The organism is Burkholderia sp. Ac-20365, assembly GCF_017104715.1.
Taxonomy (GTDB): Bacteria; Pseudomonadota; Gammaproteobacteria; order Burkholderiales; family Burkholderiaceae; genus Paraburkholderia.
This window is the reverse complement of sequence record NZ_JAAGPI010000001.1, coordinates 575736-689448: the sequence shown is the minus strand read 5'-3', so window position 1 is coordinate 689448 and position 113713 is coordinate 575736. Positions and strand designations below refer to the sequence as shown.

The window sequence follows — 113713 nt, the reverse complement described above, 5'->3', positions numbered from 1 at the left end:
CAGACGCAACGCGGCACGACCGAACCGGCACATCAACAGACGCGCGCGCGCTTCGCGGCATCGTTGCGCAACAACGTCCGCTTCGCGCATGCGCATCACGCGCATCTGCAGGGGCAGGCTCGCTCGGCCAACGCGCGGCGTCTTGCGAAGGCGCTGGCGAAAAAGCGTCAGGGCAAAGCGGCTACGACGCGTTTCGCGGCAACAAGGCGCCCGACTACGACACGTTCGGGCGCTGGCGCCCGAGCTTCACAAAATACCCGCGGCACCGACCGGCAACGCAATACGCCACTGCGCGTGACGCGCGACGGCGGTAACGGCGGCTCGCGCGGCGGCGGCCAGCAGCAGGACGAACAGCAGCAACGACAGCAGCAGCGCAAAGACAGCGCCCGCGAAGACGAACTGATGCTCGATGGTGTGGACGGCGGACATCGCGCCACGGCTGTCGCGCCAGAATTCGCGGCGCATGCGCTCACGTTGACGGGCGCGCCTCGTCGCGAAGCGCTGGCCAATGCCTGGTGCGATGCCTTGCTCAAAAACGGCCGACCTCTGCACGATGCGCTCGCCCAACTGCGTGCATTGCGGCAACGCGAAGGCGCATTGCCGCTCGCATCGCTGGCTCAGGTTCGTCAGTCGCTGATGGACGCGACCGCGCGAGCTGCGGCCGGGCGTCAGCAGACCGGCGATGCAACGCTCAAGCCCGCGGCGGCGGCGGCACTGCTGAGCACATCGAATGCAACGCGCAACGTCCTTGCGCCATTGCTCGCGCTCGTCGCGGGCAGCCCGATGCTCGCACGCCGCGAAGCACGCGCTGCGTGCGCCAACGCAGTACTCGACGGCACCGCCCGCGCGCGCAGCACACGTGCGATTGAGGCAGCGGACCAGCCGCACTCCGCTGCGCCCGCTCGCTAAAGTCGCTTCGCGTTCGCACGTTTGCCTTCGCAAACGTTGCGTGTCGCGGTCCATGCGTCCATTAATCTGCGACTCATCGAAGGAAACGTGACAGCCTGGCGGTTGCACCCGCTTCCAAGCCTGACCGACCGAACTCATGAAACAACTGCGCATCCTGACGGGTATTCATGCTGGCGCGACCGCCCCGCTCGGTCACGGTTCCCACCGGATCGACGCGGACGACGACGCCGACATTCGCATCACCGACTGGACGGGACCGTCCGCGATCGTCGAAGTCGGCGACAGCGATGTCGTGACCGTGCGGCGTCTCGCGGCGCAAGAACCCGGCACCGCAGCAAGCGACGAAGCCACGCCCGATGAAACGCAAGAAGCATCGGATGAAGGCGTCGAAGACACTGCGCCTGTTTTCATGCTCGACTTCCTGCCGATGCAGTTCGATCAGAGCGTGATCTGCATCGGTCCGGACGATGTGGAATGGCCCAGCGACCTCGCGCTGCTGTCCACGCTGCTCAAGCCCGGCCAGCCCGACGACACCGCGCGCAATCAGCAGCGTTCGCGCCGCCGCACGTTTGTCGCGCTTGGCGCGGCCTGTGTCGCGCTGGTTGTGATCGCCTGCGTCAGCGCGCTGTCGATGACGACGCGCGCCAAGGCATCGATGCTGCCCAACGACGTCGCCGCGATGGAAAACGTCAACCGCGAGTTCGCGGCGGCGCATCTGAACGAGTTGCGCGCGTCGCTCGATGGACATGGCGGTGTGCTGGTGCGCGGCCTCGTCGCCAACGAATCGGAGAATCTCGCCGCGCGGCGCCTCCTTGCCGCGATCACCGCGCCGCGCGTGCAGGCGCAGTACGGCATCGCGGAAGTCATCCGGCGCAGTATCGGCGAGAGCCTGCCTGTCGCCGGAATCAGCGTGCGTTACGACGGCGGTGGCGTGTTTGCGATTGCGGGCAAGGATGTCGACATGGACGCGTTACAGCAAGGCGTGAAGCGTATCCGCCCCGATCTGCCCGCGAACGTGAAGGACATCCGCATCGATGCGACGGGCGCCGAACAGGCCGATGCGCCAGCGGGCGCGAGCTACATCGCGATCGTGTCGTCGGATACCGTGCGCTATGCGCAAACGCCCGATGGCGTGAAGCACATCTTCATTCTCGACAACGAGACGAATGCGAGCATGCCCGCAGCGGCCAGCGACGCAGCCGCCTCATCGCAACCCGCAAGCGATGCGGCCACACCCGCGTCGAGCGCCAGTCAGTTCACCGGGCCGGCCGCCGCACGGCATGTGCTCGACCCACCCCAGACGTCCGTCGTGCAGACGGCCGACACGTTACGGAGATGACCATGTACGAAGCCATTGAACGCCACGCGCAGCACTTCATGGAGTTGCAGAACGTCGTGACAGCCGCCGACGCCGATACACGCGTCGCCGGGTTGCGCAAGGCACTCGAAGAAAGCGCCGAGCAGCTGAACCACGCCGCCGACGGCACCGCCGCCGACCGCGACGCACGCGCCCGCATCTATCGCGGGCTCATCGCCGCGAGCCGCATCGTCGGGCAATTGCGTGAGGACGCGTTGCGCGGCTGAAGCGCGCATCGCATCGCATCGAAGTTTTTCAACCACCGGTTGGACATGCCGTCCGCCGGAATCTTCCAGGAGAGCAACATGCCCGGTATCGCAACAGCAGCAACCTCCGCGTTGAGCGGCATCACGAACGGCGTCAACTCGAGCAGCGCAACGCAAAGCGCAGAGGCGACGATCAACAACAACGCGCAGCAGCAGCTCGAAATCGCGCAGGCGCAATCGAATGCGAGCCTGCTGCAGGCACTCGGCGAAGCGATGAAGTCGGGTGCGTCGAGCATCCAGAAGGCCGCGCAGGCATCGTAATGCGCGTGGGCTGGCCGTCCGCGCGGCGGCCAGCTTATCTGTCTCAAGCAATTCTTCCCTGTATGAACATGTATTCGCACCGTGAGTGAAGACCGTTACACAGACCTCGTCACATCGCTGTGCGAAGCCGTCGGCTTGCCCGACGTCGAGCACGTGCTGCAGACGCATTCAATCGAAGTGGGCGGCCTCGATGTGCGGCTCGACTGCTTCGAGGAAGATCCGGACGCGCTTTATCTGAGCTTTGATTTCGGCGCGGTGACAGCGGGACGCATTACGACCGTCTACCGGTTGATGCTCGAAGCGAACCTGCTCGTGTATGCGCAGGACCAGGCGCAACTCGGGCTCGACGCCGACTACGGCAACGTCGTGTTGCTCGTGCGCGTGCCGTTCAACGATGCGCCTTCGGGCGAAACGCTCGCCGACCTGCTCGCCCATTATTCGGAACACGGCACGTACTGGAAACAGAGCATTCTCGAAGCAAGCGACGAGCGTTTCGAAGCTGTGATGTCGGGCAACTTTTCGTGGATCCGGGCGTGACATGTTCACGAAAATCGACGTCACGCTAGAATATCCGTCGACTCTGCATGGACGATTTCAACCGATGGATCTGCGAACCGACCTGAATTATTTCAACCTGCTCACGGGCAGTTATGCGCGTCTGCTGGGCACGGAACTCGTGCCGAATCACGAGCGCGCCGAAGATGCCGCTGCGTGGCTCTATCACGACGCGCCGTTCGGGCTGCTCGCGCACAATACCGCGCAAGACCCGGTGTTCGTCTACGGCAACTGCCGCGCGCAAACGCTGTTCGGCTACGACTGGGACGAACTGACTGCGCTCCCGTCGCGTCTTTCCGCCGAAGCGCCCGAGCGCAGCGAGCGTCAGGCCTTTCTCGAACAGGTGACGCGCGATGGCTTCGTCAGCGGCTATCGCGGCGTGCGTATCGCAAAGACGGGCCGCCGTTTCTGGATTGAACGCGCGACCGTGTGGCAGCTTTTCGATGAGAACGGCAAGCTGCATGGCCAGGCCGCGATGATTCCGCACACCACTGCGCTGTCCGAATAAGCGTTCAGTCGCCGCCCCACCTCTCCCTCTTCTCTTCGACCGGGCACCGCGCTTGATGCGCGCTGCCCGGTTTTCTCATCTGCTGCGGTCGTTTTCGCGTCATCTGCGTCTTGTCGGCCGATGCGCGCGCCAGTAGATTCGACCGACATGTCCCCGCCGGAACGATTCGCCGCTCGAATCGGCCGTCGTTACGCGTCTCAAGGCGAACGTCCCACATCATGCGTTCGCCGCCCTTCAGGTTAGCCATGTATCAGTACAACGAGTTTGACAAAGCTTTTCTGCTCAATCGCGCCGCGCAGTTCCGCGACCAGATTGAACGATGGCAGGACGGCAGATTGAGCGAGGATGCCTTTCGTCCTTTGCGGTTGCAGAACGGCTGGTACGTGCAGCGGCATGCGCCGATGCTGCGCGTGGCCGTGCCTTATGGTGAATTGTCGAGCGCGCAGCTTCGCGTGCTTGGGCGCGTGGCGCGCGAATACGACGCGCCCGAAGCCGACGTGTATCGCCGTGCGCTCGACGCGCAGCGCAAGCTCGGCACCGTTCGTCTGCCGACTCATCACGCACACTTCACGACGCGCACCAACGTGCAGTTCAACTGGATTCCGCTGTCGAAAGCCGCCGACGTGATGGACCTGCTCGCGACCGTCAACATGCACGGCATCCAGACGAGCGGTAACTGCATCCGCAATATTTCCTGCGATGAGCGCGCGGGCGTTGCACCCGACGAGATCGCCGACCCGCGGCCCTTCGCGGAAATCATGCGGCAGTGGACTACGCTGCATCCTGAGTTCGCGTTTTTGCCCCGTAAGTTCAAGATCGCGATCACAGGTGCGACCGATGACCGCGCCGCGACCGACTGGCACGATGTCGGCTTGCGGCTGCGCTACGGCGATAACGGCGAACTCGGTTTTCGCGTGACCGTGGGCGGCGGCATGGGACGCACGCCGGTGATCGGCACCGTGCTGCGCGAGTTTTTGCCATGGCAGCACATCATGAATTACATCGAAGCCGTGGTGCGCGTGTACAACCAGTACGGGCGGCGTGACAACAAGTACAAGGCGCGCATCAAGATACTCGTGAAGGCGGAAGGCCAGAAGTACATCGACGAGGTCGAAGAAGAGTTTCGCCAGATCGTCGAGCATGACGGCGGGCCGCATACGATTCCGCGCGCTGAACTCGAACGCGTGAATGCGTATTTCGTGCAGCCTTCTGTTGACAAGACTTCGGACACGAACGCACGCAAGGCGATTGACGACGCATCCGCGCAGCATCCGCAATTCGCACGCTGGCTGGAACGCAATGTCGCGCAACACCGGAACCCGTCGCTGCGCGTGGTCACGCTGTCGTTCAAGCGCTTGCTGCAGGCGCCCGGCGATGCATCGGCCGATCAGCTCGATCGTGTCGCCGATCTCGTCGATCGATTTTCAGCAGGCGAAGCACGCGTCACGCACACGCAGAACATCGTGTTGCCCTGGGTGCATGAAGACGATCTGCTCGCACTGTGGGAAGCGGCGCGCAGCGTCGGACTCGCGAGCGCAAATGTGCATCTGCTGACGGACATGATCGCCTGCCCCGGCGGCGACTTCTGCGCGCTGGCGAATGCGCGGTCATTGCCGGTTGCAGAAGCGATTACCGAGCGTTATCAGGACATGGACGAACTTGAAGACATCGGCGAAGTCGATCTGCACATCAGCGGCTGCATCAATTCGTGCGGACATCACCATAGCGGGCATATCGGCATTCTCGGCGTCGACAAGGATGGCGCCGAGTGGTATCAGGTGACACTCGGCGGATCGGATGGCTCGCACGCGAGCGGCGCCGCGCAGCCCGGCAAGGTGATCGGGCCATCGTTTTCCGCGCATGAAGTGCCCGATGTGATCGATGCCGTATTGCGCACGTATGTCGAGCATCGGAAGCCATCGGGATCGCGCCGTGAGAGCTTCATCGAAACGGTCCGGCGTATCGGGCTCGATCCGTTCAAGACAGCGGCCAACGCGGCACGCACGCCGCTGGAGGTGTCGGCATGAACGGTCAATCGCGTATCCGTATTCTCGCTTTGAACGAACACGCCGCCGATGCCGTCGAGCACGTCGTCACGCTCGATAACGACGCCGATCCGTTCGCGCATAGCGATTCGATCGCTCACGCGGATCGCGTCGAACTGAACTTTCCGAACTTCACCGATGGCCGCGCGTTCAGCCAGGCGTATCTGATCCGTCGACGGCTTGGCTTCAAAGGCGATCTGCGCGCGACAGGCGACGTGCTCGCGGATCAGCTGATCCAGATGGAACGCACGGGATTTTCCAGCGCCGTACTGAGCGAAGGCGTCGATCCCGCCGATGCGCACCGCCAACTGGAACGCTTTGCGGCCTTCTATCAGGGCGATGTGGTACGTGATGCGCCGTTCAGGACCGGCCAGGAATCTCTGGCGGAATGAGCGGAGCGAGTCCTTGCGGGGTTCGACACACTACCCCGCAGGCATGCTCTCCAGCGCGCGTGCCGCCGCCAGCACACCACCCAGTATCCTGTCCGCCACCTGCCCGGAGAACCCTGCGGGCAGGTCCGCGCGCACTTTCTCCACGACCTCTGGCGTGCGGCCGATGATCTCCTGCATCAACGGCTCGGCATTGTCACCATAGCCGACCTTCCTGGCTGTGCTGTTGAAGTGGCGGCGCTCGATCGTATGCATCTGATAGTGCTTGCTCTTCCCGAGCAGAGCCATCGCGAGCTTGATTTCCCGGTCTGCCCACTGACTCGGCCCGTCACCGATCACCGGATAGGCCGACATCACGTCATACATCGGCGTCAGTTTGAAGCGTCCCGCGCCGCCGCCAAGCAGCTGGATGCTGAAGTTCTTGGCGTGACCGTCCGGCGCCCGCATCAGCCAGAAAAGAATCTGCGCGGCCATCAGCGTGCGCATGTCCTCTGCCGCCTGCTGCGACTGCTGCAATAGCGTGAACATCTTCTGGAGGCCAGGGCCGCCCTCGTTCTCGTATTTGATCAGCGGCGATGTGCCCGTTGCCTGGCAGAAATCCTCCTGCACGAGCCGGAACAACTGCTTTCCACTGCGCGAGAGCACCCGGTCGAACCGTTCGACCACAAGCACCCGCTGCGAGCCAAACGTCTCGATGCGCGCCTCTGCCGTGGGCAGTCCGTACTCCTTGAACAACCGCAGGCAGAGCCACTCGTTGTCGACCGACGTGCTGAAATCGGCCTTGCGCCCGCCCACCATGCCGATAGGCAGCTTGAAGATGTGCGAGGTCGGCGTCGTGCCGCGCGGCTTCATCCATTGGCCGTCCCACCACAGGAAAGCGTCTTTCTCCTGCGCGCCGGCCAGCGAGATGCGGAAGTCGTCGTCGGGATCCCTCGCTGCGGCGAAACGGTCCGGACTGACGACTTCGAGCAGGTGCCGCTCGATCGCCTCTTCATCGACGACGATACCCTCGACCTTGTCGATCCCTTCTGGCTTTGCTTCGTCCGGCAGAAGCTGCAAGGCGCCTACGCAGTCGCGGCCAATCGCGGCCAGCAGGTCGAATGCATCGATGGAGCCCGTCTTGAAGCGCGCCGCCACGCGCCGTCGGATCGTCTCGCTATCCGGCAGCAGGCCATCGAAGTAATGGGCGACATGGTCGCCCTTCAGCGGCTCGTTGTGGAGGTTGAATGGCAGCGACAGGGATATCGGCCGCCCACGCGCGGACTCGCGCCAGGCGGTGTCGTACTGAAGCTCCGAGTCCCCATTCGCATTGATGGTCCAACGGCCGACGAAATCGCCGTTGGCCCACAGGGAAAGCGTCTGGCTGTGCGAACGGCGGCCCACGCTCACCACTCCGGAGCGTCGTTCAGTTCGGTCACGCTCCGCTCGCCGAGGCTCAACTCGAGTCCGACGGCCGAGCACCAGCTGAGCAACTGCTTGAAGCTCAGCTCACCCGGGTTCTTTTCCAGGTACGATATGCGGTTCTGACTCAAGCCGACGCGCTGCGCGACCTCCGCCTGCGTGAGCTTGCGCCGCTTGCGCGATGCGACGAGCAACTGACCGAGCTGGGGCGCGGTCACGAGTGGCTGGGAGGAAGGAGCGGCAGACATAGCAATTATCCGGTATTCGGCTAACTGCATATTAGCCGATATACGGATAAAGTCAATTTAGCCGGAATACGGATATTTTAGATTTATCCGCTATCCGGCTATTCATGCGGAAGCGTCCCATACCAAGGGACGCGACCTGCCCGTCAATCGCGTGCCAATGCGCGTTCGACGGAAATCTGCGTCGGCATCATGTTGATGTTCGCGTTGTGGATCACCCACAGCGAACCCGCCACGATGATCGCGATCAGCAGCGCCGTGCACACGAAAATCCCTGTGTTCGAGCGCTGATCCGCCGATGAACCCAGGTGCAGGAAGTACCGCAACTGCACGACGAGCTGCACGACGCACAGCACGACCACGGCGGCGAGACCCATCGAGCGCGGCACGACATGCGTCATCACCACGCCAAACGATGCGAATGTCAGCACCAGCGACAGCAGCATCCCGACCACATAGCTCTTCACGCTGCCATGCGACGCATCATGATCGTGCGCATGCGCGAGATTCGATTCCGATGTTTTGCTCATAGAAATTCACGCAGATAGACAAGACTGAACACGCAGATCCACACGAGATCGAGGAAGTGCCAGAAGAGGCTCAGGCACGCGATGCGCCGCCGCGTCACCGGCGTCAGACCGAAGCGGCTGACCTGATGCATCATCACGACGATCCACAGCAGACCCGTGGTCACGTGCAGACCGTGCGTGCCGACGAGCGTGAAATAGCTCGACAGGAACGCACTCGTCGACGGCCCGGCGCCATCGCTGATCAGATGGGCGAACTCATACACTTCCATGCCGATAAACGCGGCGCCCAGCACGAAGGTCGCGGCCAGCCAGCCGACTACCTTGCCGCGCCGGTTCGCATGCATGCTCAGCACGCCCATGCCGAACGTGAAGCTGCTGGCGAGCAGCAGCAACGTTTCGCCCAGCACATACGGCAGTTCGAACAGCTGCTTGCCCGTCGGCCCGCCCGCCGTTGCGTTGGCGAGTACGCCGAACGTCGCGAACAGCGTCGCGAAGATCAGGCAGTCGCTCATCAGGTAAATCCAGAACCCGAGCGTGGTGCGTGTGCCGCTGTCGTGCTCGTGGTCGTGGCCGTGCGCGTCGTGATGATCGTGCGCGGCAGAAGTCGATATGCTGCTCATGGTCAGGCCATCTCCGCCAGTTCTTCGTCACGCTCGTTGCCGAGCTTCGCGTAACGTTCGTTCTCGATGCGTGCGACTTCCGCCGCCGGCACGTAGTAATCGACGTCCTGATCGTAGGAGCGCGCGATGAACGTCGCGACCATGCCGATCAGCCCGACCACCGCAAACACCCACATGTGCCAGACCATCGCAAAGCCGAACAGCAGACTGAACGCGGCGATGATGAAGCCCGAACCCGTATTGCGTGGCATATGAATGTCTTCGTATGCCTTCGTGGGCCTCACGTAAGCGCGCCCTGCCGCCTTGTCATCCCAATGCTGTTCGAGTGACGTGATAACGGGAACGTGCGCGAAGTTGTAGAACGGCGCAGGCGAAGCCGTCGACCATTCCAGGCTGCGTGCATCCCACGGGTCGCCCGTCACGTCGCGATACGCGTCGCGCTTGCGGATGCTGACTGCGAACTGGATCAGGATCGCAAGAATGCCCATGCCGACGATCACCGCGCCAACCAGCGCAACGATCAGCCATACATGCCACTCAGGCACCGAGTAATGATTCATGCGGCGCGTCATGCCCTCGAAGCCGAGGATATAGAGCGGCGTGAACGCGAGCCAGTAACCCACCAGCCAGCACCAGAACGCGACCTTGCCCCAGAACTCGTCGAGTGTGAAGCCGAAAACTTTCGGGAACCAGTAGCTGATGCCTGCGAGACAGCCGAACACCACGCCGCCGATGATCACGTTGTGAAAGTGCGCAACGAGGAACAGGCTGTTATGCAGCACGAAGTCTGCGCCCGGCACGGCGAGCAGCACGCCCGTCATGCCGCCCACCGCGAACGTCACCATGAAGCCGATGGTCCACAGCGTCGACGAATGGAAACGGATGCGGCCGCGATACATCGTGAACAGCCAGTTGAACAGCTTTACGCCCGTCGGGATCGAAATGATCGACGTCATGATCCCGAAGAACGCGTTCACGTTCGCACCCGAGCCCATCGTGAAGAAGTGATGCAGCCACACGAAGAACGACAGAATGCCGATCGAAGCCGTTGCATACACCATCGACTTGTAGCCGAACAGCGGCTTGCCCGAGAACGTGGCGATGATCTCCGAGAACGCACCGAACGCGGGCAGGATCAGGATGTACACCTCGGGGTGACCCCAGACCCAGATCAGGTTGATGTACATCATCGCGTTGCCGCCAAGCTCGTTCGTGAAGAAGTGCATGTCGAGATAGCGGTCCATCGTCAGCAGCGCGAGCGTGCCCGTCAGTACCGGAAACACGGCGACGATCAGGATGTTCGTGATCAGCGCGGTCCAGCAGAACACGGGCATCTTCATCAGATTCAGACCAGGCGCACGCATGCGCAGGATCGTCACGATGAAGTTGATGCCGCTCAGCGTCGTGCCCAAACCCGATACCTGCAACGACCATATGTAGTAGTCGACGCCTGTGGTTGGACTGTAGCCAAGCTCGGAGAGCGGCGGATACGCAACCCAGCCCGTCGCCGCGAAATCGCCGACGAACATCGAGATCATCACGAGCACCGCGCCGACCGCCGACAGCCAGAAACCCAGCGAGTTGACGAACGGATACGCGACGTCACGCGCGCCAAGCTGCAGCGGCACGACGACATTCATCAGGCCGAGAATCAGCGGCGTCGCCACGAAGAAGATCATGATCACGCCGTGCGCGGTGAAGATCTGATCGTAGTGATGCGGCGGCAGGTAGCCCGCCGATTCGCCGAACGCGATGGCCTGCTGCGCGCGCATCATGACCGCGTCGGCGAAACCGCGCAGCAGCATGATGAGCGCGAGAATGATGTACATCACACCGATCCGCTTGTGATCGACGGATGTGATCCACTCTTTCCACAGGTACGTCCACTTGCCGACGTAGGTAATGGCGCCAAGCAACGCCAGACCGCCCAGAATCACGACACCGAGCGTGCCCATGATGATGGGCTCGTGATACGGAATCGCATCGAGCGTAAGTTTTCCAAACATATCCACTACTCCGATACCAAAGCTGCGTGTGAAGGCAGGCGAGCGGGCTTGACGTACATGTCGGCGTTGGCCGTCGTGCAGATCGGTTTGCCGCTCGCATCACGCATGTACTGATAGACGACGCCGTCGAACAGTCCCGGCGCGACGTTGCTGTACAGCGTGACGGGGTTCTTCTTGCTCGGTTGCTGCAACTGGTCGTAGGCAGCGACGTCGAGTGCCTGCTGCGACGCCTTCGCGTGCGCGACCCATGCATCGAATTCGCCGCGGCTCGTGACGACCGTGTTGAAGTCCATGTCCGAGAAACCCGGTCCGCTGAACGCCGACGAACGGCCCGCATACGTGCCAACGCTGTTCGCGATCAGATGCAGTTGCGTCTGCATGCCCGACATCGCGTAGACCTGGCTGCCCAGTTGCGGAATGAAGAACGAGTTCATCAGCGATTCCGCCGTCAGCCTGAAATCGACGGGTGTATCGACAGGCAGCGCAAGCTGGTTGACGGAAGCCACGCCGTAATCCGGATAGATGAAGAGCCACTTCCAGTTCAGCGCGACCACTTCGACACGCACCGGCTTCACATCGGACTCGAGCGGCTTGTATGGATCGAGACTATGCGTTGTCTTCCATATCAGCACCGCAAGTGTGGCGACGATGATGCAGGGAATGGTCCATACGACGACTTCGATCGCGGTCGAATGCGCCCACGTCGGCGCGTACTTCGCCTTCGTGTTCGATTCCCGGTAGCGCCACGCGAAATACAGCGTGAGCGCGATCACCGGAATCACGACCAGCAGCATCAGGCCAAGCGCGATCAGGATCAGATTCTTTTCCTGCTCGCCAATCGAGCCTTTCGGATTGAACAGCACCATGCTGCAACCGCCTAGCAGGCTGAGCGCGCCGGTTACAGCGACGCGGCCTGCGCGGGCGAGTTGACTTCGAATGGGATGGGAGCGGGGCCATCGTCCCGCGGATTGGGGGGAACCCCCGTGTGTAGGTGGGTTGCGCATGCTTTGAGGTTGGTTGCCGGGTTACATAGCCCCATGCATCTATCCCCCAACGTGGTACACGCGCGAGTTTTCCGCCATGCAACGGTTTTCGGCGGATACATACATAGGCTATGGCGGCGCATGCTAGAGTAAGACATAAGCCATACATGCGCGACAAGTTGCCACACATGCCCTCTTCCTCAGTAACTGCAAGAAAACGCGGCGCGCGGCGGCCGGACTGGATCACGGATTTCGCCGACAACGGCAAGGCGCGCTATCTGCAGATCGTCGATCTGATCGAGCGCGCCGTTGCGGACGGCAAGCTCAATCCGGGCGACCGGTTGCCGCCGCAACGCAAGCTCGCGGAGATGATCGGCGTCGATCTGACAACCGTCACGCGTGGTTTCGCCGAGGCGCACCGGCGCAACCTGATCGAATCGCGCGGGCCGCTCGGCACGTTCATCGCGCCGCCCAAGGCGACGTTCATGCAGCAGGTCGATCTGAGCATGAACATTCCCCCGCCGCCCGCCGACATCGATCTTGCAGTGTTGCTGCGGCGCGGGCTTTCACAGGTGCTGGTGCGCAGCGATATCGATCTGCTGATGACATACCAGTTAGGGGGTGGCAGCGACACCGACCGCCAGGCTGGTGCGGCGTGGCTCAAGCCCGTATTGGGGCACGTGGACCCGTCGCGCGTCATCGTCACGCCCGGCGCGCATTCGGCGCTTGCGGCGCTGATTCTGGCGCTCACGCAGCCAGGTGCGCCCATCTTCACCGAACAGCTGATCTATCCGGGTTTGCCGCTGATTGCCCAGCAACTCGGCCGCACACTCGACACGATCGCATCCGACGAGCACGGCATGCGCCCCGATGCGCTCGACGCAGCCTGTGCACGCACGGCCGGCGGGTTGATCTATCTGAATCCGACCATCCGCAATCCCACTGCGCAGACCATGCCTGAGCGCCGTCGCAAGGAGATTCTGGCGGTTGCCGCGCGTCGCAATGTGCGCATCGTCGAAGACGATCCCTATTGGCTATTCGCCGACGACCCGCCACCGACGCTCGCGAGTCTCGCGCCGCAGCAGGTCTATTACCTGTCCACGCTGTCCAAATGCATTTCGCCGGGCTTGCGCGCGGCGTTTCTCGTGTTGCCGGCTGCTGCGGAGCAAGAGGCCTTTCTGAAGGCGCTGCGCTCGCTTTCGCTGATGTCGCCGCCGCTTACCACGTCGCTTGTTACGCAGTGGATACTCGACGGCACCGCGTCGGACGTGCTCGCGGGCATCCTGAAGGAATCGGGCGAGCGCCTGCTCGCCGCGAACCAGATCCTTTCGACAGTGAGCATGCAGGCGTCCAGCGGCGCGATCCATGTGTGGCAGCCGCTGCCCGCGCACTGGGCTGCGCAGAGCCTCGCGGCAGCGGCGCGCACCGAAGGTCTCGTCGTCGCGCCGTCTTCCGCGTTCTGCCAGAGCGGCGATGTGCCGAATGCGATCCGTATTTCGCTTGGCGGCTGTACGCGGCGCACGGAATTGACATCGGCGTTGCGCAAGCTCGCGGCGCTGGTCGAACGCAAGCCGTCGGCGGATGACCGTTTGCTGATATAGCGCATCTGCTGCGCTGAAATCTCCGTCAACTGCTGCTGTACGAAAGACGGCCGGACACGAATAATACGTCCAACGCTGCTTCGAGCATTTCCACCTCCTTTTACGGAGCGGCGTCGGGAACGCTGCGAAAGCGCCCGCGGCCTTCGGCCTCCAAATCGCAGAGCTTGCAGCGCCGTTGTCTTGCGCGTGGCAGGCACTAAACCTCGGCGCCCACCGGCGTCGAGGTTTTTTCATTGCAGCATGAAGCCGCGAGCGTTGCCAGTTGCGTAACGATCGACTGGATGCTTGCGCCCGTCGGAAAGCAACCGGCAACGCCCAGCGCTTTCAACGTATGCTGGCTCGCGCTGTCGATGTTTCCGCCGATCACAACGGGAATGCGAACCTGCCGCTCACGCAGTGCATCGAGCAGACCCGATACCAGTTCGACATGCGCGCCCGCCAGCGACGAAACGCCGATCACATCGACTTCATGTAGCGACGCCAGTTCGCACGCCTCTTTCGCCGATGCGAACATTGCGCTGGTCTTCACGTCGAAGCCTGCATCTTTCAACGCGGAGGCGACAACACGCGCGCCCCGGTCGTGTCCATCCTGCCCGAGCTTGGTCAACAGAATGCGTGGCGCACGCTCAAGCTGCGCGGTCGCGCGTACCACGGCGTCGCGGGCTGCGATCCATTCGGCGTCTGACGACAGCATCTCGCCATATGTCTGCGCCGCCACCCGAAAATCGACCGATTGCCGCGGCCACACAGCTTCCAGTGCCTGTGTGCATTCGCCAACCGTCGCGCGAGCCCGCATGCATTCGATGGTCAGTTCCAGCAGATTGCCTTTAGCTTCGCGTGCTGCCAGTTGCAATGCCGCGAGCGTATCGCGCACACGCGTCGCATCGCGCGAACGCCTGACTTGCGCGATGCGACGCGACTGCATCGTGCGAATCTGCGCTGCATCGAGCGCGTGCGGAACCTGCTCCGTTTCATCGTCATCGGCTTTAAAGCGATTGACGCCTACCACCACGCGCTGCCCGCTTTCGATTTCCGCCTGTACCCGCAGCGCCGATTGATGAATACGCTCGCGTATCCAGCCCGAGCGTATCGCGTCGATCACGCCGCCATGCGCATCGATTTCATCGAGCACTTTGCGCGCGCGGAGCGCGATGTCAGCGGTCAGCGATTCCATCATGTACGAACCCGCCCACGGATCGACCACATCGCACACGCCCGTTTCGTGCTGGAGGATTAGCTGGGTATCGCGTGCGAGCCGTGCCGATTCCGCTGAAGGCAACGTCAATGCCTCGTCGTATGCATTGGTATGCAGCGATTGCGTGCCGCCAAATACCGCAGCCAGCGCTTCGACGGTGGTGCGAACGACATTGTTCATCGGCTTCTGCGCCGTCAACGACCAGCCCGAGGTCTGGCAATGCATGCGCAACGCCCGGGCCTTGTCCGTGCTCGCGCCGCTTTGCTTCGCGAGTTCTGCCCACATCAAACGCGCCGCGCGTAGCTTCGCCACCTCGACATAGAAATCCGTGCCGACGCCGAAGAAGAAGCTCATGCGCTCGCATGCATCATCCGCGCTCATGCCGCGCGCGACGAGCGTGTCGACATAGGCACGCGCATTGGCCATCGTCAGAGCAAGTTCGAGTACGGCGTCCGCGCCCGCTTCCTGAAAGTGATAACCCGATACGGACAGCGCGTTGAAGCGCGGCACGTTTGAAGCAAGATACGCGGCCACATCGGCAGCGATGCGCAGCGAAGGTTCGGGCGCGAAAATGCCCGTATTGCGCACCATGAATTCTTTGAGTATGTCGTTCTGGATCGTGCCTCTTAGCTGCGACGCGTGCACGCCGCTTTCCTGCGCGGCGACGATGAACGCGCCGAGCACAGGCAAGACGGCTGCGTTCATCGTCATCGACACCGACACCTGGTCGAGCGCAATGCCTTCGAACAGGCGCTCCATGTCTTCGACGGTATCGATCGCCACGCCCGTCATGCCGACATCGGCACTTACATCAGGATCGTCGGAATCGTAGCCGCGTTGGGTCGGCAGATCGAATGCGATCGACAAACCTTGCACGCCTTCGACCAATGCCGTGCGAAACGCGAGGTTCGAGTCTGCGGCTTGCGCGTAGCCTGCGTACTGACGGATCGTCCACGGTTTGTTCGTGTACATCGACGCGAACGGTCCGCGCACGAATGGCGCCTCGCCCGGCATGCTGTCCAGATGTTCGAGGCTATCCAGATCCGCGCGCGTGTAGACAGGCTTGAGCGGCACGGCGTGATGCTTGCTCATCGGCGCCTCCAGCGTTTTTCTGTGGTCACGTCGGCGATTTTCATGCCGTCGCTCTTGCGGCGCACTTCTGTCCAGTGGCGGATGCCCTGTTCGTCTTCTGCATGACCGATGGCGTTCACGATCAATGCGTCGCCCACGTCGACATTGCCGTAGTAGAACAATGATCGGCTCGCGACGACGGGCGGCTCGTCGAAGCGCCGCCACTGCCATTCCGCGCGATCGACAAACGCCTGAAAGCTCGCGAAGTACAGAAAGTCGGCGCCATTGAAATCGCTATTGGGGCAAGGCAAAAACTCGATTGGCTCGCTCGTCGCGGGCGTGAGGTCCGGAATGGCGGTGTTGTCCGCGGCCCTCAGGCGTTTGCTCATCTGCATCATTTGTGCTGCGCGCTCGGGCATCGGTTCGACTTCGCCGCGCAGAGCCGCAAGCGCCGCAAGCGCCGCACGCGCAACAGAACGGTTGCTGCACGCTTCACCACGCGTGACGAACGCTGACGACATCGATAGCTCCGCAATCTCCTCAGAACCACGCACAATCCGATGCGTACTGAAATGGCGCACGGGCCCTGTTCTGCACAGCGAGCTGTGAATATCGAACGCATCGTCCTCGCGTATCGCGTCGAGCCCCTGTGTTTGCAGGCGGATCGCCGTGAACGCCGCATACGAGCGGCCGCCGTTGTCGTCGTGAAAGTCCGTCTGTTCGCGGCCCGAATGCGCGGCAAGCGCTTCCCAATGGCGATGCCCGCATTCCTTGAGCAACCAGTTCTCTGACAACCCGGTGTAGTTCAGATGCGGCATGCCCGCGCGATAGCGTTGAATCATGCTCACGCCGCAAGACTCGTGGACGTTGCATCGAGCGACGAGCGGATCGTACCGACCACATGCTCGGCGTCGCGCGCGACACCCGAGAAGCGGCCCGATCCCCACGTATACAGCCACGGCAGTCCAATAAAATAGAGCCCATCTTGCGGCGTGATGCCGCGAACGTGCGCCGGATAGCCGCGCCCATTGAACACGGGCGCATCGATCCAGCTGAAATCCGGCCTGAAGCCGATGCACCAGATAATCGAAGTGATGCCGCTGTCCGCAAGATCGAGCGCAGTACGCTCGCCTTCCGGATGCCACACGGGTTCATATGGCACGCCGGCGGGCGCATCAATGCCATGCTTGTCGATGAATCCGTCGATGCTTGCGTTGATGCGGTTATACGTATCGTCCGCGCTGTGGAGATTGCCGATCAGATTCGGCGCGAACTGCAGGTGCCCGTCACGCAAGTCGTCGAGTCGACCATACAGTTCCATGCCTTCCAGCGCGAAACGCCGCAAGTCAATATCGCGTCCGCCGTCACGGCCCGTCACGTAGTGATTCGTGTTGTCACGCACGCCTTCGCGCAGCGGATGCTGGTCGACGGGCATGTCGTAGTAGCGCATGTCGGCGAGCCAGTCGACCACATCGCGGCCACGATAGAAACGCGCACAACGCGGCGCTTCGCCAACCGCCAGATACACCTTGCGGCCCGCCAGGTGCAAGTCTTCCGCGATCTGCGCGCCCGATTGCCCCGAACCGACCACGAGCACGGCGCCGTCGGGCAATGCCTGCGGATTGCGGTAATGCGACGACTGCATCTGCACGATCTCCGCAGGCAAACGCTCGGCCATGCGCGGCACGATGGGCGTGTGGTAGCCGCCCGATGCGACCACGACGTGATCGGCGGTAAAGTCCCCGTTCGACGTCGACACGAAATATCCGCCTGCGGGCGTACGCTTGATCTTGCGCACTTCCGTATGTTCGAGCACGGGCGCATCGACCATTGCGATGAAGCCGTCCAGATACGCGATGATCTCGTCCTTCTTCATGAAGCCGTGCGGATCGTCGCCGCGATACGGGTAGCCCGGCAACGCACATTGCCAGTTCGGCGTGACGAGACAGAATGCGTCCCAGCGTTGCGATCGCCATGTGTGCGTGACCGTGTGCTTTTCGATCACGAGATGATCGATGCCTGCCTCTTTCAGGTAGTAGCTGATCGACAGTCCCGCCTGTCCGCCGCCTGCGACGATGACCGTGTGATGCGGGACGGTGTTGACTGCATCGGGTGCCGTGGTGTTTGCGTTCGACATGATTCTTTCCTGCGTTCGGTTCACAAAAGTTCGACGACCTGGACTTCCGCTTTCGGGTCGGTGGCAAAGCGCTGCGCCTGGGCTTCGATCTGCGCGAGCTGATCCATCGCCGCCGAGCACGCGAAGCCGTACTTCTCGCGCACACGTTCGGAGCCGATATGCAGCGCCTCGCGCGCCCGTTCGACAAAATCGCCCAGCGCATAGCGTTGACCCGCGACGAAGAACTCACCGACCACCGTCGAAGGCGAATAGCAGTTGGCCTCGCTGCCGTCCGGCCACTGGACCTTGAAGTGCATGACTGGCATCACATTTCCTTTGAGTGAGAGATTCACGCACCGAGCGGCTGCATGATGCGCTGCACGTGATTTGCGTACAGCGCGATATGACGACGCGCGCTTTCGCGCCAGCTAAACCGCGCGAGAAGTTCGGGCACCGCGTGTTCGAAATCGATGCCGCCGCGTTCGTGCAACGCGCGGCGCAGCGCGCCGGCGATACTTGCTGGGTCATCGGGTTGCGCCCAGCAGCAGACGCGTTCGTCGAGATAGCCGGTGAACGGCTCGATCTGCGAGACGACGACGGGCGTGCCCGCGGCCAGCGCTTCGAGCACAACCAGCCCGAAGCCTTCGCGCAAAGACATCATCGATACGGCATCCGCGCGTTGCAGCAGCGCGGGAATCGCTGCGTCGTCGAGCGGGCCTGTGACTACGATTGGCTCATGTTTGCCGATACGAAGACCTAACTCCGCTGCACGCTTGATAAAGCCCTGCGTGTAAGTATCGTGATCGAGCAGGCTTGCGCCGCCGGCGATTACGAGTTGTGCTTCGGCATGCGTTTGCCGGAGCAACGCGAACGCTTCCAGCAGTTGCAATGTGTTCTTTCTTTCTTCGATGCCGCCTACCGCTAGCACCATCGGTTTGCCGCTGAGGCCGAACTCGCTGCAAACGTCCATGCTGCCGACGTCACGAAAACGCGCTACGTCCACACCGTTATTGACCGTCGATGCCGTCACGCCAAACTCGTCGCGCATCTTGCGCGTCCATGTGTCGCTGACGCACAGGACCGTTTCGGCATCCACATACGCGCGTCGTTGCCACGCACTCAGACGCGGATTGTCGAATGCATCGAGATGATGAACCGTACGCACGAAGCCGCGAATCGCGCCCGCTTCGCGCAAGTCCGCGAGCGCATTGCCGCCGATACCATCCTGTGTATGCAGTACGTCAAAGCCCGATTCGCCCTCTTCGAGCAACGCCGCTTTCAACGCGTCGATCCGCGTCTGTACCATCATCACCGTATCGTTGCCGTGCGCAGCGGCTGGTGCGAGTACCACACGGCAAGGCGATGCGCGGAACATCGGCGCCCCGCCCACGGATGGCGCAAAGATCGTGACATCCTGGCCGGCTTCATGCAGCGCGCGCCCGAGTTCGAGCGTATGGACCACGCCGCCGCGGGGATTCACGGAATGCGTGAACAGCGCAATGCGCATCGGCGTGCTGTTCATTTCCGCTCTCCCACGGGCGCGCCGATGAATGCGCTGTCCCTGAAGCTCCACAGCAACGCTGAATCACCTTGCTGCGTCAGCACCACTTCACGCGACGCATCCACGCTGCCGATCGTCGCGCACGCAAGGCCGCGTTGCGCAAAGCGTGCGCGTACCTCATCCACATGGTCATCGCGCACGGAGAGCAAAAAACCGTAGCTCGGAAACGCGCTCAGCCAGCGCTCGAAATCCACGCCTTCAGGACGCGGAATCGCATCGAGATCGATACGCGCGCCAACGCCCGAGCATTCGAGCAGCATCAGCGACGTGCCGAGCACACCCGCCATGCTGATGTCTTTCGCCGTATCGCACAGACCGCTTTCCGCAAGCTGCGGCAGCAGTTCGAGATCGTCGCGCAGACGCTCAGCCGGTGCGCCCACCGAAGCATTCCAGAACGGATAAGGATCTTCGAAACGGCCGCGCAGATCGACGGCCATCACGAGGCTGTCGCCGGGCCGCGCATTGAAGCTCGACAGCAACGCGCGCGCACGGCCGAGTATCGACACTGCGAGCTGCGGCTCCGCACTACGCGTATTGCTATGCCCGCCGACGACAGGCACACCATACGCGCTCGATGCCGCCGCCATGCCCGCCAGAATCTGTTCCGCGGATTCGAGCCCGTCGCTCCACAGCGCATCGACGACGGCAAGCGGACGGCCACCCATCGCATACACGTCGCTGATATTGACCATCACGCTGCTGTAGCCCGCAAACCACGGCATCGTCTCGACGAAATCGTTGACGAGGCCTTCGATCGCGAACAGCAGATAGCCGTCGCCATCGGCAATGGCCGCGCAATCGTCGCCGACTGCAACGGCTTGCGCGAGATCACGTGTGCCGTTCGGCAAACGCGACGCCAGCGACGCCACCACGCCTGCGATATCCGTCTTGTGGCGAAAGCCGCGGCTTTCGCGCAGACGTTCAACCAGCGCGCGCAAACTCATGAGCGGCCTCGCGATGACGTGACGAAGCCACTTTCCGGCGTAAAACACGGCGGATAATGCGCAAGGTCCGCTTCCATCAGATGATGCGACCGGCCAAACAGCGTTTCTTCCGCGACCGTCTGCCAATGCAGCCGCCTGAACAACGGCACATTCTGGCTCTGCACGTGCGCAAGAAACGTATCGCACCCCAGTGCGTGTGCGCTGCTCACAGCGAGACGGATCAACGTCGAGCCGAGCTTGCCATGCGAACGAAACGCTGCATGCACCGCGAGACGCGAACCAAGCCACGTGCGCGGCTGCGTTTCGTGAATCCGCACGGTGCCGACCACCTGTTCCGGCACGCCCGCAATGCAGCTCAGCGCAACCAGCAGCTTCGCGTCACGGTCGATTTCGTCGCGATCATCGCCGACGAAAATGCCTTGCTCGACGCAGAACACCGCGCGCCGCAACGCGTACGCTTCCTTGCTCTCCCACGGCAGCGTCGCCCATTTCACGCGGTATTCGGCGGGCGTGAAGGCGAGCGGCAGTGCATCCAGTTCGTCGAATGTCTCGCAGAACATGATCAGTCCTCGTACGATGCCAGCGACGAGCACGCGCCGCATTTACCGCAACCAGCCTTGATATCGGCGGAACGCATCTGCGCGTCGCGCAGCATTGCGCCCAACGGCGACAGGATCGACTTCATGAATTCAGGCGAAGGCGCGGGATGATCTTCGAGCGGCGTGCCGCTGATCGGCACGAACGGCACGACGAACGGATACACGCCGATATCGATCAGCTCGCGCGAGATCGACAGAATCGCTTCGGGTGTATCGCCGAGACCCGCGAGAATGTACGTGCTGACCTGCCCCTTGCCGAACACGGCAACGGCTGCCTTGAACGCTTCCATATAGCGCGAGATCGGCACACTTGCTTTGCCCGGCATTACGCGCGCGCGTACCTCTGGCGTCACCACTTCGAGATGCATGCCGAGCGTGTCGATACCGCTCGCCTTCATGCGCTCGAACCACGCGTCATCGTCGGGCGGTTCGCATTGCGCCTGGATCGGCAGATCGACGGCCGCCTTGATTGCGAACGCACTTTCGCACAGGATCTGCGCGCCGCGATCGGACGTGGGTGGCGTGCCGGTAGTGAGCACCATATGCTTGACGCCGTCGAGCAGTACAGCCGCGCGCGCCACTTCCGCAAGCTGCTCCGGCGTCTTGCGCGCAATCGTGCGACCTGCTGCGAGCGACTGGCCGATCGCGCAGAACTTGCAGGTCTTCTTGCGGCTCTCGTAACGGATGCAGGTTTGCAGCACGGTGGTTGCGAGCACATCGGTGCCGTGCAGCGTCGCGATGTGCGAGTACGGCACGCCGTCGAGCGTTTGCAACTGCGTGAAGCGCGGCGCTTTCGGAAAGCTGATGTTGGCAATCGGAATCGTGCCGCGCATCAACGCGCTCGCGCCCGCTTCATCCGGCGCGCCCGCGACGAACGGCGAATTCCACGCGGAACTGGTGTGCACGGGCACCATGATCGTCACGCCGTCCACCGTCACGGCCTTGTGATCCGACGGACCTGCGCCACCACGACGGCTCGCCGCGCCCGCATTCGGATCGACGAGGCGCAGCCCCGCCGATTGCAACTCCGTGCGCAGCTCCATCATCTGGCGCTGCGTACGCGGCTCAGCCGGCGACAGGTTCATGCTGGCATTCATCCTGACCTCCACTCGTGATTTCAGGCGCGGTGTCCCCGCGTTCGAACGACGACGCCATCGGCGCGACAGGCATCGCGGGGCGATCGTTGATGGCAAGACTCAGCAGCTCGGGCCGCGCATAGTGGCCCACGGAATCCATCATGCGTTTGCGCTTCGTGATCAGCGACATGTCGAGATCCGCGACGACCATGCCCTCGCCTTCGCGCAGCGGCTCGGCAAGATGCTGGCCTTCGGGCGACACGATGGCCGTCATGCAGCCGCCGCGCAGCGCCTTTTGCAGCTTCGGGTCCGTGGTGACGGATTCGATCTGCGCTTCGCTCAGCCAGCCCGTCGAATTGACGACGAAGCAGCCCGATTCGAGCGCGTGATGACGGATCGTGACCTCGATCTGCTCGGCGAAAATCGGACCGACCAGCGAGCCCGGAAACTGGCTGCAATGAATTTCTTCGTGTTGCGTCATCAGCGCATAGCGCGCGAGCGGGTTGTAATGCTCCCAGCACGCAAGCGCGCCGACTCGCGCAATGCCCGTATGCGCGACTTTCAGCCCCGCTGCATCGCCTTGTCCCCAGATCATCCGTTCATGAAACGTCGGCGTGATCTTGCGGCGCTTCAGCACGAGCCTTCCGTCGACATCGAACACGAGCTGCGTGTTGTAGAGACTGCCGTGATCGCGTTCATTCACGCCGAGCACGACCACCATCGAATGACGGCGCGCGCGCTCGCTCACGGCTTGCGTGACGGGACCAGGCACGAGGACAGCCTGCTCGTAGAGCCGCATGTGATCGGCGCCCGACGCGACAGGCGGACGCACGAACGAGAAGTACGGGTAGTACGGCACGAAAGTCTCGGGAAAGACGATCAGTTGCACGCCTTTCGCCGCGGCTTCGTCGATGGCGGCACAAACCCGCTCGAGCGTGCCGCCGGGACGCTCGAAGTCGGGCGCAATCTGCACCGCCGCTGCACGGATGATTCGCTGCTCGGACATGATCGGCACCCGGCTCGCTCAGACAGTCCACGTATGGATGATCAGCGCGTTCTCCTTGCGATGGAGAAGCTGCAGGTCCAGCACGTCGAGCGGGTTGATCGGGCGGATGCCTTCGATCAGCGAAGCCTCGCCGTGACCGTACAGCGCCTGCAAGGCGAAGCGGCATGCGTACACCTTGCCGCCTTCTTCCATGAACTTGACGAGCTGCTTGTTGAAGTTCAGATGGCCGGGGAACGCTTCGTCGCCGAGCGTCGGGAAACCACGTTGCAGACCGAGCGTGACACCGGGACCGTACAGCAGCACGGACGTGTCGAAGCCCTTGCGTTGCAGACGCGTTGCCTGCAGCAGATTCACGAAGCCGATCGAGCCTTCGAATGCGACGGTATGAAAGGTGACGAGCGCTTTCTCGCCGGGTTCGGCCTTGACGTCAGGAAAGACTTTTTCTTCGTAGTCAACCAGGTAGTCGCCTTTCTGATGCAGAGGTTTGTTGACGGCAGGCATATCGCTCTCCAATAAGTCGCGTAATTGATCGGATTGCTCAACCGGAAATATCCCGATTGGCGAATCACTTAACGCAACGGATATGCCAATTTCCGGCCCGGTTCATGCAATCAACTTCCAATCAATCAAACCGCGATTGTTCGAGCGACCCGAAAAAATCTTTGCGAGCTTTGTGCGGCGTGGGTTTTGGGGCATCGGCGACAGATGCGCACGCACCGGTTTCGCACAACGACACAGCGCCTTTTGCGTGCGGATGGTGCGCGATACCCCGCAAGCGTGCATTCATCCAATCAATGCGATCAAGTTTCTGATTGATTGAAAACCGATTTATTTTTCGCGCGATTCGCGTGGTACTTTGAATAAGCCATTCACGCTCACGCATACGCTTTCGCATCGGGAATACAGCATGGACAGTCTCACGCATCACTGGCTCAAGCGGCTGACTGAAAGCCGCAAACCGGCGTATCTCGTGATACCGGATCTGATCGAAGAAGATCTGGCGAGCGGCCGTTTGCGTCCACGTGACCGCCTGCCCGGGCTGCGTGATCTGGCGGGTGCATTGCAGTTGAATTACACGACCGTCGCGCGCGCCTATGCGGAAGCACGCAAGCGCGGCCTGCTCGATGCACGCGCGGGCAGCGGCACGTTCGTGCGCGGACGCACGCAGACCTTGCCGCTAGCGGGCGGCAGCAGCGTCGAGATGTCGATGAACATGCCGCCCGAGCCCCCCGAGCTTGCGGCACGGCTGCGTGAATCGTCAGCGCATTTGCTGGCGCACACCGATCCTTACCGGCTGCTGCGCTACCAGGATTTCGGCGGCACGCCCGATGATCGCGCGGCAGGACGCGCGTGGTTGAAGGAACGTCTGCCCGAATGCGAAGACGATACGGTGCTGGTGTGTCCCGGCATCCATAGCGCACTCGTGGCGCTGGTATCGCAACTCGCGCGGCCTGGCGAAACGATATGTCTCGACACGCTTGCGTACCCCGGCATCAAGGCGATCGCATCGCAACTCGGCGTGCGTTTGCAACCGCTGCCGCGCGACGAGGAAGGACCGTTGCCGCATGCTTTCGAAGCGCTGTGCAAGACAGAAAAGCCCGGCGCGTTCTATTGCAACCCGACGCTGCAGAATCCCAGTACGTTGACGCTTTCATTGCAGCGGCGCGAAGCGCTCGCCGACGTCGCGTTACGCTACAGCGTGCCCATCATCGAAGACGATGCGTACGGCTGGCTTCCCGCGAGCAAACCCGTTGCGCTTGCTTCTCTCGCGCCGGAACTGACGTGGTATGTGACGGGATTTTCGAAGACGTTCGGCGCGGGACTGCGCGTTGCTTATCTGCGTGCACCGAGCGCGCGGCAGACGCAGCGCGTCGCAGGCGCGCTACGTGCGACGACGGTGATGCCGAGCCCATTCACGGTGATGCTTGCGACGCAATGGGTCAACGACGGCACCGCACACGAAATGCTCGACGCGATCCGCAAGGAAGCGACTGCGCGCCAGGTGATTGCATCACAGGAACTGGCCGACTGGAAATACGACGCGCAGCCAGACGGCTTTCACCTGTGGCTGCCAATTCCACCGCAATGCGACTGGAGCGCTCCGGAACTCGCACTGCAATTGCGCAATCAGGGTGTGGGCGCTGTTGCGGGTGCAGCCTTTTCAACGGATGGCAATCCGCCGAACACGATCCGTGTGTGCCTTGGCGGACCGCAGGACAAAGACGATTGCCGCGACGCGTTGCAGCGCGTCGCGGAGACCTTGAGCGACCCGCATCATCTGCACATGCCGATGATGTGATCGCGCCTCACAGACGAGGCAGTTGAATCAGCGCAGCCCGCCGCTTGCAACGACGTGTTCACCCGTCAGCCAGCCGGAATCGTCGGAAGCCAGGAACACGGCGATCGCCGCGATATCGTGCGGTTGACCTGCGCGTCCGAGCGGCGTCTGGGCGACGGCACTAGTTTCGAAGTCGGAGCCGGCAATGCCCGCTTCGTGCGTGCCTTCCGTGAGGACGAAACCCGGATTGATCGCATTCACACGAATCTTCTTCGGACCCAGTTCGCGCGACAGCACGCCGGTGATTGCATCGACGGCGCCCTTCGTGCCGCTGTAGATCGCGCTGGTCGGCGGCGTGATGGTGGTCACGACGGAGCTGATATTGATGATGCTTGCGCCTTCGCCCAGATGCTTGACGGCGGCTTGCGTGGTCAGCAGCAGGCCGAGCACATTGATATTGAACTGCTTGTGGAACTGGTCTTCGGTGAATTCTTCGATCGGCGCGAACTCATAGACGCCCGAATTGTTCACGAGGATGTCGAGACGGCCATAAGTTTCGACGGCGGCATTGATGATGCCTTGCGCGTCGGCTGCTTTCGACACGTCGCCGCCCACTGCGATGGCCTTGCCGCTTGCTGCTGTGATGTCGGCTACGACTGCGTCAGCAGCGGCTTTGCTGCTGGAGTAGTTGACGACCACCGATGCGCCTTCCGCTGCGAGCGCCTTGGCGATGGCTGCGCCGATGCCCTTCGATGCGCCCGTGACGACTGCTACCTTGCCTGCAAGCTTGCTCATAATCTGTTTCCTCAATCGATTCGATACCGTTTGACGGGACCGTTGGCGTTCAGCGCCAGCCGGCCGGCGATGGAGAGAATGTAGACAGACGACTCGCCGCGATAAAGCGGTTCAGGGCGAATTGACTTGAAGGATCTGGCGAACAATCAATGGAGTCTGCGAGCCGCCCGAGGTGGATTCTAGCGTCCAGAAAGAAAATCGCGCGACGAAGGTTCCCAAAGGTATCTTCGCCGCGCGATCTGACGCGAACTGCAACGTCACGCAATCGTCACATCAAAGGCATGACGGTCGGGTAGCTCAGGTGGGCGCGCGCTTCCTTGACGCCCTTGACTTCGAGCGCGGCGATGCAAAGCGCGCGTTCCTCTTCTTCGGATTCGATCACGCCCCACAGATGCGCGACGCCATCCTTGACGATCACATTGGCTTTCGACAGGGCCCAACGCTTGTCGGCCAGCGCCTCGACGATGGCATCGGCGATTTCGCGGTCACTGACGGATGCATTTTCGTTCGTGGATGCAGGCGCCGTGCTCGCTAGCGCGCGGATCAGGTTGCCGCGCGTGACGATGCCCACCAGCTCGCCATTCCGCATCACGGGGACGCGCTTGATGCCGCGCCGTTCCATGAGTTCTGCGATATCGGCGATGGGGGTTGTGTCGTCGATGGAGATCACTTTCGTGGTCATCACGTCGGCAACGGTGCGGCCGTGTTCCTTCACGAAAGTGCCCGCCAGATCGCGTGTGGAGGAGAAGAGCTCCAGCCAGCGGGAGCGGCGCCTTTCTGTTCCGGTTTCCACACGGTGGAGCAGATCGCCTTCGCTGATGATGCCAATTAACGCGCCGTTTGCGTCGACAACGGGCATGCCGCTGATTCTCGCGTCGATTAGGTGATTTGCTGCTTCCTGGATCGTCATTTCTGGCCGCGCGCAGATTACTGACTGCGTCATGATGTCGATGGCTAGCATAAGGTTCTCCTTTGGCACTCTTTTGACTAGTTTGTGCTTTTGCATCGTCAACGGGTTGACTGAGATCAATTGGATGGTTCGTTTGGGCTTTTGCGCTGGCATTCGCGTTTGCGCCTACGCGGTGCGGCATCTGCTTTTGGCTCGTCTTGCGACAGCAGGTCGGATTTGCATGGTCTTTCGCTGGCATCCGCGATGTGATGTACCCCTTCACGCGTCGCCCCTGTGCGGGGCGGCACCTACTTTTCTTTGCCGCGGCAAAGAAAAGTAGGCAAAAGAAAGCCGCTGAACACCGCCAGCACTTGTTCCTGCCTGAGGGCCCCCAACGGGTCCTCCGCTTCACACGGCAACCTCTCAGTCCCCGCCCGTTGCCAGTGCCTTGAATCGGCGCCTCACCCGCTTCACACTCCCGCGTCACCACACGCGCGATCAAATCTCCCACGTTCTATAGCGGCAAACTGTGTGTCGGCTTTCCCGGTGTACGCGCTCCACTCCAGACTGAAAAATACGATCGGTGTCGTAAGAGCGCTGCCGTTTGCAGCACTACGACCTACACACAGTTTGCCACCTGGGCGGCCGTAACCAGTCGCTGCCGTTGGCTGTGCTACGGGTGAGTGAAGTGGGTGAGGCGCCCGTTCGAAGCACTGGCAACGGGCATTGAAAGGCAGAACACCGTTTGAAGCGGAGGAACTGTTGGGGGCCCTCAGGCAGTGGTCAAGTACGGGCGGTGTTAGCCCGCTTTCTTTGCTTACTTTCTTTGCGGCGGCAAAGAAAGTAAGTGCCGCCCCGCACAGGGGCAACGCGTGAAGCGGGCAAAACAAAACGCGGATGCCAGCGACAACAAAACCAAACCCAAACAACAAACCCGACCAAAAAAACAAACAGCGCATAAACATGTCTAACGCATCACCCATCCGGAATGGAGGAGACCATGCCAACCCCAACAAAACCGCCGCGCGCCCCCGAGCGCGCATTCAACCGTGTACTGCTAGCCATCGACGACAGCGAAGCGAGCCTGCGCGCTGCCGAATACACAAATGCGCTGTTCGGCAATCGGGCCGAAATTGCCCTTGTCTGTGTGGCGCAGAATCCCCGCACGCTGTTTCCGCTCGGTGCAACCACCCAGGCCTTGCTGGCCGCCGCCCGCGATGAACTGCTAGCCGACGCAAGCTCCGCGCTGCAAAAGACTGCATCCCTCTTCACCGGCGCAGCGCCGACAACACATCTGATCGACCTGTCCAAACGCGAAGGCGATGCGGTGAACGCAATCCTCGATACAGCCGCGCACTGGCAGACGGATCTGCTCGTCATGGGCGCGCGGCATCATCGCCGGCTATTGCGTTGGGTCGAAGGCACAGTGTCCGAACCGCTCGCACGGCGCGCGACGAGTTCGTTGCTGCTCGTGCCGGAAAACAGCCGTGTGCGCACGGATACTGCCCCGCAGCGCATTCTGTTCGCCCTCGATGGCAGCGCCTATTCGCTCGGCGCGCTGCGCATGGGCCTCGATCTCGCATCCGCCGATGCGCAACTGCGCACAATCTACGTCGTCGACCGTGCCGTGCATCTGTTCGATATCGCACCCGTCGACATGCTCGAAGGCGCGTTTCTCGAAGAAGGTCGCATCGCGCTCGAACTCGCACAACGTATCCTCGACGATGAGGGCCGGGCCGCGCAGAGCGCACTCGTCGAAACACACCGAACAGGCGACGATGTGCCGCATGCGATCCTGCGCGACGCACAACAATGGAACGCAGATCTGATCGTGATCGGCACGCATGGCCGGCGTGGCATGGCGCGCTGGTTCCTCGGCAGCGTTGCGGCGCGCACGCTGCGGATCGCCGATACACCTGTCCTGCTTGCACGTCCTGCCGAACTGCTGCAGACATGAGCGGCACGTCCCGCGCGCTTGATCTGCATCAATCCGCGTGCTCCGAAGCGTGGGACGATGGATTCACGTTCTTCCGGAGGTCCGCATGCAGAAGATGACTCTCACGCGCGGACGGCACGCCATGACCAAACCTCTCTTCCGTATCGGTTCCGCGCTGCTCAACACGCCCGCGCCGCGCCCCGTCGATGGCACAGCCGTTCCGTATATAGGCTTTGCACCCGCGCATCGCACTGGCGGCATGCCTTTGCTCGACGCGCTCGCCGCGCGGCAAACATCGCGAGAATTCGCCGACACGCCGCTCGACCACACCACGCTCGGCGATCTGCTGTGGGCCGCCGACGGCATCAACCGCGCTCGCGATGGCGGACGCACCGCGCCGTCAGCGCTCGGCGGCTACGAGATCGACGTCTATGTGCTGCTCGCAAGCGGCGCCTATCGCTATGACCCTGTCGCACATGCGCTCTCGCTCGTCGTCGCCGCCGATTTGCGTGCCATGACTGGCTATCAGGAGTTTCTCGGCCACGCACCCGTCAATCTCGTGTACGTCGCCGACCTGACCCGCATGCAGGACGTGCCGCATGCGCAGCGCGAAGCCTTTGCGGCGGCCAGCACGGGCGCGATCCTGCAGAACGTCTATCTGTTTTGCGCATCGACAGGACTCGCGGCCGCCGCGCGCGGCTGGATGAACCGCAGTGCGCTGGCAACGAACCTCAAGCTGCCGGTTGGATCCGTGGCCCTGCTTGCGCAGACCGTTGGGCATTTCGCGGCGGGACGCGAACCGCTCACGCCCGATGAGGATTTCTCCACGGCTGCATTCTGACGCTTCATGCACGTTTCGCGCTCGCTGCCAAGGCCAGCGCGAAACCGTACTTTGCTTACGGCGAGTACGCCATGCTCATAGCCCGTCCGGAATCTCTTCCTCGCTGCCGCGCACCAGCAACACCGGACACACCGACATCCGCAAGAAACGCTCTGCGACGCTGCCGAGCACGAGCCGCTTCACGCCACGCCGTCCGTGCGTGCCGAGCACCACGAGTTCCGCGCCGATACGATCCGCGCAACGCTGCAACGTATGCGCGACGTCTTCACTGAGCGGCTCGGTCTCCACCAGTTCGATCGCGCACGCAACGCCTGACTGCGCGCACGTCGACTGCGCATTGTCCAGCGCCTTGCGGCCATCGTCGCGCAACGCGTCGGTCAGCACGACGGGATCGAAGTATCCCGCGTAACTGAAAATCGGCGACTGATCGACGACATAGACGGCGTGCACCGTCCCGCTCGTCAGCGACGCCAGTTTCACGGCCTCCTGCACGGCCTTTTTCGACGTTTCGCTGCCGTCCACCGCGACGAGGATTTTCTTGTACATATCGATACTCCTTTGGAAATATCCGTTCGACCGGCACGCGTAGCCGCGCGCCAGCAAAAAGCGTTGACCGGCTGCATCACTGCCGGAGTTTCGCGAGGCGATGCCGGACCTTCTGGCCGAAGCCCTGACGTTTCGTGCCGTCGACGCGCCGCCGCACATCGCGCGCAGTGATCGCGCACACGGCCAGAGGCGTTTTGCCCGCCGCCCGCGCCATCCGTTCGAGCGCTTTCCGGCTGCCGCTTCCGCCGAGTGCGCAAAACAGCGCGAGACGCCGGGTACGCGCGCCCTGCGCCTTCAGCCAGGCGATAGCGGGCGCAGACGGCCGGCTCGCCCACACGGACGTGCCGACCACGACGGCGTCGTAGGCTGACAGATCGTGGATGGGCGGCATCACGCCGACCTCGCGATGACGCAGCCCGTCGATCAGCGAGCGCAGATAGCCACGCACGCCGGCGCGCACCGCATCGTCTTCGACAGGGGCGCCGCTCGCGCCATGCCTGCCCCGCTCGCGAATCGCCTCGATGTCCGCGTCCAGTTCGGCTGCGAGCAATTCGGCTATGCGCCGCGTCGTGCCGCTGCGCGAGTCGTAGACGACCAGAATCCTGCGTGACGCCGACATGTCGCGTGGTCCCTTACTGTCGATATGAATCCAGCTTAAGCGTCTGCTGCATATTGCCGCTGATCCAGATCAAACACACATCACGACACTTCGATCAGCACTTTGAGCGCGTGCGTGCTGGCCGCGCGCGAGAAGGTGTCGTAGGCAGCCAGCATGTCGTCGAGCGCGAAACGGTGTGTGATCAGCTGCTTCGGATCCAGTCGGCCCGCGCGCACGGTCTTCAGCAGCATCGGCGTGCTGACGGTATCGACCAGACGGGTGGTGATCGAAATATTGCGGTCCCACAGCTTCTCCAGATGCAGATCGCACTTCACGCCATGCACGCCGACGTTCGCAATCGTGCCGCCGGGCGCGATCAGCGCCTCGCACAGCTCGAAGGTGGCCGGCACGCCGACGGCTTCGATTGCGCAATCCACCCCCGTCGACTCCGTCAGCGCCATAACCTGCGCCACGGCATCTTCGTGACGGTTGTCGATGCAGGCCGTCGCGCCGAAACGCTGCGCCACTTCCAGACGGTTCGGGTCCGGATCGATCATGATGATCTGCGCGGGTGAGTAGAACTGCGCCGTCAACAGCGACGCGAGCCCGATCGGCCCCGCGCCGACGATCGCCACCGTGCTGCCCGGTTGAACCTTGCCATTGAGCACGCCGCATTCGAAGCCCGTCGGCAGGATGTCGGAGAGCATGACTAGCGCCTCTTCGTCGAGGCCGGCGGGAATGCGGTAAAGGCTCGTCTGCGCATGCGGAATGCGCACGTACTCGGCCTGTGTGCCGTCGATCCGATGCCCGAGAATCCAGCCGCCCGTCGTGCAATGCGAGTACATGCCGCGCCGGCAATAGTCGCATCGTCCGCATGACGAGATGCATGACACCAGCACGTGATCGCCGACATCGAGACCGCTCACCGCGCTGCCCACGCTGTGCACGATGCCGACGCCTTCGTGGCCGAGGATGCGCCCCGGCTCGCAGGTCGGCACGTCGCCCTTGAGGATATGCAGGTCGGTGCCGCAGATGGTCGTGCGCGTCATTCTCACGATCGCATCGGTCGGCGCCGCGAGCTCGGGCATCGGACGCTCGTCGAGCGACTTCTCGTTGGGACCGTGATAGACGAGTGCTTTCATGACAGAGTCCTCCATTGAAGGAATAAACCATTCATACGAAGCAATCTAGACGCGTGCGCGCCGTCCCGTTTGATGTCGATCAAGCAACGGGAAAACGTCTGCTCAAACTGTGATTCGAAGCTGCTTGACCTGCATCAATCGCGCCGCCGCTGCGCCTCGTAGACTCGATTGCATCGCGGGCTTGCGCCCGCCCCACGTCTCTCTGTTCTGGAGCAACGGCGATGAGTTACAAGAGCATCCTCGTGCAACTCGATACGGGCGTTCACGCGCATCCGCGCCTCGAAGTCGCGCTGCGTGTCGCGCATCAGTTCCACGCACGGCTAACGGGTCTTTTCACAACCTATCTACCCGATCCGCACGCGTTCTTCGTGATGGCGGGCACAGCGGCCTACTACGCGGAACACGAGCGTCAGCGCCACGAACACGGTGCGGCACTGGAGCGCCTGTTTCATGCGGAGGCCGCACGCGCGAAAGTCGAAGGACGCTGGATTGCCGCGGCCGGCTACGCGAACGACGTCGTGCCGCCGTATGCGCGCCTCGCCGATCTCGTGATCGCCGGACAGGCCGATTCGCAAGACCCCGAATCGTTTATCGCCGACCAGTTCGCCGAGCATCTGCTGATGTCGGCGGGCCGCCCGGTGCTGCTCCTGCCAGCGACGGGCGTGCAAGCGACGCCCGGCAAGCGCGTACTGGTCGCCTGGGACGGCAGCCGCGAAGCGACTCGCGCGATCCACGACGCGATGCCGTTTCTCTCGCACGCCACCGACGTCACCTTGCTGACCGTCGACGCCGCGCGCGACGAGCCGCCCGAATGGCGCATCCCCGGCGCCGACATTGCGCTGACGATTGCGCGTCATGGCGTCAAGGTAAACGTGCGCGAAGTGTCGACGGGCAGCGACACGCCCATTGGCGACGTGCTGCTGTCACAAGCGGCGGATTCCGGCTGCGACATGATCGTGATGGGCGCTTACGCGCATTCCCGTCTGCATGAACTGGTGCTGGGCGGCGCGACGCGCACCGTGCTCCAGTCGATGACCGTGCCCGTGCTGCTGTCGCATTGAAAGCGCTGCCGTCACGCAAGCGCAACGGAAATGACAAGGAACTGACATGAACTACAAAACCCTGCTCGTCCATATCGACGATAGCCGCCGCAGCGACACGCGCCTCGCGCTGTCGCTCGAACTCGCGCAGCGCTGGGACGCGCATCTGATCGGCCTGTACGTGGTCTGCCAGGATATCTTCCGGCCCGTGCTTCGCCACGACAGAACGCTGTCCCTGCTCCAGCTCGAAACGCAGGAGGTCGAACGCCGCGACAAGGCCCGCGACACCTTTCTCGCCGCCGCCGAGCGCGCGGGGCGCAGTGCGGAATGGCGCGCGCCGCCCGGACCTGCGCTCGACGTCGCGATGCTGCACGCGCGGCACGCCGACCTGCTGGTGCTCGGCCAGCAGGATCCGAACGATCCCGCGTCGTATGTGACGCCGCATTTCGTCGGCGATCTGGTGCTGGGCGCCGGCCGCCCCGCGATCGTGATCCCCTATGCGGGCGAGGTGCGCACGCTCGGCGAAAACGTGCTCGTCGCGTGGGACGGCAGCCGTGAAGCAGCACGCGCCACCGCCGACGCGCTGCCCCTGCTGCAACGCGCGCGCCATGTCGGCATCGAGATCGTGCGGCATCACGGACAACCGCGTCCGGATACGCCCGAAGGCATCGACGTTGCGGGATGGCTCGAATCGCACAACGTGCGCGCGTCGTTCTCGACCACGCCGCATCATGTCGGCGTCGGCACGGGCGCGACGCTGCTCAACCGCGCATCCGATCTGCACGCGGACCTTCTGGTGATGGGCGCATTCGGCCACGCGCGCGCACGCGAACGCGTGTTCGGCGGCGTCACGCGCACGATGCTGGAATCGATGACGGTGCCGGTGCTGATGGCGCATTGACCACGCATGCATGCGTACGGGGGCGCGGGCAGGACGACGCGCACACGCGCCTCCGGTGATCGCGGCGGCCGCCGCGCGTGGCAGTCCTTCTCGCCAGGAAGGCACGGATGAAAGGAGGCCTCGATGTTCGCCGCAGGTTCCTCGCGCACCGGCGCGTTGCCGGCGCGCGCATCGTCGTGCCTGTCGCATCGAGCGTGCTCGCATCCGCATTGACCATCGTCGTGCTGTTTGCCGCCGTCGCGTCGAACCGCGCGGCGCAAATGGGCGCGACGCTCCTTCTGATTGCCGCGCTGTGTGCGTTCTGCGTCACGGCGACCGTCCTCAGCGTGATCGCCGGCACACGCGCTTCGCGTCCGTCCCTTGCCGACGCGGCTCGCGACGAAGCGCGCATGATGAGCATCATCCGCTCGTCGATGGAAGCAATCATCACCGTCGACGAAGCGCAGAGAATCGTCATTTTCAATCCGACTGCGGAACGCATCTTTGGTGTGCCCGCCGCGCAGGCGCTCGGCACGCCGCTCGCGCGCTTCATTCCGCCACGTTTTCGCGACAGCCACGCGCAGCACGTCGCACAGTTTGGCGCGACAGGCATTTCCGAGCGGATGATGGGACGGCAACCTATCCTTTGCGGCTTGCGCGCGAACGGCGAAGAGTTTCCGCTCGAAGCGTCGATTTCGCAGATCCGCGAGGATTCCGGCAAGCTCTATACCGTGATGCTGCGCGACGTCACCGGGCGCGTGCAAGCGGAGAACGCACTGAAGGAATCGCGCGAGGAGTTGCGGCGGCTGTCGGCCAATCTGCAGAGCGTGCGCGAAGAGGAAAAGACGCGCATCGCCCGCGAATTGCACGACGATCTGGGCCAGCAACTCACCGCGCTGAAAATGGATGTGTCGGTGCTCGAGACAGCCCTGGCGTCGGATCTGGGCCCGCGCTCCAGCACCGACGCCGCCGCGCGTTTGCGCGGCATGGCGCGCACGATCGATTCGACGGTGGCGTCGTTGCGCCGCATCGCCGCCGATCTGCGCCCCGTGATGCTCGACGATCTCGGCCTCGTGCCTGCCATCGAATGGCTCGTGAACGACTTCACGAACCGTTACGACGTCGAAGTCGAACGCAGTATCGCGGTCGACAGCGAGGCGTTCACGAAAGATGCAGCGACTGCCCTGTTCCGCATCGTTCAGGAAGCGCTGACAAATGTCGCGCGCCACGCCGATGCGAGCGTCGTCGCACTGACGCTGCAGGCGAGCGGCCAACACTATACGCTGCGCATCGCGGATAATGGCCGTGGCACCGATACGCACGCTGGCGCAAACATGGGCGCCTACGCAGGCTCGGCGCAGTCGTTCGGCCTGATCGGCGTACGTGAACGGGTGCATGCGCTGGGCGGCACGCTGCAGATCGACACGACCCGCAACGAGGGCTTCGCGCTGACGGTGACCTTCCCTCTGCAAGCCGTGCAACAGGACAACACGCATTCATGATCAAGGTATTGCTTGCCGACGACCACACGCTCGTGCGCGACGGATTGCGGCACATCCTGCAATCCGCAAGCGGCTTCGAGGTGGCGGGCGAAGCCTGCGACAGCGCCACCACCATCGCGCTGATCCGCAACGCCGACGCGCACGTACTGGTGCTCGACCTGTCGATGCCCGGCCGCAACGGCGTCGATCTCATCAGGCAGATCAAGGACGAAAAGCCCGCGCTGCGTATTCTCGTGCTGACCATGCATGCCGAGCAGCAATATGCGGTGCGCGCGTTCAAGGCGGGCGCGTCCGGCTACATGACGAAGGAAAGCGCGAGCGCCGAACTGGTCGGCGCCGTCACGAAGGTGGCCGCGGGCGGCGTCTACGTCAGTCTCGCGATGGCCGAGCGCTTCGCGCAAAACCTGAACGAACCCACTGACGCACTGCCGCATCACCGGTTGTCCGATCGCGAGTTCGACGTGTTCCGGCGCATCGTCTCGGGTCAGAGCATCACCGAAATCGCCCACGAACTCTGCGTGAGCGTGAAGACCGTCAGCACGCACAAGACCCGCATTCTCGAAAAAATGCAGATGCCGAACGAAAACGGGCTCGTGCGTTACGCGATCCGCCACAAACTGATCGACGACGAAGCCGATATCTAGCCGCGTCTAGCCCCAACTCTTAATCGCTTCGCCTCAGGGGTAGGAATATTCCTATAACAGCTACCCGAACTCCTAGTCACGTTTCCATCCCGTCCTATACATTTTTGAGATACGGCCGCCGATACTGCTGGACATGGATACCGCCATGCCAGCCCTCGCCGCCAAGGTCTATCTCGTCGACGCAGCCGTCGAAGTGAGACGCCGGCTCGCGCGTCTGCTCGACGCGATTGCGGGCGTAGAGATTGCCGGGGAAGCCGAAGATGGCGACGCGGCGCTGGCGGGTATCCGCGCGTCTGAAGCGGACATCGTCGTGCTCGATCTGCGTCTCGCGGACGGCAACGGCCTCGAACTGATCAGCACGCTGTCCCGCCTGCATCCGGCCGTCGTCAAGATCGTGCTGACCAACCACATCGCGCGTGCGTTCCGCGACGCTTGCCAGGCGGCGGGCGCCGATTTCTTCTTCGACAAGACATCTGAATTCGATGCAGCCTGCCGCACCATTGCAGGCATTGCCGAGGCGCAACGCGCGCCCCGAGCCTGAACAGGAGCCGATCATGCTTGCCGCAAGTCCCTCCGCAACCGTATCCGGCAGCGAGCCTCAGACCCTGCGTATGGGCCGCGTGGTGCCGATTCACCCCGTGTCGCGAGCCGAAGCGCCACAGCAACGCGCCCAGCGCGCGCCGCGTTGTTCCGCCTGCGCGATGCGCGCGCTGTGCATTCCCGCCGACCTGAGCGCGCAGGAACTGGCGAGGCTCGACGAGATCATCTGCTCGACGCGCTCCGTCAGGCGCGGCGACACGCTCTACCGCGCGGGCGACGCCTTCCAGAGCATCTACGCGGTGCGCGCGGGCTCGTTCAAGACCATCGTGATGCATCGCGACGGCCGCGAGCATGTGACCGGCTTCCAGATCGCCGGCGAGGCGCTGGGACTCGACGGCGTCGGCGCGGCGCATCACAACTGCGACGCAATCGCGCTCGAAGACAGCGTGGTCTGCATCATCCCGTTTGCGCAACTGGAAGCCGTGTGCCGCGAACTGAAGCCGATGCAGCATCACATCTATCAGATGATGAGCAGCGAGATCGTGCGCGAGTCCAGCCAGATGATGCTGCTCGGCACGATGACCGCCGAGCAGCGCGTGGCGACGTTTCTGCTGAATCTGTCGCGGCGCTTCAAGGCGCGCGGCTTTTCCGCCGCCGAATTCAATCTGCGCATGACGCGTGAAGAGATCGGCTGCTATCTCGGCATGAAGCTCGAAACCGTGAGCCGCATGTTCTCGAAGTTCCAGCGCGAACGGCTCGTGGATGCAAACGGCAAGACGATCCGTATCGTCGATCCTGAGGGTCTCGCGCGGGTATAGCGCGGGTCTACAGCGCACGCTTCGCCCGGATCGGGAGAGAGGCCCAGATGGTTCACGCTACGCCGCCTTCCGCGTGGGAGATCGACGCAACGCAGTTCGACCCTGCCGCGCCGCTCGCCGAACAATTGCGCTTTGCGCTGCGTTACGCGGTGCTCGCGCCCTCCAGCCACAACACGCAGCCGTGGCGCTTTCTGATCGACGGCGACACGGTGCAGGTGTGCGCGGACCGGTTGCGCGCGCTGCCCGTCGTCGATCCGTTCGATCGCGAACTGCTGATGAGCTGCGGCGCCGCGCTCTTCAATCTGCGCGTCGCGCTGAGCCACTTCGGGCTCGCCTATGCGATCGCGCTGTTTCCATCGGAAGCCGATCCCGACGTCGTCGCGCTGGTGCGGGTATCGCGCCACGGTCATGGCGACGCCACCATCGCGCCGCTGTTCGACGCGATCACGCAGCGTGCAACCACGCGCGCACCCTTCGCCGACGAACCCGTTCCCGAGGCCGTGCGACAAAGGTTGATCGACGCCTGCGAAGCGGAAGGCGCGCTCGCCGCGTGCCTGCATGCGCGCACCGACCGCCAGGCGGTCGCGCATCTGGTGGCGGAAGCGGACCATACCCAGTTTGCCGACCCACGCTTCCGGCGCGAACTCGCGGCATGGATTCATCCGCGCCGCCACGACGACGGGATGCCCGCCTACGGTGCGGCCGTGAGCGGCCTGCTCGATTTCGCGGTGCCGCTCGTCTCCGCCGTGGTGCGCGTGTTCGACGCAGGCGCTGGGGTGCCGGCGACGCATCGGCATCTGGTCGACGGCTCGCCGCTGATCGTCGGCATCGCGACCCTGCGCAACGATCGCGAAGCGTGGCTTGCCGCCGGGCAGGCGCTGGAGCGCATGCTGCTGGTCGCGGTGGGAGAAGGCCTGACGGCCTCGTACCTGAACCAGCCGATCGAAGTGACGACGCTGCGCGTGCAGATCAGCGGCCTGCTGCACCTCGACGCGACGCCGCAACTGCTGTTGCGCGTCGGGCGAGGCCCGCGCACCGCACATGCGGGAAGACGACCGCTGTCGGACGTGATCGCCTGACGTGCTCGTCCAACCGCGCGGCTGCCGCACTTTGCCGCATGTCGATGTCGGCAGCGATTGACGTGCCTCAATTTTTAGCAACGGACACACGGTAGATTGAATGCATGAGCCGCGCCGACGCGACGTAACGCGCCGCGCGCATGCCGCCCTTGCCCGTCTGCCAGAAAAGGAGCCGTCGATGAGAATCACCCTCCACCTCGATACGTTCGAATGCGCCGAGCCGTCCGTCTACGCGATTCTCTGGCTCGACCGCGACGCGCGCAAATGGTCGCGCGAAGGTCACGCCGTGATCGACCTGCCCGAATGGGGAACGCTCGCGCTATCGCACGAGTGCACGCGCGTTCTGGACGCCACGGACGGGGATGCGCGCTGCGAATTGCAGGGCCTTGATCTGCTTGCCGTGGATGGACCATTCGAGGGCGAATCGGGCCGTGTGCTCTGGCATTGCGGCGCGGATCGCGCGCCCGTTGTCGGGCAATGGCATGTGCAGTGGATCGACGATACCGATTGCGCGCCGGAACACGGCGTCTTCGCCGACGAATTCTGAACCAGTCGCCCGGCCGTCAGCGGCTGCGTGCTGAGATGAACGCCGCTGTCTGCAAAGTACGTTCGGCGGCGTCGAATGCACAGCGCACGGCCTCTTCCGCATTCTCCGAGGCGTGGCGGCCGATCGGCTGCAGTTCGTGCGTCGCCGTCACAAGGTCGAGGCGCACATCGTAGAGCGGCTGACCCGAGCGCAGACGCAGCGCTTCAATCGCCAGATGGCAGTCCGACAGCAACGCGCCGAAACGCTGCAGGCGCACCAGTTGCGTCGCCGCTTCCGCTTCGAGCAACGCCGTCGCGCTGCAGCCCAGATAGTCGATCTGCATGCCGATGCCCACCATCGCCTCCCGTTGCTGGCTTTTTCATCCGATGCGTAGAGCAAGTCTCGCGCGGGTCCGTACCATCAGCGTACCGATCCACGCGGCGACCCGCTTGACCCACATCAACGCGCACGGGCTTCGGCTCGCCGCCTCGCGCGACATCCGTACGGGCGGCAAACTGGAACAAGCGTGGGTGAACTGATATAAATCAGCTTTCCTCTCGTCCACCGCCGGGAACCACGATGGCCACATCGGGCAATGAGCCGTCCCGCAGCGACCAGGCTGCGTCCATATCGGATGCGCCATTCGAAGACCGCTATTTCCTGCTGATCGAAGCGGTTCAGGATTACGCGATCTTCATGCTCGATCCCGCGGGCAACGTCGCAAGCTGGAATTCGGGCGCGCAGCGCATCAAGGGCTATACGCACGACGAGATCGTCGGCCGTCATTTTTCGACCTTCTATACCCCGGAAGACATCGCCGCCGGCAAGCCCACGCGCGAACTGGAAATCGCCGCGACCGAAGGACGCGTCGAGGACGAAGGCTGGCGGGTGCGGCGCGACGGATCGCGGTTCTGGGCCAATGTCGCCATTTCCGCCGTGCGCGACGCGGGCGGCAGGTTGCTCGGCTTCGCGAAGGTCACGCGCGACATGACCGACCGCATGCGGCTCGCGGAACTCGAACGCGCGAGCGAAGTGGCGGCGCAAGTGCAGATCACGCGCGAAAACGAGCAGAAGCGCATTGCGCGCGAATTGCATGACGATCTCGGACAGCAACTGACCGCGCTGAAAATGAGCGTCGCGCTGATGGAAGCAACGCTGGCCACGAAGACGGAAACGGCACCGCTCGTGCCGCAAACGCGCGCGCTGCAAAAGGAGATCGACGCGATGGCGATGTCGCTGCGCCGCATCGCCTCCGACCTGCGCCCGCCGCTGCTCGACGACCTGGGCCTCACGGCCGCGCTCGAATGGCTCGCCGAAGACTTCACGCGCCGTTACGGTGTCGTGGCAACCGTGCATATCGACGCGGACGACCCGCACTTCAACGAATTCGCGTCCACCAACCTGTTTCGTATCGTGCAGGAAGCGCTGACCAATGTCGTGCGGCACGCGGGCGCGAGCCGCGTGCGCATCGAGCTGGCCTGCACGCGCGATCTCGTCACGCTCGATATCGAGGACAACGGCGTCGGCGCGACGCTGAATCTGCCTGCGGGCAGCGCGTCGTTCGGGCTGCTTGGCATCCGCGAGCGCATCAGGCAGCTTCAGGGCACCGTGTCGTTCGCCAGTTCGCCGGGCGAAGGTTTTCACATTTCGATCAGCGTGCCGGTTGCTGCCGTGCAGTGAACGCGCGGCCTTGAAGCGTCACGCGGGCTTGCCTTCGTCTTCCCAGTCGCGCCACTCGACATCGTGGTGCTCCAGATACGCATCCACGGCCACGCCGAGCGTCGGGAAGAAATGTTGTTCACCCATCGCGTCGAACAGGCCGTAGCGCCGCAGCATGTCCTTGACGGGCCCTTTCATCTCGGCGAAACAGAGTTCGATGTGCCGCTCGCGCAGGCTCGCATGAAAGTCGCGCAGAATCTCGCTGGCCGTGACGTCGACGTCCGTGATCGGCTCGGCGGCCACGACGACCCAGCTCGCAGGCGTGGCCGCCGTCCCGATTGCGCGCTGCACGTGGTCGCGGAAAATCTCCGCATTCGCGAAGAACAGCGGCGCATCCCAGCGATACAGCACCAGCCCCGGAATGGTCCGCGCGTCGGGATGCCGCGTGATGTCGTGGTAGCCCTTGCGTCCGTAGACGCGGCCGAGCACGGCGTCGTAAGGCCGCCACGCGCGCCACACGAAGGCCATCAGCGCCAGCCCCACGGCGATGAAGATGCCCTGGATCGGACCGATCAGCGCGACGCCCGCAAAGCACACCATCGACTGCACGAACTCGCTGCGGCGCAGGCGCAGCAGGCGGAACACGTCGCGCCACTCGAACAGCCCGAAGCCTGCCGCGACGACCACGGCACCCAGCGCGGCGGCGGGCAGCGTGCGCAGCAGCGTCGGCGCGAAGATCAGCAACGCGGCGACACACAACGCGGCGGCGATGCCGGTCAACTGCGTCTTCGCACCCGCCGATTCGGCGACAGGCGTGCGCGACGAACTGCTCGTGACGGGAAAGCCCTGGAATAGTCCCACCGCGATATTGGCGATGCCGAGCGCGACCAGTTCCTGATCGCGGTCGACATGCTCGCCGCTGCGCTCCGCGAACACGCGCGACAGCACGCTGATATCGGCGAGCGCGATCAGCCCGATGGCAATCGCACCGGGCACGAGCGCCAAGATCTGATCGAACGAAATGATGGGGAAAGACGGCATCGGCAAGCCTTGCGGCACGTCGCCGACCACGGCTACGCCCGCTTGCCGGTGCAGGTCGAGCAGCGCGACGGCAAGCGTCGCGCCGACCACCGCGACGAGTATTCCCGGCACGGCGGGCAGCCAGCGCTTGCACGCGACAATCACCGCCAGGCACGCGCCGCCGATCAGACACGTCACTTCGTTGAGCTTGCCGTCGAACACGCCGCGCACGAGGCCGCCCGCTTCCTGCAGCAGGTTGCTGCCCTCGACATCGAAGCCGAGCAGCTTCGGCGCCTGGCTGATGATGACCGTCAGCGCGACGCCGTTCAGATAGCCCTGACGAATCGGCTTCGACAGCAGATCGGTGAGAAAGCCGAGGCGGCACACGCCGACCGCAATGCAGAACACGCCCGACAGAACGGCGAGCATGCCCGCCAGCGCCAGCATCTGTTCAGGGCGGCCGCCCGCCATCGGCAGCACGATCGACGCGATCAGCGCGGCCAGCGCCGAGTCGGGTCCGAGCACGAGAATGCGGCTCGGACCGAACGCCGCATACGCGACCATGGCCGCGATCGTCGCATAGAGGCCCGTGATGGCCGGCAGGCGCGCGGCTTCCGCATAACCGAGCCCGGCAGGCACGAGCACCGTGGTGAGCACGGCGCCCGCGATCAGATCGTGCGACAGCCATGCGCGCTGATACTTACGCAGTGCGGCGATACCGGGTACACGGCGCAGCAACGGATTGACGCGGCCGCCGCCGGCAGGGTCGCGATCGCTGGTCACTCGGCTCATCGCTCACCCTCGCGAGTAAAGGAGCGCTTCACGTCGAACGCGTGGCTCCGTGACGCGGATCGCGTCGCGGCCACAGCCTGTCACATGAGCGAGCTTATGCCCGTAACCGGTTAAACGGCAAACGGCTGGCGCGAGTTTCAGTTCATCAATCGACGCGACGCAATTCTCGGCGAAGAATCTTGCCGACCGTCGACTTCGGCAGTGCATCGACGAAATGAACCACTTTCGGCACCTTGTACGCCGCCATGCTCGCGCGGCAATGGGCGATCAGCGCTTCCTGCGTGACGTCGGCGCCCGGCGCCGCGACTACGAAGAGCCGCAGCGCTTCGCCCGTCTTCTCGTCCGGCACGCCGATGCACGCACATTCGGCGACGCCGGCAAACGCCGTTGCGACGGCTTCCACTTCGTTGGGATACACGTTGAAGCCGGACACGATCACCATGTCCTTCTTGCGATCGACGATCTTCAGAAAGCCCTTGTCGTCGAACACGCCGATATCGCCGGTGCGGAAGTAGCCGTCCGCCGTGAACGCGCGCGCGTTCGCCTCGGGTTGCTGCCAGTAGCCGCGCATCACTTGCGGGCCCTTGACGCAGATCTCGCCCGGCTCGCCGACGGCCGCTTCGCGGTTGTCGTCGTCGAGCAGTTTGACGTCGGTGGATGGGACGGGCAGACCCGTGTTGCCCGTGAATTCGTCGATGAACTGCGGGTTGAACGACACCACCGGCGACGTCTCCGACAGGCCATAGCCTTCGCGGATGAAGCTGCCCGTCACGGACTTCCAGCGCGCCGAGACGATATCGATCACGGCCGCACCGCCGCCCGCCGACAGCTTCAGCCGCGACCAGTCCACTTCCGTGAGACGCGGATGCGCGGCGAGCCCCGCATACAGCGTGTTGACGCCGACGAAGATGGTGGGACGCGCGGCCTTCAGCACGTCGATGAACGGATCGATGTCGCGCGGATTGGCGACCAGCCAGTTCTCCGCGCCAACCGAGAAGTACGTGAGGAAGTTCACCGTCAGCGCGAAGATGTGATACAGCGGAATCGCCGTGACGACGACCTCGACGCCTGGCCGCAGCGAATCGGGCATGAAGGCCTTGAACTGTTCGATGTTCGCGACCAGGTTGCGATGCGACAGCGCCGCGCCCTTCGACAGCCCCGTCGTGCCGCCCGTGTATTGCAGAAAGAGCAGATCGTCGCCGGTGACGTCGACGGGATCGGCTGTGAGCTTTTCGCCCTGCGCGATGGCTTGCGGCAGCGTGATCGTGGCACGCAGCGCCGGGTCGACGGCGGGTCCGGGAAGCACTGCGCCGCTGCCATCGCACGCGCCTGCCGTGATCACCGTTTGGATCTTCGTGCGGCCGGCCACTTCGGCAAGCGTGCGCGTGGAGCCGTCGAACACCACGATGGTTTCGACGCCCGCGTCGTTCAGTTGATGCTCGAGTTCGCGCGCCGTGTACAAAGGATTCACGTTGACCTGCACCGCGCCAATCTTCGCAATCGCTATGAACGCGATCGGAAACGCCAGCAGGTTCGGCAGCATCACGGCCACGCGGTCGCCCTTGCGCACGCCCGCCACCTTCTGCAGATATGCGGCGAATGCCGACGACAGCCGGTCGATGTCCGCATAGGTCAACGTCTGACCGAACGCGCGAAACGCGGGCCTTGCCGCGTATTCGCGCATCGCATCGCCGAGCAATGCATTGATGGATGGATATCGATCGGCATCGATCTCCGCCGCGATTGCGCCATACGACGCGAGCCAGTGGCGGCGGGTCGCGCGGCGCTCCCTGGATGAACTCATGCAAGGGCGGGCGCTGAATCGGATGTCGTCCACGGTGTCTCCTGATCGATCTTTTATGCAGATGTAACTATCGCAAGCGGATTTGCTGTTGCAAATGATCGATGCGGCCGAATTGGTGATCGTAACGGACAAGCTGTGCGTGTCGCCCTGAGCGTACGGTCGCGCTCAGGTGCAGACAGACGGGCCAGAATAAGGGTGAACCCTATGGCAACCGGAGGCTTTCCGGCGCAAAATTCCGCGCACGCAACTGGTATCGATTCGGACACAGGACTCATTCATGCAACACCGCGCGCTCGCCGATGCGACGCCCAACCCGCCGCGAGACGAGCCTGTCACGCACGCGCCAACGGAAATCGGTTGGGGCGAAAGGCGCTTTGCTCCGTCCAAGCTCGTCGCGCTGCTCGAGGTGACGTCGGAAGCCGGTATCGACGCGAAGGCCGTTCTCGCGGACACCGAACTCGACGTCGAAGCGGTCGGCAATCCGTTTACGCTGACTTCGTCGCTGCAATTCCTCACTGCCGCCCGCAATGCCGTCCGGCTGTGCGACGCGCCGGACCTCGGCGTGCGTGTCGGCTGCCGCCTGCATGCGTCGAGCTATGGCATGTACGGCTATGCGCTGCTGTGTTCGGAAGCCCTCTCGAAGACCTTCGACACCGCCGTCAAATATCACCAGCTCGCCAACGGGATGCTCGATATCCGCTGGATCGAACATGACGATGCCGCTTCGTGGATTTTCCCGAATCGCGACGAAGTGCGCCTGCCTGAGATCGGCGAGCCGTTGTACCACTTTCTGATCGACCTGCAGTTTGCTGTGCACGTCACCGTCATCAAGGACGTGATGGGCGCGTGGTGCGTCCCCGCGCGCGCGATGTTCACGCAGGAACCGCCGCCCCATGCGGCGCTGCTCGCCGATGTGCTCGAATGTCCGCTTGCGTTCGGGCAGCCGCAGAATCTGTTGAGCTACCCTGCCGCGTGGCTGTCGCGCGCGCCGCAGCTTGCCAATCCGATTACCGCTGCGCAGGTCTCGACGCAGTGCGCGCGGCTCGTCGAACAGTTTCGCTGGCATGCGGGCGTCACGCGGCGCGTCTATCAGGAACTGACGCGCACGCCCGGCAAGTTCCCGGATATCGAACAGATCGCCGAGAGCCTGTGCATGACGTCGCGCACGTTGCGCCGCAAGCTCGAGGCGGAAGGCGCGTCGTACAGCGAACTGTTGACGGGCGTGCGCAAGGCGCTGGCGATGGACTATCTGAGCACGACGGCGCTGAGCATCGACGACATCGCGCTGACGCTCGGCTTCAGCGACGCGGTGAGTTTTCGTCACGCGTTCAAGCGCTGGACCGGGAAAACGCCAAACGAAGTGCGGCGCGATCGCGGCGTCGCGCTTCCATAAACGAATGTCTATAGCCTGCCAAAGTTTCTTTGATTGTTCGGCGCAAAAGCCGCGACCTTACACTTGATCACTACACTGGAGCCGCTGGCGCTGCAAGGCGCGTGCCCCACCTTCGAAAACATCCACGCCAAGGAGACGATGCCTTTCTTCAAGGGCATCAGTACCTCATGCCGCCCACTCTCGTCTACACGCACGACGCCTGCCTGAATCACAAGCCCGGCCCGCATCATCCCGAATCGCCGGAGCGGCTCAAGACCGTGCTGCAAGCACTGCGCGCGCCGGAATTCGCCGCGCTCGAATGGCGCGACGCGCCGATGGGCACGCTGGAACAGGTGCAACTGATCCACGTGCAGGACTTCATCGACGAAGTGGCGGAGATTGCGCCGAGCCATGGCTATATGCCGCTCGATGGCGGTGACACCATCATGTCGCCGGGTTCGTGGGAAGCGGTGATGCGCTGCGTGGGCGCCGCATGCGCGGGCGTCGATGCCGTACTCAACGACGACGCGCGCAACGTGTTCTGCGCGACGCGTCCCTGCGGGCATCACGCGGAACCCGGCAAGGCGATGGGCTTTTGCATCTTCAATCAGGCGGCCATCGCGGCCGCTTACGCCTACGACGTGCACAAGCTGGAGCGCGTGGCTGTCGTCGATTTCGACGTGCATCACGGCAACGGCACGCAGGCGGCGTTCTATGACCGGCCCGAACTGTTCTATGCATCGAGCCATCAATCACCGCTCTATCCCGGCACGGGCAAGGCGGCGGAAACGGGCGTCAGCCACAATATTCTCAACGTGCCGCTGCCGCCCGGCTGCGATTCGGACCTGTTCCGCTCGCGCATCGAGGCCGACATGCTGCCTGCCTTGCGTGAGTTCAACCCCGAACTGATCATCATTTCAGCGGGCTTCGATGCCCATCGTCTCGATCCCCTCGCCGCGCTGCGGCTCGACGACGACGACTTTCACTGGATCACGCAAGAACTGGTGCAGATCGCTGAAGAGACGTGCAAGGGGCGCATCGTGTCGATACTCGAAGGCGGGTACAGCATGGAAGGTCTCGCGGGCGGCACGCGCGCGCATATGCGCGCGTTGCTGGGGGTGTAAGACGCGGAACACTCTTTTTTCCCGCGCATCGGCGACCACCGATGCGCGGGCTTGATTTACGACCCTTGTCACTGCCCTTGTTGCTTCTGCAAATACTGCTTCACATCGCTTAACGACACTCTGCCCGAACGCGCGGTGTCGATCTGATCGAAATGCTGTGCGATAAAACCCAGCCCGCTGCTCTGCGCCTGTGCTTTGGTAACAGACGCGCCATTGCTCAATACCGAATTGCCGCCCATACGCGCGTCGATACGCTGCTGCGCCTGCTGCTGCAATTGCGTGCCCGTGGATGGCATGACCGCAGCCGCGCGCTTGCTCGGGAAAAACGGACCGTCGACGCCGTGATTGCCCTTCGGCAACGTCACAGGCGCGACAGCCTGGGTCGCCGCCTGCGCACTGCCCATCACTGCACCGAGCGTCACGACGACGGGAACAATGCGCAATAACCTGGTGATTGGAGACATGATCACTCGCCCTGAATAGATGAGCCGGAGATCCCCGCATCGCACCGCGATACGCGGGGATCTGTTCCATTGAAACTTATTGCGTCGCCGCAGCCTGAGCGGTCGCCGTTGGCGTGCCGGCCGGGGCTTCGTCGCGCCACGGCGCAGGCAAGGTCCACAGCGACAGCGCGAGCGGAATCGGCTGCCCGCGATAGTAGTCGACCAGATCGCTCTTCATCTTCGGACGCGCGACATCGTCCAGATAGATCATGTGCCCGCCCTGGAAGAAGTTCACCTGCAGGTTCGGGTTCAGCCGGGGCACCGTTTGCAGACGTGCCAGCTGCTTTTCCGTCGTGAAGAACGGCGTGGCGAGATCGTGATAGCCGTTCTCCGCCAGCACCTTGAGCTTCGGATTGAGCTGGATCGCGCCAAGCAGATCAGGCAAGGTGTCGGGCAGCGCCTGGCCGTCGTGCGAGAAGTCCCACACTTCGATGATCTCGTCGTTCAACGGCTGGTACGTCGCGTTCGGCGCAGTGTAGCCGAGATAGTCCGGCATCTGCGTGGCGAGCGCTGTCGTGAACGGCTGCGAGATCAGGATGTCCGACGGGTCGCCGTCCGTCTGCAGACGCGGGTCCGAATTGGGCAACACCACACGTCCGTCGTAACGGCCGATCGTCGAACCCGGAATCAGCGCGAGGTTGAACGAGTTGGGATCGAAGTAAGCCTGCAGCGCATGCAGCGTGAGACTCGACGGCCACTCCCATGACTGCAAGGTGCGCGTCGCCGGGTACACGGGCGGGTCGAAGTAACCGGGCAGTCCGAACTGGCTCAGCGTCCAGGTCTCCGCGTACTGCTGGAAGTGGTTGTACTGGCCGGTCGCGAAGATTTCCGATTGCAGCGCGAACAGTCCCTGGTCGAGCAGCGGCGGCGACACCTGCCGGAAGTACGCCGCGACCTCCGCATAGCCGGGGTAATAGCCGGCGAGCGTATCCGTGTCGAGTACGAGTCCTTCCTTCGTGCCGAAAATCGCCGTTGCTTCGATCGAATCGGCGAAGTAGTTGAGAATCGACGACTGCAGCACGATGCCCGTCAGCGGAACGCCTGCGGTTTCCAGCGCCAGCGCGAGCATGTCGGTGCGCGGTGTGCCATATGACTCGCCGTACAGGTAGAGCGGCGAGCCGCCGCGATTGTTGGCGGCCAGATAGCGGATGATGAAATCGCGCATGATGTCGACGTCGGAATCGCAGCCCCAGAACTGCTGGTTCGTGAAAGGCAGGATCGCTTCCGAGAGCCCCGTGCCGGGAGGATCGATGAACACCATGTCGGTGGTGTCGATCAGGCTCTCCGCGTTATCGACGAGCGGATAGTTCGGCCAGTTGGTCAGCAACGGGTCGGGCGTCGCGACACGCGTCGGTGCGAATGAGCCGAGCCGCAGCCAGATCGACGACGAACCGGGACCGCCGTTATAGACGAAGGTCAACGGACGCGGCTTGCCGTTCGAGCCAGGCGCCGTGTAGGCCACGTAGGACATGGTGGCTTCCGGTTTGCCACTTGCGTCGGCGGCCGTCAGGTGGCCTGTCGTCGTGGTGTAGTTGATCGTCGTTTTGCCGGACTTCCACTGGTAATGCATCACGGCTGCCTTCTCCGCGACCTGCGATGCGGCAAGGCCGTCGTTCGCATGCGGCGAATAGGGAATCGGGTCGGTGTACGGCTGGTTGGCCGCCTGCGGTTGCGCCTGCTGCTGCGCGAGCGCTTGCGGCGACGCCTGGCTCATCGCGCTAGCGGCCGACGAAGCGGGATTGCCATCGCCTCCGCCGCATCCCGCGAGAACCAGCATCGCGATCGACATCGCGCAAGGCGCGGCGAGCCGCCCCAGACGCCGGCGACTGTCCCTCGTGCTACGGTCTGGTTTCATTTCTGTCCCTGTGATAATAAGTTGCCGCTACACAAAGGCCGCCCTCGCCGGTGAGGCGCAATAGGAAACAGACAGCGGTGCAGAACTCGTCGGCACACAAAGCGGCTGACATTAAACTTTCTAATTTCTAACAGTCTTGATACAGATTACTTAATTTTCTAATTATTCGGATGCCTAATTACATAATCAGAAACGATACCGGTAACTTGTACTGACTCTTTAGCGTTTTCCGTTCGAGAAAGATTTGGTAATGATCGGTGGCAGAGGAAAAATAGGAGGTCGCGCAGGGCTTTGTCAAGGCGCGTTTTTACTTGCTATGCGGGGTGCATAGGTTCGGAAATTGCAGATACAACTATTGAAAAAATCGTATTGAAATCGGCTAAATATTTTATTGTTCAATTAATATCGCCGAATTGAATAATCGGTTGTTCATTCGACACAATCGGAAATCGAATCAACCGAAACCGGTTTAATGCGCGGACAACAGATTTGCTACCTGATTCGATTGAGTCTGCGCGGCGATGTCCTTTGCCGTCATGCCGCGGTTATCCTTGAGCGACTCGTCGGCACCACGCGAAAGCAGCAGCTTCACTGTGTCCGCGCGATCGTATCCGGCTGCCCACATCAGCGCAGTGAGATCGTTCTTGTAGCGGCGGTTCACGTCGACGCCCGCATCGAGCAACTGCCTCACCACTTGCGTTTGGCCCTGCCCTGCCGCGTATTCCATTGCCGTCTTGCCGACGCGATCCGTCGCGAGCGGATCCGCGCCGCGAGTGAGCAGCAACGCAACGATGCTGTCATAGCCGCCGTACGCCGCCGCCATCAATGGCGTTACACCGGATGCATTTGCATGCTTCACGTTCGCGCCGTGCTCGACCAGCACGCGCGCGATATCGGCATCGCCTTTCTTGCTTGCGGTCAGCAGCGGCGTATCGCCGATCCTCGTCATTGAATCAACGGCTGCGCCGCGATCGAGCGCGGCGAGCACGCTCGCGCGGTCACTGTCTTTTGCGGCGGCGAGCAGCGTACGGTTGATCTCGCCCGCGTCCTGGGCGGTCGCAGGAAGCGCGGCCGATAACGCGCAGGCCGTCAGCAATGCAGTCGCAAGATACCGCACAGCACGTTCCATTTCGCCTCCCTGGCGCAAGCGCGGCTACTGCAGATTCGCAACGTAACTCGCGAGATTGCGGATGTCGTCATCAGTCAGATTGCGCGCGACGCTGCCCATGTTGCCCGCATCGTTGGTGCGCGTGCGCGAACGGAAGTCCTGCAGCTGCTTGACGATGTACTGATAGTGCTGCCCCGCGACGCGCGGAATTTCGTTCTGCCCGGAGAAGTTGCCGAGATGACACATCGTGCAAAGCTCCGCGGCCGACTTCTTGCGCCCCGCTTCAACTGCGACACTATCCGCCTTGAAATCGATGGGTACGGGCTTTTGCGCGGCGAAGTAATCGGCGAGATCCTGCATGTCGTCTTTCGACAGGTTCGCCGCCATCGGCGACATGCGCGGGTCTTTGCGACGTCCTTCCTTGAAGTCCTTCAATTGCAGGTACATGTAGCGCGCGGTCTGCCCCGCCAGCACGGGATATTGCGGATCGGTCGAATTGCCCATCGGTCCGTGACAGGCAACGCAGGTCTGCGCTTTGGTCTTGCCTGCATCGGCGTCGGCACGCGCATAACTTGCAGGCAACATGCACGCAGCGGCACACAAGAGAACCGCGCAGGCGCGCGCGATACTCTGCGACGCGTGCTGCGCGGTGAGTGATGACGTCGTAGCGCGCGTCATCACGGCAGCGCGAAGACGAGAACCGTGTTGCCGCGTTTGAAGTCCAGTTGCGTATTGCCGCCCGCCGCAACGGCCACATATTGCTTGCCATGCACGCTATATGACACGGCTGGCGCATTCACGCCCGCGCCGCACTGGAACTCCCAGAGCTTCTTGCCCGTCGATGCATCGAATGCGCGGAACAGCCCGTTGCCTTCGCCGTTGAACACGAGCCCGCCTGCCGTCACCAGCACGCCGCCGATCAACGGTTGCGCCGTCTTGTAGTCCCACGCGATCTTGCCCGTATCCACGTTGACCGCCGACAGCTTGCCCCATTGCTCTTCGGACGGAATGACCTTGAACGCGCCGCCGAGCCACAGCTTGCTGCCGCCGGGATACGGCGCGTCCGTGACCTGATACGTCATCGGCTGATGCAGGTTGGCCGCGTACGCGAGGCGCGTCTGCGGATCGAAGGCCATTGGCGACCATTCGACACCGCCATTCGCGCCCGGCAGCATCCGCGCGCCCTCGGCTGTCGGCAATGTCCACATGTTTTCCTGCGGAATCATCGCCTGCGAGAAGCGGATCAGCCGGCCCGTCGCGCGGTCATGCACGTAGATGTGCCCTGTCTTGCCGCCGTGGATCACGCCCGGAATCATCTTGCCGTTCGTGTCGCGCACGTCGATCAGGATGGGCGGGCTGACGGCATCGAGGTCCCACACGTCATGCGGCACGTACTGGGAGTGCCATTTGTACTTGCCCGTATCCAGATCGATCGCAACGAGCGAGTCCGTATAGAGGTTGTCGCCGGGACGAATCGCGCCATACAGATCGGGCGACGGATTGCCGACCACGAAGAACACCGTGTGCGTCTTGCGATCGACAGCAGGTGTCATCCACACACCGCCGCCGAGCGTCTTGTAGAAGTCGCCGCCCTTGTCCGCGAGCTGTTTCTTCTCCGCGGCGATATCGCGCTTCTCGTCCCGGCCTGTCGCGTCTTTGGTTGCCCACACACCTTCCTGGCCTGTATCGGGAATCGTATAGAAGGTCCACAGCAACTGGCCGGAGTTCGCATCGAACGCCTTCACGAAGCCGCGAATGCCGTATTCGCCGCCATTCGTGCCGATCAGCACCTTGCCGTCCACGACCGTCGGCGCCATGGTTTCGGAGTAGCCTTCGTCAGGATCGGCGATCTTGGTCTCCCACACCACGTTGCCCGTCTTCGCGTCGAGCGCAACCAGTTTCGAATCGAGCGTGCCCATGAACAGGCGGTCGCCCGAAATCGCCACGCCACGATTGTTGGGCCCGCAACAGAAGGTCGTGACGGGGCCCATCTTGTGCTTGTAGTGCCAGAATTCCTTGCCCGTCACGGCATCGACGGCATAGACGTGATTGAACGAGGTCGTGATGAACATCACGCCGTTCGACACGATAGGCGCCGTTTCCATCGACTCGTTGACAGCCGTCTGAAAGATAAACACGGGCCTGAGCTTCGCCACGTTGCTCCGGTTGATCTGGGAGCCCGGATAGAAGCGCGTCTGCGCGTACGATCCGTTCGAATGCAACCAGTCTGATGAGTTGCTAGCGGCGCCGTCCAGCTTGGCCTGACTGACGGGTGTGAGCGTCGAAGGCATCGGCGACGAGGTGGTAGTGGACGTGTTCTGCACTTCGTCGGCGCCGCGTGAAGTGGGCGATGCGAGCGCGGCGACCAGCAGAGGAATGAAGACGGCGAGGTACCGCGGGGATGGTGTCATGAGCGTCTCCTCCGCTTTTTATTGCTCGAGAATGCGGGCGCGGGAGTGCGGCATCCGTCCCCGCGCAACATCGCGTGGACTGGCACAGGCGCGCCCCCTCTCAAACAACAAAAGCTTGAATTTGAAACCTGTTGATTGCTTCGTCGGGACGGGTCGGCTGCGCAAATGCGGGGAGAGCCAAACACCTTCGCTCTCGCCCTGTGGGCCGGCTCAATTAAGCGTAGACGAAGCCATGCCGATTTGCCAGGCACACGGGAGCGCATTGGCACGACGTTGCCGCGCAAATGAAGGTTAATTCACGTATGAGGATTGATCACCGCTCGCCATGCTTCGACGAGCGGACCGGCGTAGTACCGGCTTTATGACGTCCCTTTGGCAAAGGCGTTTTGTGCATTGCATCGAATGAATCGATGCCTGATTGCAGCGCGCTAGTTATAGCCGAGAATCGCGACGGCTCTTACATGCGCGTGTTCCGTGCCGTTCGCTGCGAGCCGTGCGAGCGGCGCACTCTGCAAGGCGCGAAACGTCGAATGAGCCGGCGGTTCACGCTTGTCTGCGTTGCGCGCCGATACAACGACGGGTAAGTGAACATCGAGCATGTCGATGTAGCCGGAGAAGCACGTGCCTTGGACGGCATGGCGCCTTTTCGTTTCTATCGAATGATCGTCTTCGGACTGTGCGATGTCGGTCGCAATGCGCGTTTTCATCGGTATATCCAATCCACGTCGTTGTCGGTACCGCGCGGTGTGTGTCAACCCACTGCGTCAAACCGCCGATGTCTCCGCTTCGTATGCCTTGATCGCATCCGATGCAACGCGAAACGCCGCCAATGCCAGCGGCGCGCCGCAGTACACAGCAGCCTGCATCAGCACCGCGCGGATTTCTTCCGTCGTCACGCCGTTGCGCAGTGCGCCCTTTACGTGCAGCGCCAGTTCGTGATGCTGGCTCATCGCCGTGAGCATGCCGAGGTTGAGCATGCTGCGTGTCTTGAACGACAGCGTCGTGTCGCCCCAGATGTCACCCCAGCAGCATTCGGTGACGAACTTCTGCATCGGCCGGTTGAAGTCGTCGGCGTTCGCCCACGACTTCTCTACATGCCCCGCGCCGAGCACTTCCTTGCGGTTCTCAAAGCCGTTGTCGAAACGATCGTTGCTATCCATCGTAAGTTCCTCTAAGTGAATCTGTCCGTTTGGTTGCTCGCGCGTGACGACGTCCCGTCCCGATTCGATGAAACAACACTCGAAACGCGCAGAATTAATTGGGCTATGGCGGTGGGTTCTTCTAGTCCGTGTCGCCCGCCACGCCCCGGGGATCTTCGTCGATGCCCTTCAGGATCAGAGGCTGCATGCGTTCGAACTGGTTGCGGTCGGTGGGCGTGCCGGCTTGCGTGGTCACGTCGACGCTGGCCGCTGCCACGAGACCGGCTCGCACGCGCGCGACGTTCACTTCGAATTCGGAAGCGCGAACGCGATACCGAAGGAATTGGGATACCGGCCGGCCGTAATCGGGCCTGGCAGACGCCAAAGGAAGGCGGAAAGTGAAAGTCTGTCCGGACGCGCACCGATGCTCGTCTCCATCTGCATTTGCCTGTCTCCGCGATTTGATGTGCTTGTACTGACGGCCTTCGCGCTCGATGAGCGCCACCGTCCGGCTCACGGGTATGATTATATTCCCGTCATACAATCCGTCAAGAAGACGATTCAGAATAAGTGGACGGAAGTATGTGAAACTTTTGTGGACAAAAGACTACAAGTCACCTCGTACATGTTTACTGGTCGCTAACATCTCGTTATATTCCCGCCATCACAACGGTGTCGCCGAACCCCGGTCCGGCGGCGCTTCAGGCAGTTCACCCGCTCCACGACAGCCGGCAGACAGGTTCTGACCTGCATCGCGGGAGCAAGCGTCAACGCTCGTGCACGACAGCGCACATGAACCGCGGCGCCAGCAACACACGCGGCTGCCTCACGGCCAGCCGCGCCAGCAGGAATACACCGGCATTGAAAAGCGAAATCGTGCGCCCACGCATGAGGCCCCTGCTCGATTCGACGTTTCGTGCCGCCCTCAGCAGTACGTTTTCATCACTGTGCTGTGTGCCCGCCGCCAACGGGCACGCGCGCATTCACTACAAACAAGAAGGAACAGAATGAAAAAGACCATCCTCGCCGCAGCGGCTCTCGGGAGTTTCAGCCTTGCAGCGCACGCGCAAAGCAGCGTCACGCTGTACGGCCTGCTCGACGCCGGTGTCACGTACGCAAACAAGGTGGCGACTTCGACGGGTCATGACAGCCTCGTCAAATACGGCGACGGCGTCGCGTCGGGCAGCCGTTGGGGCCTGCGCGGGACGGAAGACCTGGGCGGCGGCCTGAAGGCGATCTTCGTGCTCGAAAGCGGCTTCAGCACGGGCGACGGCACGTCGGGCCAGGGCGGCGCGCTGTTCGGCCGTCAGGCATTCGTGGGTCTCGCGAAGGACGGCATCGGTTCGGTGACGTTCGGCCGCCAGTATTCGTTCTCGACCGACTACATCGGCGCGAACTACACGATGGGCAGCCAGACGCCTGCCGGCAACTACGCATACCACATCAACGATCTCGACCAGTTGACGTCGAGCCGTATCAACAATGCAGTCAAGTTCAGCAGCGCGAACTTCGCGGGCCTGACGTTCGGCGCGATGTACGGCTTCTCGAACTCGACGCAGTTCGCCGGCACGCCGACCACGACGGCAGGCACGACGACCACGCAAGGTTCGTCGAGCACGTACAGCTTCGGCGCGAACTACGCGAACGGTCCGTTCGGAATCGGCGCGGCGTACACGAACATCCGCTTCCCGAATGGCGCAACGCCGGCATTCAGCGTGAGCATCGCGAACGTCAACACGCTCGGCCTGCGTGACCTCGAAACGTTCGGCGTCGGCGCGCGTTACGCGATCGCTTCGGGCCTCGTGTTCGCGAACTGGACGCACACGAAGTTCGAGCCGCTGACGGGCGAATCGTCGAAGCTGAACAACTACGAAATCGGCGGCCGCTGGGGCTTCACGCCGGCACTGTCGGCAGGTCTGGGCTACACGTTCTCGAAGCTCGACGACCGCTTCGAAGGCAAGTGGCATCAGATCAACAGCTCGGTCGACTACGCGCTGTCCAAGCGCACCGATGTCTACCTGCTGGGCATCTATCAGAAGGCATCGGGCAGCAACGTCGTCGCTGGCCGCAACGTGCCGGTGCAGGCGGAAATCGGCTCGTCGTCGTCGTTCATCGGCAATGCGGGTGCGAACACGCAGTTCGTGACGCGCGTCGGTGTGCGCCACCGCTTCTGATCGTTTGATCGCTGCATAGTGGCCGCCGCGCCGACGGCGCGCGGCCACTTTAGAGCAGACAGCGCCGAGTCGCGATAACCTTACGGGTTTTGACCGACTCTCAAAGGACCGCGATGTCTGCTCTTCCCTTCGACGCCGTGTTATTCGACTGCGACGGCGTACTCGTCGATTCGGAAACGATCACCAATACCGTGCTGTCAGCCATGCTCGGCGAACTGGGCTGGCATCTCAGCGTCGACGAAGCGATGTCGATTTTCGTCGGCAAGACGGTGATGGACGAAGCGCCGCTGATCGAAGAGAAAACGGGTTTCCGCATCACGCCCGCGTGGCTCGAAACCTTCCGTGAGCGCCGCAATGCCGCGCTCGAACGCGACGTGACGGCAATCGACGGTATCGTCGAAACGGTTGCCGCATTGCATGCGCGACTGGATGGAAAGATCGCCGTTGCATCCGGCGCGGACCGCATCAAGGTGCGCCTGCAACTGGCCAAGATCGGCGTGCTCGACTACTTCGAAGGACGCATCTTCAGCGGCCATGAGACGCCGCGCAACAAACCTCACCCCGACGTTTATCTCGCCGCAGCTGAAGGGCTGGGCGTCGATCCTGCGCGCTGTGCAGTGGTCGAAGACACCGTCACGGGCGCCACGGCGGGACGCGCAGCAGGCGCGACCGTGTTCGGCTACAGCCCCAGCGAAAAAGGCCATAGCTCGAAAGCGGCATTGAGAAGCGTCGGCGTCGCCGACGTGTTCGAAGAGATGGCGCATTTGCCCGCGCTGCTGGCAGGCTGGCAACGCTGAACCTCACTGCGGCGCGCGAGCGCCGCATCGTCAAAGCATTTCTGCTTCTTCGAGATTCGCGCCAAAGAAGAAACGGCTCAGCTCGCGCGTGAGTTCGTTGAGGATCGCCATTTCCGGCTGCGTGATCTTGTGCACGGACTGCGCGTCCGTCCAGTCGCCGTAGACGAGCGCAACGGTTGTATCGTTTGCCTTCACGGGCAGCAGCACGAACGCTTGCGCGTCGGCGAGATGCGCCTTGAACCAGTCGGGCAGGCGCGCTTCCATGCGCGGCTCGTGCGCGTTTTCGATAGAGATGCCGACCGGGTTCGCGATGGCCAGATGGAACACATCGGGCTGAAAACCCGCGCCGAAGCTCAGCGTGGGCAGCATGGCTTCCATGTCCTCGCCGAAGCCGATGCGCGCGTGATAGCGCGCATCCGCCTGACGCACGAACACCAACGAGCGCGACAGCGACAACCCCGCCAGAATCGTTTCCGAAGCCAGCGTCAACACGGGCAACAGAGCCTTGCTCGACGGCAGCGCGCGCAAGTCTTCGAGGCCAGCCGAAAGACGCGCCTGCGCGGACTTCCCGCTGCGTACGATCGCATCGGCATGCGCGCGCAGCTCGGAAATCTCCTGCATCAGCCCTTCCTTGCTTTCTTCGTCGATCAACGCGGCGCTGAGCGCGTCGAGCCGCGCCGCGTCCATCCGCAGCGCGTCGGCGTAGAGATTTGCGACGCCGGCAAGCCATGTTTCCAGTTCGTCGCCGGGTGCCTGAGTGACGAGCGCGTTGGCCACTTCCGTCGAATAGCTGTTGACCGCCCGCAGCCAGCGCACATGCTCGGACAGCGGCTCGTCCGACGGTGTGCCGATCGCCTGCATGCCCGCCGAGATCGTGTCGGGCAGACGCCAGCGGCGCGCCGCCTCGCAGCCGATTTCATCGAAGCTCACGCCCAGCAGTACCGAGCATGCCTCGTTGTCGTCGATCTGATCGGTCGCCGCCGTGCGGCGCAGCCGGTCCCATTCGCTTTCCAGATAGAACGCCACCAGCAGCCTGCCGACCTGGCGCATCAGCGCGCACACCACGGCTTCTTCCGCCACGCGCAGATCGACACCTTCCGTGATGCGCCGCGCAACCGTTCCGCATAGCAGCGCACGGTTGAGTTCGAGCTTCGCGTCGATGCGGTGCGGCGCGCTTTGATGGAAGTGATCGACGATCTTCATGCCGACCACCAGATGGCCGACGGTATCCATGCCGAGCACCATCAGCGCACGCGTGACCGTGGTGATATTGCCGCCGAATGCGAGATACATCGCCGAATTGGCGAGGCGCAGCACCTTCTGCGTGAGGCCGACATCCGAAAGCACGACCTGCACGAGCGACGTGAAGTCCAGATCGTCGTTGTTCATCGCCGACACGGTGGTGCGCAACGCCTGCGAGAGCATCGGGAAGTCCCCGCGCTCGCTCATGCGTGCCCACAGTTTTTCCAGCAATTCGGACTTGACGACGGGGGACATCTGATGGTGGTGATCGATTACGGATTCGTTGAAAGACTACAGCGGCACCCGTGATTAAAACACAACCCGTCGTCCGTCACTGCGCCCGCAAGCCGTCGACAGACCACAAACTGCCTGTCCTTACGCGATTGCGCATTATTTCAAAGTCTTTCCGTGTCGTCATTGCGCGACAGCAGGCCGGTTTCGACTGCCCGAACGTCGGAAACGGGCCTCAGAAATCGATGCCCGACGCGACGATCATCGCGCCCGCATTGCCCGGCGGCGCGCCGTTAGCGCGTGGACAGTAGACCGTTTCGCCCGCCTCGATCGTGCGGCCCGTCAGCACGCATGTGCCCGCCCGCCGCGCGATGTTCACGCGCCATGTCTGGTAACCGTAATGTCCCGTGCGCGCGTCGCACCACGAGACCGTCAGCGTCTGCGCGGTCGGTTTGTCGAGCACCCGCACGGTCGGCTGGCTGCGGCCGTCCCAGTACGCGGCCATGCGCGGCCTGCGCCGGGCCGGACGCGGCGCGGCCACGGGTTCCGGTGCGGGTTGCCGCCTGACGTCGAAGTCGCGGATCGCCGTGACAGTCTGGCACCAGACATCGGCGCGCTCTTGAATCCGTATGCGCTCAGACATGATTAATTCAACACTTGATGAATATCAAGATCGTAGCGTCGGCGGGAGCGCGTGTCAAACGGTGACGCCGGGCCTCTGCCGCTCCGGTTTGGGCGCTCGGTTACACTCACGCCTGATCTGACGATCGGCAAGCTCATTGGGATGAAAGACGTGACGGCAGCAGTGGAACCCCAGCAGGAAAAAAAGCGTGCGCGCGGACGCCCGGCGTCGAGCGCGTCGGTCGGGCCGGACGTGATCCTGCGCAATGCACGCAAGTCGTTCGGCAAGCGGGGGTTCGAGGCGACCAGCGTGCGCGAGATCGCGCGCGATTCAGGCGTCGATGCGGCGTTGATCGCACATCATTTCGGATCGAAAGAAACCTTGTGGCTCGCCGTCGTCGAACAGATCGGCGAGCAGATGGCGCCGATGATCGACGCGACGTCGGCGTTGCGGACGGCGCCGCTCGGCGCGCGCGCCCGCGTGGAAAACGCGCTCGCTACCTTCATCGATGCCGTGTTCGACGATCCCGACGTCGGTATTTTCTTCTCCACGGCAGCGACGGAAGAAGGCGAGCGGCTGACTGTGCTGATCGAGCGGCTGGTGCGCCCGTATCACGACGCGCTCGTGCCCCTCTTCGCCGATGCCGCGCGGCAAGGCGAGCTGAAGGTCAAGGACGCGAACCTGATGTTTTTCATGCTGCTGAACGCGATCAGCAAGACGGTTGCGTATAGCCACCTGATGCGGGCATTTTCGTCGCTGCCCGAGCACGAGAAGAAGTTCAAACGGATGGTGCTGGAGACCGCGCTCGGCATGCTCGGCTAGCCGGGCTGCGCGGCGGAAGGCGAGCGGGAGGTTTCTCAGACAGGAGCCGCCCGGCGAGCCTGATACAGCGTTTCCCGTTCGAGCAGATCGAGCAACGCAATCACCCGCTGCCGCTGGGTCGCCACCAGATCGTAAGTCTGCGCGAGCTTGCGCAGGCGCTTCGCCCAGTATTCGTAGTCGAGCTTCGACACGTCGTCCGTTTCCGTCCGCCGCACCACGTACTGCACCATTCTCTCCAGATGGCCCAGTTCCACGTCCGCAAGACTCGCTGAACGCAGCGTGCCGACATCCGCCGGCGTTTCCATTCCTGTTGCTGCCATGTTGCCCCCGATCGTCATTCGCAGCTGCCTGGCGAGTCACACCCGGCTCTTTTCAGACAACGATACCGCCGCTTTTCGACCAGGCTTTACCCTGCGTCTCAGTTCGGCGCGCAGCGGGTTGCAACGCAACGTGGGGGTGCGGCCGTATTCGGGCGCACAGCAGTCAGACAAGGCATATCGCAAACGATTGCGACCGCTACGAAGTCCGCTCGACGGCAAACTTTTTATACGGCGCAAAACGCGTATCGCCATGCAGCCGCGAAAAGACTTCGATCAGGTGATCGGTGAATAGCCGCACCTTCTGCGACGGCTGCGCGCCTTCCGGAAAAACCGCGTGTATCGGCGCGGACGGCAGCCGGTAGTCGTCGAGCACCGTCACCAGTTGTCCCGAGCGCAGTTCCGGCTCGCTTAGCCACTGCTTGGCCATCGCGATGCCAAGACCTTCGCGCGCGCACGCAACCACGCCCTCCGATGCCCCGACGAACACCCGCGCGCGCACCTTGATCGACATGGGAATGCCGTCGTGCTCGAAGGTCCATGTTTCGTGCGAGGTGCCTAACGGGCCGGTGATCAGATCGTGCGCAGCGAGGTCATCGAGCGTTGCGGGAACGCCGCGCTCTTTCAGGTAAGCGGGTGACGCGACCAGCATGCGCGGCACCATGCCTATCTTGCGCGCGCCGAAGCCGGAATCTTCCAGCTCGCCGAAGCGCACGGCGAGATCGGCGCCCTCGGCGATCAGATCCTGAATGCTGTCGGACGTCAGCAATTCGACGCGCAACGCGGGATGCGCTTTAAGGAACGCGGGCAGACCCGGAATCAGCGTGCGCGTGGCGACGATGGCCGAGGTCGCCACACGCAGCACGCCGCTCAGCCCGCCGACATGCCGTGCTTCGTCGTCGGCTTCTTCGAGTTCGCGCAGCAGCTTGCGGGCGCGTTGCAGGAACGCCTTGCCCGCTTCCGTCGGCACGATGTTGCGTGTGCTTCGCAGCAGCAGCGTCGTGCCGAGCCGTGCTTCGAGCTCGGACACGATGCGCGATACGGAAGGCTGCGACAACCCGAGTTCGCGCGCCGTCGCGGAGAAGCTGCCCGTTTCGGCAGCGCGCACGAACACATGCAGTTCCTGGAATCGATCACTCATTTGCTTCACGAATAGGTGTTGTTCGCCGCGAGCCCGTAGTACGGCGAATGCGGCTCATACATGATGCCACCAACAGCCACGCGGTTCAGTTCGACGGTTCGAACGCTTTCCGCTGTTGGCGCATCTATCCAGGACTTGCGAAATGAACGACCGTATCTATCCCGCTTCCACCACGGCACTCGTGCTCATCGACGTGCTGAACGACTTTCTCGCCGACGACGGCAAACTGCACGGCTCGATCGCGCCGATGCTCGACAAGACAGGTTTCGTCGCGCACGTCGCGCAACTGCTCGAAGGCGCGCGCGCAGCCGGCGTGAAGATCTTCTTCGCGCCGCACGGCACCGACGAGCACAGCTTCGACGACATCAAACACGTTCATCCGCGCATGCAATGGGCGCTCGCCAATGAGGTGCTGCGCAAAGGGACCTACGGCGCGGACTTCTACGCGCCGTTTCGCCCGCGTGAAGGCGAGATCGTGGTGAGCCATCACCGGATGTTCGACTCGTTTATCGGCACGGACCTGGAAGCGCAACTGCGGGCCAACGGCATCGAGCAGGTCGTGCTGGCGGGTCTGACGTCGCAGACGTGTATCGAAGGCACGGGCCGTCATGCGCTCGAAGCCGGTTTCCACGTGACGTTCATCACTGATGCCGTCGCCGACTTTACGGAGGCGGCGCACGAGGCCGCGCTCACGATTTCGTATCCGACGTTCGGCCACGATGCAATGACCGCCGCCGAATTTCTCGAAGCCGTCGATTCCGTCGCCGCGTAAGACTTCCCCGCGGAAGGCGCCGCCGCATGGCAAGCCGTGCTGCAGGTTCGGCGGCGGCACGTTCATCTGTTTCATTTATTTCGTCTGTTACCCGATCGGGCAACGCAGAACGGGCGTCTCACCACCAAACGACATGCAATCCACCACCACTCAAGGCGACGTCACGATCGCGATCGTGTTTCATAGCGGCTATGGCCACACCGCGCGTCAGGCGCAAGCCGTCAGCGAAGGCATTGCGCAAACGCCCGGCGCGAAGGCGTTGTTGCTCAACGTCGAGCAGGCGCAAAGCGAATGGACCGCGCTCGAATCCGCCGACGCGATCGTGTTCGGCGCACCGACGTACATGGGCAGCGCATCGGCTGCGTTCAAGGCGTTCATGGACGCCAGCTCCGGCGCATTCTTCAAAAATGCGTGGCAAGACAAGCTCGCGGCCGGCTTCACGAACTCCGCATCGCGCTCGGGCGACAAGCTCGCCACCTTGATGCAGTTCGCGATCTTCGCGGCGCAGCACGGCATGCACTGGATCAGCCTCGGCTTGCCGCCCGGCAATAACAACTCGCGCGGCAGCGAACAGGATGCGAACCGGCTCGGCTTCTTTCTCGGCGCCGCTGCGCAGTCGAACGCCGATGAAGGCGCGGACACCGCGCCGCCTCAAGCCGATCTGGACACGGCCCGGCATCTTGGACAACGCGTCGCGCAAGCGGCCATCCAGTTTGCGCGCGGACGGCTCGCGTCACGCGAACTCGAGATTTCAGCTCAGGAAGGAGAAAAGTCTTGACGGCTTATATGATCTTCACGCGTGAAAGCACGCAGGACCAGACGGCGCTCGATGCGTACCGCGCAAAGGTGCGCGACACCTTCGACGGTTACACATACAAGCTGCTCGCCGCTTATGGCACGCAGCAGGTGCTCGAGGGCGAGCCGGCAGAAGCGACCGTCGTGCTTGAATTTCCCTCGCTTGCAGTGGCGCGCGCCTGGTACGACAGCGATGCCTATCAGGAAGTCGCGCAACACCGGCTCAAAGGATCGCGCCACCGCGTCGTGCTGGTCGAAGGACTTTGAGCCGCTGGCACATTCAGTTAGCCGCCACGCAAAACGCCAGCAACCCTGCCGTGATTTCGTCGATGATCTGCTTCATCTCCGCATACGGCGGATGGAATGGCGTCGGGTTGTCGGGGCTGCCCCATTCGATCGTATAGGAGAACACCTTGGCCTTCTTCGCATCGATGATGTGCCGGCTGAACGCGTAGTCGTCCGATGTGCCCGCCGTCGGGTACAGGCTCATCGACTGCTCGGTCTTGTACACGCGCCCGCGCGACGCCTTGATTGCATCGCGCATTTCGTTCGCGAGCGACACGGCGATCTTCTTGTCCGCCGTTTCGATGTACTCGCGATACGCCTTGTCGTTTGCGATGCCGCGCTTGCCGTCGTAGGCGGCATTCTGGAAGTTCATGTCGGGATGACTGCTCTGGTTTTCGTCGTCGCCCCAGTTGTACAGGATGTCTTCCGAGTAGCTGTGCAGATCGACGAAATAGCGGATGTTCGGGTAGGTATCGAACATCCACACGGCGTTCTTCGTTTCCGGTTCCGACTCGGCGGCGGGACCGATATAGACCTCGTAATCGCAGGGATCGGTGGAATTGGTGATCGGGCTTTCGGGATCGAAGTACTGCGGGAAATTCCACAGAAAGTTGTAGTTGCGATTGATATCGACACCGCAGCACTGCGGCCTGGTGTGCCCCGCTGGCGCGGGCCGGCGGTTCTTGCGCCACATCGACTCCGTGGTCATGCTGTAGTGGCGGCCATCGGGATTCGCTTGCGGAAACACGAACAGGTCTTTCGTTTCGACCACATGCTTGAGGTCCGCCGCCGTGAACGTGCGGCTGCCGATCTTGATCGGCGTGTGCGTGTTGTAGGCATTGGCCAGCAGTTGCACGAAATGGATCAGGATATCGGGACTGCCCCATTCGCGCGCGTGAACGCCGCCCAGCAAATAGATGCCGGGACGCCCCGCACCGCTTCCCTTGCCGATCTTCAGCGCGTGGCACGTGCGCTTTTCCCATGTGGGATGCGGCAGCTTGATCAGCTTCGTGAAGGCATCGTTCGGCGCGACGCTGGCGGCTGCGAGCGCCGCCTCGACTTGCGTGACATCGAGATATCCACCGCCCGCCGCAACTGATAACGCTTCCAGTGCGTGCGGCTGCGCCGTCTGCGCACGCGTCTCGGCCTGCCGCGCCCTGCCCTGCGCTTCCGAATCCTCCAGACGCTCGACCTTGTAGCCCGCCGCTTCGAGCGCCTTGATCTGCGTATCCGTTGCGTGCGCGTCGACGCGATAGCCGTTGTGGACCTGCTCGATCGTGTGGCGCGCAACCGTCACCTTGTATTTCGTCACGAGATCGGCCAAGGCCGCCTGATCCTTACCCGTGATGCGTGCGTGATAGCGGGACATGTTCACTCTCCTGTGACGCATGGGTGGGCCATCGCGTGGCCCTTCTGAACGAGAACGGCGCACGGCGCGGTCATTTCAATCGCGGGCGGTGTTCATCACTCTGACGGCAGTCACGCAGGGCTGCACCCGCGTAGCGGCCTGCTATTGATATGAATAAAGCAGCGGAGCGCCGCTAACCGTTATAGGTCACGCAATGGAATGCGTGTTACGCGACACTGCATCAATACAGGAACGCCTCGGCAATTCCGGCCGCCGCGCACAGGAGCACGACGAACAGCGGCGAGATACGCCAGCGCGTGAGCAGCAACAGCGCGATCACGGCGACGGCGAAGTCGATGGGAGACAGCACCGCGCTCGTCCAGACGGGCGAATGAAACGCGCTCGCCAGCAAGCCGACCACCGCGGCATTCGCGCCAGCCAGCAACGCCGCCACGGCGGGTCGCGCGCGCAACGCCTGCCAGTGCGGCAACACGGCAATCACAAGCAGCAAACCCGGCAGAAAGATGCCCAGGATCGCGCACAGCGCGCCGAAAGCGTGATGCGCAGGCGGGCTCATGATCCAGCCCAGATACGACGCGAACGTAAAGAGCGGACCCGGGACGGCCTGCGCTGCGCCATAGCCTGCGAGAAAGTCGGTTGCCGATACCCAGCCGCTCGTGACAGTTGCCTGTTGCAACAGCGGAAGCACCACATGCCCGCCGCCGAACACGAGTGCGCCGCAACGGTAGAACACGTCGAACAGCCTCAGCAGCCATGCGGAAGGAAGAAGCGCTTCCAGCGCGGGCAAGCCTGCCAGCAGCACGCAAAACAGCGCGAGCGCGATGCCGCTGGCCGAGCGCGGCAGCGCGAACGCGTGTGCGTCGCGGGACGCGCTGTGTGGATTCGCTGTAGCGGGAATCCGGCAAAAAACGAGTCCAAGCAGCGCGCCGCCACCGATCACGAAGATCTGCGCGTAGACGGTATCGAGCACGCTGAGCACGGCAAGCGCGGCGAGCGCGATAGCGGCGCGCGGACCATCGGGACAGAGTCGTCGCGCCATGTCCCAGATGGCCTGTGCGACGATTGCGACGGCGACGAGTTTCAGCCCATGGACGAGGCCCGCGCCGATTGTGTTGTCGAGCGAGCGCGCGACGCTCGCATAGGCCGCCATCAGCAGCGCGGACGGCAATGTGAAGCCGAGCCATGCCGCGGCGCCGCCCCACCATCCCGCGCGCAACAGACCGATCGAGAAACCGACCTGACTGCTTGCCGGGCCTGGCAGGAATGAGCACAGCGCGAACAGATCGCTGAAGGTTGCGTCGTCGACCCAACGCCGGCGCTCGACGAACTCGCGGCGAAAGTAGCCGATGTGTGCGATCGGGCCGCCGAAGCAGGTGCAGCCCAATCGCAGGAAGACGCATAGCACTTCGAATGCCGTGTGCTGTTCGCTGCGCGATGTGGTGGGGTTTTTCATGCGGTTTTTTGGGGTGGATGTGATGCCGCTGGCGGTGGCGGGTCGCGGGCGGGCGGTCGGCCGTGGCGCATCACTCTAGCGTAATTGGTTTGCTTGTGTTGCCCCTTGGGCGGGGCGGCATTTGGTTTGGTTTTGTTTGGTTTGGTTTTGTTTGGTCTTGTTGTCGCTGGCATCCGCGTTTTGTTACTGGTGCTTCAGGCGTTGCCCCTGTGCGGGGCGGCACTTACTTTCTTTGCCGCCGCAAAGAAAGTAAGCAAAGAAAGCGGGCTAACACCGCCCGCTCTTGACCGTTGCCTGAGGGCCCCCAACGGTTCCTCTACTTCAAACGGCAACTTCTCAGTCACCGCGCGTTGCCAACGCCTCGAACAGGCGCCTCACCCACTTCAATCACCCGTAGCACAGCCAGCGACAGCGAATGGTGACGGCCGCCCAGGTGGCAAACTGTGTGTAGGTCATAGTGCTCCACGCCTTGGCGCACTTACGACACCGATCGTGCTTTTCAGTGCGGAGTGATGTGTGTACGCCGCGTAAGCCTACACACAGTTTGCCGCTATAGAACGTGGGCGATTTGATCGCGCATGTGGCGACGCGGGAGCATGAAGCGGGTGAGGCGCCTATTCGGAGCGTTGGCAACGGGCAGTGAATATCAAGGTGCCGTTTGAAGCGGAGGAACCGTTGGGGGCCCTCAGGCGGTGGTCAAGAATTGGCGGTGTTCAGCGGCTTTCTTTTGCCTACTTTTCTTTGCCGCGGCAAAGAAAAGTAGGTGCCGCCCCGCACAGGGGCGACGCGTGAAGCAGGCAAGACAAATCGCGGATGCCAGCGAAAACAAAAGCAAACCGACCGAGCGCCGCAAGACAAGTCAATAACAAAATCGCGAATGCGAGCAAAACCAAAACCAAAACCAGAACTACTTCAACTCAACAGTAACAAAACTCCTCGCATGATCGCGCTGAATCAACAACGCCGCCTTCTTCCCCGCCTTCGCCGCGAGCGCGGCCAGTTCATCCTGTGACGCGATCAGGGTACCGTTCAACGACAACACCACATCCCCCGGCTTGATCCCCGCATTACCCGCGGTCCCCGATACGTCATCGACCATCAACCCCTGAGCGAGCCCCGTCGAGCGCCGTTCTTCGTCCGTCAGCGGATGCATGTTGAGGCCGAGATGATCGAGCGGCCCAACATCGCTCACGCCCGTGCTCGCATATTGCGTCGCGCCCGTCGCGCCAACCACCACCGTCATCTGCTTGCGATTGCGGATCAGTTTCACAGGAACTTTCGCGCCCGGCTGCGGCGCCACGTCCGGGTCGGACAGATCCGCGCCGTGCTCGATCGGTTTGTCGCCAACCTGCACGATCACATCGCCGGGTTTCAGCTTGCTCGTGGCGGCTGGACTGCCCGGCTCGACGGCAATCACCAGCGCACCCGACGCGCGCGGCAGGCCAAACGCACCCGCAAGTCCCGGATCGACGTCCTGCACCTGCATGCCGAACGCGCCATGCGCATCACCGTCCTGAGAACGCTGCTGTGCCTGCAACTGCGCGCGCACCTTGTTCGCCATGCTGATCGGAATCGCGAACGTCAGGCTCTGGAAACGATCGCCGTCGGCGTAAACCTGAACGTGTATACCGACCACTTCGCCCGCGCGATTGAACACAGGGCCGCCCGAGTTGTCGGGATTCAACGCGCCGTTGGTCTGGAAGAACGGAAACGTCGTGCCATCGGCAAGCGTGCGCGACGTCGCGCTGACGATGCCAGCCGTCACCGTGTTCTGATAGTTGTCCGGCGAACCGATCGTCAGCACCTGCTCGCCGACACGCACGCGCGTCGAATCGCCGAGCTTGACGACAGGCAGCTTCGCCGCATCGATCTGGATCACGGCGACGTCGCTTTGTCCGTCGACGGCCACCACTCTCGCCTTGAACTCGCGCCGGTCAGTCAGGCGAACGGTCACGTCGTCCGAACCGTCGACGACATGCGCGGTGGTGAGAATCAAACCGTTCGGGCTGACGATGAAACCCGATCCCACACCCGACATCGCGCGCGGCGTGCTGCCCTGCCCGTCTTGCGACTGCGGCATGGCCTGCTTGAAAAACGCGAAGAGCGGATCGTCACCGTCGATCGCTTCGGAACTCGCGCCCGATGCACCCGACGCGCCCGACGCGGGCGCCGGGGCCGCGGGTGCCGCAGCCGGCGCGAGCGGCTTCTCCGGCAGGATCGCGCGAATGTTCACCACCGCAGGTCCGTAGCGCTCGACTATCGTCGGGAAATCGATCGGCGCGTTCGCGCTCGCAGTCGCGGATGCCACACGCTTCTCTTTCACTGGCGCCGATGCAGGCGATGGTGCGGAAGCCGCGACAGCATGCGGTGCGATCGCTTGCGCGTCGACGCAGAGAGGACCGGTGAGACATGCCGTTGTCACGGCAGTGTAAAACCAGGTGCGGTATAGGGTCGGGCGGGTCGAGTAAAACACAGCGCACCTCCATGGCGTTCGTTATGCCTGGCACTGTGAGGAAATTATTTCGCGCGCGGCGGCTGGCGACTGTGACGTAGCACACCGAATAATCCGAAAACCAATCGGAGCCCGACAACCGGCGCGATGCATAGCGCATGTCGCTCCCACCACGTGCGCGGTGGAATGCGAACGACCCTTTGTACTTGTTGCGTTGGGTCGAAGCCAGCGTGAGTGTGAGTTGCATGTTTGCCCGCAATGGACAATCAGGGACGCGAACGGTTGACCCGTTCGTCCTGATTTATTTATAGAGAGCCAGCGCGAAAATTGCAGCGAGTACAAATCCTGGCGTGCGTGAATGGCGCTGCTGCCGGTACGCTGATAGTCCGATGAACGCGCGTTGCTACACCGCTATCGCGTGCATGCCGTCATGCACAACGCGTCGTCCGTTTGTGTCAGTGTCATGTCGATGGAATGGGCGGTCAGACGCTCGCAGCAATGCATGTTCGCAAACGAGCACGTCCGTTGCATTACGGTTCGACTTCGAACGTCCAGGCCGCCCGTTTGAGCGCGTTTCCGGCGTGTTCTTGTACGCGCCTATCGACTCGCCGCCGACACCGCCTGCGCAACACCCTCCGCCGTCGCCGCCGACAGCGTCCAGCCGAGGTGGCCGTGGCCCGTGTTGTAGAACACCCCGCGGCGCTTGCCGCGTCCGACCTTCGGCAGCATGCTGGGCAACATCGGACGCAAGCCCGCCCACGGAATGACGCGCGCAGTCGATACGCCCGGGAAATGTTCACGGGTCCACCGCACAAGCGGCTCGATGCGGTCCGAGCGGATATCGCGATTAAAACCGTTTATCTCCGCCGTCCCCGCCACGCGAAAGCGGTCCGCGCCGAGCCGGCTGGTGACGATTTTCGCGCTGTCGTCGAGCAGGCTCACCCAGGGCGCATGCGCCTGGCTCTTCGCGTCGTCGAGACAAACGGTGATCGAGTAGCCCTTCACGGGATACACGTTCACGTGATCGCCGACCATCGACGCGAACGCGCGGCTGCCGACGCCCGCGCAGATCACAAGGCTGTCGAACGCGGCCGTATCGCGTTGCCCTTGCGTCTCGCTCGCCACCACCAGCCGCCCGGTGCTTTCCTCGTGAATCGACTCCACTGCGGTCTCGTAGCGAAACTCGACGCCGTGCCGCACGCACGCGTCGGCGAGACCGCGCGTGAACTTGTGGATGTCGCCCGTCGAATCCGACGGCGTGAAAAAGCCGCCATGGAACTCGCCTTGCAGCGTGGGTTCGATCGAACGGATTTCTTCCGGCGTGACGGAGCGCCGGTCAAGTCCGCCTTCGCGCAGCAGCGCGTTGACCTTCAGCGCGGACTCGTACTCCTTGCGCGTCGCGTAGAAATGCAGGATGCCGCGGCGCTCGCAATCGAAGTCGATGCCCTCGCGCTGCGCAATGCCGAACAGATGCTCGCGCGCGGCGATCGCGAGGCGCACGGTTTCGATCGTGTTCGCGCGGTAGTGCGGAATCTGCCGCATGAACTCGCCGATCCAGCTGTACTTGTGCCAGTTGGGACGCGGGTTCATCAGCAGCGGCGCGTCGCGCGTGAACATCCAGCGCAGCCCCTTGATGATGGTCGCGCGGCTGTTCCAGACTTCCGCGTTGCTCGCCGACAGCTGCCCGCCGTTGGCAAACGACGTTTCCATCGCCGCATAGCGGTGACGTTCGAAGACGGTGACGCGATAGCCGCGTTGCGCAAGGGCGTAAGCGGTCGTGACGCCGGTAATCCCGGCGCCGATGATGGCGATTCGTGACATGACATGGTCCAGAGTTCGTTGAGCATCGCCGGCCGCGCTTCATGCAGTTGCTGCTGCCGGCGCCGATGCCCCATCTGTCCATGTACCTGAGAGTTTCGCCTGCGCGCCGCGAACGGCGGAGGCTCCCCTTCGGTGGGCGCACGTGGCGCCGCTCTCCAGATGTTCCTGCTGCACGGTCCTTTTGCCTGAGAGTTTCCGGGGCGGTTGCTCCGTCGGCGTCGTCGCGATGGACGATCTCTCCCGTGCTGCGTTGTGGAACAGTGCGACATTACCGAAGCAAAAAGCGGCTGGCAAGTCCCGCATCCGATATTTCGGCACGCAGCGCTCAGCCGGACATGACGTTGGCCCGTGGCGCGACCGGCGCAAAGCCGCGGCGAAAGTACTCGACCGTGAAATCCACGAAGGTCCGCACCTTCGCCGCAACGTGCCGCCGCCCGGGATACACGAGCGACAGTTCCTTGTGGCCGTTGGTCACCCGATACTGCGCCAGCACAGGCAACAGCGCGCCGTTTGCAATGTCGCCCGCCACATAGTCTTCGGGCAGGATCGCGACGCCCATATCGGCAAGCACGAGTTGCCTGAGCATGATCATGCTATTGACCTTGCACACGGAATCGAGATTCAGCGTTTCCTCGCGCCCGTCCGTGCTCGCAAACGACCAGTCGGCGCCATGCATGTCCCGCGACGGCGCGAGAAAACTGTGCGTTGCGAGCTGCTCGAGCGAGGTCGGCGCGCCGTACCGGTCGGTGTAACCGGGTGACGCGACCATGACCGGCCGCACCGACAGCAAGGGACGCTTGACCAGCGTGCTGCCGTTTACCTGCCACGACGCGACGATACCGACGTCGAAACCCTCTTCGACGAGATCGACGGTGTCGTGCAGCAGCGTGATGTCCAGCTTCACCTTCGGATGACGCATCCGGTAGCGGTGCAGCAAAGGCGCAAGTGCCGCCAGCGAAAACGACGCGGACGCCGCGACCTTGAGCGTGCCCGTCGGTTCGCCTGCTCCTTCCGTCACGGCCGATTCCATCGAATCCAGCAACTCCATCAGTTGCTGGCAACCTCTTGCGTAGACACGGCCCGCTTCCGTCAACGAAACGCTGCGCGTGGTGCGGTTGACGAGGCGTGCATCGAGATGTGCCTCCAGGAGTGCGACGTAGCGCGTGACGACGGCATTGGACAGATTGAGACTCGATGCAGCTCGACTAAAGGAGTTGTTCTCAGCGACTCTCAAAAATATACGCATTGCCTGCAACTGATTCAGCATGATCGATGGTAATAAAACAGACTATTTACGCTTAAAAACGCCTATAAATCTCATAATAATTAGGACGCCGTTTTATATTTCAGCAATACGATTATCACCCATATGCCAGCGCCTTGTAGCGGCACAACAACATCCAATTCTAAAAATTACCTTGCGGACCGCCATTATCGAGACAGGTTTTATTTTTCAATACATCAATTTACCGATATTTATTTATTTTAATTCGAATTGCTAAAAAAATATTTTCAACTAATTTCCGCGAATCAATTTCGATCCGGCATCTATAGTTCGCCATGCCGTGAGCGACGTATGCCCCGAAACTGCCAGGCCACGCATCGCGGCTACCTCGCATATGGCAGACAGTGCATTCATTCGAATTGGCAGGCTCAGTACGGAACACACACATGAAAAAAACCACCTTGATTTTCGCGGCTGCTTCGGCGGCCTTCGCGAGTGCAGCGCACGCGCAGAGCAGCGTCACGCTCTACGGCATCATCGATGCGGGCCTGAGCTGGGTCAGCAATGAAGCCTCTCGCAGTTCGCCCGTCTCGCCAAACGGTCTGACGGACGGCAAGTCGATGTTCGGCATGACGGGCGGCAATCTCCAGCAAAGCCGCTGGGGTCTGCGCGGCTCGGAGGATCTCGGTGGCGGCCTGAAGACGGTCTTCAACCTCGAAAGCGGGTTCGACATCACCAATGGCAAACTGGCCAATAGCAGCTTCTTTAACCGCCAGGCATACGTTGGTCTGTCCAGCAGCGATTTCGGCACGCTGAGCTTCGGCCGGCAATACGACTCGGTCGTCGATTACCTCGGCCCGATCTCCGCCGCCGGTTCCTGGGGCGGCACGTACTTCGCGCACCGCGGCGACAACGACAATCTCGACAACACCTTCAGCATTAGCAACTCGGTCAAGTACCAGAGCGCGAACTACGCGGGCTTCTCGCTCAGCGCGCTGTACGGGTTCTCGAACCAGGCGAACGGCTTCTCGAACAACCGCGCTTATAGCGTCGGCGCCGGCTACCAGTACGCCGGCCTTCAATTCGCGGCTGCCTATCTGCAGGTTCAGGGGCTGAATTCCGGCAACACGGCTGGTGCAGTGCAGAACCTCCCGACGTTCGCCTCGACAAATCTTCCGGGCATCCAGAACCAGCGTACGTGGGGCATCGGCGCAAGCTATGCGATCGGACCGGCAACCGTCGGTGCGGTGTACACGCAGACCCGCTATCAGGACAACATCGCCGACGCTTCGGTGCGGTACAACAACTACGAAGTCAATGCCCGCTACAGCATGACGGCGGCGCTGAGCCTCGGCGCGGCGTACACCTATACGCAAGGCCTGCGTAACACGCCGGGCACGTCGCCGACGGGCAATCGCGCAGCACACTGGAACCAGTTTGGCGTCCTGGCAGACTACGCGCTGTCGAAGCGCACCGACTTCTACGCCGAAAGCGTGATGCAGATCGGCGCGGACAATCAGGTGGGCACGAACCTCACGCAGATCAACGGCACCGCGGCACCCTCCACGAGCAAGAGCCAATACGTCGTTTCGGCAGGTATTCGTCACCGGTTCTGATCGGCTGATCGCGTTTCACGAATCTTCTCTGGTCTCCGCCAGTTTTAACCGCCCCTTCGGGGGCGGCTTTTTCGTTGGGCACTCCTGCTTTCCCGATCAGGCATCTCGAAGATGAACACAAAATTTCAAAGCGGCAGCGGCGCGAAGCTGAGACTGGTTCCGATCGTCGTGTCTATGTTGACCGTGACCGCGCTTGCGTGGGGACTTCCCCAATCGTATGCAAACGCGCCATCGCCGACGACGCAGGCTGACTGGCCGCGCAATTTCGAAACGAATGGCGAGCACGTCGAGATGTACCAGCCGCAAATCGAGAAATGGGACGGCAATCACATTGCCGGGCGCGCGGCGGTTTCCGTTGGTGCACCCAACGGTTCGCCGACCTTCGGCGTCGCGCATTTCTCGGCAACCGCCGCGATTGACAAGGCATCCGGTGTGGTGCGCCTGACCATGATCCTGATCGACAGCGTCGACGTGCCGGCCAACCCAAGTCTCGCCGAGAGCGTGCGCCGTTCGCTGATCGCGCGGCTGCCCGCGGCCGGCATCGACGTATCGCTCGACGAACTGCAGACCAGTTATGCGGCCTCGCAAGGTCTGGCGAACACGATGCGGGTAGCCGTGAAAACCGATCCGCCGGATATCGTATTCGCCACGCAACCTACCGTGCTCGTGCTGATCGACGGCGCCGCTGTATGGCAGGCCATCGGACAAACGGGCTTCCAGCGTGCGCTCAATACCCGCGCCATGGTGATCCGCGACGCCGGCGGCACGCTATACGTACAGGCCGCCGGCTACTGGTTCGAAGCGCCCGCTACGGACGGTCCCTGGCATGGGATCGCAGCACCGTCGCACGCGCTGAACGATGCCGCGAAGCAATCGGCCGCGCTTCACACAGCTGACCCGATGCTCCCTGCCAACGGCAAGGCCGCCGCGCAAGCGCCCGCTCTGCTGGTTTCAACCCGTCCGTCCGAACTGATCGTGACGAACGGCCCTGCGCAACTGACACCCGTCGAAGGCACGGGACTGCTGACCATCGCCAATACCGATCACGCCGTGTTCGTGAATCCGACGACGAACGTGTACTACGTACTCGTCTCGGGGCGCTGGTTTCAGAGTGCGACAACGGGCGGCCCGTGGACGTACGTTCCCGGGAGTCAGCTTCCGCCGGATTTCTCAAAGATTTCGCCGCGCGATCCGAAAGCCAATGTGCTCGTGTCGGTACCCGACACGCCGCAAGCGAGAGAGGCCGAGATTGCGGCGTCCATTCCTCAGACAGCCTCGGTATCTCGTCGGAACGCTTCGCTGAAAATCGCCTACGACGGCGCGCCGCGCTTTGAGCCGATTACCGGTACATCGCTACGGTACGCGATCAACACGTCCACGCCGGTCATTGAAATCGATCCGTCGCACTTCTACGCGGTGGCGAACGGCGTATGGTTCGTCTCGGCATCGCCGACAGGGAACTGGAGTGTCGCGACCGACGTCCCCGGTGTGATCTACACGATCCCCGCCAGCGCGCCACTTCACTACGTCACTTATGTACGCGTCTATTCGGTGACGGCGGATACCGTGGTCGTCGGCTATACGCCAGGCTACCTCGGGGTTATCGTCGACACGGACGGGACGGTTGTCTACGGCACCGGCTATGTGTATCCGCCCTATGTCGGCGCGGTCTACTATGGCTATCCGCAAACGTACGGGTATGGCGCGAGCTTCGCGCTAGGCGCAGCCGAAGGCTTTGCGTTCGGTTTTGCGGCGGGCGCAGTCTGGGGATGCGCGTCGCCGTGGTGGGGGCCGTACTGGGGTGGCGGATACTGGGCCGGCGGCTGGAGCAACGTGAACATCAACCAGGCGAACTTCTACGGCCGCTGGGCACAAGGCACAGTCACACACACGAGCGGCTGGAATGCGTGGACAGGAACGCAATGGCGCGGCACGGCGGGCGCGGGCTACAACCCGGCGACAGGCGCGCACTTCCAGGGCGGACGCGGCGGCGCGTTCAATCCATACTCGGGCAACTACGCAGCCGGCCGGCAAGGCTCGTTCGCCAACCCCGTGACGGGACGCGAAGGCGCGGGTCGAGGCGGCATAGCCGGTAATGAATACAACGGCAACTATGCGGCTGGGCGACAGGTCGCCGGCTACAACGCCAGGACGGGCCGCGCGGGCGCCGCGGAATTCGGTGTCGCCGGGAATGCGCAGACGGGGCAGTACCAGGCCGGCAGCAAGGGCATCGTGACCAATCAGTCGCGCGGCAATGCGCTCGCCTGGAACAATGGCGACGTCTACGCGGGACACGACGGCAACGTTTATCGCCGCTCGGATGGCGGCACGTGGCAACAGCACACGTCGGACGGCTGGCAATCCGTTCAGCCGTCCGAGCGAGTCGGCAGCGATCTGGATCAGCAGCGCGACGCGCGCAGTGTCGGCGAACAGCGTTTCAGCCAGCGATCGGGTGGATTCGGCGCGGGCGGCGGCTGGAGCGGCGCGCGCGCGGGCGGTGGCGGGTTTCACGGGTTCCGCCGCTGACGGGCGCATTGCACACGGGCGAGGCTGATACAACAGCGTCTCGCCCGTTCCGCCTCCCGGTGGGACAGCAGGCAAGCCGTGTTGCATAATCGGATTCTCCGGCACCGTGCGAGCGTGGGCGTTTCTGCCCATGCCCGCCCGCGCCGCCTGAACCGCCAATGCGAGGTCGAGCATGGAGACGAAACTCACCGCCCACCTGCCCACCGTCGATATAGAGATCACGCGATGCCAACTACCCGAGCGCAACGCCGAAAGCATCGCGATTCATATCACCGCTGTGCCGTCCATCGACGCTGCCGCGCGCCTGCTCCTGCAGCCCGCTCTTTTCTCGCTGGCGTCGCCGATGTCGATCTTCTCGATGTGGTCGATGTGGATGCGCGCCTGGCAGCCGTGGTTGCCATCGGTTGCTGCCCCGGCTCACGAATCGCAGCAACGCGAAGCGCGGCTGACGGACGACAAGGCCTCGACGTCGCACGATTAACGCCTCGCTGCACGCCTCGACGCAGCCGTTGTCACTTCCTCGCGAGGAGGATCGAACATGCGCGCGATGGTTTTCGACGGAACGAATCCGCTGCTCGCCGAACGCGAGCAGCCGCAGCGCTCGCCCGGGCCCGATGAACTGCTGATCGATGTAGCCGCGTGTGGCGTATGCCGCACCGATCTGCACGTCGTCGATGGCGAACTGGGCGATCCGAAGCGGCCTGTAATTCCGGGGCACGAAATTGTCGGCCGGGTCGCGGCGCGCGGCGCAAACGTGACGGCTTTCGATATCGGCGAGCGCGTGGGCGTGCCGTGGCTCGGCCACACGTGCGGCGTCTGCCCATACTGCGCAGGCGGCCGCGAAAACCTTTGCGATGCGCCAGGCTTCACCGGCTACACGATCGATGGCGGCTACGCCGAACAGGTCATCGCCGATCATCGCTACTGCCTCGCGCTGCCGGAACGCTACGACGACGCTCAAGCCGCGCCGCTGCTGTGCGCCGGTCTTATCGGCTATCGCACGCTCAGCATGGCGGGCGACGCGCAGCGTGTGGGCATCTATGGCTTTGGCGCGGCCGCGCATATCGTCGCACAGGTCGCGCGCCATCAGGGCCGCGACGTCTACGCGTTCACCCGTCCCGGCGACGCCACCGCGCAACAACTCGCGTGCCGGCTCGGCGCACGCTGGGCGGGCGGCAGCGATGAAGCGCCACCCGAACCGCTCGATGCCGCACTGATCTTCGCACCCGTCGGCGCGCTCGTGCCAGCCGCGTTGCAGGCAGTCGTCAAGGGTGGCGCAGTCGTATGCGGCGGCATCCACATGAGCGACATTCCCGCGTTTCCGTATGCGTTCCTGTGGGGCGAGCGGCGCGTCGTGTCGGTCGCGAACCTGACGCGCGCCGACGGCGCCGCGTTCATGAAGATTGCAGGCGAGATGCAACTCGATATCGAAGTGACACGCTATCCGCTCGCGGAAGCCAACCGCGCGCTCGACGATCTGCGCAGCGGACGGGTGTCGGGTGCGGCGGTGTTGATCGTCAATTCACACTGAATGGCGACACCAGAACCGCCTTCGCCGCACTTACGCCCGTCCCGCCCGACGCAGGCGGTGTCCAGCGATACAGCACGATGCTCGATTTGTTGTAGTTGTCCTTCGTCACTTCATATTCGCCGTTCGAACGCCGGTACGCACGAAGTCCATACATCGAGTCCACGTCGTTGCCCACATCGACTGCGTTCGGGTTGCTATTGACGAGCGTGATATCGAGCTTGCCTGTCGTGAGGTTGAATGCATCGATATTCGGCACGGTATGGACGTAGCCCACGAAAAGATAGTTTCCGGCGGCCACAACCGATTTCGGATTGACACTCGTGAGGTTGATCACCGGATTCGGCGCGGTTCTGTTGCCGGCCAGCCAGCCGTGATACACCTCGACACGCGATCCGACCGCGGTCCAGTCCGTGCTGCCCGTGATCCCTGTGAGGACCATGGTGTCGCTCTCGGGCAGGTACATGATGCGCGTCAGTTGCGAGATCGACGCCGGAATCGGCATCGTGATCGGGGCGCCCCACGAAGGTTTGCCGTTTGCATCGAAACCGGTCAGCGGAAAATGCGAAATCTGGTTCGTCTTGTCGAAGCCCACCCAGATATCGCCCTTGCTATCGAGGCAAAAGCCGTTGCGGACTTTTGCCGCCGTGCCGAACGACGGTCCGGGCAACGTGCTGTCGGGAATGGCAATGTACCCGCTCGCCCGGTTGAAATGGAAAAAGTAGAAGGTGTCGGGATTCTGGCTCGCTGCGACGAGAATCCGGTGTCCACCCACGCTGACCACATGCGCGAAATGTTCGCCGCGTTCGTGGTCGGCGAGATTGATACGCGGGTCGGAGGGATAGGTGTACGGATCGATCGTGTTGGCAACGTAGGCGCCGCCCGGAGTGCCCGCATAAATGTTCATGCCGCCGTAGAAGATCGCCCCGTCGGTGGCCGGGTCTGGCGCGGCGTTGCCTTCGAAGTTCACCGACTGGAGCGCCCAGCGCAGAATGCCCGTGCCATCGTAGGCGTGAATGTCGGTGCCGCCGTTGCGGCCGAGATCCCACGCCCCGCCCCACGGGTTGTTCAGCACATAAAGATTACGCCCAGAGTCCCTGCCGATGCCGGTCACGCGCGTGAACCGCCGGTCGCCCACCTGCCCCTTGATCCCGGTGACCGTGTTGAGGTATCCGCCTTGAACACCGAACGTACCGGCGAGATACGGCGCACCGGAGATGTCATAGGTCTTGATGTTCATGTCCGGCCCCTGGTCGCCGATCCACAACTGCCCGGTGACCGAATCGAAATACAACGAGGACGGTTGGGCTTTCGCCGCCAGTTGAATGGTCTTTCCGCGTTCGCCCGTCGGGCTGAACTGGCTCACAGTCCCCGTGCCCTGTTGCGCGACCCAGATGTTGCCGCCCGCGTCCACCGCGAGTGCGCCCGGCCCTGCTATGCCGATATCGCGCAACCAGACACCGGAGGTTGAAAACACGCGCACGCGGTTTCCCGGGAAGTCGCTCGCGTAGAGCAGCGAGCCGGACGTCGCGAGTCCCGTTACGACATCGGCGAGGCGTTCGGTGGTCGTATCGCTTACCGTGATCATCAGGTCGCGCGCGCGGCTTACCCGGTCGTATCGACCCACCTTGCCGCTTCCATACGTGGTATTGAACTGCAGCGCAGCGAACAGCGAAGTCGAATTGCCCGTGATCGCGCCGCCCTGGAACTCGCCATGCCCGCCGATCGAACCGATGTTCCGTCCATTCTGATAAATCGCGATGCCACCCTCGTCCTCGTCCCACATCGACGCGGTATAGATCACCCCTTCCGGTGCCACCCACATCGAGCGGGCCACATTGCCGACGCGGGTCGTCGCCGTGCCATGTGTATTGGCCAGCCAGGCCGTCGAGTATTGGGCTTCGCAAGCCGGCGCAGCGGCCACCGTCAGCATGACTGCGACTAACGCGTTACAGAGTCCTTTGAAAACCATGAGAGATGTGTGCTCGATCGCGCGCCGTGCAATACGGGCGTGCATAGTGCGGCGTTGCCAGCCCTGGCAAACTTGCAGTCCGAACCCCTGACGATTCCAGTCCGCAGGTCGCGAAACGGGCGACATGACGCGTCGAATCGATGTGGGATGTTGTCCGGGTTAACGGCGACGCGCGGCGCGAGTTGAGCGCGCAGGCTGCTCGATCATGGGTTGAATCACCTCGACGCATACCGTGATCGCGTTCGCTAATACGCCAAGGTCAGGCTTACGCCTGGCGAGACCTTCGTTTGATGACAAGACCAGGGCATAGCCGAACACGCCAGGTCACCGTAACCAATAAGTCGATACGTGAGGGGGATATTGCCAACTATCCTGGTCGTCGGTCGACGATCCGCCACCAACACCGCTCGCCGTTCAGGGATCGTTGACCGTTTCGTGCTCTGCCGGAAGCAGAATTTCGAGCAGTTCGCAATCATCCGACCAACCTTCGACGGTATGGCGAATACCAGGCGGCTGTACCCAGCACGACCCAGCCACCAGACGCTGCGGCCCTACGCCTTCAAAGTCGGTCTCGAACCAGCCCTTCAGGCAATAAACCAGCTGAAACTGCACGTTGTGATGATGCCGCACGCTCAATTCCGGTCGGAACGGCGCAACCATGCGGATGACGTGCGCCTGAACAAGGCCATTGCTTGCCGCTGCAACGCCCAGATCCCGGTAAGCCGAGTAGTTGCGCAGGCCGCCAGTCTTGAAGTCGCCCTCGGCGCAATGGCTGATGACGAAACGTTGCGGCGCGTCGGGAAGTAAATGATCCATGCGCTCTCCAACGAGATGAGTTAGCAGAAAATCAGACAGCGAACAGATCAGGAAAGCAATAGGTAACGGTCCGCCCGGGTTTCAGATTTCTCCGGGCCCTCAAGTTTTAAAGTCGAGTGCCGATAATCACTGACAGCCGACAGTGAACCTATCGACGTCCACCATCCGCTCAGCGTCCAGAGCCGTAACAACAACTATAGAATCCGCTACTTCGCGCACCGACGATCAGATCATGCCCACGTTTGACCTGCGTACCGTCCTGTTGGTGGCATCTGTCATGCCCGGACTGATGGCGCTCGTGATGTTTGCCATTGGAAGATCCTTTCCGCGGAACATCCACGGCGTCGCGCAATGGGCGCAGGGTTCACTTGTTTTTTCGGCCGCCGCGTTTCTGATGGCGATGCGCGATGCAATCCCGGATTGGCTCTCCGTTATCGGCGGCAATATGTGCATGGTTGGCAGCATCGGGCTCTGGCTGATCGGCAGCCAGCGCTACCTCGGCCGCCCACCATTCGTCCGCTTCGTTTCGGCAATGGTTCTGCTCGATGCGCTCGGCCTCGGCTGGATGACCTATATCGACGCCAATCCTTACGGGCGTTCGATGTGCACGAATGTCATTCTTGCACTGCTATTTGCCCTTGTAGCCTATGAATTGCTGCGATTCGGTCGAAAAGACGGCGGCGCGAGGGTCGTTGGATTCATGTTCGCCGTTGAGACGCTCATCACCCTGACGAGGATCGTGACATCGCTGGAACCCGGCTCTGCGCGTGAAGGTTTGTACGCGCATGATCTGGTGCAACTGGTCTATCTGAGCAGTGGCGCCTTCATGTCGCTCACCATCACGGTGGGATTCATGCTTACCGCAGTCAACAGACTTCGGATATACCTCGAGCAACTGTCTTCCATCGATCCGCTCACTGGCCTGCTCAATCGCCGCGCGCTTCTGGATGCCCATACGATCGCGCGACGAACGCCTCGCCGCAGAGGAACCTGCCTCTCGCTCCTGTTGATCGACCTCGACCATTTCAAAAGCATCAATGACCTGCACGGTCACCTGATGGGTGACGCCATCCTGATCGACTTTGCCCAACGGGTTGCGCTCGCGCTGCCGCAGGAAGCTCACTTTGCCCGCTGGGGTGGAGAGGAGTTTGCGGTGATCCTCCCCTGCGATACCGTCGATGAACCGTTGGGTCTCGCTCGCGAACTGCAGGCACGCATCGCGTCGAGAGGCGGTTCAGCTTTGCCTTCGTACACCTGCAGTATCGGGATCGCTCATTTCGACGTCCCTGAAGCAACAATCGAACGATTGTTGAAGCAGGCGGACGGCGCTTTGTATCGTGCGAAACGCAATGGTCGTAATCGGGTGGAACTTGGATCCGAAGCAGTCGCCGTCGAGGTTTGAGCACACCACTGACGTGACGGCGCATCAGAAAATCGAGCGGCCTGTGTACGTCGTAAGCAGTTCCAAAGCGAGCACACCCGCCAGCGAATTACCGTTGCTGTCCAGCCCCGGCGACCACACGCACACAGCCATTTCACCCGGCAACAGCGCGACGATTCCACCGCCCACGCCACTCTTCGCGGGCAAGCCGACGCGATAGACGAAGTCGCCAGCTGCATCGTACGTGCCGCAAGTCAGCATCAACGCGGACAGTCGCTTTGCCGAACTTGAATCGAGAATGCGCTCGCCAGTCGACGGCACAACGCCGCCGTTGCTCAAATAAAGCGCCGCCTTCGCGAGTTCGACGCAACTCATTGAAATCGCGCATTGCCGGCAATACGCATCGACAACCACTTCGGCTGGCATCTCCATGTTGCCGAAGCTCGCCATGAAGTGCGCCATCGCGCGATTGCGATGCCCATGCTGCAATTCGGATTGCGCGACGCACATGTCGTAGTCGATCGATGGCTCGCCTGTCACGCGACGCATGAATTCGACGAGCGCCGTTTCGGCCTTGACGAAACGACGACACAACACATCGGTGACGACGAGCGCGCCCGCGTTGATGAACGGATTGCGCGGCTTGCCCTTCTCGGTTTCGAGTTGCACCAGCGAATTGAACGCCGTGCCCGATGGCTCGCGGCCCACGCGCTGCCACAGTTCGTCGCCGAGCAGCCTGAACGCCATCGTGCACGCAAACAGCTTCGAAATGCTCTGAATCGAAAAGCGCGTGCTGGCCTCACCGACGCTGAACACCTCACCCGAGTTGGTCACGACAGCCATGCCGAAGCTGCTGCGCGGCACCTTGGCGAGTTCGGGGATGTAGTCGGCCACGCGCCCCTTGTCGAGCCACGGTTGCAGGTCGGCGTAAATCTGTTCGAGGATGCGGGAATAGTCCATCGATGCATTAAAGCGTTGACGGGTTGATAGTTTGATCGCGTATTAGACGCCTCGAACGGCCCAACAAACGCAAAGCGGATCACGACAGGTGTGATCCGCTTTGGCGATAGCGCCTGATCGAGCGACAGGCGATATTCTGCACTGGAAATATTTCAGCGTCGCATGCGGTGACGCTTCGGGGCCGTCAGCGAGCGGACATCCACTCCTCGCCTTCGAGGCCGCTCGTTGCGTATTGCGACGGCTTGTCGCCATCCAGAGTCTCGCGTTCGTCGAGGTACTCGCTGCGATAGCCCGTATGCACGCCCCAGTAATAGAAGATCAGCGAGAACACGATCACGACCACCATGTCCCAGCCATACGGCAACACGCCAAGGCCGCCGAACTGCTTGCTGCCGATCAGCGACAGAATCGCCATGACAGGCAGATACGCAACCAGCCACCACGCCGCCTTCAGATCCTGGTTGAATCCCGCGAAACCCGACTTCGCCTGGAAGTAGAAGAACACCGGCAGCGCCACGATCATCAGCAGGATGATCTCGCCCGTCAGCGGCCATTTCGCCCAGTACAGGATCAGCGACGCGCACACGAACGCGAACGGCGCGATCACGCTCATGCCGCCAATGCGCAGCGGACGCTCGATATCGGTCGCCGCGCGACGCAGCGCCATCAGGCTGATCGGGCCCGTCAGATACGAGATCACCGTCGCCACCGAAATCACCGCCGCCAGCGAACTCCAGCCACGGAAGAAGAACAGGAAGATGAACGACACGAACAGGTTGAACCACATCGCCGGACGCGGCACGCCGTACAGCGGATGCACGCTGCCGAACATCTTCGGCATCGTGTTGTTGCGCTCCATCGCGTAGATCATGCGCGTCGTGGTCGCCATATAAGTCGTGCCCGTGCCGCTCGGGCTCACGAACGCATCGACGTACAGCAGGATCGCCAGCCAGTTCAGGTTCAGCGCGATCGCCAGTTCCGCGAACGGTGACTTGAAGTTGAACTGGTTCCAGCCCTTGACCACATCGGCCGGGTTCACTGCGCCGATGTACGCGATCTGCAGCAGCACGTAGATCACCAGCGCCAGCAGGATCGAGCCGATCACCGCAAACGGCACGCTCTTCGCCGGATTGCGCGCTTCACCCGCGAGGTTGATCGGACTCTGGAAACCGTTGAACGCAAACACGATGCCGCTCGTCGCCACCGCCGTCAGCACCGCCGACCAGCCGTACGGCGCGAACACGCCCGTCCCGCCAAAGCTGTCACCGAGGTTTTCCTTGTGGAAGCCGCTCATCATCAGGCCGAGAATCGTCAGGCCGGGGATGATGAACTTGAAGATCGTGATGGCCGTGTTGGCGCGCGCGAACACCTTCACGCCCCAGTAGTTCAACAGGAAGTAGATCACCACGAGCACCGCGGAGAGCAGCAAGCCGGGTGTGGTCAACTCGCTGTTGATGAACAGGTTATGCGCCCATTCATACGGCCATGTGCTCATGTACTGGATCGACGCTTCGGCCTCGATCGGAATCACCGATACGATCGCAATCCAGTTCGCCCACGCGCTGATGAAGCCCACCAGCGCGCCGTGCGAGTAGCGTGCGTAGCGCACCATGCCGCCCGACTCCGGGAACATCGCGCCGAGTTCGGCATAGGTCAGCGCGATCGCAAGAATCACCACTGCGCCGATCACCCACGCGCACAGCGCCGCAGGACCCGCGATCTTGGCCGCCTTCCAGGCGCCAAACAGCCAGCCTGACCCGATGATCGAGCCGAGGCCCGTCAGCATCAGCGCGAATGGGCCGATATGCCGTTGAATTCCGCTATTCAATTGTCTTCCTCATATCTCAGGGGCGCGGAATCGTCATGCCGTTCGACCGCGGGCATGAATGGATTCCAGCCTTCCTTGTTATTCGATGGCGAAGCGCGACGGCTGCCGCAATCTACGCCGCGAGAGGTGTCGTCGATGGTTCTGTTGCCGTCGAGCGAGTGCGGGATGGTCGCGAAATGGCTTTGCGTCGTCCAATGCCAATTGCGCATGAGGGTTATGCGCAAAAAACATAACGACCGTTAAACGCTGATTTGACGGGCGTCAGCGTTGATATGCGATGGAACCGGGAATGCGCGTTGCATCGCAGGTTGACCACCTGTCGCTGACGATAGGCATGCGAGTGCTATCAGGCGGCTTTCAACGCAACGCAACTGGTCAGCCGCCCAACGCGATGATCGCCATCGTCAGCACGACGCCCACGGTCGTCATTGCCAGCCCCGCTCGCATGCCACCTGAGCCAGAGAAGCGTCCAAGCGCAAGACCGGCGCTGAACAACATCAAGAGCGTCAGTACGCGCGACACGACGAGTGCCGTCGATACATCCTTGAACACGACAAACGGCAGCGCGACCGGAAACGTCGAGATCACCACGATCAGAAAAATGCCTAGCGCACCGACGAAATCGTCGCGGACGAAATGCGCGCGACCAGGCAAAGCTGGCGCCGCAGCAACCCGCGCGCGAATCCTCTCGAGCTCTGCGTCGTCGACGAAACTCTTGAAGGCTTTCGGCAACGCGTCGCGCAATGCACGCACAGCAACAGCTGGATCCTGCTCGTGCTTTACGGTCAATGCGAGCGACAGACGCCGCCCGCGATTCGTCAGCGTGCGCACGAGGTACATCACGGCATCCGCGAGTCCCCATGCGAGATTGCAGCCCAACGCGGAGAACAACATCTTGCGGCCCGCATCTTCGCCTGCCGTGACGGCCGATACGGCGCCGACGAAGGTCAACGCCATGAACAGCCCGAAACACAGTTCCGATACGCGGTCGACGGTATCGAGCACGGGTTCGCGCGTTTCATGCCCGTCCTCTTCAGCTAGCGTCGCAGCGTTCATAGGGCCTCCTGTCGATATCGCCCGGCTCTCATTGTTCTGCTTCAAATGGTACGCGCGCGACAGTGGCCGCGATATTGGACTAAAGACGTATTGCCGGCCTACCGCAATGCATCAAAGCGGCCGTCGATGTGCGACAGCAGCTTGCGCGACAGACGCGTCGCGCGCCCCTGGATCAGCCGGTCGGAGAGTCGCGACAACCCATATGACGCCGTCAGCGCAACCAGCACAGTCGTGACATACAGCGCGAGCGACGTGTCGCGATCGCTCTGCCTGAAGAGCCCGGCGAAGAAATGAAACGTCGCGTATACGCAGATGAAATGCCACAGATAGATGCCATAGCTCTCACGTCCCAATGCCGACGCGCAGTGTCGAATGACTAGCGCAACGCGCGATTGCATCGAGCGACGCACGGCATCGCTTCGCGCGCAAACGAACAACAGAAACGCGGTGGCGGCGCATGCGGCGAACACGGGCGCCAGTGCATGCGACTTTGCGAGCCACACACCGAGCGCTGCCGTCGTGAGCGCGAAGACGACGGCGAGCACGAAATACAGCCACGTTGTGCGTAGCGATATGCTCGACGTGCCCAGCAAATGCGAACGAAATCCGTACCACGCCCACATCCCGACGATAAAACACGGCCCTTGCACAGGCGGCCAGAAATAGCTGAATGAGTTGTTGTGAACCTGGCAGTCGAGCGTCCCGTGACAGTCGCCGAACGATAACGTCGCGATGGAAAGCGCGAGCAGCACGATGGTCGCGAGCACGAGCCGCACGCGATTCATTGCGGCAAAGAACAGTAGCGGCGCGATCAGATAGAACAACATCTCGACGCCGATCGACCATCCTCCCGGCACGACATTGTTGATCGCTGTCTGCGACAGCGCATGCAGGAACAGCACATTGAGCAGCACATCGACGGGACCATGCGCGCCCAGAATCCACGCACGCTCGTAACCGGAACGCGTGGCGCCATAGCTGATCAGGCCATAAACGGCGATAGCCGCGTAATACAGCGGCGCGATGCGAAAGAAGCGTTTGATATAGAAACGCAAGGTGACGTGCCGCGCATCCGCGCAACGCTCGTGATCGATTTCGAGCGTCATGAAGATCGTGATTGCGCTGATCACGAAGAACAGTTGCACGCCGTATTGGCCCATGCGCGCCACGAGCGTGACGGCATGCGGGAGATTGGGAAACTGAAACGACAGGTGTACGGCAACTACCCCGACGATCGCGAGCGCCCGACCTGCGTCGAGCGCGGCAACGCGTCCTTTATCCATCGGTTGTCCTCCTCGCTTGGTGAGTCAGCCTGAAAAGGCCGCGAGGTCCGTGGACAAATTGTGTTTTGTGGAAGTTCCTGCTTTTTTATTTGTGTCGCGTGACGGGGAGAAACAGGCGCGTTATGCGGCTGCCGGCTCCTCCGCCAGATGCAACCCGTCGCGGGCCGCCTTGTGCTGCTCGATCAATCTGTAGACCGTTTCGCCCGGCACCGTCTCCGATTCGAGCAACTCGTCCGCGATCGCACGCAGCACGGGCGCGTTGTCGTGCAACAGCCCATAGCACGCGTCGTTCAGATCCTTGAGCAGGATGTTCGCATGTTCGATGGCACCCTTCATCTGCAAGCCGGCATATTGCGCAGGAAGCGCTGCAAGGCTGAACAGATTGCCGTCCGCGTTGAAGCCGAACTTCGACACCATGTCCAGACTGATGCGCGATGCTTCCTGCAAGTCTTGCGCAGCGCCGCTCGACGCTTCCGAGAACATCAGCAGTTCGGCATTGCGGCCGCCCAGCAGCACCTGGATCTCATTGCGCATTTCGGTTTCGCGATACAGGTGCTTGTCTTGCGTCTTCGTGATCAGCGCGACACCCAATGCGCCGCCGCGCGGCAGAATCGTCACTTCTTCGAGAATGCCCGTGCCGAGCAACGCGGCCACGAGTCCATGCCCTGCTTCGTGCACGGCAATACGCGTGCGTTCGTCTTCCGTGAGCGCGCGTTCCGCGCCGTTCACATCGCCGATGCGCGCAATCTTGATCGCTTCGACAAAGTGCTTCGCAGCAACCGTATCATCGCCCGCCTTGCGAGCAACCAACCCTGCCTGATTGACGACCATTGCGAGCGTCGCGGGTGACAAACCCGTGGTCAGGCGCGCGAGCTGATTGAAATCGATGTCGTCGCCCTTCGACGTCAGACGTTCGGCATAGAAGCGAATGATGTCCGCGCGGTCTTCCAGATCGGGCAAGCGCACCTGCACCGTGCGATCGAAGCGGCCAGGACGGCGCAACGCTTCGTCGAGATTGTCCGGGTGATTGGTCGCAGCGACGATGATCACGCCTTCGTTCGATTCGAAACCATCCATCTCCGCGAGCAACTGGTTGATGATGCGGTTGCTCTCGGCTTCGACGGGACCGCCGCCCGTATCGGTGCGCTTCGAGAGACCGTCGGCTTCGTCGATGAAAATCACGGTCGGCGCATTCTTGCGCGCGAGTTCGAACAGATGCTTGACCTTCTGGATGCCGACGCCGTAGTACTTCGCGCTGAAATAGCTGCCCGTGATCGAAATGAAGTTTGCGCCGCACTCGCCCGCCAGCGCCTGTGCAAGACGCGTCTTGCCGACGCCGGGGCCGCCCGTCATCAGGATGCCGCACGGCGCGCGCACGCCCAGGCCCGTGAACTGTTTCGGATTGGTCAGATACGCCTGAATGTCGGACAGCGCGGCCTTCGCTTCACCTGCACCAATCACGTCTTCGAACGAAAGCGCAGGCGTCTTTTCGAGCAGACGCGCGCCGCTCGTCATTTCGCGGCGCATGAACCACACGAGCCCGCCGACCAGCAGCAGCGGCAGCAGTACGCTGATCGCGTCGCGCGCTTTATCGAATGCATCCATCCAGCGCGCGGAGCCCGTATGAATGTTGGCATCGGGCAAATACACCAGTTGATACGGCGAACGTGCGTCCGATTTCATTTCGCCGAGCAGCAGTGCATTCGAGAATGCGCCGTTGTGATCCGTGACGTAGTATTTTGCGCCATCTTCCGTCGATACGAGAATCGCATTCGGACTCACGCCTACTGCCGTGACGTTGTGATCGCGGATATCGCGCAGCATCTCCGATGCATCGCGCTCCTGATGCGTCCATGCCGACGTGTCCTTGCGCATTTCGCTGGCAACGCCCGTCAGTACCGGCGAACCCTGCACGTTACGTTGCTGGTCGTGACGCAGATGCAGGAAGGTCACGAGCGCCGCGAAGGCCGTCGCGGTCACGCCAAGCAATACATAGCGACCGTATCGGGACCAGAACGTATTCTTTGCCGGTTTCATCAGTTGATTCCTAAAACGGGCCACATCGTGGCCGACACGCATTCGCGCGGACAAAACAAAAACGCAGCGCCGCGCATCAATGCGCGTCACGAGACTGGATTGGGGTGCAGGCCGCAGCCGCGAGCGAGGAAGGGACCAGTTCTTTAATGCAACGACGTCGGTAAAAAAGACACGCTTATACGTCCCTCTTTCAACCGCTGTGTATGTATCGCATTATGCCCAGGCTTACGTCATTTCCAAAACGGTAGAAAAGGGCTTATTTAAGGGCTGATTCGCGCAATCGAACCGATTGGCCCATGCACAGGCGCATTGCGGGTTGATGCGCCGCATTAATGTCTAAATGGGAAAACAGTTTTATCTTCGCGAGGCGCGAAGACAGATAGCGCGAACGTTGCATCCGCGCCAACAGAATCGTGTGAATCGGGAAAGGCACGACTGGCAAGGCGCGCGCTGCGCCTTGCCGTCATATGGGGAACTCAGCGTCGCACGACGCCCATCAGCAACGTCACGATGAAGATGACGAGGAACAGGAAGAACAGGATCTTCGCGATGCTGGCCGCTCCGGCTGCAATCCCGCCGAAGCCGAACACTGCAGCGATTAGCGCGATGACGAAGAAAACCAAAGCGTAGTAAAGCATGTCTGACCTCCGTTGCTTGAGTTATGGTCCCGGCTGCGAGCCCGGCGACGTTCATCAACAGGAGCAAACCCCGTACCTGCGCTTCCCTCCACGTCTGAAGAAAACCCTAGGAAATAGCGGCAACTGCGGCTCGCAGACCGAGCAGATAACTGCTCACGCCAAAACCGCAAATCTGGCCCTTCACGATCTCCGCAAACACCGATACGTGGCGGAACGGCTCGCGCGCGTGGATGTTCGACATATGAATCTCGACGACCGGCACCGTCAGGATCGCGAGCGCATCGCGAATGCCGTAGCTGTAGTGCGTCCACGCACCCGCATTGATCAGCACGGCATCCGTTCCATCGACGAACGCCTGATGGATACGCTCGCACATGTCGCCTTCATGATTGGTCTGATAGCTTTCGACCTCGACGTTCAGCTCGCGCCCCAGCGCCTGCAATTCGCCATCGATCTCGGCGAGCGTCACCGTGCCGTACTGCACGGGATCGCGCTTGCCGAACATGTTGTGATTGATCCCGTGAAGCATCAGTACTTTCTTCATCTGTTGTCTCCTTCAGTTTGCGTTTGTCACACCGTCGCGCCGATGCGCGTGTCGATGATCGTACCCGTGCGCGCCGATTCGGCGATAGCTTCCGTGATGCGCAGATTCTGCAGCCCGTCGCGCACCGTGACGAGCGGCTGCGCGTTACCTGCGATCACGTCGCAGAAGTGATCGAGCTGATGTTCGAGCGGATCCGAGCGCTCGACCTGCGCGACCGATCGCTCGAAGGGTTTCCACCAGGAGCGGTCTTCTTTCCGGGCGTAGGTCTTCAGGCGCATCGTCGGCACGGCAAGCGAACCCATGTCGCCCGTTATCACATAGCAGTCTTCGTCGTCGTAGGACGCGTAGTCCTTGTTCTCCTGCGACGTCTGCTCCCAGCTGCGCGGCGACGCCGCCGTGTCCGACAGCAGAAACGTCCCGAGCGCGCCATTCTCGAAGCGCAGATTGATGGCAACGGTATCCTCGACGGCAAATCCGCGCGCCGCATTTGACGCAAACGCCTGCACCGCGACGATCTCGCCGCACAGCGAACGCAGATTGCCGATCTCATGAATCATGTTGAGCAGGATCGGGCCGCCGCCCGCCTCGCGCCGCCACGGCGCGGCGGCGAAGTATTCGTCGGGTTTGAAGAACACGGCGCTGCCCATCACGCCGACGATCTTGCCGATCTTTCCTTGCCCGATGATCTCGCGCGCCTTCGCGAGAATCGGGCTATGCGCGCGGTGATGACCGACCAGCAGCGGCACACCTGCCGCGTCGGCGGCTGCGCACAGGCGTTCGCCTGCTTCGAGCGTATGAGCAACGGGCTTTTCGATCAGCGCAGGAACGCGCGCGTCGATGCAGGCGAGCGCCTGTTCGACATGCAACTGGTTGGGCGTGGCGAGCACCACACCATCTGGACGGTTCGCGGCGAACAGTTCGCCAAGCGTGCGAAAGAGCGGCACACCGGCACGCTGCGCGAACGCGTCCGCGGCGGGACCCGGATCGACGATTGCGGCCAGACGGCAACGCGGATTCTGCTGGATCAGTTCAATGTGACGCCGGCCGATAAGCCCTGCGCCGGCGACGGCAAGCTGGAGTTGTCTCATGATCTCGTGCTGTTTTATCGCCCAGGGATTGGACGCATTCGTGAATTGGGACTAGATTACTCGTGCCAATCACCAACACAATGCAGCCAAATGGAAAATCATCATGCGCTTTTAGCCAATAATGACGGCTTCTTGCGCGATCTGCAGCTGTTCTGCACGGTTGCCCGCCGGGCAAGCTTTATCACGGCATCGGCGGAAATGGGGATCTCGCCTTCGCATGTGAGCAAGCGCATCGCCTTGCTCGAAAAGAGTCTTGGCGTGAAGCTGTTTCTGCGCACCACGCGCCGCGTAAGCGTTACGAGCGATGGCGAAGCGGCTTTCCAATGGGCACAGAAGATTCTCGACGACGTGCAAGGCATGTCCGACGCCTTCGCCGAACTGAAGAGCGATCCGCGCGGCCTGCTGCGCATCAGCGCGAGCCTGCGCCTCGGCCACGACCACGTGTCGCCAATTCTTTCGCTGCTGCGAAAGCGCTATACGTCACTGGAAATCTGGCTCGAACTGCTCGACCGGCGCGTCGATCTGATCGGAGAAAACTTCGATATCGACATACGCGTCGGCGAGGTTCAGGAGCCGCATCTGATCGCGCACAAGATTGTCGATAGCGTGCGGATTCTATGCGCGTCGCCGGCTTATCTGGAACGCGCGGGGACGCCGCGCACGCTTGCCGAACTCGCGCAGCACGATTGCCTGCTGTTTCGCGATCGCGAACAGCGCTTTGGCGTGTGGCGGCTAACGGGACCGGACGGCGAGCAATCGGTGAAGGTGACGGGGCCGGTCGCATCGAATCACAGCGACATCGTGCGTCAGTGGGCGCTCGAAGGTTACGGCGTGATCATGGCGTCGATCTGGGACGTCGCGGCGAACCTCGAATCAGGCACGCTCGTGCGCGTCCTGCCGCAGCATTACCAGCCCGCCGATGTATGGGCCGTGACGTCGGCGCGTGCGTCGTCGTCCGCGAAGATTCGCGTGTGCGTGGAGTTTCTCAAGGAGCATCTGACACACGGGCCGCTTGCGTTGAAAACGCGCGGCGTGGGTGGGTTTTGATGCGTTGCTGGTGGCTTAATTCGCCGAGCGCGGCGCAGGTCCGAGTCGTTCCGCAATGGCTGCGCACGCGGCCCGCAACGGTTCGACGTACGTTTCGAGCGGCGTGTCGGTTCGCCTGAATAGCGGAATGCTCACGCTGATGCACGCAATCGGCAATCCGTCTGCGCCGCGAATCGCGCAGCCGTAGCAGAAGATCTGCGCTTCGTTTTCTTCGCGGTCTTCCGCATAGCCGCGCACACGTGTTTCGTCGAGTTCGGCGCGCAGTGCGTCGGGTTCGGTAATCGTGTTCGGCGTGAAGCGCGTGAGTGTGACGCCGTCGAGCAACGCGTCGCGCGCCGCGTGATCGAGCGCCGCGAGATACGCCTTGCCGACCGAACTCGAATACAAGGTCACGCGCGTGCCGATGCGCGACGCCATCCGCACCGCGTGCGGACTTTCCAGCTTTTCGATGTAGACCATCTCGCTGCCGCTGCGCACAGCAAGGTGCACCGTTTCCTGCGTTGCGTCGCGCAACGTCTGCAACGCATCCGCCGCCGCGACGCGCACGTCCGAACGCTCCCAGCTACGGCTCGCAAGCGTCAGCAGACGCGGCCCGAGTTCGAACGTGCCGCCGCGCAGACTTTCGACCACCAGCCCTTCGGCAATCAGCGCGCCGACAATGCGATACACCGTTGGACGCGGAAAGCCGCTCAAGGTCGCCAGTTGCGGCACGGTCGGCGCATCCTTCGCGTCGGCGATCAACTGCAATACCGACATGAACTTCGAAAAGGCGGCGGTACCTGTTGCGCGTGCGGCTTCGAGTGCGTCGGCGGCGGGAGTCGGCATGGTCGTGTTATTTGCGTGAAAGGCGACGCGATTATAGCGAGACGCGTCGCTGTGCCATCACGCAACCAGATATCCGCCATCCACAGGCAAGACCGTGCCCGTGATGAACGACGCGCCTGGCGAGCACAGAAACGCGACGGCGGGACCGATATCGTCGGGCGAACCCCAGCGTCCAAGCGGCGTGCGCTCGAGAATCGCCTTCGAGCGCTCGTCGTTCTGCTGCAACGCCTGCGTCAACGGCGTCGCGATCCAGCCCGGCGCGACCGCATTCACGCGTATGCGATCTGCCGCGTACGCAATCGCAAGCGACTTCGTGAGTTGCGCGACGCCGCCCTTGCTCGCGCTATAGCCCGGCACCAGCCCGCCGCCGAAAAAGCTCAGCATCGAAGCCGTATTGACGATCGCGCCGCCCCGCGCACTTAGCAACGGCCGCGCCGCCGCACACGCTCGCATCGTGCCCGTCAGGTTGATGTCGAGCACCTGCGCGAACACCTCGGGGTCGAGTTCGTCGCCGCGCCGGATCACGCCCGCGCAATTGACCAGCATGTCGAGCGAAGGCAAGGACGCAAACAGCGCGTCGACCTCCGCTTTCGATGCGACGTCGAGCGGCGCGGTTTCGATGCCGTCGGCGGCGAGCGTGCTGCGTTGCTCGTCCGTCGGCGCGAGCCCTGCCGCGATCACGCGCGCGCCGAGCGCCGCGAGTTGCCGCGCGATGCCCGCGCCGATGCCTTGCGTGCCGCCCGTGACGACGGCCGTCTTGCCTGCAAACAGATCGTGTTGAAACGTCATGTCGATTTCGAAGTTCAGGAGTGAGTCATACGGGTGCCGGGCGTGGCGCCCTGCTCGGCGCGCTCGGCGATCGGCACGCGCACGACGAACATATAAACAAGGGCCGCCGCGAAGGCGACGCCCGCGCTGATCAGGAACGCGTTGACGAACGAGTGCGTGCGATCCACGACCACGCCCGTGATGAACGGCGCAAACGAGCCGCCGAAATAGCCGCCGAAGTTCTGGATACTGCCCAGCGACGCCACCAGATGCCGCGGCGCGGCCACGCTAACAAGCGCCCATGCTGCACCGCTCGCGAGATTGACGAAGTACATCGCCAGCGAGAGGTACACGATCGCGAGCGTCAATGTCGGCGTGAACGCGGCAGGCACCGTGAACAGCGCCGCGCCGATGAGGCCGCAGCAGATCGGCCATTTGCGGCTGCGGATCGGCGCCACGCCGCGCGCCATCAGGCCATCGGCGACGAAGCCGCTCGACAGCATGCCCAGAGTGCCGAAGATGTACGGAATCGACACGACCCAGCCCGTCTTCGCAATTGTCAGATGGCGTTCATGTTCGAGATACGCAGGCAGCCACGTGAGGTACAGCCACACCATATAGATCACGCCCATGAAGCCGAAGATCATGCCCCACGTGGTCGCCGAGCCGAACAGGCCGCGCCATTCGGCGAACGTCATCTTGCGTTCCGCGCGCGCAAAGGGCTCTTCTTCCGTCAGATGCTTGACTTCATTCGGTTCAAGCACGATGTCGGAGCGGTTGCGATAGATCATGTACCAGCCGATCGACACCGCAATGCCCAGCACACCCATCACGACGAACATCCAGCGCCAGCCGAACGACAGCAGCAACACGGTGAGAATGGGCGGCGCAAGCGCCGGTCCGATTGTCGACGAAGTGGTGAAGATGCCCGTCGGACGGCCGCGTTCGCGCAGCGCATACCATTCGCTGACGACTTTCGCGCCCGCCGGAAATTGCGGCGCTTCACCAATGCCGAGCGCAATGCGCGCCGCAAGAAACTGCGGCAATGTATGCACGAGACCGCCGCACAACTGCGCGCACGACCATACGAACATGCCGAGGCCCAGCATCACGCGCGCGCCGAAACGGTCGAGCATCGCGCCAACCGGCAGTTGCGAAAACGCGTACGCAAACGAAAAGGCCGACAGCAGCAGCCCCATCTGCGATGCGGACAAACCCAGTTCGCCGCTCACCGAATGATTGGCGATCGACAGCGTGCTGCGGTCCAGATAATTGACGATGCCCGCCAGCGTCAGGAACGTCAGCGCGATCCATTGAATGCGCCTGAGGCGCGGTGATTTCGGTTGCATGTATGTCTCCTCCGTTGCTCTTGCGAGTCTGTGTGGAAGCTTGCGTGAATGGCACTGCGGGTGAATCAGTAAGTGGCGCGTCCTCCCGACAGATCGAACACCGCGCCCGTGTTGAATGTGCACGACGACGAGCACAACCAGAGCGTGAGTTCCGCGACTTCATCGGGTTCGCCCAGACGCTTCATCGGGCTCTTGTCGATCATTGTCTGCACGTGTGCTGGCGACATCTGTTCGAGTAGCGACGTGCGCACGGCAGCGGGTGCAATTGCGTTGACGAGCACACTGCTTTGCGCGAGTTCCTTGCCGAGTGACTTCGTCAGCGCAAGCACGCCTGCTTTCGCGGCGCTATATGCCGACGCATTCGGCGTGCCTTCCTTGCCCGCGAGCGATGCGATATTGACGATGCGTGCATCGCGCGCACGGCGCAGTTCAGGCACGATCTGCCGGCAGACGTTGAACGTGCCTTTGAGGTTGACATCGACGATGCGCGACCATTCGGCGGGATCGTATTCATCGAGCGGCATTGTCGGGCCTGCGTAGCCCGCGTTGTTGACGAGCACGTTGACGCCGCCGAAACGTTCCAGTGTTGCCTGCGCCGCGCGCTCAACGGATGCAATGTCCACGATATCGACCGCAAAGCTCGCGATGCGCGGATGATCGGCAAATGCAGTATCGGTATCGCGATCCCACACGGCGACGGATGCACCGCATTCCGCGAGCCGTCTAGCAATCTCCGCGCCGATGCCGCGCGCGCCGCCCGTCACGACGGCAACCGCACCCGCGAAGTCGTACGACGCACGGCGCAATTCGAAAGGCGCGTTCACCGCTCACCTCACGAACTGGTCGACATAACTCGCGCCGAGCCCGACGCGCTCGTAGTGCGCGCGGCACATGTCGAGCTTCGTGAATACGTCTTCGTAGCCGGTGTAATTGCCGTGCGGATCGCAGTAGTACATGACGCCGTTGACCTGGAAGTACGTGATCATTTCTTCGACGTCTTCGGGCACGTACAGCGTGTGCGTTTCGCCCGGCGGCTCGAACACGTAGCTGCCTTCTGTCGCGATCCAGTCGTGTTCCAGATAACGCCAGCGACCTTTGAGCACCATGCCGTGCACGGCCTGCGGATGACGATGGCGGCTCAGCACGCCGGACTTGCGCACGCGCAGCAGGTTCATCCAGTAGCCGCTCGACACGTTCAGGCACAACGGCCGGAACCACACGTTCTCCGCCTGCGGCACCCACACGCGTTCGTCCTGCGGAATCGCGGATTCGACGACGATTTCGCGCAAGGCTTCGGGTGGATTGGGGAGCTGATAAGGCGTCATCGCATCGACGCCGTTGGTTGGGGCTGTCATTGTGTCTCCGAGGATTTCGTCCATATTATGGACTTGCAAATCGTATTGTGGACACAATGGTCGAACGGATTGAGGGGTGGTGTCAAGCGTTGATTTCAGGAATGCGCGTGGTTGCGCATCGACGGGCATGCGCCGTCGCTGGCGAATAGGAATGTAGAAATGCGAGCGGGCAACCCGCTCAAGCCGCACTTTCCGTCAGCCCGCCGATGCGAAGTTCGAGAAACCGCAGCAGCGCTTTCACCTTGCTCGAATGCCGGCGATTGGGCAGATACGCGGCATAGACCACAGCCTCGCCGTTCTGCGGCGTGACGTTGCAGTCCGCGAAAAGGCGCATCAAACGCCCCGCGCTGATTTCATGATTGACGAGCCAGTCAGGCAGCAGCGCCAGCCCTTGTCCGGCGAGCACCGCTTCGAGCAGCATTTCGAGGCTGTTGGAAATGAGCCGCCCGCGCACATCGACGCGTTCGTGTTCCGCGCCACGGCTGAAAGTCCACACCTGGCGCGCGCGATAACTGCCGCCATACGCGATACGCAGACAGTCGTGTTCTGCGAGCGCAATGGGATTGACCGGCGTACCTGCACGTTGCAGATACTCGTGGCTCGCGACCACATAGCGCGGATTGTCGGCGAGCTTCTTCACGACGAGATTCGGATCGCGCGACAACAAACCAATACGCACGGCGACATCGATACGATCGAGCGCAAGGTCCGCGAAATGATCGGCGACCACGACATCGAGCGCGATGCGCGGATATTCCGCGAGAAACGCGGCGAGATGCGGCGCGAGCTGCATGCGGTTGTACGCGGACGGCACCGTGATACGCAGCGCGCCGACCGGCGATGCACCGCTATCGAGGATGCTCTCGTCGGCCTCGGCGAGATCGTCGAGTACTTTCGAAATCTGCTCGACGTACGCGGTGCCTGCATCGGTAAGACTCACCTTGCGCGGCGTGCGCGTGAGCAAGGCGGTGCCGAGCGAGTTTTCGAGCGCATCCATCAAGCGCGTCACCGAGGACGTCGCCACGCCGAGGCGCTGTGCAGCCTTCGCGAAACCGCCCGCATCGGCGACTTCGAGCAGCGTATTCAGGGCGAGCAGTTTGTCCATGGCGGCGATTATGCCCGCGATGCCGATTGCGCTCCACGCAACGGACGTTTGCGCTGCGCACCCATTCAAACGGCGCGGCGCAACGGCTAATCTTCGTCTGTCCGTTTTCGAGGAGCAATCGATGCAAGCCGTACAGATCGTGCTCGCCTATGACTTCATCTGCCCGTGGTGCTGGATCGGTCACGCGAATCTTGCCGCGGGGATTCGGGCCACGGCACTCGACGCACCTGTCGAAGTCCGCTATACGCCATACGAGCTGAATCCGTCGATGCCTCTCGAAGGCATCGATCGGCGCGCGTATCGCACGCGCAAGTTCGGCAGTTGGGCACGCTCCCAGAGTCTCGACGCGCAGGCCGCGGCAGCCGGCCTCGCCGCGGGGCTGTCATTTGCTTACGCGAACATTGCGAGCACGCCGAATACACGCCGCGCGCACCGTTTAGTGCAATTCGCTATGCTGCATGGCAATGCCGAAACCGTCGCACGGCTTTTCGATGCGATTTTCGCCGCGTATTTTTCGCAAGGGCGCGATATAGGATCGATTGATACGCTCATCGAAATTGCGGGCGAACAGGGTTTCGATTCGCATCGCGCTCGCGAATACCTGCTGTCCGACGCGGGCAATCGCGAACTCGATAGCGCACGTATGTGGGCGCAACGTTCGTCGATCAGCAGCATGCCGACGGTGTTGATCGACGGTGTGCCGATTTGCGGCGCACAACCGCCTGCCGTGTTCGAGCAAGCGCTGCTAGTCCGTGAAGCGCGTAGCGCAGCATGAAAGCACTGCGCCCAGCCAGTATTCAAGCCATACCCGCTTACATCAAGAAGTGAAAGGAGTCAGCATGACCAGCAGTTCATCGACGCTCGCGCGCGGCGAAACCGCCACCGGGCTCACGCGCGGCCTGATCGCACTGTTCGCGTTCAGTTGCGGCGCGATCGTCGCCAATCTCTACTACGCGCAACCGATCACCGAACTGATCGCGCCGTCCATCCACATGTCGAGCGGCACGGCGAGTCTGATCGTGTCGCTCACGCAGATCGGCTACGCGCTCGGCCTGTTCTTTCTGGTGCCGCTCGGCGATCTGCTCGAAAACCGCAAGCTGATGATTACGACGGCGCTGGTATCGATCGTGAGCCTCGCGATTGCGCCGTTCGTGCAGGCACCGGGCGCGTTCCTCGCCGTCTCGCTGATGATCGGCTTCAGCTCCGTCGCCGTGCAGATCCTGATTCCGCTTGCCGCGCATCTCGCGCCGGACGAAACGCGCGGACGCGTGGTCGGCACGATCATGAGCGGGCTGCTGCTCGGCATTCTGCTGTCGCGGCCGATTTCGAGCATCGTCGCCGGCCACTTCGGCTGGCGCGTCGTGTTCGGTGCGGCCGCCGTGCTGATGGCCATCGTCACGACCGTGCTTGCGTTCACCATTCCGACGCGACAGCCCTCGCATCAGGCGACCTATCCGCAACTGATCGCGTCGCTCGGTCATCTGGTGCGCACAATGCCCACGCTGCGCCATCGCGCGCTATATCAGGGCTTGATGTTCGGCACGTTCAGCCTGTTCTGGACCGCTGTGCCCATCGAACTGACACGTCATTACGGACTGTCGCAAACGGCGATCGGCATATTCGCGCTGGTGGGCGCAATCGGCGCGACGTCGGCGCCCATCGCGGGCCGTCTCGCGGATGCAGGCCACACGGTGCGCGCGACGCTGATCGCGCTGGTGGTCGGCGCGCTGGCCTATACGCCTGGATTGATTCATCCGGCGTGGGGCGTCGGCGGTCTCGTCGCGACGGGTGTCGTGCTCGACTTCGCGGTGCAGATGAACATGGTGCTCGGCCAGCGTGAGATCTACGCGCTGCACGCCGCGAGCCGTAACCGGCTGAACGCGCTGTATATGACGAGCATCTTCGTCGGCGGTGCGATTGGTTCGGCGCTTGCCAGCCCGTTGTACGAGCATGGTGGCTGGACGCTGGTGGCGAGCGTCGCCACGGCGTTCCCGGTCATCGCGTTGTTGCATTACCTCACCGTTGGCAGGTCGCATGCGAAGAGTCATGCATAACGTGTCGAGTCGCTAACACGCACGACACAAACGACGACGGCGCGAACCGGCTTGAGTTGATCTGCCGGTTCGCGCCGTTCTGCTGTCAGCGCGTGCGTTTCGTGTGCGCTATTCGTGTGCGCTATTCGTGTGCGCTATTCGTGTGCGCTATTCGTGTGCGCTATTCGTGTGCGCCAAGCGGCTGCGGCAATGGCCCCGTGTCTTCGTCCATGCGCTCGTTCAACCCGGCTTTCATGCGAGCGCGCTTCGACCACATCGCGGTGAGGATCGGCACGAGAATCGCGGTCACGAGGCACGCGGTGGCAACCATCGCCGTCGCGGCAGGAACCATCGGTTTGAAGCGCGGAATCATCTCGCCGATGATAGACGGATTGGCCACCGCCGCGCCCGCCGTCGACGATGCCGCGAGGCCCGCCGCCCCATTGCCGCCCGCGATCCAGCGGTCGGCGAGAATCAGCGGAATGCCCGTGATAACGATCACGCCCAGCCCGAGCAACACGCCCGGAATGCCGCTCTTCACGATCACGTTCAGGTCGATGCCGTTGCCGAGCGCGAAGCCGAAGAACGGAATCAGCGGCACCACGCAGCGGCCGAACAGTTCACGCAGCGCGCTATCCAGATTGCCGAGCGTAAAGCCGATGACGAACGGCAGCACTGCGCCCACAAAGAGCCGCGGCTCGAAGAAGGCCACACCCGTTGCACCGAGAATGATCATGCTGACAAGCGGACCCGACTCGATCGACATCAGCACGAACGCACCCGCTTCTTCCTTCGTGCCGTACTGCTGCATCACCGCGGCGTAGAGACCGCCGTTGGTCATGTCCATCGAAGTGGTGATCGCGAGCACCGAGAGTCCGGCGAACAACCCTGTCTTGATGCCGTCGATAGGCAATAAAGACGACGCGACGATCGTCGCGAGCCACGCGACCAGCATCTTCGTGACGAGCAGCGTGCCCGACTTGCGCAGCACGGTGCCTGTGGCGCGCAGATCGATGGTCGCGCCCATGCAGAAGAACCACACGGCGAGAATCGGCACGGTGCCTGTAATCAGGCCATTCGAGAACGACCCGAGATACTTGCCCGCGCCAGGCGCGAACGAATGCACGCAAGCGCCGAGCAACAGCGGTACCAGCATGAGACCGCCCGGTATGCGGTCGATTGCCTTCTTCAATTTCATGTCTCCTCCATACGACGCCAGGCCGGTGATGGGAACGGCGGAACTGTCCGGTATGGTCCGGCTCCGTCCACCTGTCCGCGGACTATAGCATCGACAAAGGAACGTTGTTCCGATTTTGTAGGCATCGAGATTAATCGTTTACCCTGCATTCAAAATAACGTTCCCTGAATGTGGTGATTTAACGATTTTTTCGATTTCGGACCAGTGTTCCGATCATGCTAGACTGCGCGCAAAGCCAACCCGGACGCGGCGTGCAGCGCCGCCCAGCAGCGGAGGAGACATGGAAGTCAGACAGAGCATGAACAGCGAATACGCGAAAACGCTTGATACGGCCGGCCTCAGAAAAGAGTTTCTGGTCGAGAAAGTGTTCGAGCCGGATGCGCTGGCGCTGACGTATAGCCATATCGACCGGATCATCGTGGGTGGCGCGTTTCCGCAGAGCCGCGCCGTCGAAGTGCCCGGTTCGCTCGGCAAGACGATTGGCGTGAGCTACCTGCTGGAGCGGCGCGAACTCGGCGCGATCAATATCGGCGGCGATGGCTGGGTCGAGGCGGACGGCAAGCGCTTCACGGTGCGCAACGAGGAAGCGATCTATGTCGGCAAAGGCACGCAGTCGCTGACCTTCGGTAGCGACGATCCCGCGCACCCCGCGAAGTTTTATCTGAACTGCGCGCCCGCGCAGGCGACCTACCCGACGCGCACCATCACGCTTGCCGAAGCATCGCCGCAAACGCTCGGCGATCCCGCGACGAGCAACCGCCGCACGATCTACAAGTTCATCGTTCCCGAAGTGCTGCCCACCTGCCAGCTTTCGATGGGGATGACCAAGCTCGAACCCGGCAGCCTGTGGAACACGATGCCTTGCCACACGCACGAGCGGCGTATGGAGGTGTATTTCTACTTCAACGTCGCCGACGATGCCGCCGTCTTCCACATGCTCGGCGAGCCGAAGGAGACGCGCCACATTCTCGTTCACAACGAGCAGGCAGTGATTTCGCCGAGCTGGTCGATTCACTCGGGCGTCGGCACGCGCGCCTACACGTTCATCTGGGGCATGGTCGGCGAAAACCAGGTGTTCAGCGACATGGACCATCTCGCCGTGCGCGATCTGCGCTAATGGAACAGGAACCGCGCATGACTTCGCATCCTTTCGATCTCAGCGGCAAGGTGGCGCTCGTCACGGGCAGCAACACGGGCCTCGGCGCAGGCATGGCGCACGCGCTCGCGGCTGCGGGCTGCGACATCGTCGGCGTGAGCCGCTCGAACGACAGCGATACCGCGCAGCATGTGAAGGCGCTCGGCCGCCGCTATATCGGCGTGAGCGCGGACCTGTCGAGTACCGCGCCGATCGACGACATCGTGCACGCCGCGCTCGAAGCGTGCGGACGCGTCGACGTGCTGGTGAACAACGCGGGCATCATCCGGCGCGCGGACGCGCTGACATTCACCGAAGACGACTGGGATGCGGTGATGAACGTGAACCTGAAGAGCGCGTTTTTTCTCGCGCAAGCCGTGGCGCGTCATTTCGTCGGAGAGGACAAGCGCGGCAAGATCATCAACGTTGCGTCGATGCTGTCGTTTCAGGGTGGCATTCGCGTGGCGTCGTACACGTCGTCGAAAAGCGGCATGCTCGGGCTTACGCGATTGCTTGCGAACGAATGGGCTGCGCGCGGCATCAACGTGAACGCGATTGCGCCGGGTTATATGGCGACATCGAACACAGCGGCATTGCGCGACGACGAGCAGCGCAACAGCGAAATTCTCGCGCGCATTCCGGCGGGACGCTGGGGCACGCCGGACGATCTCGCGGGTCCCGTGGTGTTTCTCGCGTCGTCGGCGTCGGACTATGTGCACGGTCATACGCTTGCCGTGGATGGCGGATGGCTCGCGCGATGAGGTGAATTGATGTGAATTGCGCGGCGCACGCGGTATATTTCGGCGATCAGCAATCGTTGCGGGCCGCGCGCTACGGGCAACCGCAGTGAATGGAACGCAATCATCCGACCGCAGTAATCAGGCATATGGCAGCCATCGACAAACTCAAGACCTCGCCCCCCGCGCCACGCAAGCGCGCGGCCGCCCCGCTCGCGTCCGACGCGGAACCGGCCGACAAAGGCGAATCGCTATCGTCCGTTGCCCGCGTATTCGCGATTCTCGGCGCGATTGGCGATAGCGGGCAGATCGGCATCAGCGAGCTGTCGCAGCGGCTGTCGTTGTCGAAGACGACAGTGCATCGGATGTTGCAGACGCTGAAGGCGCTGGGCTATGTGACTCAAGAGGTCGAGACGGAGCGTTATCGCCTGACTATCCGACTGTTCGAGCTTGGCGCGAAGGCGCTGGAAAGTGTGGATCTCGTGCGCGAGGCTGACATCGAGATGCGGCGCATTGGCAGCGTGACGCGGGAAGCCGTGCACCTCGGCACGTTCGATGAAGACGCGATTATCTATATCCACAAGATCGACGCTGATTATGGGTTGCGGATGCAGTCGCGGATTGGGCGGCGTAATCCGCTGCATAGCACGGCGATTGGCAAGGTTTTACTTGCGTGGATGGAGCCTGATGAAGCGCGAGAAGTTTTGTCGCATATCGAGTTTCGCAAGTCGACTGCGAAGACGTTGTCGTCTGCTGACGCTGTGATGAGCATTCTTCCGCAAGTGCGGGCGCAGGGTTATGGCGAGGATATCGAGGAACAGGAAGAAGGTTTGCGGTGTCTGGCTGTGCCTGTGTTTGATCGATTCGGGCGGGTGATTGCGGGGTTGTCGGTTTCGTTTCCTACGATGCGGTGTGGGGCAGATACGAAGCTGCACTACGTTGCGCTGCTTAAGGAAGCGGGGGCGGCGTTGTCGGTGAGATTGGGGTTTTGTGCGCCTGCGGGTGAGGTGGTTGAGGTTACGCATCCGGGTTAGGGTTTGTTTTTTTGTCTTGCGACGCTTTGTTTGTGGTTTGCTTTTGTTTTTGCTGGCATCCGCGTGGCGCTGGTTTGGTTTGCTTGTTTTGTTGCTGGCATCCGCGATATGCCTTCGTGCCTCACGCGTTGCCCCTGTGCGGGGCGGCACTTACTTTCTTTGCCGCCGCAAAGAAAGTAAGCAAAGAAAGCGGGCTAACACCGCCAATTCTTGACCTCCGCCTGAGGGCCCCCAGCAGTTCCTCCACTTCAAACGGCGTTCTGCCTTTCACTGCCCGTTGCCAACGCCTTGAATGGGCGCCTCACCCACTTCAAGCACCCGTAGCGCAGCGAGCGGTAGCGATTGGTTACGGCCGCCCAGGTGGCAAACTGTGTGTAGGTCGTAGTGCTCCACACGTCATCGCTCCTACGACACCGATCGCGTTTTTCAGTCCGGAGTGAAGTGCATACGCCGCGATAGCCGACACACAGTTTGCCGCTAGAGAACGTGGGAGATGCGGTCGCGCTCGCGGCGACGCGGGAGTGTGAAGCGGGTGAGGCGCTCAATAAGAGCGTTGGCAACGGGCAGTGGAAGGCAGGTTGCCGTTTGAAGCGGAGGACCCGTTGGGGGCCCTCAGGCAGGAGCAAGAACTGGCGGTGTTCAGCGGCTTTCTTTTGCCTACTTTTCTTTGCCGCGGCAAAGAAAAGTAGGTGCCGCCCCGCACAGGGGCGACGCGTGAAGTACGAAGGCAAATCGCGGATGCCAGCGAAAGCAAAAGCAAAACCAAAACCAAAACCAAAACCAAAACCAAACCTCACGCTGCCACCCTTGGCAGCCTCAAATACTCCCCTAAAAAATCAACAAACGTCCTCAACTTAACGGAAAGCTGATTCCGCTCAAGATAAATCGCGTGAATATCCGCATCGGGCAACGTCCATTCGGTCAGCAGTGGCACGAGTTCACCACGCGCAAGAAACGCACCGATCTCCCATTCCGACCTCACCACAACACCGCGCCCTTCAAGCGCCCAGTGCAGCACTGCACTGCCATCATTACTCGCTAGCGGCCCATCGACCTTCACAGTCTCCACACGCTTGCCGCGAGAAAAATGCCACGTCCCATATGCCGATTCGTTCTCCCGCAACACAATGCAAGCATGCCGCGTCAGATCATGCGGCACCGAAGGCTCGCCATGAACCTTCAAATAACGCGGCGACGCACACACAATCCGGCGGTTCTTCATCAGCAAGCGCGCATTCACCCGCGCATCAGGCACTTCACCAAAACGGATCCCAAGATCAAAACCCTCTTCCTGCAAACTCAAAGGCCGATCAGTCAAATGCAACTGGATCTTCATCGCAGGAAACCGCGCGACGAAATCCGAAATAGCCGGCGCAATCCGCGCACGACCAAACCCAAACGACGCATTCACCCGCAAAAGCCCGGTCGGCTCGGCACGACTGCGCGTAACAAGCTGCTCGAGTTCCTGCAACTCATCGAGTATTCGCGACCCGTTCGCCAGGTATAGCTCGCCCTCGGGCGTCAGACTCAATCGCCGCGTCGTACGGTTCATCAGCCGCACGCCCAACCGTTTTTCAAGCTGAGCCAGCCGCTTGCTGACCGCCGGTGGCGTCACCCCGATTTCCCGCGCCGCCGCAGCCAGATTGCGATGCCGCGCGACCAGCGCGAAAAGATTCAGATCCGAGAAGCCGTCCATTTGCCCTATCTCCAAAGCTCACAGCGATTCGTTCCGAAAAGTTACGACCGGAATGCTTTCCCGGAAACCCAATCGCCCAATTCATCAATTAGACTCGATTCAACTTCAGGAGACAACGATGTTCGAAGGATTCACGGATGCGTCGATACACACCGACGGCATCAAGATTCACGCGATCAAGGGCGGACGCGGCCCCGCCCTGCTGCTGTTGCACGGCCATCCTCAAACGCATGTGATCTGGCACAAGGTTGTACCGGCGCTCGCCGAGCGCTTCACCGTCATCGCCGCCGACCTGCGCGGCTACGGCGACAGCGGCAAGCCACAAGGCACCGCCGACCACGCGAACTACGCGAAGCGCCGCATGGCACTCGATCAGGTCGAACTGATGCGCGCGCACGGCTTCGATTCGTTTGCGGTGATCGGCCATGACCGTGGCGGACGCGTCGCCGCGCGCATGGCGCTCGATCACCCCGACGCCGTCGAACGCCTCGTCACGCTCGACGTCGCACCCACACTGGCGATGTACGAAAAGACCTCGTTCGATTTCGCCCGCGCCTACTGGCACTGGTTCATGCTCGTGCGCCCCACGCCGTTCCCGGAAACGCTGATCCGCGCCGACCCGGACCTCTATCTGAAGCAGACCATCGGCGCGCGCAGCGCAGGCCTCGCGCCGTTCACCGCAGAAGCCTACGCAGAGTATCTGCGCTGCCTGTCGGATCCCGCGACCGCGCACGGCATCTGCGAGGACTACCGCGCGAGCGTCACGATCGATCTCGAGCACGACCGCGCAACGCTCGCCGCACACCAGCAGATCCAGTGCGATTTCCTCGCGCTGTGGGGCGCGCACGGCGTGATCGAACAATGCTTCGATCCGCTCGCCGAATGGCACCCGTACGCGCCGCAAGTTCAAGGCGAAGCGCTGCCGTGCGGTCATTACATCCCCGAAGAAGCGCCGCAACTGCTGCTGGAACGCGTGCTGCCATTTATTGGCGCCTGACATCAACGCTGCCTGTCCTCTATTGCCATGTCGAAACGAACCCTCTACCAGAAGCTCGTCGATTCGCATCTCGTGTCGCGCATCGACGACCAGAACGTGCTGCTGTACGTCGATCTGCATCTGATGAACGAATACACCAGCCCGCAAGCCTTCAGCGCGCTCGAAGCACGCGGCCGCAAGGTGCGCCGTCCGCAGCAGCAACTGGCCGTCGTCAGCCATATCATTCCGACGCATGCTGAAACGCCGCGCGTGATCCGCGATGCCGCATCGCTGATGCTCGCGCAAAATCTCGCGCGTAATTGCGAGCGCGCCGGCATCCGGCTGCTCGCCGCAAACGATCCGATGCAAGGCATCGAGCACATCGTCGCGCCCGAAATGGGCCTCGTGCGTCCCGGCATGGTCGTACTGTGCGGCGATAGTCACACGACAACGTACGGCGCGCTGGGCGCGCTCGGATTTGGCATCGGTACATCGGAAGTCGAACACGTGCTCGCGACGCAAACACTCGTCTACCGGCTCGCGCAGACGATGCGCATCACGATCGACGGCGCGCTGCCTTATGGCACGACGTCGAAGGATGTGGTGATCTGGCTGGTCAGCAAGATCGGCGCCCAAGGAGCACGCGGTTACGCCGTTGAATTCGCGGGATCGACCATCGCGTCGCTGTCGGCGGAAGCCCGCATGACCTTGTGCAACATGACCGTCGAAGCCGGCGCGCGCGCCGCGCTGATCGCGCCCGACGCAACCACATTCGACTACATTCGCGCACACGCCAAAGCGCTCGACGAAAGCGCATTCGACGAATGGCGCAGCCTGCGTTCCGACGAAGGCGCACAGTTCGACGCCGAGCACCGTTTCGACGCACGCGATATCGCGCCGTTCGTCACGTGGGGCACGAGCCCCGATCAGGCGATTGCGATTGATCAGCGCATTCCGGATGAAGCTGAACAAGCGTCGCCGGAAGCCGCCGCGTCGCTGCGCCGCGCGCTGGATTACATGCATCTCGAAGCGCATCAGCCGCTCGCCGGTACGCCGATCCAGCGCGTCTTCATCGGCTCGTGCACCAACGGGCGCATCGAAGACCTGCGCGCCGTCGCGCAGATCGTGCGCGGCAAGCACGTTGCCGACGGCGTGCGCGCGATGGTCGTGCCCGGTTCGGGCCGCGTGCGCCGCGCGGCCGAACAGGAAGGTATCGCGCAGACGCTGATCGATGCGGGCTTCGAATGGCGCGAACCGGGCTGCTCGATGTGCCTCGCGATGAACGACGACATGCTCGACGACGGAGAACGCTGCGCGTCGACCACCAACCGCAATTTCGAAGGACGTCAGGGACGCGGCGGCCGCACGCACCTGATGAGTCCCGCGATGGCAGCAGCAGCTGCGCTGACAGGCTGCATCACCGATGTCCGCACTCTGGAGGCACGCGCGCAATGAACCGTTTGACGATCATCGAAGGTACGGCTGCGCCGTTGCCCATCGACAACCTCGACACCGACCAGATCATGCCGAAGCAGTTCCTGCGCATCATCGACAAGGCCGGTCTTGCCGACGGCCTGCTCTACGACCTGCGATTCGACGCGCAAGGCACGCCACGCGCGGATAGCGTGCTGAATCAAACTGCGTACAAGGGCGCGCGCATTCTGATCGGCGGATCCAATTTCGGCTGCGGATCGAGCCGCGAACACGCGGTGTGGGGCTTGCAGCAATACGGTTTTCAGGCCGTGATCGCGCCGAGTTTCGCGGAGATTTTCTATTCGAACGCGATGAATAACCGGCTGCTGCTGGTGCAACTCGAACGCGATGCCATCGATGCGCTCGTCCATGCATCGACGCAAGCGCCTGAAGCGACGCTGCGCATCGATCTCGAACGACAGACCGTGCACAGCGCCGATGGCAAGACCTACACGTACCCGCTTGGTGCACGCCATAAACGGATGGTGATCGAAGGCATGGACACGATCGACCTGACGCTGTCGTCGCTGCCCGAAATCGAAGGCTTCGAGCGCACTCACTTCGCGCAGCACGCCTGGGCCAGCGTGCTGTAAGGGCTACCCGGCCACTCTTTTTCCCTTCAGAAGCGCCGATTCCCTTCCGACTGCAGAAGGGAACGGCCCCGCTTTGCCCCGAAAAACGGAGGAGACATGAAGCGCAAACCGTTCTACAAGATTCTCTATATGCAAGTGCTGTTCGCCATCGTCGCGGGCGTGCTGCTTGGACATTTCGCGCCGCAGGAAGCCGTCACGCTCAAACCGCTCGGCGACATGTTCATCAAGCTGGTGCGCATGATCATCGGCCCGGTGATTTTCTGCACGGTCGTGACAGGCATTGCCGGGATGCAGGACATGAAGAAGGTCGGGCGCGTCGGCGGCAAGGCGCTGCTGTATTTCGAAGTCGCATCGACGCTCGCGCTCGGCATCGGCCTCGTGGCCGCACATGTGCTCAAGCCCGGCGCGGGCTTCAACGTCGATCCGTCGACGCTCGACGCAAAAGCCGTGTCCGGTTATGCAGCGCAAGCCGCGCACGGCGACGGCATCGTCGCGTTCATCATGCACGCAATACCCGACACCTTCGTCGGCGCGCTGACGCAAGGCGACATGCTGCCCGTGCTCGTCATCGCGATGCTGTTCGGCTCCGCGCTCGCCCTGCTCGGCGACACGGCCGCGCCCGTGACGAATCTGGTTGAAACGCTGTCGAAAGCGTTTTTCCGAATCGTGCATATGATCACGAGCCTTGCGCCCATCGGTGCATTCGGAGCGATGGCGTTCACGATCGGCCGTTACGGCATCGTCTCCCTGCTGCCGATGCTCAAGCTGATCGGCACGTTCTATCTGACGGCGATCCTGTTCGTCGCGATCGTGCTCGGCGTGATCGCCCGGCTGTGCGGCTTCAGCCTGTGGCGCTTCCTGCTCTATATCCGCGACGAACTGCTGATCGTGCTCGGCACGTCCACGTCCGAAGCCGCGCTGCCGCAACTGATGGAAAAGCTCGAACGGCTCGGCTGTCCGCGCGGCGTCGTGGGCCTCGTCGTGCCGACCGGTTATTCGTTCAATCTCGACGGCACCAATATCTATATGACGCTCGCCGTGCTGTTCCTCGCGCAGGCAACGAACACGCATTTGACAATCACGCAGGAAATCACCCTGTTGCTGGTGACGATGCTGACGTCGAAAGGATCGACAGGCGTCACGGGCGCGGGTTTCATCACCCTGGCGGCCAGCCTTTCCGTCGTGCCGACTGTGCCCGTCGCGGCGATGGTGCTGATTCTCGGTATCGACCGATTCATGTCCGAGTGCCGCGCGCTGACGAATATCGTCGGCAATGGCGTGGCGTCGATCGTCGTGTCGGCGTGGGAAGGCGGGCTGGATCGGGACGCGCTTCGAAACGCGCTCCGCACGCCCGTAAGCGAGTCCAAACGTTTGCGATCGACCCCGCCCGCCGTCGTCGAAACCGCCGACACCGAGTGAGCGCAGCACCTCGCGTTTATCCTGATGAATCGGATGATCCGCAATGTGCGTTACATCGCATCCGGCGCGCTCGTTTGCTGGCAACTTAATCCACATCATGTTGATCGTGCGGACGCAGTACAACGCGGCCGATAAATGCATGCAGCATGGAGGTACGTCAGGTTCCGGTGGGAGGCTGATTCGCTTGCGGTCGGCACGGGACACGCGTACGGGGTTGTGTTTGCCGTAAATGACCACCAGCGAGGTAACAACCATGAGAATCAGCACATTGCTCGGGTCTGCGGCGTTGACCGTGACCTTCGGGCCAGCCCTACTGCCAGCCGCTGCGTGGGCTGACGGGCCGCGGTCAGCCTATGACAATGGCGGCGTCAACGAGGCTTCGCTCGATCCGGGCGAAGAGCAGATGACCGCCGACGAGGAAAACAAGGCGCGCCTGAAAGATCTCAGCGACGCGTATCACAGTGGCTACAGCGCCCGCGCAAAGGAAGATGCGGAAACGTATGCATCGCTGCGCGATCAGTTGAAGCGCACGTCGAAGGCGAGCGCGCAGCAACCGCCGCCGTTGCCTTCGGACATGCCTTCCGACGACAACGCACAGGTGCGGCGCGTGAACCAGCCGCGCGTCGCGCAGCGTCAGTTGCAGGCACAAGCCGCCTATGACGATGACGATGCGGCGCCCGTGCAGTACGCACCCGCGCCGCCGCCGCGTCCGCGCTACCGGCCTGCGCCGGTCGTCTATTCGCAGCCGCCCGTCTACGACGGCCCGTCGCCGGAAGAAATGCAGACGGTGGTGTTCCAGCCGTATCAGCCGCCGCCGGTGCAGTACGTGCCGGTGTATCACCAGCCGGTCTACGTGAACCAGCCGGTCATGCCGATGCAGTATGCGCAGGTGCCGGTGTATCAGCCGAGGTATTACGGGTATCGCGGTTACGGCTGGTAGTCAGAAGCAGCACGCGTTGTCAGCAAGCCGCGCCTTCGCAGGAAGGCGCGGCTTGTGCACGTCTTTGCGAAACATCACCAGCCGAACTTCGCCTCTACGCCGACGTAATCTGCATTGCGTGCGCCCAATGCGCGGATCGAATCGCCGACCTGGAAATGCACCGCTTCGAGCGCAAGCGCAACATTCGAACTGACGAGCCAGTCGGCGCGCACCTGCGCATACATGCCCGTCCAGCGCGTGCCCTTGCCCGCCGTGCCCGGCACGACAGCCGAGCCTTGTCCGTATATCGCGTCGGCCGTTGTCGCGCGCCACTGGAAGCCTAACGCCGTCATCAGCGTGACCTTCGGCGTGACCTTGAACGAGATCGACGGCTTCACGTGGATCAGGTTGCTGTAGCCCGTGTAGCCTGCCAGCGTGAAGTAATAGCCGTTCGGAAACAGCGGATTGAAGGTTCCGACGCGCCCATCGCCCGGATGTTTGTCACCCGACGCGCCGTCCACCTGCAAGCCGAGCCGCGGCGTGCCTGTCATCGACGCAAACGTATAGCCCGTCAGCACGCCAAACGCCCACGCGCCGATCGTATCGTTGCCGACGTGCCCCGTCTGCAGCATCGTTTCCGCGTCCCAGTCGAATGGCGCGACCTTGCCGGCATAGCGCACATCGAACACATCGCGGTGCTCGGTGCCCGTCGCATCGAGAAAGCGCGCGTTGTCGCGGTTGTAGCGCGACCAGTACGCGGACAGATCGCCCGGCCCTGTGTTCACACGCTCGACGCGCACACCGCTGAACGTGAGATGGCGATTCGACACATCGTCGAAAGCGGTAACGTCGCGGTACTGCACCGGCTGCGTCATGTAACCGATGAAGCGCCACTTGTCGATTTCATAATCGGCCCATAGCGCGTCGAACGCCTGACGCACGTTCGGCCCGTCGCGCACCGACACGAAGCGCTGCAAGTCGAACGCCATCTCCTGGCGGCCGATGCGTGTCTTCAGCGTGCCGCCGCCCACGCCATAAACGAACGCAACGAAAGCCTGCTCGATATCGAGCGGATTCTTGTCGACTGGCGACACGGAATCCTTGCCGAAAGGCCGCGCATCTTCCAGTTGGAAAAATGCCTGCACATGCTCGCCGATACGCGCATCGGCATGCACCTGCGCGCGCTGGATGACGTAGCTGTCGGGTTTCGTGCTGCCGAGGCCGAACAACGGTGTGTTGTTCAGTTCGAAGCGCTCGCGCAGCGTCGCGCCGAGCGACAGATAAGTCGTCGGATCGCCGGGAAGCGGCATGTACTTGAGCGCATCGAGCGGCTTGCGCGGCACGCACGGCAGCCCCAGCACCGACCAGTCTTCCTGCCAGCGGTTGAACGACAGCGACGAGGGGCGCGTTGCGGTGCAGGCGGAGCTGTCGGTTGCGCTCGTGCTCGCCGCTGCGTCAGCGGCGAACGCGTTTGCGCCGTCCGCCAGACCGCACACGGCGAGCGCCGCATACGCGGCCGCTCTTCTCGCCGCACGCCGCGCGCGTTTGATCGAACGGCGCACCGTCACTTCTTCGCTTCGTGAATCTCGGCGACGTAGCCGCCGGGGAATTCGACCATCGCCGAGCGTCCTTCCACCGTGCTGGCCGCGGGCACCAGCACCTTCACGTTGACGCTCTGAGCCTTCGTCAGCGTTGCGTCGAGATCGGCGACCTGATAACCCGTCGTCTCCCGACCAAACGGATACGGCAGCTTGCCGTCCGTCACGAATACCAGCATGTTGCCGAAGCCCGACTGGATGCGAACGCGCCGGATCGTATCGCCGGGCCGGCCAATTTCCGCGCCGTCCGCGCGACGGTTATCGGAGACGACCTTGCCATGCGAGAAGCGCACGAAACGCTTGATGAAGTTATCGGCTGCCTGCGGCGACACGTACGCGCGGTTGTCCGGCACCGTTTCGAGCGGACCGTACGACGGCGCCTTCGTGTGCCAGTACAACTGCATGTAGAGACCGCCCGGCCACTGGATGACTGCGTCCTTGCCGATCGGGTCGTCGAAGGTATCGACGATCACGTCCGCGCCCGCTGCGCGCGCGGCGCGCACGGCCTTGTCGATGTCGGTGACGAGATAGCCGGTGCGCTCGTTGCCGAACGGATACGGAATCGGCGTCTGGAACGCGAACACCGACAGCATGCCCACAGGCGTCTGCACGTATTGCGAAGCCGTCTTGCTCGGCGTCGGCGTAACGGTGAACACGGCGCGCGGCGACGCCTTGCCGCCAAACGTCGCGACGAAGCTGTCGACGAATGCGTCGATGTCCTGGCTCGCCACATACACGTGCGTGGTGTCGTACTGCGGGCCGACGGACACGACGGGCGTGCCCTTGCCGGCGCTCTGATGGTCCGCTTCCGCGAAGGCAGGCGAACCGGCCAGCGTCACGCCGAGCGCGGCAACCGCAACGACAGCCGCGCGCAACAATCGATACATCTTGACGGTACTCATGAAAACACTCCTTGCTGGTAATGGATGCCGCCGCGATCTCCATGGATGCGCGGCGCGATCAGTGTTGGGCCGGCGGCGAACCGGTGTTTCGCGACAGCACGGCGAGCACGCACAACGCGGCGAGCGGCAACAGCAGCGCCCAGAACGACGCGAGCAGAAAGCCCGCCGCACCCGCGCCCGCGCCGATCGCAAAACCGGCGACGGGCGGCAGCGTGCGCAACAGACGCGTGCGCGCCGCCTGCCGCGTTTTCTGATCGATGGATGAAAACAGCAGATCGAACGCGTCGATCACGGCCTGCGTGACGTTGCCCGTCATCACCGTGTTCGCGACCACGGAGCGCGCGGTCAGACGGCCGTGCGCGTTCTGCACGCCCATCGCCGCAGCGCCCAGCAGGCCGCAGGCGATCGTCATCGGCGCATCGGAATCGGTGATCGGCGCGGCGAGCACGCCCGTGACCATGAAACCCGCGAGCAGCACCGCCTGCAGCGCATACAGCGAGCAGGCGCGCACGCCATGTCCGAGCGTTAGCAGCCGGTTGTCGAGCACCCGCGCGATCACGATGCCCGCCACGAACGCAGGAAACGCGAGCCACTTGATCAGCAGCCCATGCCCCGCGCCCGCGAGGCCCGAGCCGATCAGGATGAAGTTGCCCGTCACGTGCGCCGTGAACAGCC

Annotated in this window: 109 protein-coding genes, 1 pseudogene and 1 riboswitch (2 of these 111 only partly in view); of the genes and pseudogenes, 48 read left to right on the top strand and 62 right to left on the bottom strand. The window is 62.5% G+C overall.

Annotated elements, in window-relative coordinates; translation table 11 throughout:
- The 8 genes from G3O01_RS02940 to G3O01_RS02905 form a co-directional block, all read left to right on the top strand.
- Nucleotides 1-909: the 3' portion of a hypothetical protein gene (locus G3O01_RS02940; RefSeq protein WP_205802927.1), read on the top strand. Its footprint begins 57 nt before the window's first position; the window shows 909 of its 966 coding nt (coding positions 58-966); its start codon lies beyond the left edge, outside the window; its stop codon occupies nucleotides 907-909.
- A 136-nt stretch (nucleotides 910-1045) separates the two neighbouring features.
- The gene (locus G3O01_RS02935; RefSeq protein WP_205802926.1) at nucleotides 1046-2248 is read left to right on the top strand and encodes a type III secretion protein; all 1203 of its coding nucleotides are present in this window, start codon (nucleotides 1046-1048) and stop codon (nucleotides 2246-2248) included.
- A gap of 2 nt (nucleotides 2249-2250) precedes the next feature.
- Complete coding sequence (locus G3O01_RS02930; RefSeq protein WP_205802925.1) at nucleotides 2251-2493, top strand: type III secretion protein; 243 nt, start codon at nucleotides 2251-2253, stop codon at nucleotides 2491-2493.
- A 78-nt stretch (nucleotides 2494-2571) separates the two neighbouring features.
- Complete coding sequence (locus tag G3O01_RS02925; RefSeq protein WP_205802924.1) at nucleotides 2572-2793, top strand: hypothetical protein; 222 nt, start codon at nucleotides 2572-2574, stop codon at nucleotides 2791-2793.
- 81 nt (nucleotides 2794-2874) lie between these two features.
- Nucleotides 2875-3330, top strand: coding sequence for a CesT family type III secretion system chaperone (locus tag G3O01_RS02920; RefSeq protein WP_205802923.1), 456 nt, complete (start codon nucleotides 2875-2877; stop codon nucleotides 3328-3330).
- A 64-nt stretch (nucleotides 3331-3394) separates the two neighbouring features.
- Nucleotides 3395-3856, top strand: coding sequence for an MEKHLA domain-containing protein (locus tag G3O01_RS02915; protein ID WP_205802922.1), 462 nt, complete (start codon nucleotides 3395-3397; stop codon nucleotides 3854-3856).
- A gap of 245 nt (nucleotides 3857-4101) precedes the next feature.
- Nucleotides 4102-5883: a nitrite/sulfite reductase gene (locus G3O01_RS02910; RefSeq protein ID WP_205803105.1), complete on the top strand. Its 1782-nt coding sequence runs from the start codon at nucleotides 4102-4104 to the stop codon at nucleotides 5881-5883.
- Nucleotides 5880-6293, top strand: a complete 414-nt coding sequence (locus tag G3O01_RS02905) for a DUF934 domain-containing protein (RefSeq protein ID WP_205802921.1) — start codon at nucleotides 5880-5882, stop codon at nucleotides 6291-6293. The genes G3O01_RS02910 and G3O01_RS02905 overlap by 4 nt, the downstream gene beginning before the upstream one ends.
- A gap of 30 nt (nucleotides 6294-6323) precedes the next feature.
- Here the strand turns inward: G3O01_RS02905 and G3O01_RS02900 are convergent, their stop codons facing one another.
- The 6 genes from G3O01_RS02900 to cyoA all read right to left on the bottom strand — a co-directional run bounded on the left by G3O01_RS02900 (nucleotide 6324) and on the right by cyoA (nucleotide 12030).
- Nucleotides 6324-7673 carry a type II toxin-antitoxin system HipA family toxin gene (locus tag G3O01_RS02900; RefSeq protein WP_205802920.1) on the bottom strand — a complete coding sequence of 450 codons (1350 nt, stop codon included), beginning with the start codon at nucleotides 7671-7673 and terminating at the stop codon, nucleotides 6324-6326.
- 2 nt (nucleotides 7674-7675) lie between these two features.
- Nucleotides 7676-7939, bottom strand: a complete 264-nt coding sequence (locus G3O01_RS02895) for a helix-turn-helix domain-containing protein (RefSeq protein WP_205802919.1) — start codon at nucleotides 7937-7939, stop codon at nucleotides 7676-7678.
- 143 nt (nucleotides 7940-8082) lie between these two features.
- Nucleotides 8083-8466, bottom strand: a complete 384-nt coding sequence (gene cyoD / locus G3O01_RS02890) for a cytochrome o ubiquinol oxidase subunit IV (RefSeq protein ID WP_205802918.1) — start codon at nucleotides 8464-8466, stop codon at nucleotides 8083-8085.
- Complete coding sequence (cyoC, locus tag G3O01_RS02885) at nucleotides 8463-9086, bottom strand: cytochrome o ubiquinol oxidase subunit III (RefSeq protein WP_205802917.1); 624 nt, start codon at nucleotides 9084-9086, stop codon at nucleotides 8463-8465. The genes cyoD and cyoC overlap by 4 nt, the downstream gene beginning before the upstream one ends.
- 2 nt (nucleotides 9087-9088) lie before the next feature.
- A complete protein-coding gene (gene cyoB, locus G3O01_RS02880; protein ID WP_205802916.1) occupies nucleotides 9089-11092 on the bottom strand; it encodes a cytochrome o ubiquinol oxidase subunit I in 2004 nt (667 codons plus the stop codon).
- Nucleotides 11093-11097: 5 nt separating this feature from the next.
- A complete protein-coding gene (gene cyoA / locus G3O01_RS02875; protein ID WP_205803103.1) occupies nucleotides 11098-12030 on the bottom strand; it encodes a ubiquinol oxidase subunit II in 933 nt (310 codons plus the stop codon).
- Nucleotides 12031-12263: 233 nt separating this feature from the next.
- Between cyoA and G3O01_RS02870 the strand changes: the two genes are divergently transcribed.
- A complete protein-coding gene (locus tag G3O01_RS02870) occupies nucleotides 12264-13676 on the top strand; it encodes a PLP-dependent aminotransferase family protein (RefSeq protein WP_241023570.1) in 1413 nt (470 codons plus the stop codon).
- Nucleotides 13677-13872: 196 nt separating this feature from the next.
- Here G3O01_RS02870 and scpA read toward each other — a convergent pair whose 3' ends face one another.
- From scpA to G3O01_RS02820, 10 genes are read right to left on the bottom strand one after another with little or no spacing between them, the layout of a single operon-like run.
- On the bottom strand, nucleotides 13873-15963 hold the full coding sequence (gene scpA, locus G3O01_RS02865; protein ID WP_205802914.1) for a methylmalonyl-CoA mutase: 2091 nt from the start codon (nucleotides 15961-15963) through the stop codon (nucleotides 13873-13875).
- Nucleotides 15960-16784: a Pnap_2097 family protein gene (locus tag G3O01_RS02860; protein ID WP_205803101.1), complete on the bottom strand. Its 825-nt coding sequence runs from the start codon at nucleotides 16782-16784 to the stop codon at nucleotides 15960-15962. Before G3O01_RS02860 ends, scpA begins: the two co-directional genes overlap by 4 nt.
- Before the next feature lie 2 nt (nucleotides 16785-16786).
- Nucleotides 16787-18079, bottom strand: a complete 1293-nt coding sequence (locus tag G3O01_RS02855; protein ID WP_205802913.1) for an MSMEG_0569 family flavin-dependent oxidoreductase — start codon at nucleotides 18077-18079, stop codon at nucleotides 16787-16789.
- Nucleotides 18080-18099: 20 nt separating this feature from the next.
- Nucleotides 18100-18384, bottom strand: coding sequence for an MSMEG_0570 family nitrogen starvation response protein (locus G3O01_RS02850; RefSeq protein WP_205802912.1), 285 nt, complete (start codon nucleotides 18382-18384; stop codon nucleotides 18100-18102).
- A 23-nt stretch (nucleotides 18385-18407) separates the two neighbouring features.
- The gene (locus G3O01_RS02845; protein WP_205802911.1) at nucleotides 18408-19580 is read right to left on the bottom strand and encodes an MSMEG_0565 family glycosyltransferase; all 1173 of its coding nucleotides are present in this window, start codon (nucleotides 19578-19580) and stop codon (nucleotides 18408-18410) included.
- A complete protein-coding gene (locus tag G3O01_RS02840; RefSeq protein WP_205802910.1) occupies nucleotides 19577-20563 on the bottom strand; it encodes a sll0787 family AIR synthase-like protein in 987 nt (328 codons plus the stop codon). The genes G3O01_RS02845 and G3O01_RS02840 overlap by 4 nt, the downstream gene beginning before the upstream one ends.
- Complete coding sequence (locus G3O01_RS02835; protein ID WP_205802909.1) at nucleotides 20560-21123, bottom strand: MSMEG_0567/Sll0786 family nitrogen starvation N-acetyltransferase; 564 nt, start codon at nucleotides 21121-21123, stop codon at nucleotides 20560-20562. Before G3O01_RS02835 ends, G3O01_RS02840 begins: the two co-directional genes overlap by 4 nt.
- 2 nt (nucleotides 21124-21125) lie before the next feature.
- A complete protein-coding gene (locus G3O01_RS02830; RefSeq protein WP_205802908.1) occupies nucleotides 21126-22259 on the bottom strand; it encodes an MSMEG_0568 family radical SAM protein in 1134 nt (377 codons plus the stop codon).
- On the bottom strand, nucleotides 22228-23244 hold the full coding sequence (locus G3O01_RS02825) for a Nit6803 family nitrilase (RefSeq protein WP_205802907.1): 1017 nt from the start codon (nucleotides 23242-23244) through the stop codon (nucleotides 22228-22230). The genes G3O01_RS02830 and G3O01_RS02825 overlap by 32 nt, the downstream gene beginning before the upstream one ends.
- 18 nt (nucleotides 23245-23262) lie before the next feature.
- Nucleotides 23263-23745, bottom strand: a complete 483-nt coding sequence (locus G3O01_RS02820; RefSeq protein ID WP_012403844.1) for an MSMEG_0572/Sll0783 family nitrogen starvation response protein — start codon at nucleotides 23743-23745, stop codon at nucleotides 23263-23265.
- A gap of 82 nt (nucleotides 23746-23827) precedes the next feature.
- On the opposite strand from G3O01_RS02820, the gene G3O01_RS02815 reads away from it, so the two are divergent.
- Nucleotides 23828-24064, top strand: a complete 237-nt coding sequence (locus G3O01_RS02815; RefSeq protein ID WP_205802906.1) for a hypothetical protein — start codon at nucleotides 23828-23830, stop codon at nucleotides 24062-24064.
- An 87-nt stretch (nucleotides 24065-24151) separates the two neighbouring features.
- Nucleotides 24152-25543 (top strand): PLP-dependent aminotransferase family protein, encoded by a 1392-nt coding sequence (locus tag G3O01_RS02810; RefSeq protein WP_205802905.1) that lies wholly within the window; start codon nucleotides 24152-24154, stop codon nucleotides 25541-25543.
- A gap of 27 nt (nucleotides 25544-25570) precedes the next feature.
- Here the strand turns inward: G3O01_RS02810 and G3O01_RS02805 are convergent, their stop codons facing one another.
- On the bottom strand, nucleotides 25571-26317 hold the full coding sequence (locus tag G3O01_RS02805) for a glucose 1-dehydrogenase (protein ID WP_205802904.1): 747 nt from the start codon (nucleotides 26315-26317) through the stop codon (nucleotides 25571-25573).
- Nucleotides 26318-26585: 268 nt separating this feature from the next.
- The gene (locus tag G3O01_RS02800; protein WP_205803099.1) at nucleotides 26586-27278 is read right to left on the bottom strand and encodes a CBS domain-containing protein; all 693 of its coding nucleotides are present in this window, start codon (nucleotides 27276-27278) and stop codon (nucleotides 26586-26588) included.
- A 928-nt stretch (nucleotides 27279-28206) separates the two neighbouring features.
- On the opposite strand from G3O01_RS02800, the gene G3O01_RS02795 reads away from it, so the two are divergent.
- Together G3O01_RS02795 and G3O01_RS02790 are read left to right on the top strand one after the other, a co-directional pair.
- Nucleotides 28207-29163, top strand: a complete 957-nt coding sequence (locus tag G3O01_RS02795; RefSeq protein ID WP_205802903.1) for a universal stress protein — start codon at nucleotides 28207-28209, stop codon at nucleotides 29161-29163.
- A gap of 121 nt (nucleotides 29164-29284) precedes the next feature.
- On the top strand, nucleotides 29285-29983 hold the full coding sequence (locus tag G3O01_RS02790) for a SagB/ThcOx family dehydrogenase (protein WP_205802902.1): 699 nt from the start codon (nucleotides 29285-29287) through the stop codon (nucleotides 29981-29983).
- A 75-nt stretch (nucleotides 29984-30058) separates the two neighbouring features.
- On the opposite strand, the gene G3O01_RS02785 is transcribed toward G3O01_RS02790, so the two are convergent.
- From G3O01_RS02785 to G3O01_RS02775, 3 genes are all read right to left on the bottom strand, one after another.
- A complete protein-coding gene (locus tag G3O01_RS02785; protein ID WP_205802901.1) occupies nucleotides 30059-30529 on the bottom strand; it encodes a universal stress protein in 471 nt (156 codons plus the stop codon).
- Nucleotides 30530-30605: 76 nt separating this feature from the next.
- A complete protein-coding gene (locus G3O01_RS02780; RefSeq protein WP_205802900.1) occupies nucleotides 30606-31148 on the bottom strand; it encodes a flavodoxin in 543 nt (180 codons plus the stop codon).
- An 80-nt stretch (nucleotides 31149-31228) separates the two neighbouring features.
- On the bottom strand, nucleotides 31229-32269 hold the full coding sequence (locus G3O01_RS02775) for a zinc-dependent alcohol dehydrogenase family protein (protein WP_205802899.1): 1041 nt from the start codon (nucleotides 32267-32269) through the stop codon (nucleotides 31229-31231).
- Nucleotides 32270-32490: 221 nt separating this feature from the next.
- On the opposite strand from G3O01_RS02775, the gene G3O01_RS02770 reads away from it, so the two are divergent.
- From G3O01_RS02770 to G3O01_RS02735, 8 genes and pseudogenes are all read left to right on the top strand, one after another.
- Nucleotides 32491-33330 carry a universal stress protein gene (locus G3O01_RS02770; RefSeq protein WP_205802898.1) on the top strand — a complete coding sequence of 280 codons (840 nt, stop codon included), beginning with the start codon at nucleotides 32491-32493 and terminating at the stop codon, nucleotides 33328-33330.
- 46 nt (nucleotides 33331-33376) lie between these two features.
- On the top strand, nucleotides 33377-34210 hold the full coding sequence (locus tag G3O01_RS02765; RefSeq protein ID WP_205802897.1) for a universal stress protein: 834 nt from the start codon (nucleotides 33377-33379) through the stop codon (nucleotides 34208-34210).
- A 377-nt stretch (nucleotides 34211-34587) separates the two neighbouring features.
- Nucleotides 34588-35691, top strand: a pseudogene (locus tag G3O01_RS02760) (PAS domain-containing sensor histidine kinase); the annotation flags it as partial.
- Nucleotides 35688-36335: a response regulator transcription factor gene (locus G3O01_RS02755; protein WP_205802895.1), complete on the top strand. Its 648-nt coding sequence runs from the start codon at nucleotides 35688-35690 to the stop codon at nucleotides 36333-36335. The pseudogene G3O01_RS02760 and the gene G3O01_RS02755, both read left to right, overlap by 4 nt.
- A gap of 133 nt (nucleotides 36336-36468) precedes the next feature.
- On the top strand, nucleotides 36469-36876 hold the full coding sequence (locus tag G3O01_RS02750) for a response regulator transcription factor (protein ID WP_205802894.1): 408 nt from the start codon (nucleotides 36469-36471) through the stop codon (nucleotides 36874-36876).
- 70 nt (nucleotides 36877-36946) lie between these two features.
- Nucleotides 36947-37693 carry a fumarate/nitrate reduction transcriptional regulator Fnr gene (gene fnr, locus G3O01_RS02745; protein WP_241023625.1) on the top strand — a complete coding sequence of 249 codons (747 nt, stop codon included), beginning with the start codon at nucleotides 36947-36949 and terminating at the stop codon, nucleotides 37691-37693.
- A gap of 47 nt (nucleotides 37694-37740) precedes the next feature.
- Nucleotides 37741-38772, top strand: a complete 1032-nt coding sequence (locus tag G3O01_RS02740; protein WP_205802892.1) for a nitroreductase family protein — start codon at nucleotides 37741-37743, stop codon at nucleotides 38770-38772.
- Between the two features lie 178 nt (nucleotides 38773-38950).
- Nucleotides 38951-39319, top strand: coding sequence for a DUF3564 family protein (locus tag G3O01_RS02735; protein WP_205802891.1), 369 nt, complete (start codon nucleotides 38951-38953; stop codon nucleotides 39317-39319).
- Between the two features lie 16 nt (nucleotides 39320-39335).
- Here the strand turns inward: G3O01_RS02735 and G3O01_RS02730 are convergent, their stop codons facing one another.
- Nucleotides 39336-39653, bottom strand: a complete 318-nt coding sequence (locus G3O01_RS02730) for a hypothetical protein (RefSeq protein ID WP_205803092.1) — start codon at nucleotides 39651-39653, stop codon at nucleotides 39336-39338.
- A 224-nt stretch (nucleotides 39654-39877) separates the two neighbouring features.
- On the opposite strand from G3O01_RS02730, the gene G3O01_RS02725 reads away from it, so the two are divergent.
- Complete coding sequence (locus tag G3O01_RS02725) at nucleotides 39878-40978, top strand: sensor histidine kinase (RefSeq protein WP_205802890.1); 1101 nt, start codon at nucleotides 39878-39880, stop codon at nucleotides 40976-40978.
- 18 nt (nucleotides 40979-40996) lie between these two features.
- Here G3O01_RS02725 and G3O01_RS02720 read toward each other — a convergent pair whose 3' ends face one another.
- Nucleotides 40997-42769, bottom strand: a complete 1773-nt coding sequence (locus G3O01_RS02720; RefSeq protein WP_205802889.1) for a SulP family inorganic anion transporter — start codon at nucleotides 42767-42769, stop codon at nucleotides 40997-40999.
- A gap of 145 nt (nucleotides 42770-42914) precedes the next feature.
- A complete protein-coding gene (locus tag G3O01_RS02715; protein WP_205803090.1) occupies nucleotides 42915-44573 on the bottom strand; it encodes an AMP-binding protein in 1659 nt (552 codons plus the stop codon).
- Between the two features lie 277 nt (nucleotides 44574-44850).
- Between G3O01_RS02715 and G3O01_RS02710 the strand changes: the two genes are divergently transcribed.
- Together G3O01_RS02710 and G3O01_RS02705 are read left to right on the top strand one after the other, a co-directional pair.
- The gene (locus tag G3O01_RS02710) at nucleotides 44851-45966 is read left to right on the top strand and encodes an AraC family transcriptional regulator (protein ID WP_205802888.1); all 1116 of its coding nucleotides are present in this window, start codon (nucleotides 44851-44853) and stop codon (nucleotides 45964-45966) included.
- A 167-nt stretch (nucleotides 45967-46133) separates the two neighbouring features.
- Complete coding sequence (locus tag G3O01_RS02705) at nucleotides 46134-47069, top strand: histone deacetylase family protein (RefSeq protein ID WP_205802887.1); 936 nt, start codon at nucleotides 46134-46136, stop codon at nucleotides 47067-47069.
- Between the two features lie 68 nt (nucleotides 47070-47137).
- Here G3O01_RS02705 and G3O01_RS02700 read toward each other — a convergent pair whose 3' ends face one another.
- The 8 genes from G3O01_RS02700 to G3O01_RS02665 all read right to left on the bottom strand — a co-directional run bounded on the left by G3O01_RS02700 (nucleotide 47138) and on the right by G3O01_RS02665 (nucleotide 54392).
- Complete coding sequence (locus tag G3O01_RS02700) at nucleotides 47138-47533, bottom strand: 2-oxoglutarate dehydrogenase (protein ID WP_205802886.1); 396 nt, start codon at nucleotides 47531-47533, stop codon at nucleotides 47138-47140.
- A 76-nt stretch (nucleotides 47534-47609) separates the two neighbouring features.
- Nucleotides 47610-49427 carry a peptidase S10 gene (locus tag G3O01_RS02695; protein ID WP_205802885.1) on the bottom strand — a complete coding sequence of 606 codons (1818 nt, stop codon included), beginning with the start codon at nucleotides 49425-49427 and terminating at the stop codon, nucleotides 47610-47612.
- A gap of 469 nt (nucleotides 49428-49896) precedes the next feature.
- On the bottom strand, nucleotides 49897-50556 hold the full coding sequence (locus tag G3O01_RS02690) for an ankyrin repeat domain-containing protein (protein WP_205802884.1): 660 nt from the start codon (nucleotides 50554-50556) through the stop codon (nucleotides 49897-49899).
- A 24-nt stretch (nucleotides 50557-50580) separates the two neighbouring features.
- On the bottom strand, nucleotides 50581-51120 hold the full coding sequence (locus G3O01_RS02685; RefSeq protein ID WP_241023566.1) for a c-type cytochrome: 540 nt from the start codon (nucleotides 51118-51120) through the stop codon (nucleotides 50581-50583).
- A 92-nt stretch (nucleotides 51121-51212) separates the two neighbouring features.
- On the bottom strand, nucleotides 51213-52946 hold the full coding sequence (locus tag G3O01_RS02680) for a PQQ-binding-like beta-propeller repeat protein (protein ID WP_205802882.1): 1734 nt from the start codon (nucleotides 52944-52946) through the stop codon (nucleotides 51213-51215).
- A gap of 428 nt (nucleotides 52947-53374) precedes the next feature.
- Nucleotides 53375-53653 (bottom strand): hypothetical protein, encoded by a 279-nt coding sequence (locus G3O01_RS02675; RefSeq protein WP_205803123.1) that lies wholly within the window; start codon nucleotides 53651-53653, stop codon nucleotides 53375-53377.
- 57 nt (nucleotides 53654-53710) lie between these two features.
- Nucleotides 53711-54106, bottom strand: coding sequence for a carboxymuconolactone decarboxylase family protein (locus G3O01_RS02670; protein WP_205802881.1), 396 nt, complete (start codon nucleotides 54104-54106; stop codon nucleotides 53711-53713).
- Nucleotides 54107-54227: 121 nt separating this feature from the next.
- On the bottom strand, nucleotides 54228-54392 hold the full coding sequence (locus tag G3O01_RS02665; protein ID WP_205802880.1) for a hypothetical protein: 165 nt from the start codon (nucleotides 54390-54392) through the stop codon (nucleotides 54228-54230).
- Nucleotides 54393-54877: 485 nt separating this feature from the next.
- On the opposite strand from G3O01_RS02665, the gene G3O01_RS02660 reads away from it, so the two are divergent.
- From G3O01_RS02660 to G3O01_RS02650, 3 genes are all read left to right on the top strand, one after another.
- Nucleotides 54878-55096, top strand: a complete 219-nt coding sequence (locus G3O01_RS02660) for a hypothetical protein (RefSeq protein ID WP_205802879.1) — start codon at nucleotides 54878-54880, stop codon at nucleotides 55094-55096.
- Nucleotides 55093-56259: a porin gene (locus G3O01_RS02655; protein WP_205802878.1), complete on the top strand. Its 1167-nt coding sequence runs from the start codon at nucleotides 55093-55095 to the stop codon at nucleotides 56257-56259. The genes G3O01_RS02660 and G3O01_RS02655 overlap by 4 nt, the downstream gene beginning before the upstream one ends.
- A 113-nt stretch (nucleotides 56260-56372) precedes the next feature.
- The gene (locus tag G3O01_RS02650) at nucleotides 56373-57056 is read left to right on the top strand and encodes an HAD family phosphatase (protein ID WP_205802877.1); all 684 of its coding nucleotides are present in this window, start codon (nucleotides 56373-56375) and stop codon (nucleotides 57054-57056) included.
- Between the two features lie 30 nt (nucleotides 57057-57086).
- On the opposite strand, the gene G3O01_RS02645 is transcribed toward G3O01_RS02650, so the two are convergent.
- On the bottom strand, nucleotides 57087-58553 hold the full coding sequence (locus G3O01_RS02645) for an HDOD domain-containing protein (protein ID WP_205802876.1): 1467 nt from the start codon (nucleotides 58551-58553) through the stop codon (nucleotides 57087-57089).
- A gap of 211 nt (nucleotides 58554-58764) precedes the next feature.
- Nucleotides 58765-59172, bottom strand: coding sequence for a DUF3331 domain-containing protein (locus G3O01_RS02640; protein ID WP_205802875.1), 408 nt, complete (start codon nucleotides 59170-59172; stop codon nucleotides 58765-58767).
- A gap of 141 nt (nucleotides 59173-59313) precedes the next feature.
- On the opposite strand from G3O01_RS02640, the gene G3O01_RS02635 reads away from it, so the two are divergent.
- Nucleotides 59314-59973 (top strand): TetR/AcrR family transcriptional regulator, encoded by a 660-nt coding sequence (locus G3O01_RS02635; RefSeq protein WP_205803089.1) that lies wholly within the window; start codon nucleotides 59314-59316, stop codon nucleotides 59971-59973.
- A gap of 35 nt (nucleotides 59974-60008) precedes the next feature.
- On the opposite strand, the gene G3O01_RS02630 is transcribed toward G3O01_RS02635, so the two are convergent.
- Together G3O01_RS02630 and G3O01_RS02625 are read right to left on the bottom strand one after the other, a co-directional pair.
- Nucleotides 60009-60293 carry a hypothetical protein gene (locus tag G3O01_RS02630; RefSeq protein ID WP_241023565.1) on the bottom strand — a complete coding sequence of 95 codons (285 nt, stop codon included), beginning with the start codon at nucleotides 60291-60293 and terminating at the stop codon, nucleotides 60009-60011.
- Between the two features lie 196 nt (nucleotides 60294-60489).
- A complete protein-coding gene (locus G3O01_RS02625) occupies nucleotides 60490-61431 on the bottom strand; it encodes a LysR family transcriptional regulator (RefSeq protein ID WP_205802874.1) in 942 nt (313 codons plus the stop codon).
- A 142-nt stretch (nucleotides 61432-61573) separates the two neighbouring features.
- Here G3O01_RS02625 and G3O01_RS02620 point away from each other — a divergent pair, with 142 nt between their 5' ends.
- The 3 genes from G3O01_RS02620 to G3O01_RS02610 all read left to right on the top strand — a co-directional run bounded on the left by G3O01_RS02620 (nucleotide 61574) and on the right by G3O01_RS02610 (nucleotide 63265).
- Nucleotides 61574-62203: an isochorismatase family cysteine hydrolase gene (locus tag G3O01_RS02620; RefSeq protein WP_205802873.1), complete on the top strand. Its 630-nt coding sequence runs from the start codon at nucleotides 61574-61576 to the stop codon at nucleotides 62201-62203.
- Between the two features lie 133 nt (nucleotides 62204-62336).
- A complete protein-coding gene (locus tag G3O01_RS02615; RefSeq protein WP_205802872.1) occupies nucleotides 62337-62981 on the top strand; it encodes a flavodoxin family protein in 645 nt (214 codons plus the stop codon).
- On the top strand, nucleotides 62978-63265 hold the full coding sequence (locus G3O01_RS02610; protein ID WP_205802871.1) for a DUF1330 domain-containing protein: 288 nt from the start codon (nucleotides 62978-62980) through the stop codon (nucleotides 63263-63265). Before G3O01_RS02615 ends, G3O01_RS02610 begins: the two co-directional genes overlap by 4 nt.
- 13 nt (nucleotides 63266-63278) lie before the next feature.
- On the opposite strand, the gene G3O01_RS02605 is transcribed toward G3O01_RS02610, so the two are convergent.
- The 5 genes from G3O01_RS02605 to G3O01_RS02585 form a co-directional block, all read right to left on the bottom strand.
- Nucleotides 63279-64652, bottom strand: coding sequence for a M14 family metallopeptidase (locus G3O01_RS02605; protein WP_205802870.1), 1374 nt, complete (start codon nucleotides 64650-64652; stop codon nucleotides 63279-63281).
- 220 nt (nucleotides 64653-64872) lie between these two features.
- Nucleotides 64873-66105: a chromate efflux transporter gene (chrA, locus tag G3O01_RS02600; protein WP_205802869.1), complete on the bottom strand. Its 1233-nt coding sequence runs from the start codon at nucleotides 66103-66105 to the stop codon at nucleotides 64873-64875.
- 907 nt (nucleotides 66106-67012) lie between these two features.
- Nucleotides 67013-68428 carry a trypsin-like peptidase domain-containing protein gene (locus tag G3O01_RS02595; RefSeq protein ID WP_346779140.1) on the bottom strand — a complete coding sequence of 472 codons (1416 nt, stop codon included), beginning with the start codon at nucleotides 68426-68428 and terminating at the stop codon, nucleotides 67013-67015.
- Between the two features lie 726 nt (nucleotides 68429-69154).
- The gene (locus G3O01_RS02590) at nucleotides 69155-70378 is read right to left on the bottom strand and encodes a D-amino acid dehydrogenase (protein WP_205802867.1); all 1224 of its coding nucleotides are present in this window, start codon (nucleotides 70376-70378) and stop codon (nucleotides 69155-69157) included.
- A 163-nt stretch (nucleotides 70379-70541) separates the two neighbouring features.
- Nucleotides 70542-70631: riboswitch (glycine riboswitch) on the bottom strand.
- 72 nt (nucleotides 70632-70703) lie between these two features.
- Nucleotides 70704-71624, bottom strand: coding sequence for a LysR family transcriptional regulator (locus tag G3O01_RS02585; protein WP_346779146.1), 921 nt, complete (start codon nucleotides 71622-71624; stop codon nucleotides 70704-70706).
- 425 nt (nucleotides 71625-72049) lie between these two features.
- On the opposite strand from G3O01_RS02585, the gene G3O01_RS02580 reads away from it, so the two are divergent.
- From G3O01_RS02580 to G3O01_RS02565, 4 genes are all read left to right on the top strand, one after another.
- Nucleotides 72050-73219: a porin gene (locus G3O01_RS02580; protein WP_205802865.1), complete on the top strand. Its 1170-nt coding sequence runs from the start codon at nucleotides 72050-72052 to the stop codon at nucleotides 73217-73219.
- A 111-nt stretch (nucleotides 73220-73330) separates the two neighbouring features.
- The gene (locus tag G3O01_RS02575) at nucleotides 73331-75745 is read left to right on the top strand and encodes a carbohydrate-binding family V/XII (protein ID WP_205802864.1); all 2415 of its coding nucleotides are present in this window, start codon (nucleotides 73331-73333) and stop codon (nucleotides 75743-75745) included.
- A gap of 172 nt (nucleotides 75746-75917) precedes the next feature.
- Complete coding sequence (locus tag G3O01_RS02570) at nucleotides 75918-76226, top strand: hypothetical protein (RefSeq protein ID WP_205802863.1); 309 nt, start codon at nucleotides 75918-75920, stop codon at nucleotides 76224-76226.
- Nucleotides 76227-76283: 57 nt separating this feature from the next.
- A complete protein-coding gene (locus G3O01_RS02565; RefSeq protein WP_205802862.1) occupies nucleotides 76284-77276 on the top strand; it encodes a zinc-dependent alcohol dehydrogenase family protein in 993 nt (330 codons plus the stop codon).
- On the opposite strand, the gene G3O01_RS02560 is transcribed toward G3O01_RS02565, so the two are convergent.
- Both G3O01_RS02560 and G3O01_RS02555 read right to left on the bottom strand, forming a co-directional pair.
- Nucleotides 77263-79245, bottom strand: a complete 1983-nt coding sequence (locus tag G3O01_RS02560) for an SMP-30/gluconolactonase/LRE family protein (RefSeq protein WP_205802861.1) — start codon at nucleotides 79243-79245, stop codon at nucleotides 77263-77265. The genes G3O01_RS02565 and G3O01_RS02560 overlap by 14 nt on opposite strands.
- Before the next feature lie 414 nt (nucleotides 79246-79659).
- Nucleotides 79660-80061, bottom strand: coding sequence for a cupin domain-containing protein (locus G3O01_RS02555; RefSeq protein ID WP_205802860.1), 402 nt, complete (start codon nucleotides 80059-80061; stop codon nucleotides 79660-79662).
- A 232-nt stretch (nucleotides 80062-80293) separates the two neighbouring features.
- On the opposite strand from G3O01_RS02555, the gene G3O01_RS02550 reads away from it, so the two are divergent.
- Entirely contained in the window at nucleotides 80294-81463 is a 1170-nt protein-coding gene (locus G3O01_RS02550; protein ID WP_205802859.1) for a GGDEF domain-containing protein, read from the top strand.
- 24 nt (nucleotides 81464-81487) lie between these two features.
- Here G3O01_RS02550 and G3O01_RS02545 read toward each other — a convergent pair whose 3' ends face one another.
- Together G3O01_RS02545 and G3O01_RS02540 are read right to left on the bottom strand one after the other, a co-directional pair.
- Nucleotides 81488-82402 carry a glutaminase gene (locus tag G3O01_RS02545; protein ID WP_205802858.1) on the bottom strand — a complete coding sequence of 305 codons (915 nt, stop codon included), beginning with the start codon at nucleotides 82400-82402 and terminating at the stop codon, nucleotides 81488-81490.
- A gap of 184 nt (nucleotides 82403-82586) precedes the next feature.
- Nucleotides 82587-84230 carry an APC family permease gene (locus tag G3O01_RS02540; RefSeq protein WP_205802857.1) on the bottom strand — a complete coding sequence of 548 codons (1644 nt, stop codon included), beginning with the start codon at nucleotides 84228-84230 and terminating at the stop codon, nucleotides 82587-82589.
- Nucleotides 84231-84265: 35 nt separating this feature from the next.
- Here G3O01_RS02540 and G3O01_RS02535 point away from each other — a divergent pair, with 35 nt between their 5' ends.
- Nucleotides 84266-84463, top strand: coding sequence for a hypothetical protein (locus G3O01_RS02535; protein WP_205802856.1), 198 nt, complete (start codon nucleotides 84266-84268; stop codon nucleotides 84461-84463).
- A 142-nt stretch (nucleotides 84464-84605) separates the two neighbouring features.
- On the opposite strand, the gene G3O01_RS02530 is transcribed toward G3O01_RS02535, so the two are convergent.
- The 6 genes from G3O01_RS02530 to G3O01_RS02505 all read right to left on the bottom strand — a co-directional run bounded on the left by G3O01_RS02530 (nucleotide 84606) and on the right by G3O01_RS02505 (nucleotide 90876).
- Nucleotides 84606-85286 carry a VIT1/CCC1 transporter family protein gene (locus G3O01_RS02530; RefSeq protein ID WP_205802855.1) on the bottom strand — a complete coding sequence of 227 codons (681 nt, stop codon included), beginning with the start codon at nucleotides 85284-85286 and terminating at the stop codon, nucleotides 84606-84608.
- A gap of 98 nt (nucleotides 85287-85384) precedes the next feature.
- The gene (locus G3O01_RS02525) at nucleotides 85385-86569 is read right to left on the bottom strand and encodes an acyltransferase (protein WP_205802854.1); all 1185 of its coding nucleotides are present in this window, start codon (nucleotides 86567-86569) and stop codon (nucleotides 85385-85387) included.
- Nucleotides 86570-86689: 120 nt separating this feature from the next.
- Complete coding sequence (locus G3O01_RS02520) at nucleotides 86690-88606, bottom strand: AAA family ATPase (protein ID WP_205802853.1); 1917 nt, start codon at nucleotides 88604-88606, stop codon at nucleotides 86690-86692.
- A gap of 476 nt (nucleotides 88607-89082) precedes the next feature.
- Complete coding sequence (locus G3O01_RS02515) at nucleotides 89083-89244, bottom strand: DUF1328 domain-containing protein (RefSeq protein ID WP_180734151.1); 162 nt, start codon at nucleotides 89242-89244, stop codon at nucleotides 89083-89085.
- Between the two features lie 106 nt (nucleotides 89245-89350).
- Entirely contained in the window at nucleotides 89351-89788 is a 438-nt protein-coding gene (aroQ, locus tag G3O01_RS02510; protein ID WP_205802852.1) for a type II 3-dehydroquinate dehydratase, read from the bottom strand.
- A 26-nt stretch (nucleotides 89789-89814) separates the two neighbouring features.
- Nucleotides 89815-90876 (bottom strand): Gfo/Idh/MocA family oxidoreductase, encoded by a 1062-nt coding sequence (locus G3O01_RS02505; protein WP_205802851.1) that lies wholly within the window; start codon nucleotides 90874-90876, stop codon nucleotides 89815-89817.
- A 90-nt stretch (nucleotides 90877-90966) separates the two neighbouring features.
- Between G3O01_RS02505 and G3O01_RS02500 the strand changes: the two genes are divergently transcribed.
- The gene (locus G3O01_RS02500; protein ID WP_205802850.1) at nucleotides 90967-91923 is read left to right on the top strand and encodes a LysR family transcriptional regulator; all 957 of its coding nucleotides are present in this window, start codon (nucleotides 90967-90969) and stop codon (nucleotides 91921-91923) included.
- Nucleotides 91924-91938: 15 nt separating this feature from the next.
- Here G3O01_RS02500 and G3O01_RS02495 read toward each other — a convergent pair whose 3' ends face one another.
- From G3O01_RS02495 to G3O01_RS02470, 6 genes are all read right to left on the bottom strand, one after another.
- The gene (locus tag G3O01_RS02495) at nucleotides 91939-92748 is read right to left on the bottom strand and encodes an IclR family transcriptional regulator (RefSeq protein ID WP_205802849.1); all 810 of its coding nucleotides are present in this window, start codon (nucleotides 92746-92748) and stop codon (nucleotides 91939-91941) included.
- A gap of 57 nt (nucleotides 92749-92805) precedes the next feature.
- A complete protein-coding gene (locus tag G3O01_RS02490; protein ID WP_205802848.1) occupies nucleotides 92806-93537 on the bottom strand; it encodes an SDR family oxidoreductase in 732 nt (243 codons plus the stop codon).
- Nucleotides 93538-93551: 14 nt separating this feature from the next.
- Complete coding sequence (locus tag G3O01_RS02485) at nucleotides 93552-94865, bottom strand: MFS transporter (protein WP_205802847.1); 1314 nt, start codon at nucleotides 94863-94865, stop codon at nucleotides 93552-93554.
- Nucleotides 94866-94930: 65 nt separating this feature from the next.
- A complete protein-coding gene (locus G3O01_RS02480; RefSeq protein ID WP_205802846.1) occupies nucleotides 94931-95689 on the bottom strand; it encodes an SDR family NAD(P)-dependent oxidoreductase in 759 nt (252 codons plus the stop codon).
- Nucleotides 95690-95692: 3 nt separating this feature from the next.
- The gene (locus G3O01_RS02475) at nucleotides 95693-96220 is read right to left on the bottom strand and encodes a 2,4'-dihydroxyacetophenone dioxygenase family protein (protein ID WP_205802845.1); all 528 of its coding nucleotides are present in this window, start codon (nucleotides 96218-96220) and stop codon (nucleotides 95693-95695) included.
- 178 nt (nucleotides 96221-96398) lie between these two features.
- The gene (locus tag G3O01_RS02470) at nucleotides 96399-97325 is read right to left on the bottom strand and encodes a LysR family transcriptional regulator (RefSeq protein WP_205802844.1); all 927 of its coding nucleotides are present in this window, start codon (nucleotides 97323-97325) and stop codon (nucleotides 96399-96401) included.
- Between the two features lie 121 nt (nucleotides 97326-97446).
- On the opposite strand from G3O01_RS02470, the gene G3O01_RS02465 reads away from it, so the two are divergent.
- Together G3O01_RS02465 and G3O01_RS02460 are read left to right on the top strand one after the other, a co-directional pair.
- Entirely contained in the window at nucleotides 97447-98100 is a 654-nt protein-coding gene (locus tag G3O01_RS02465; protein WP_205802843.1) for a DsbA family oxidoreductase, read from the top strand.
- A 64-nt stretch (nucleotides 98101-98164) separates the two neighbouring features.
- A complete protein-coding gene (locus G3O01_RS02460) occupies nucleotides 98165-99379 on the top strand; it encodes an MFS transporter (RefSeq protein ID WP_205802842.1) in 1215 nt (404 codons plus the stop codon).
- 160 nt (nucleotides 99380-99539) lie between these two features.
- Here the strand turns inward: G3O01_RS02460 and kdgT are convergent, their stop codons facing one another.
- Nucleotides 99540-100556 carry a 2-keto-3-deoxygluconate transporter gene (gene kdgT / locus G3O01_RS02455; protein ID WP_205802841.1) on the bottom strand — a complete coding sequence of 339 codons (1017 nt, stop codon included), beginning with the start codon at nucleotides 100554-100556 and terminating at the stop codon, nucleotides 99540-99542.
- Nucleotides 100557-100836: 280 nt separating this feature from the next.
- Here kdgT and kduI point away from each other — a divergent pair, with 280 nt between their 5' ends.
- From kduI to kdgR, 3 genes are all read left to right on the top strand, one after another.
- Entirely contained in the window at nucleotides 100837-101673 is an 837-nt protein-coding gene (gene kduI, locus G3O01_RS02450) for a 5-dehydro-4-deoxy-D-glucuronate isomerase (RefSeq protein ID WP_205802840.1), read from the top strand.
- A gap of 17 nt (nucleotides 101674-101690) precedes the next feature.
- Nucleotides 101691-102452, top strand: coding sequence for a 2-dehydro-3-deoxy-D-gluconate 5-dehydrogenase KduD (kduD, locus tag G3O01_RS02445; protein ID WP_205802839.1), 762 nt, complete (start codon nucleotides 101691-101693; stop codon nucleotides 102450-102452).
- A 125-nt stretch (nucleotides 102453-102577) separates the two neighbouring features.
- Nucleotides 102578-103462 (top strand): DNA-binding transcriptional regulator KdgR, encoded by an 885-nt coding sequence (kdgR, locus tag G3O01_RS02440; protein ID WP_205803085.1) that lies wholly within the window; start codon nucleotides 102578-102580, stop codon nucleotides 103460-103462.
- A 793-nt stretch (nucleotides 103463-104255) separates the two neighbouring features.
- Here kdgR and G3O01_RS02435 read toward each other — a convergent pair.
- The gene (locus G3O01_RS02435) at nucleotides 104256-105158 is read right to left on the bottom strand and encodes a LysR family transcriptional regulator (RefSeq protein ID WP_205802838.1); all 903 of its coding nucleotides are present in this window, start codon (nucleotides 105156-105158) and stop codon (nucleotides 104256-104258) included.
- Nucleotides 105159-105276: 118 nt separating this feature from the next.
- Between G3O01_RS02435 and G3O01_RS02430 the strand changes: the two genes are divergently transcribed.
- The 5 genes from G3O01_RS02430 (at nucleotide 105277) to G3O01_RS02410 (ending at nucleotide 110559) form a co-directional block, all read left to right on the top strand.
- On the top strand, nucleotides 105277-106155 hold the full coding sequence (locus G3O01_RS02430) for an alpha/beta hydrolase (RefSeq protein WP_205802837.1): 879 nt from the start codon (nucleotides 105277-105279) through the stop codon (nucleotides 106153-106155).
- 27 nt (nucleotides 106156-106182) lie between these two features.
- Entirely contained in the window at nucleotides 106183-107589 is a 1407-nt protein-coding gene (gene leuC, locus G3O01_RS02425) for a 3-isopropylmalate dehydratase large subunit (protein ID WP_205802836.1), read from the top strand.
- Nucleotides 107586-108200 carry a 3-isopropylmalate dehydratase small subunit gene (leuD, locus tag G3O01_RS02420; protein WP_205802835.1) on the top strand — a complete coding sequence of 205 codons (615 nt, stop codon included), beginning with the start codon at nucleotides 107586-107588 and terminating at the stop codon, nucleotides 108198-108200. Before leuC ends, leuD begins: the two co-directional genes overlap by 4 nt.
- Nucleotides 108201-108296: 96 nt before the next feature.
- On the top strand, nucleotides 108297-109619 hold the full coding sequence (locus tag G3O01_RS02415) for a dicarboxylate/amino acid:cation symporter (protein ID WP_205802834.1): 1323 nt from the start codon (nucleotides 108297-108299) through the stop codon (nucleotides 109617-109619).
- Between the two features lie 253 nt (nucleotides 109620-109872).
- On the top strand, nucleotides 109873-110559 hold the full coding sequence (locus G3O01_RS02410; protein ID WP_205802833.1) for a hypothetical protein: 687 nt from the start codon (nucleotides 109873-109875) through the stop codon (nucleotides 110557-110559).
- Nucleotides 110560-110633: 74 nt separating this feature from the next.
- On the opposite strand, the gene G3O01_RS02405 is transcribed toward G3O01_RS02410, so the two are convergent.
- The 3 genes in view from G3O01_RS02405 to G3O01_RS02395 are tightly spaced (at most 58 nt apart) and all read right to left on the bottom strand, a layout consistent with a single transcriptional unit that may run on beyond the window.
- Nucleotides 110634-112106 carry an alginate export family protein gene (locus tag G3O01_RS02405; RefSeq protein WP_205802832.1) on the bottom strand — a complete coding sequence of 491 codons (1473 nt, stop codon included), beginning with the start codon at nucleotides 112104-112106 and terminating at the stop codon, nucleotides 110634-110636.
- Nucleotides 112103-113038, bottom strand: coding sequence for a glyoxalase (locus G3O01_RS02400; RefSeq protein ID WP_205802831.1), 936 nt, complete (start codon nucleotides 113036-113038; stop codon nucleotides 112103-112105). The genes G3O01_RS02405 and G3O01_RS02400 overlap by 4 nt, the downstream gene beginning before the upstream one ends.
- 58 nt (nucleotides 113039-113096) lie before the next feature.
- Nucleotides 113097-113713: the 3' portion of a YoaK family protein gene (locus G3O01_RS02395; protein WP_205802830.1), read on the bottom strand. It continues 118 nt past the right edge of the window; the window shows 617 of its 735 coding nt (coding positions 119-735); its start codon lies beyond the right edge, outside the window; its stop codon occupies nucleotides 113097-113099.

Excerpts from the sequence above, each read along its gene's own strand:
- G3O01_RS02935 (WP_205802926.1), top strand. The coding sequence starts at position 1,046 with ATGAAACAACTGCGCATCCTGACGGGTATTCATGCTGGCGCGACCGCC.
- G3O01_RS02930 (WP_205802925.1), top strand. The coding sequence starts at position 2,251 with ATGTACGAAGCCATTGAACGCCACGCGCAGCACTTCATGGAGTTGCAG.
- G3O01_RS02925 (WP_205802924.1), top strand. The coding sequence starts at position 2,572 with ATGCCCGGTATCGCAACAGCAGCAACCTCCGCGTTGAGCGGCATCACG.
- G3O01_RS02915 (WP_205802922.1), top strand. The coding sequence starts at position 3,395 with ATGGATCTGCGAACCGACCTGAATTATTTCAACCTGCTCACGGGCAGT.
- G3O01_RS02910 (WP_205803105.1), top strand. The coding sequence starts at position 4,102 with ATGTATCAGTACAACGAGTTTGACAAAGCTTTTCTGCTCAATCGCGCC.
- G3O01_RS02905 (WP_205802921.1), top strand. The coding sequence starts at position 5,880 with ATGAACGGTCAATCGCGTATCCGTATTCTCGCTTTGAACGAACACGCC.
- G3O01_RS02895 (WP_205802919.1), bottom strand. The coding sequence starts at position 7,939 with ATGTCTGCCGCTCCTTCCTCCCAGCCACTCGTGACCGCGCCCCAGCTC.
- cyoD (WP_205802918.1), bottom strand. The coding sequence starts at position 8,466 with ATGAGCAAAACATCGGAATCGAATCTCGCGCATGCGCACGATCATGAT.
- cyoC (WP_205802917.1), bottom strand. The coding sequence starts at position 9,086 with ATGAGCAGCATATCGACTTCTGCCGCGCACGATCATCACGACGCGCAC.
- cyoB (WP_205802916.1), bottom strand. The coding sequence starts at position 11,092 with ATGTTTGGAAAACTTACGCTCGATGCGATTCCGTATCACGAGCCCATC.
- G3O01_RS02870 (WP_241023570.1), top strand. The coding sequence starts at position 12,264 with ATGCCCTCTTCCTCAGTAACTGCAAGAAAACGCGGCGCGCGGCGGCCG.
- scpA (WP_205802914.1), bottom strand. The coding sequence starts at position 15,963 with ATGAGCAAGCATCACGCCGTGCCGCTCAAGCCTGTCTACACGCGCGCG.
- G3O01_RS02860 (WP_205803101.1), bottom strand. The coding sequence starts at position 16,784 with ATGATTCAACGCTATCGCGCGGGCATGCCGCATCTGAACTACACCGGG.
- G3O01_RS02855 (WP_205802913.1), bottom strand. The coding sequence starts at position 18,079 with ATGTCGAACGCAAACACCACGGCACCCGATGCAGTCAACACCGTCCCG.
- G3O01_RS02850 (WP_205802912.1), bottom strand. The coding sequence starts at position 18,384 with ATGCCAGTCATGCACTTCAAGGTCCAGTGGCCGGACGGCAGCGAGGCC.
- G3O01_RS02845 (WP_205802911.1), bottom strand. The coding sequence starts at position 19,580 with ATGAACAGCACGCCGATGCGCATTGCGCTGTTCACGCATTCCGTGAAT.
- G3O01_RS02840 (WP_205802910.1), bottom strand. The coding sequence starts at position 20,563 with ATGAGTTTGCGCGCGCTGGTTGAACGTCTGCGCGAAAGCCGCGGCTTT.
- G3O01_RS02835 (WP_205802909.1), bottom strand. The coding sequence starts at position 21,123 with ATGTTCTGCGAGACATTCGACGAACTGGATGCACTGCCGCTCGCCTTC.
- G3O01_RS02830 (WP_205802908.1), bottom strand. The coding sequence starts at position 22,259 with ATGAATGCCAGCATGAACCTGTCGCCGGCTGAGCCGCGTACGCAGCGC.
- G3O01_RS02825 (WP_205802907.1), bottom strand. The coding sequence starts at position 23,244 with ATGTCCGAGCAGCGAATCATCCGTGCAGCGGCGGTGCAGATTGCGCCC.
- G3O01_RS02820 (WP_012403844.1), bottom strand. The coding sequence starts at position 23,745 with ATGCCTGCCGTCAACAAACCTCTGCATCAGAAAGGCGACTACCTGGTT.
- G3O01_RS02815 (WP_205802906.1), top strand. The coding sequence starts at position 23,828 with ATGCCAATTTCCGGCCCGGTTCATGCAATCAACTTCCAATCAATCAAA.
- G3O01_RS02810 (WP_205802905.1), top strand. The coding sequence starts at position 24,152 with ATGGACAGTCTCACGCATCACTGGCTCAAGCGGCTGACTGAAAGCCGC.
- G3O01_RS02805 (WP_205802904.1), bottom strand. The coding sequence starts at position 26,317 with ATGAGCAAGCTTGCAGGCAAGGTAGCAGTCGTCACGGGCGCATCGAAG.
- G3O01_RS02800 (WP_205803099.1), bottom strand. The coding sequence starts at position 27,278 with ATGCTAGCCATCGACATCATGACGCAGTCAGTAATCTGCGCGCGGCCA.
- G3O01_RS02795 (WP_205802903.1), top strand. The coding sequence starts at position 28,207 with ATGCCAACCCCAACAAAACCGCCGCGCGCCCCCGAGCGCGCATTCAAC.
- G3O01_RS02790 (WP_205802902.1), top strand. The coding sequence starts at position 29,285 with ATGACCAAACCTCTCTTCCGTATCGGTTCCGCGCTGCTCAACACGCCC.
- G3O01_RS02785 (WP_205802901.1), bottom strand. The coding sequence starts at position 30,529 with ATGTACAAGAAAATCCTCGTCGCGGTGGACGGCAGCGAAACGTCGAAA.
- G3O01_RS02780 (WP_205802900.1), bottom strand. The coding sequence starts at position 31,148 with ATGTCGGCGTCACGCAGGATTCTGGTCGTCTACGACTCGCGCAGCGGC.
- G3O01_RS02775 (WP_205802899.1), bottom strand. The coding sequence starts at position 32,269 with ATGAAAGCACTCGTCTATCACGGTCCCAACGAGAAGTCGCTCGACGAG.
- G3O01_RS02770 (WP_205802898.1), top strand. The coding sequence starts at position 32,491 with ATGAGTTACAAGAGCATCCTCGTGCAACTCGATACGGGCGTTCACGCG.
- G3O01_RS02765 (WP_205802897.1), top strand. The coding sequence starts at position 33,377 with ATGAACTACAAAACCCTGCTCGTCCATATCGACGATAGCCGCCGCAGC.
- G3O01_RS02755 (WP_205802895.1), top strand. The coding sequence starts at position 35,688 with ATGATCAAGGTATTGCTTGCCGACGACCACACGCTCGTGCGCGACGGA.
- G3O01_RS02750 (WP_205802894.1), top strand. The coding sequence starts at position 36,469 with ATGGATACCGCCATGCCAGCCCTCGCCGCCAAGGTCTATCTCGTCGAC.
- fnr (WP_241023625.1), top strand. The coding sequence starts at position 36,947 with ATGGGCCGCGTGGTGCCGATTCACCCCGTGTCGCGAGCCGAAGCGCCA.
- G3O01_RS02740 (WP_205802892.1), top strand. The coding sequence starts at position 37,741 with ATGGTTCACGCTACGCCGCCTTCCGCGTGGGAGATCGACGCAACGCAG.
- G3O01_RS02735 (WP_205802891.1), top strand. The coding sequence starts at position 38,951 with ATGAGAATCACCCTCCACCTCGATACGTTCGAATGCGCCGAGCCGTCC.
- G3O01_RS02725 (WP_205802890.1), top strand. The coding sequence starts at position 39,878 with ATGGCCACATCGGGCAATGAGCCGTCCCGCAGCGACCAGGCTGCGTCC.
- G3O01_RS02720 (WP_205802889.1), bottom strand. The coding sequence starts at position 42,769 with ATGAGCCGAGTGACCAGCGATCGCGACCCTGCCGGCGGCGGCCGCGTC.
- G3O01_RS02715 (WP_205803090.1), bottom strand. The coding sequence starts at position 44,573 with ATGAGTTCATCCAGGGAGCGCCGCGCGACCCGCCGCCACTGGCTCGCG.
- G3O01_RS02710 (WP_205802888.1), top strand. The coding sequence starts at position 44,851 with ATGCAACACCGCGCGCTCGCCGATGCGACGCCCAACCCGCCGCGAGAC.
- G3O01_RS02705 (WP_205802887.1), top strand. The coding sequence starts at position 46,134 with ATGCCGCCCACTCTCGTCTACACGCACGACGCCTGCCTGAATCACAAG.
- G3O01_RS02700 (WP_205802886.1), bottom strand. The coding sequence starts at position 47,533 with ATGTCTCCAATCACCAGGTTATTGCGCATTGTTCCCGTCGTCGTGACG.
- G3O01_RS02695 (WP_205802885.1), bottom strand. The coding sequence starts at position 49,427 with ATGAAACCAGACCGTAGCACGAGGGACAGTCGCCGGCGTCTGGGGCGG.
- G3O01_RS02690 (WP_205802884.1), bottom strand. The coding sequence starts at position 50,556 with ATGGAACGTGCTGTGCGGTATCTTGCGACTGCATTGCTGACGGCCTGC.
- G3O01_RS02685 (WP_241023566.1), bottom strand. The coding sequence starts at position 51,120 with ATGTTGCCTGCAAGTTATGCGCGTGCCGACGCCGATGCAGGCAAGACC.
- G3O01_RS02680 (WP_205802882.1), bottom strand. The coding sequence starts at position 52,946 with ATGACACCATCCCCGCGGTACCTCGCCGTCTTCATTCCTCTGCTGGTC.
- G3O01_RS02675 (WP_205803123.1), bottom strand. The coding sequence starts at position 53,653 with ATGAAAACGCGCATTGCGACCGACATCGCACAGTCCGAAGACGATCAT.
- G3O01_RS02670 (WP_205802881.1), bottom strand. The coding sequence starts at position 54,106 with ATGGATAGCAACGATCGTTTCGACAACGGCTTTGAGAACCGCAAGGAA.
- G3O01_RS02660 (WP_205802879.1), top strand. The coding sequence starts at position 54,878 with ATGAACCGCGGCGCCAGCAACACACGCGGCTGCCTCACGGCCAGCCGC.
- G3O01_RS02655 (WP_205802878.1), top strand. The coding sequence starts at position 55,093 with ATGAAAAAGACCATCCTCGCCGCAGCGGCTCTCGGGAGTTTCAGCCTT.
- G3O01_RS02650 (WP_205802877.1), top strand. The coding sequence starts at position 56,373 with ATGTCTGCTCTTCCCTTCGACGCCGTGTTATTCGACTGCGACGGCGTA.
- G3O01_RS02645 (WP_205802876.1), bottom strand. The coding sequence starts at position 58,553 with ATGTCCCCCGTCGTCAAGTCCGAATTGCTGGAAAAACTGTGGGCACGC.
- G3O01_RS02640 (WP_205802875.1), bottom strand. The coding sequence starts at position 59,172 with ATGTCTGAGCGCATACGGATTCAAGAGCGCGCCGATGTCTGGTGCCAG.
- G3O01_RS02635 (WP_205803089.1), top strand. The coding sequence starts at position 59,314 with ATGAAAGACGTGACGGCAGCAGTGGAACCCCAGCAGGAAAAAAAGCGT.
- G3O01_RS02630 (WP_241023565.1), bottom strand. The coding sequence starts at position 60,293 with ATGGCAGCAACAGGAATGGAAACGCCGGCGGATGTCGGCACGCTGCGT.
- G3O01_RS02625 (WP_205802874.1), bottom strand. The coding sequence starts at position 61,431 with ATGAGTGATCGATTCCAGGAACTGCATGTGTTCGTGCGCGCTGCCGAA.
- G3O01_RS02620 (WP_205802873.1), top strand. The coding sequence starts at position 61,574 with ATGAACGACCGTATCTATCCCGCTTCCACCACGGCACTCGTGCTCATC.
- G3O01_RS02615 (WP_205802872.1), top strand. The coding sequence starts at position 62,337 with ATGCAATCCACCACCACTCAAGGCGACGTCACGATCGCGATCGTGTTT.
- G3O01_RS02605 (WP_205802870.1), bottom strand. The coding sequence starts at position 64,652 with ATGTCCCGCTATCACGCACGCATCACGGGTAAGGATCAGGCGGCCTTG.
- chrA (WP_205802869.1), bottom strand. The coding sequence starts at position 66,105 with ATGAAAAACCCCACCACATCGCGCAGCGAACAGCACACGGCATTCGAA.
- G3O01_RS02590 (WP_205802867.1), bottom strand. The coding sequence starts at position 70,378 with ATGTCACGAATCGCCATCATCGGCGCCGGGATTACCGGCGTCACGACC.
- G3O01_RS02585 (WP_346779146.1), bottom strand. The coding sequence starts at position 71,624 with ATGCGTATATTTTTGAGAGTCGCTGAGAACAACTCCTTTAGTCGAGCT.
- G3O01_RS02580 (WP_205802865.1), top strand. The coding sequence starts at position 72,050 with ATGAAAAAAACCACCTTGATTTTCGCGGCTGCTTCGGCGGCCTTCGCG.
- G3O01_RS02575 (WP_205802864.1), top strand. The coding sequence starts at position 73,331 with ATGAACACAAAATTTCAAAGCGGCAGCGGCGCGAAGCTGAGACTGGTT.
- G3O01_RS02570 (WP_205802863.1), top strand. The coding sequence starts at position 75,918 with ATGGAGACGAAACTCACCGCCCACCTGCCCACCGTCGATATAGAGATC.
- G3O01_RS02565 (WP_205802862.1), top strand. The coding sequence starts at position 76,284 with ATGCGCGCGATGGTTTTCGACGGAACGAATCCGCTGCTCGCCGAACGC.
- G3O01_RS02560 (WP_205802861.1), bottom strand. The coding sequence starts at position 79,245 with ATGGTTTTCAAAGGACTCTGTAACGCGTTAGTCGCAGTCATGCTGACG.
- G3O01_RS02555 (WP_205802860.1), bottom strand. The coding sequence starts at position 80,061 with ATGGATCATTTACTTCCCGACGCGCCGCAACGTTTCGTCATCAGCCAT.
- G3O01_RS02550 (WP_205802859.1), top strand. The coding sequence starts at position 80,294 with ATGCCCACGTTTGACCTGCGTACCGTCCTGTTGGTGGCATCTGTCATG.
- G3O01_RS02545 (WP_205802858.1), bottom strand. The coding sequence starts at position 82,402 with ATGGACTATTCCCGCATCCTCGAACAGATTTACGCCGACCTGCAACCG.
- G3O01_RS02535 (WP_205802856.1), top strand. The coding sequence starts at position 84,266 with ATGCCGTTCGACCGCGGGCATGAATGGATTCCAGCCTTCCTTGTTATT.
- G3O01_RS02530 (WP_205802855.1), bottom strand. The coding sequence starts at position 85,286 with ATGAACGCTGCGACGCTAGCTGAAGAGGACGGGCATGAAACGCGCGAA.
- G3O01_RS02525 (WP_205802854.1), bottom strand. The coding sequence starts at position 86,569 with ATGGATAAAGGACGCGTTGCCGCGCTCGACGCAGGTCGGGCGCTCGCG.
- G3O01_RS02520 (WP_205802853.1), bottom strand. The coding sequence starts at position 88,606 with ATGAAACCGGCAAAGAATACGTTCTGGTCCCGATACGGTCGCTATGTA.
- G3O01_RS02515 (WP_180734151.1), bottom strand. The coding sequence starts at position 89,244 with ATGCTTTACTACGCTTTGGTTTTCTTCGTCATCGCGCTAATCGCTGCA.
- aroQ (WP_205802852.1), bottom strand. The coding sequence starts at position 89,788 with ATGAAGAAAGTACTGATGCTTCACGGGATCAATCACAACATGTTCGGC.
- G3O01_RS02505 (WP_205802851.1), bottom strand. The coding sequence starts at position 90,876 with ATGAGACAACTCCAGCTTGCCGTCGCCGGCGCAGGGCTTATCGGCCGG.
- G3O01_RS02500 (WP_205802850.1), top strand. The coding sequence starts at position 90,967 with ATGGAAAATCATCATGCGCTTTTAGCCAATAATGACGGCTTCTTGCGC.
- G3O01_RS02495 (WP_205802849.1), bottom strand. The coding sequence starts at position 92,748 with ATGCCGACTCCCGCCGCCGACGCACTCGAAGCCGCACGCGCAACAGGT.
- G3O01_RS02490 (WP_205802848.1), bottom strand. The coding sequence starts at position 93,537 with ATGACGTTTCAACACGATCTGTTTGCAGGCAAGACGGCCGTCGTCACG.
- G3O01_RS02485 (WP_205802847.1), bottom strand. The coding sequence starts at position 94,865 with ATGCAACCGAAATCACCGCGCCTCAGGCGCATTCAATGGATCGCGCTG.
- G3O01_RS02475 (WP_205802845.1), bottom strand. The coding sequence starts at position 96,220 with ATGACAGCCCCAACCAACGGCGTCGATGCGATGACGCCTTATCAGCTC.
- G3O01_RS02470 (WP_205802844.1), bottom strand. The coding sequence starts at position 97,325 with ATGGACAAACTGCTCGCCCTGAATACGCTGCTCGAAGTCGCCGATGCG.
- G3O01_RS02465 (WP_205802843.1), top strand. The coding sequence starts at position 97,447 with ATGCAAGCCGTACAGATCGTGCTCGCCTATGACTTCATCTGCCCGTGG.
- G3O01_RS02460 (WP_205802842.1), top strand. The coding sequence starts at position 98,165 with ATGACCAGCAGTTCATCGACGCTCGCGCGCGGCGAAACCGCCACCGGG.
- kdgT (WP_205802841.1), bottom strand. The coding sequence starts at position 100,556 with ATGAAATTGAAGAAGGCAATCGACCGCATACCGGGCGGTCTCATGCTG.
- kduI (WP_205802840.1), top strand. The coding sequence starts at position 100,837 with ATGGAAGTCAGACAGAGCATGAACAGCGAATACGCGAAAACGCTTGAT.
- kduD (WP_205802839.1), top strand. The coding sequence starts at position 101,691 with ATGACTTCGCATCCTTTCGATCTCAGCGGCAAGGTGGCGCTCGTCACG.
- kdgR (WP_205803085.1), top strand. The coding sequence starts at position 102,578 with ATGGCAGCCATCGACAAACTCAAGACCTCGCCCCCCGCGCCACGCAAG.
- G3O01_RS02435 (WP_205802838.1), bottom strand. The coding sequence starts at position 105,158 with ATGGACGGCTTCTCGGATCTGAATCTTTTCGCGCTGGTCGCGCGGCAT.
- G3O01_RS02430 (WP_205802837.1), top strand. The coding sequence starts at position 105,277 with ATGTTCGAAGGATTCACGGATGCGTCGATACACACCGACGGCATCAAG.
- leuC (WP_205802836.1), top strand. The coding sequence starts at position 106,183 with ATGTCGAAACGAACCCTCTACCAGAAGCTCGTCGATTCGCATCTCGTG.
- leuD (WP_205802835.1), top strand. The coding sequence starts at position 107,586 with ATGAACCGTTTGACGATCATCGAAGGTACGGCTGCGCCGTTGCCCATC.
- G3O01_RS02415 (WP_205802834.1), top strand. The coding sequence starts at position 108,297 with ATGAAGCGCAAACCGTTCTACAAGATTCTCTATATGCAAGTGCTGTTC.
- G3O01_RS02410 (WP_205802833.1), top strand. The coding sequence starts at position 109,873 with ATGAGAATCAGCACATTGCTCGGGTCTGCGGCGTTGACCGTGACCTTC.
- G3O01_RS02400 (WP_205802831.1), bottom strand. The coding sequence starts at position 113,038 with ATGAGTACCGTCAAGATGTATCGATTGTTGCGCGCGGCTGTCGTTGCG.